The following is a 115343-nucleotide window of genomic DNA, read 5'->3' as shown; positions in this document are numbered from 1 at the left end:
CGAACGCGGTGATCCACACCTGCTTGGGCTGGCCCTTGACGGCGTCCAGCAGGCTCGAGTGGTGTTCAGCGCTCATCGCTGATCAGTTCCTCCTTCTTGGTGTCCACGAGCAACTTGGCGAGGGCCGGGAGGGCGGCTTCGATCGCGGCGCGGTCGGTGTCGTCCATGGCGATCAGCCGCTCGCGAAGGAACTCCTCGCGCGCGGCCACCGTCTCGGCGTAGAAGCGGCGACCCTCGCTGGTGACGTCCACGAGCACCGCACGGCCGTCGGCGGGGTCCGGGCGGCGGACCGCCAGGCCGAGCCGTTCGAGGCGGCCGACGACGTCGGTCATCGACGGCAGCTTGACCTGCTCGAACTCGGCCAGCGCACTCATCCGGCGCGGACCGCCGTTGACCAGCTCGCTCAGCACGGACCCCTGGGTGAGGGTCAGCGACAGCTGCGGGGTCTGGCGGCGCACCTGGTGGTACAGGCGGAAGACCAGCGGCCGCAGCCGGTGGGCGAGATCGGCGATCGGGGAAGTCACTTAGCCAGGCTAACAAAAATTAGTAAGGGTAGCTAAGTAACTCCTCTCACAAGCTACGCTCGCGGGCATGGACGCGGTGATCTTCGACCTCGACGGCGTACTGGTGGACTCCGAGCGCATCTGGGACGAGGTGCGCCGCGCGGTCGTCGCCGAGCACGGCGGCACTTGGCGCGAGGAGGCGACGCGCGCGCAGCAGGGGATGAGCACCCCGGAATGGGCCCGCTACCTGGTGGAGGAACTCGGCGCGCGGACGACCCCGGCCGAGATCGCGACGCTCGTCGTCAAGCGGATGGCCGCCCGGTACGCCGCGGAACCACCGCTGATCCCGGGCGCGGTGGACGTCGTGCGGCAGGTGTCGGCGCGGTGGCCGGTGGCGATCGCGAGCTCGTCGCCGGTGATCCTGATCAAGGGCTTCCTCGACGTGACGGGGCTGCCGGTCGGAGCGGCGGTGTCGTCGGAGCAGGTCGGGGCCGGCAAACCGGCACCGGACGTCTACCTGCGGGCGGCCGAGCTGCTGGGCGTCGCGCCGGAGGACTGCGCGGCCGTCGAGGACACGACGAACGGGCTGCGCTCCGCGCTGGCGGCGAAGATGGCGGTGTACGCGGTGCCGAACCCGCACTTCCCGCCGGACCCCGAGGTCCTCGCCCAGGCGACGGCGGTGGTGCCGGAGATCACCGGCTTGCCGGCTGCGCTTCTGGGGTCCAGTTGATCTCGAAGCGGACCGGCGGTGAACCGGGCTCGACGTCGGCGAGGAACAGCCGTCCCGCGCCCAGCACGTCGAGCGCTCTGGCCTGGGTCAGATCACCCGCCGAGTCGTAGAAGCGCAGCTCGCGCACCACCCGGTCGACGAGGAAAACCGCTTTGCCCTCGGGCAGCGGGCCCCCGTTTTTGCCGATGTACCCGGCCTTCACCGGGTATCCCGACGTGGGAACGCAGGACGGCGACTCGATGCCGAAGTTCGACTTCGGCCCGCCGTGGGTCGCGTTCTTGGGCAACGCCTCGACGCAGAGCAGCCGCAGGCCCCCAAAACCAGCGGCGTCGGTGGCATACGAAGTCCAGGCGTCCGTCTGCCCCGCGAAGTCGGTGAGCGCCTTCGGCTCACCCGAGAACACCAAGCCCGACGGTGAGATCAAGGGCGCGGCGAGCACCAGGTCCTGCCCCGGCCTCGCCGCCGGGGCCGGGGGTGGCTGGACCGTGTTGACCTGGGTGGCGATCGACACGCTGGTCAGCACCACCAGCACCGCGGCGAGCGGGGCGATCCACACCGCGGCCCGGCGGCGGCGGGGACGGTGCTGCCGGCGCAGCTGTTCGGCCCACGCCGCGTCGAGGTTGGGCGTGACCTTGCTCGTCTCGGTCCGCAGTGCGTCGGCCAGCTTGCGTTCGAGGTCGGTCATCGCTCACCTCCCAGGTCGTCCCCCAAGTGCTTGCGCAGGTTCTCCATCGCGTGGTGGGTGGTCGCCTTGACGGTGCCGGGTGAGATGCCGAGCGTCTCCGCGATGGCCGCCGTGCTCAGGTCCAGCCAATACCTCAGCACGAGGACCTCGCGCTGTCTCCTCGACAGCTTCTCGACCACCGCGCGGAGCTGCTGGTGCTCCCAGTTGGCCACCGCCCTGACCTCGGCCGACAGCTCGTCCGGCGGCCGCTCCTGCGGGGTGCGCCGGACCACCCGCAGGTGCCGCGTCCGCGACCGCGACATGTTCACCACGGTCGTGCGGAGGTAGCCGGCCACCCGGGTGTGGTCGGTGAGGGTGTCCCAGCGCTGGTGGAGCTTGACGAAGGCCTCCTGGGCGACGTTTTCCGCGTCGTCCGCGCCGAGCAGGTGCGCCAGCCGGGTCATCTGGCCGAAGTACTCCCGGAAGAGGTCGTGGAAGGTCGGCGCGCCCAGATCCCCCGGCGCGCTTTCGCCCACGCTCGCACTCACACCCCGCCAACGCGCACCCCGCCCCACCGGTTTAGTGCACCACGCGAAGAAGGCCGCCACCAGCGGTGACGGCCTTCTCGACTGGGAGGCTCAGGCCTCGCCGCGGATGAACTTCTCGACGGCGTCGCGCGCGGTCGAGTCGTCGTACTGCTCCGGCGGCGACTTCATGAAGTAGGACGACGCGGACAGGATCGGGCCGCCGATGCCGCGGTCGAGGGCGATCTTCGCCGCCCGCACCGCGTCGATGATGATGCCCGCCGAGTTGGGCGAGTCCCAGACCTCGAGCTTGTACTCCAGGTTCAGCGGCACGTCGCCGAACGCGCGGCCCTCGAGCCGGACGTAGGCCCACTTGCGGTCGTCGAGCCACTGCACGTAGTCCGACGGCCCGATGTGGACGTTGCCCTTGCCGAGGTCGCGGTCGACCTGCGAGGTGACGGACTGGGTCTTCGAGATCTTCTTCGACTCGAGCCGCTCGAGCTCCTTCATGTTCAGGAAGTCCATGTTCCCGCCCACGTTGAGCTGCATCGTCCGGTCGAGCTGGACGCCGCGGTCCTCGAACAGCTTCGCCAGCACGCGGTGCGTGATGGTGGCGCCGACCTGGGACTTGATGTCGTCGCCGACGATCGGGACGCCGGCGTCGGTGAACTTCTGGGCCCACTCGGGGTCGGAGGCGATGAACACCGGCAGCGCGTTGACGAACGCGACCTTGGCGTCGATCGCGGCCTGGGCGTAGAACTTGTCCGCCACCTCGGAGCCCACCGGCAGGTACGACACGAGCACGTCGGCCTTGGCCTCGCGCAGCGCGGCGACGACGTCGACCGGGGTCTCGTCGGACTCCTCGATCGTCTCGCGGTAGAAGCGGCCGAGCCCGTCGTGGGTGTGGCCGCGCTGGACGGTGACGCCGAGCGGCGGCACGTCGGCGATCTTGATGGTGTTGTTCTCCGAGGCGAAGATCGCCTCGGACAGGTCGCGGCTGACCTTCTTGGCGTCCACGTCGAACGCGGCGACGAACTCGATGTCGCGGACGTGGTACCCGCCGAAGTCGACGTGCATCAGACCGGGGACGCGGGTGGCCGGGTCCGCGTCGCGGTAGTACTGGACACCCTGGACCAGCGACGCCGCGCAGTTGCCGACGCCCACGATGGCCACCCGTACGCGGCGGTTCTCGCCCATGGGGGTTTCTCCTTCAATCCGTGTCTGTTCAGTAGGTCTGGTGCCGCGACGCTGCGGCCCGCGCCGGGCGGCTCAGGTCTCCGGACCCTGCCGCTCGGCTTGTTCGTGCGCGATCAGCTCGTTGAGCCAGCGCACCTCCCGCTCGCTGGTCTCCAGCCCGAGCCGGTGCAGCTCGCGGGTGTAGCGATCGATCTTCTCCTCGGCCCTCGACAGCGCCGCCCGCAAACCCTCGCGGCGCTCCTCGACCCGGCGGCGGCGGCCCTCGAGGATCCGCATCCGCACGTCGGCCGGGGTACGCGAGAAGAAGGCCAGGTGAACACCGAAGCCTTCGTCGTCCCAGGTCTGCGGCCCGGCGTCGCCGAGCAGCTCACCGAAGCGCTCCTTGCCCTCCGCGGTGAGCTTGTAGACCCGCCGTCCACGCCGCGACCACGCTCGGTCGTCGGCCTCGTCCAGCTCCTCGACCAGGTACCCGGCCCGCAACAGCTTCCGCAGGGTCGGGTACAGCGAGCCGTACGAGAACGTCCGGAGCGTGCCGAGCGTCTCGTGCAGCCGCTTGCGCAGCACGTACCCGTGCATGGGCGCTTCATGCAGAAGACCCAGGATCGCGAACTCCAGCACACCGCACCCCCTTCCGGGAACAAACCGAGACGACGGGCGTTGCTCCGAACGGGTCGCCTCGATCCAACCTACTCAGCCACTATATCGCGCCGATACATCGAAGTGGCGAAGCTAACCTCGACCGTGTACCCAGTGCGCGTGAAATTCACCGGAGAGTTATCGAACGTCCGGCGTGTCCGCCCCGGTCGGGGAGGGGGTCGCGCTAGGGGGCGTGGACGACACAGGAAGAGCCCGTACTCTGTCCTGGTGATTAACCAGCGGCAGGTCGTGGACTACGCGCTGCAGCGCCGTGCGCTGCTGGCCGAAGTCCGCTCCGGGCGCGTCGGCAGCCACGAGGCCTGCGACGCGACCCCGTACCTGCTGCGGGCGGCGAAGTTCCACGGCCGGGCCGGTGACCTGCCCTGCCCGATCTGCCGCCAGGAACCGCTGACCCTGGTGTCCTGGGTCTACGGTGACGAACTCAAGCACGTCGCGGGTTCGGCGAGGACACCCGAAGAGCTGGCCAGGATGGCCGGGATGTTCGCCGAGTTCACCGTGTACGACGTCGAAGTGTGCCGCGCGTGCCACTGGAACCACCTGGTCCGGTCGTACGTCCTCGGCACAGGGGAACCGGCCGGTCCGCGAAGGACCGCAGGCCGATGAGCTGGATCACAACCGCTGAAGAGCGCAGAACGGCGCACCACCCCGCGCCGGTCTGGGAGGCCCATTCGTGAACGACGACCGCAACCGCTCCTGGCCCGGCCAGGAGCCAGATGCACCTCGCCGTGCCCAGTCAGGCCCGTGGCCGGGGGAAGACCCCGGACCGGCGTGGCCCGGCGAAGAAGCCCCCCGGCGACCCCAGCGCAACACCCCGCCGCGCGGCAACCCGCGTGGTGGCGGTGGCGCGCCCGAGTGGCCGTCCGGCGACGAAGGCGGTCCCCAGTGGCCCGGCGAAGAGCCGCCCCGGCGCCCGCAGCGCCCCCGCGGGCAGCAGGGCATGCCGCCGCGGCGGGCGGTCCCGCCGCCCGGCCAGCGTCCCCAGCAGCAGGGCCCGCCCGCTTCGCCGCCGGAAGGCTTCCGCCAGCCACGCGGCGGACGGCCGGTGCCGCCCCCGGGCCGTGAACCGGACCTCATCACCCACCACGCGCACAACGGCACCGACGACTTCGGGCGCGACCCGTACGACGACGGCTACGAAGACGCCGCCTTCAACGAGTTCGCCGACGACGTCGAGCCCCAGGACGAGCTCGACGAGAACGGCAAGAAGGTCCTGACGCCGGCGCAGAAGAAGAAGCGCCGCTGGAAGATCGTCCGCCGCGTGGCCTACGCCTGCGTCGGGCTGTTCTTCGTGGTCCCCGCGATCGCGTTCGTCATCACCTACTTCCTGGTCGACGTGCCGACGCCGGAGAGCATCAAGTCGCTGCAGAACCAGCCGATCACCTACTACGACGCCGGTGGCCAGGTGATGGGCCGCGAGCTCCCGCCGGGCGGCGACCGCCAGCTGCTGAAGCCGGGCGAGGTCCCCGACGTCGTCAAGCACGCCGTGTACTCGGCGGAGGACGCGACGTTCGAGACCAACTCGGGCTTCGACGTGACCGGCATCCTGCGCGCGGTCTGGAACCAGGTTTCCGGTGGCCAGGGCGGTGGTTCGACCATCTCCCAGCAGTACATCAAGCAGGCCACGCAGAACGACGCCCCGACGCTTACCCGCAAGTGGACCGAGCTGGCGAAGTCGTTCAAGATGAACAACCAGCAGTCCAAGGAAGAGATCATCACTTCCTACCTGAACATCGTCTACTTCGGCCGCGGCGCGAACGGCATCCAGGCGGCTTCGAAGGCGTACTTCAACAAGGACGCCAAGGACCTCAACGCGTCCGAGGCCTCGCTGCTGGCCGGCCTGATCCAGGGCCCCGGCAAGTCGGAAAACCAGGCGTACGCCCAGAAGCGGTGGACGTACGTGATGGACCAGATGGTCGCGAACAAGTGGCTGCGCGCGGACGAGCGCGCCACCGCTCAGTACCCGACGCCGATCGCGAAGAACGCCAACAAGGAGGAAAACTCCGGGAAGATGACCTACCAGCTCCAGCAGCGGATCAAGGACGAGCTGGCGGCGAAGGGGTACGACGAGAGCAAGCTGTTCTCGACCGGAGCGAAGATCTACACCACGATCGACCCGGCGGCGCAGGCCGCGGCGGAACAGGCCGCCCAGGAGGGCATGAAGGGCCAGACCGACGAAAACCTGCTCAACGCGCTGGTCGCGGTCAACCCGAAGAACGGCGGCGTGCTCGCCTACTACGGCGGGCCGGAGCTGGTGAAGGACGCGAACGGCAAGGACCAGATCGGCCAGGACCGGGCGAACCAGGCGAGGAACCCGGGTTCGTCGGTGAAGGCGTTCGACCTCACCGCGTTCCTCAAGATGGGCAAGGGCCTCGGCGAGACGTTCGACGGCTCCAACAACCGGGTGCTCGGCGGCCGCACGGTCCGGAACGCGGGTGACAGCGCGAGCTGCGGCAAGGACTGCACCGTCGCCAAGGCGATGGAGATCTCGGCGAACACCGTGTTCTACGACATGGTCCTGAACGTGACGAAGCCGTCGCGGGTCGCGGAAGCGGCCAAGGACGCCGGGGTCAAGGTGGCGCCGGACGGCAAGAGCGTCCTGTACACCGACGACAACAACATCTCGCTCGGCGGTGGTGCCACGGCCGTGACGCCGGAGGACATGGCGGCCGCGTACGCCTCGTTCGCCAGCGGCGGCACCTACCACGAGCAGCACTTCGTCGCGAAGCTGACGAACAAGCAGGACGAAGTCGAGTTCGACGAGAACAACATCAAGACGAACCCGGCGTTCTCCGACGACGCCGCGAAGAGCCAGCAGATCGCCGGCAACGTCACCGAGGCGCTGATCCCGGTCATCGACCACTCGAAGCTGAAGTGCCCGACCGGCCACGAGTGCGCCGGCAAGACGGGTACGCAGCAGTACACCCCCAAGGACGACGACCCCGCGGCGTACAAGGACCGCAACGCGCAGACCTGGATGGTCGGCTACACGCCGTCGGTGTCGGCCGCGGTCTGGGTCGGCGGCGACGGCAACAAGCCGCTGCACGACCCGAAGAACAAGCCGATCTTCGGTGCGACCATCGCCGGTCCGACGTGGCAGAACTTCATGAACCTCTACCTCAAGGGCAAGCCGGCGGAGAAGTTCGACAAGGTCGCGCCGATCGGCAAGGACGTCAACGACGTGACGACGACGCCCACGAAGCCGCCGGAGACGCCGACCACGACGACCCCGCCGAGCACCACGGAGACCCCGCCGAGCACCGAGTCTTCGGAGACCGACACGGAGACGACGACGCCGAGGACCCGCCCGACGCGGCCGGGACCGGGCGAGACCCCGACGTTCCCGCTGGGCAACAACCAGGGTGGTGGTGGCGGCGGAGTCGCCGCGCCACCGGGCGCAGGCCCGGGCTAGACCGCAGGGCCCTCCGCGATCGCGGAGGGCCCTGAGTCGTTTTCGGGGTGCTCAACCGGCAACCCGGCGGGATTTCGCGCGTCCTTTTCCAGAGAGGGGGTGGCGATCGTCGCTGCCCGCGAACTTGGAGGACTGCCCCGTGCCCGACGAACGATCCCGCTCCTGGCCGCCGGGCCAGGGTCCTGATCCGCGCCGTCGTGGGCCGTCCGGACCGCAGGGCCCCCACGGACAGCCGCCGCGGCGTCCCCAGCAGCCGTGGCAGCAGCAACCGCCGCAGCAGCCGAGGGGTTACCGGCCCGAGCCGCCGCCGATGAGCGGCGGGCCCGAGCTGATGACGCACCACGCGTACGAAGAGCCGGCCGACGACGGCCGGCCCGACGACGACGGCAAGCCGGTCCTCACCCCGGAGCAGAAGAAGAAGCGCCGCTGGAAGATCATCCGGCGGGTCGCCTACGGGTTCTTCGGGCTGTTCTTCGTGGTCCCCGCGATCGCGTTCGTCATCACGTACTTCCTGGTCGACGTGCCCTCGCCGACCGAGGTCGCGCAGAACCAGAGCCAGGCGGTGACCTACCTCTTCGCCGACGGCTCGCCGATGGGCAAGGACGTGCCGCGCGGCGGCAACCGGGTGCTCCTGACGCCCGACCAGATCCCCGACGTCATGAAGCACGCGGCGATCGCGACCGAGGACGACTCGTTCGAGACCAACTCCGGCTTCGACGTCGGCGGCCTGCTGCGCGCGGTCTACAACCAGGCCACCGGCGGTACCGGCGGCGGTTCGACGATTTCGCAGCAGTACATCAAGAAGGCCACCGACAACGACGCGCCCACGCTGACGCGCAAGTGGACCGAGCTGGCCAAGTCCTTCAAGATGAACCAGACGTACGAGAAGAAGGACATCATCACCGCGTACCTGAACATCATCTACTTCGGGCGCGGGGCGTACGGGGTGGGCGCGGCGTCGCAGGCCTTCTTCCACAAGGAAGCGAAGGACCTCAGCTTCTCGGAAGCCGCGTTGCTCGCGGGCCTGATCCAGCAGCCGGGCCGGTCGGAGAACCCCAAGGTCGCGAACGACCGCTGGAACACCGCGCTCGACCGGATGGTGAAGAACAACTACATCAGCGCGGCCGACCGCGCGGCGGCGCAGTTCCCGACGCCGATCCCGCTGGAGGACAGCAAGCAGCAGGCCGGCGCGCCGCCCGCGTTCGTCGTGCAGCAGGTGAAGAACGAACTGGCCGCGCACGACATCCCGGAAGACCGCTACTACTCCGGCGGTTTCGTGGTCCAGACGACGATCGACCCGAAGGCGCAGCAGGCCGCCGAGCAGGCCGCGACCGACGCGATGAAGAACCAGGTCGACGACAACCTGCTCAACGCGCTCGTCGCCGTCGACCCGAAGACCGGCGGCGTGCTCGCCTACTACGGCGGTAAGCCGATCGTGCAGGTCAACGGGCAGGACCAGGCCGGGCGCGACTGGGCGGACACCCCGCAGAACCCCGGTTCGTCGATGAAGCCGTTCGACCTCACCGCGCTGCTCAAGATGGGCAAGGGCCTCGACACCACCTACGACGGCTCCAACAACCGCGTCTTCGACGGCCGCGTCGTGCGCAACGCCGGCCCGGGCAGCAGTTGCTCGCAGCAGTGCACCGTCGCCGAAGCGATGGAACGCTCGGCGAACACCGTGTTCTACGACATGGTCCTGCACGACACCAAGCAGGGCCCGGTCAAGGAAGCCGCGAAGGAAGCCGGCGTCAAGGTCAAGGAGGACGGCGGCCAGTCGATCATCTCCACCAAGGACAACAACATCTCCCTCGGCGGTGGCGAAACGCAGATCACGCCGCTGGACATGGCTTCGGCGTACGCGACTTTCGCGGCCAACGGCCAGCAGCGCGACCGGCACTTCGTGCAGAAGGTGACCAACGCGCAGAGCGAAGTCGCCTGGGAAGCCCAGACCGAGGCCAAGGCCGTGTTCGACAGCGACTCGGACAAGAGCCGGCAGATCGCCGGCAACGTCACCGAAGCGCTGAAGCCGGTCATCGGCTTCTCGAAGCTGAAGTGCCCCAACGGCCACGAGTGCGCCGGCAAGACCGGGACGCAGCAGCACACGAAGGTCGCGGGCGAGCCGGCGTGGGCGGCGAACGCGAACTCGCAGACGTGGATGGTCGGGTACACCCCGTCGGTCTCGGTGGCGGCATGGGTCGGCGGCGACGGCAACAAGCCGCTGCACGGCAAGAACAACTCGCCGATCTACGGCTCCACGATCGCCGGCCCGATGTGGCAGAAGTTCCTGTCGCTGTACCTGACGGGCAAGCCGGGCGAGCGCTTCGACAAGGTCGAGCGCATCGGCGGCGAGGTCGCGCCCCCGCCGTCGTCCGACGTGCCGACGACGACCGACGCGACCCCGACGGACGAGAACCCCGATGGCGACCAGGGCGATCCGGGCGACCAGGGCCACGGCCCGGGGCACGACGGCGGTCAGCCGCCGTCGAAGGAGAGCACGCCGAAGCACCCGAAGCCGTCGACGACCCCGAAGGAAACTCCGACCGGCACGCCGGACCCGGAGGAGTAGCCGGCTGAACCACGGTGGGCGGCGGTACGTGTGCCTCCCGAGAGGACTGCGTCCGCAGCCCACCGTGGAGGACGGCCCGTGAACCACGACCGGCAGCCCGAACCCCGACGTCGTCGCGCCCGGCGGCCCGCGCCGCGTGCCGGGCTGCTGGGCAGCGAGCCCGAGCTGATCACCCACCACGCGCACAACGGGACCGAGCCGGACGACCCGCCGACCGTGCCGATCATCCGGCAGCGCGCCGGTGAGCCCCGCCGCCGGCCGCGGCCGCTCACCGCCCAGGACCTGCGGCGACGGCGCTGGCGGCGGATCCGGCGGATCGGGTACGTGGCCGCGGGGCTGTTCTTCGTCGTCCCCGGGGTCGCCTTCGCGATCACCTACCTGGCCGTCGACGTCCCTTCACCGGAGACGATCGCGCAGGCGCAGGGCCAGGCCGTCACCTACCTGTTCAGCGACGGCACCGAGATGGGCAAGGACGTGCCCACCGGCGGCAACCGGCAGATCCTGACGGCGAACCAGATCCCGGACGTCGTCAAGAAAGCCGTGATCGCCACCGAGGACGCGTCGTTCGAAACGAACTCCGGCTTCGACGTCGGCGGCATCCTGCGCGCGGCCTACAACCAGGTCACCGGCGGCTCGGGCGGCGGGTCGACGATTTCGCAGCAGTACATCAAGAACGCGTCCGGAGACGACGACCCGACGCTGACCCGCAAGTGGGTCGAGCTCGCGAAGTCGTTCAAGATGAACCAGACCTACGAGAAGGCGGACATCATCACCGCCTACCTCAACATCATCTACTTCGGCCGCGGCTCGTACGGGATCCAGGCCGCCGCGCAGGCGTACTTCGGCAAGGACGCCGGCCAGCTCGACTACTCGCAAGCCGCGCTGCTCGCCGGGCTGATCCAGCAGCCGGGCCGCTCGGAGAACACGGCCGTCGCGACGAACCGGTGGACCACGGCGCTGGACCGGATGCTGAAGAACGGCTACCTGACGCCGGCCCAGCGTGCCGCGGCGAAGTTCCCGACGCCGATCCCGCTGCGCGAGAGCAGGCAGGCCGGCGCGCTGAACCCGTTCCTCAAGAAGCAGGTCAAGGCCGAGCTGGCCGCGCAGGGGATCGACGAGAAGCAGTACTACTCGGGCGGGTTCCAGGTCTTCACCACCATCGACCCGCAGGCGCAGCAGTCGGCCGAGAAGGCCGTGGCCGAAGGGATGGCGGAGCAGACCGACGACCGGATCCTGAACGCGCTGGTGGCCGTCGACCCGAAGACCGGCGGCGTGCTCGCCTACTACGGCGGCGACGCGATCGTGAAGGGCCCGAACGGCGAGGACCTGGCCGGGCGCGACTGGGCCGACGAAGCGCACAACCCCGGGTCGTCGATGAAGCCGTTCGACCTGGCGGCGTTCCTCAAGCTCGGCCGCGGCCTCGACGCCCGGTTCGACGGCACGTCCCCGCGCACGTTCCCCGGCGTCGACCTGCCGATCCGCAACGCCGGCGACAGCAGCAGCTGCTCGCAGGAGTGCACCGTCTCCGAGGCGATGCAGCGGTCCACGAACACGGTGTTCTACGACATGGTCCTCAACGTGACGAAGCCGGCCGGCGTGGCGGAAGCCGCGCGGGAGGCGGGCATCCGGACGAAGGACAACGGCGGCCGCAGCGAGCTGTTCACCGGCGACAACAACATTTCCATCGGCGGCGGCGGCACGCAGGTCACGCCGGCCGACATGGCTTCGGCGTACGCGACCTTCGCCGCGGGCGGGGTCCAGCGCGACCGGCACTTCGTGCAGAAGGTGACCAACGCGAACGGCGAAACCGCGTACGAGGCGAAGCTCCGCTCGATCGACGCGTTCGCCGACAACGACACGCAGAAGAGCGCGCAGATCGCCGGGAACGTGACGGCCGCGCTCGCACCGGTGATCCAGTTCTCCCGGCTGACCTGCCCGACCGGCCACGAGTGCGCGGGCAAGACGGGGACGCAGCAGCACACGCCGCAGAACGACGAACCCGCGTCGGCGGCGAACGCGAACTCCCAGACCTGGATGGTGGGCTACACGCCTTCGGTGTCGGCCGCGGTCTGGGTGGGCGGCGACGGTGACAAGGCGTTGCGCGGCCCGGGTGGCGCCCCGCTGTTCGGCTCGACGCTCGCCGGCCCGATCTGGGACCGGTTCATGCAGCTCTACCTGGCGGGACGGCCGGGGGAGCGCTTCGACCGCGTCGCCGCGATCAGCTCGCCGCAGGACCGGGTGCAGGTCCAGCCGCCGCCACAGCAACAGCAGCAGCGGGACCAGCGGAATCCGGTCCAGTTCGGCGACGGCAACCGCCAGCAGAACGACCAGCTCGACCGGATCCGGGAGTTCCAGCAGCGGCTGCAGGAGCTGCAGGACCAGCAGCGCAGCCGAAGGCGGCCGTGACCTCGGAGCTGGGGGTCACCGAGGTCACGGCCTGGTTCAGCGGGTCACAGTTCGACGACTGCACCTTCGACGCCGGAGCGGTGCGCGGCTTCGATCACGCGCAGGGCCGCGACCGACGACTCGGGGTCGACCGGGAACTCGCCTTCGCCGCGCAGCGCGTCACGCACCTGGGCGTAGAACTGCTCGTAGCGGCCGGTCTCGGTGGGAACGGTCTTGACGTCGTTGCCGACGCCGATCTTGCCCGCGTCCGACGCCGGCTCGACGCCCCAGGCTTCGTCGCCCGGGCGCATGCCCGCTTTGATCTGCGGTTCCTGCACGTCGAGGCCGTACTTGGTGAAGGTCGCCTGGTCGCCGAGCACCCGGAACCGCGGGTTCTGCGTGCCGGCGAGCGCGCTCGCCCACAGGTGCGAGCGGACGCCGTTGGCGTGCTTCAGCGCGACGAAGACGTCGTCGTCGACCTGGACGCCGGCCCGGCGGCGGTCGGTCTCCGCGTAGACCTGCGTGACCGGGCCGAACAGCTGCAGCGCCTGGTCGACGATGTGCGCGCCGAGGTCGTAGAGCAGGCCGCCGGCCTCGGCCGGGTCGCCGAACTCGCGCCAGTTGTCCTTGGGCTTGGGCACCCAGCGGTCGTAGCGGGACTCGAAGCGGAAGACCTCGCCGAGCTTCCCGGACTCGAGGACCTTCCGGACGGTGAGGAAGTCGGAGTCGAGCCGCCGGTTCTGGAACACGGTCAGGCCGACACCCGCCGCCTTCGCCGCGGCGACGACCCGCTCGGCCTCGGCGGCGGTCGGCGCGAACGGCTTGTCGACGACGACGGGCAGGCCGGCCTCGATCGCCCGGAGCGCGAGTGGCACGTGCGTGCGGTTGGGCGTGCTGACGACGACGAGGTCGAGCTCGCCGGCGTGCTCGAAGAACGCGTCGGCGTCCGGCACGATCTCCGCGCCGGGGTGGTCGATGCGCGCCTGGCCGGCGTTGGACGACGTCGAGATCACCGCGGGGGTGAGGCCGGGCGTCGCCGCCACCAGCGGGGCGTGGAAAACCCGTCCGCCGATGCCGTACCCGAGAACACCCACGCGCAAGTCACTCATGCCCGCCATTAAACAACACTGTTGCGTAATTGGCCAGACGTGCGAAGATCCTGACCATGGCGGACACCGGCGTCAACCTGCGCAGCGTGCGGGAGCACAACCGCGCCCTGCTGCTCACGCACATCCTGCGCGCCGGCGGCCTCAGCCGCGTCGAACTCGCCGAGCGCACCGAGCTCACCCAGCAGGCCGTCTCCAAGATCGTGCCCGAACTCCTCGACGCCGGCTTGCTGGACGAAGAACGCCAGCCGTCCACGGGCGTCGGCAAGCCGCGGACGTTGCTGACCATCCGGCCCGGCGCCCGGCACGCGCTCGGCGCGCGCCTCGACCGCGACGAGTTCCGCGTGCTGCGCACCAACCTCATCGGCGAGGTCGAGGAGGTGGCGGGCGGCCCGCTGCCCCCGGGTTTCACCCCCGAGCAGGCGGTCGAGGCCATCGGCACCGCCGCCCTCGAGCTCGCCGACGGCTTCGACGTGCTCGGCCTCGGCCTGGGCGCGGTCGGCCCGCTGGACCACCTCGCCGGCCTGGTCCGCGACGCGACGAACATGCCCGGCTGGCACGACGTCCCCCTGCGCGACCTGCTGGAGAAGCGCACCGGGCTGCGGGTGACGCTCGACAAGAACACCAACGCCGCCGCGTTCGCCCGGCTGTGGCCGCACGGCGAACCGACGGCGACCGCGGTGGTGCTCGTCGGCACCGGCATCGGCGTCGGCCTGCTGATCGACGGGCGGCTCTACCGCGGCCCGCGGACCAACGCGGGTGAGTTCGGGCACACCACGATCGCCTACGACGGGCCCCGCTGCGCCTGCGGACGGGCCGGCTGCGTCGAGATCATGGCCAAGCGGGCGCCGGACACGAGGGCCGCCGCGGGCTACCTCGGCATCGGGCTCGCCGACCTCGTCCAGGTGCTCGACCTGGAACGGATCGTGCTGGCCGGACGCGCGGTGCGGGACGAACCGGACGTGCACCGCGAGGCCGTTTCGGCCCGGCTCGAGGAGCTGCTGCCGCTGCCGCACTGGCAGCGGATCGAGGTCGTGGAGGACACCTCCGGCGAGGAGCTCGTCACCCGCGGCGCGGCCGCCGAGGTCCTGGCCTCGTACTACGCGAATCCGGCATGATCACCGGCTTCACCGCCGTGCTGCAGGATCACCGATACGATCCGCCTCGTGCCAGAGGAGACCACGCGGGAGCCGGATCCCGGTCCCGTGACGCTGACCCGGGCCGACCGGGTCGTCCCGAGCTGGAACGAGCCACTCGCGGCGGCGGTCACCAGACCCGTCGGCGGCCCGCTCGGTGAGCACGCGGCGGTCGGCAGGCACTGGTTCTGGTCACCCCAGCGCGTCGGGCTGCTGCTCGCCACGCTCGCACTGATGCTCTGCTGGTTCGGCAAGGGCTCCTGCATCCAGCAGTACCAGGACTCGAGCGGCGCCACCCAGCTCGACTGGCGCGCGGGCCGCCCGTTCGTCGCGATGTGCTACTCCGACATCGTGCCGCTCTACAGCTCCGAGCGGCTCGACCGGGCGGGCACCTTCCCGTACTACACGTCGTGGAAGGAGAACACGCAGACGGCGGAGAACGGCACCCGGTACATGGAATACCCGGTGTTCACCGGCCTCTTCCAGTGGGCGAACGCGAAGCTCGCGGCGGGCTGGTACCACGTCGCCGAGGCCGGCTGGCTGCCCGGCGGGCTGCCGGTCGCCATCTACTTCGACATCACGGCGTTCTTCCTGGCGCTCGCCTGGCTCGTCACCGTCTGGGCGACCGGGCGCACGATGAAACGCCGGCCGTGGGACATGGTGCTGGTGGCGATCTCGCCGCTGGTGCTGGTGCACGCCTTCACCAACTTCGACGCGATCGCGACCGCGTTCACCGCGACCGGCCTGTTGGCCTGGGCGCGCAAACGGCCACTGCTCGCCGGCCTGCTGCTCGGCCTCGGCGCGACCGCGAAGCTCTACCCGCTGTTCCTGCTCGGCGTGCTGTTCGTGCTGTGCCTGCGCGCGGGGAAGCTGACGCCGTTCTGGAAGACCGCGGCCGCCACGGTCGTGACGTGGCTGGCGGTGAACGCGCCGTTCATCCTCACCGCCACCCGCGGCTGGTGGGAGTTCTTCCGGATGAACACGCTGCGGCCGATGGACCCGGACTCGCTGTACAACGTCCTCTCGTACACGACGGGCTGGACCGGGTTCGACGGCGTGCTGCAGAAGAACCAGACGCCGACGTACCTGAACCTGACCGTGGCCGTGCTGTTCCTGGCCTGCTGCGCGGGCATCGCCTACATCGCGCTCGCCGCGCCACGACGGCCGCGCGTCGGCCAGCTCGCGTTCCTGGTCGTGGCCGCGTTCCTGCTGACGAACAAGGTGTGGAGCCCGCAGTACTCGCTGTGGCTGGTGCCGCTGGCGGTGCTGGCGATCCCGCGCTGGCGGCTACTGCTGACCTGGATGCTGATCGACGCGCTGGTCTGGGTGCCGCGGATGTTCTACTACCTCGGCGTCGACCACAAGGGCCTGCCCGAAGGCTGGTTCCTCGGCACGGTCGTGGTGCGCGACCTGGCCGTCGCCGGGCTGTGCGTGCTGGTCGTCCGCGAGATCTACCGGCCGGGCACCGACCTGGTCCGCCGCGACGGCGACGACGACCCGGCCGGCGGCTTCCTCGACGGCGCCCGGGACGTGATCGTCCCGAACGCCGTCCGGCGCCGCCGCCGGAAGGCCGTCGCGGTCTAAGCGAGCTTCTCCCGCAGGTACGCGATGTCGGCGGCCTGGCCGTCCGCCGGGGTCTCGACGACGACCGGCGCGCCCGCCGCGCGGGCCACCTCGGCCAGCACCTCGGGGTCGATCGTGCCTTCGCCCTCGACGACGTTGGCGTGCCGGTCGCGGGTCGAGCCGAACTCGTCGCGCGAGTTGTTGAGGTGCACCAGGTCGATCCGGCCGGTGATGGCCTTGACCTTCTCGACGGCGGTCGCGAGGTCCCAGCCCGCGGCGAACGCGTGGCAGGTGTCCAGGCAGAACCCGGCACCGAACTCGCCGACCTTGTCCCACAGCCGGGCGATGACGTCGAGGTCGCGGGTCATCGCGTTCTCGCCGCCCGCGGTGTTCTCGATCAGGATCGGGACCTTGAAGCCGCCCTTTTCCTGCTCGCGCTCGAAGAGCTTGCGCCAGTTGTCCAGGCCGGCCTCGACGTCGTCGTTCGCGCCGACGTGCCCGCCGTGCACGATCAGGCCCTTCGCGCCAATGGCTGCCGCACCGTCCGCGTGCTGCGTGACGTTCTTACGGGATGGGATCCGGATCCGGTTGTTCAGCGAAGCCACGTTGATGAGGTAGGGAGAGTGGATGAACACCTCGACGGGGTCGGCCGCGATGGCCTCGCCGTGGGGGTGGGGCTTCGGGGCCTTCCAGCCCTGCGGGTCCGAGAGGAAGAACTGGACGACGTCGGCTTTGCGCTCGGCGACCGCGGTCAACGGGTCGTCGTCACGGACATGGGCGCCAATCAGCATGCCGAGCACGCTACTCCGGGCTCCCCTTTCCCCTGCGGGACCGGTTGGTGACGCTCGTGGAGTACCGTGAGCGCGTTCCGTGATCCAGATTGGTCCGACTGCCGGAGGGCATCGATGGGGAAGCAGTTCACCCGGATCACCGCACTGGGATTCACTTTCGCCGCCTCGGCCGCGTTGGTGCTGCCGGGCGTCGCGAGCGCGGACACCAGTCCGACCCTCGGCGGCGACTGCGCGGCCACGCTGCAGAACGGCCAGGCCCGCGACGCGAAGACCGGTCTCGTGCTCGACGCCGGCGCGCCGCTGAACTCGCCGAACCAGCTGACGGTCGGGCTCGACTCCAGCGCGCGGAACACCAACGGCTCGGCACCGCTGCTCACCCTGCCGGTGGGCGACACCGTGAAGGCGCTCGGCGTCGGCGAACTGCCGCTGGTCGGCGACGCAACGGCGAAGGGCGTCTGCCCGGCCGCGCAGGGTGTCGTGAACACGGTCGGCGGCGTCGTGCAGGGCGCGGACCTGCCCCCGCTGCCGCTCCCGCCGGGCCCGAACCCGCCCCAGCCCGCGCCGCCGTCCCCGGTGCCGCCGGGCCAGAACCCGCCGGGCGACAGCACCGGCCCGGTGACCACCGGACCGGGCAACGCGGGCCTGCCGGGCGACGCGATCTCCGGCATCTTCACCAACGCCGCGCTGCTGCCGGGCACCCTGGTGCAGGCCCCGGTGGTCGCGCAGATCATCCCGGGCACGCAGGTCCCGACGGTCGACGCCCAGCGGTCCGGCACGGCGGAGGCGCTCCCCGGCCTCACGCCGCCGGCGAAACTGCCGATGCTGCTCGCGGTCCTGGCCCTCGCGATCGTGGCCGCGGCCCTCGTCCGCGCCTGGATCCGCCGCAAGCCCGCCTGAGCTTTGACGCAGGGTGACGCCCGGTTCCACTCGAATGCCGGACATTTCTGAGTGAGCGGGCGTCACCCGGCTGCCTTAACGTCGTTGTCCTGGGTAAGAGGCCACGACACCTAGGGGCGGCGCGCATGCAGGAGCGGACACGGAGGGCAACGGCGGTCGGAGCGACGGCGTTCGTGCTCGCGGGTTCGGCCGTCCTCGGCCTGCCCGGCACGGCCTCGGCGGAGACGAAGACCGTGGCCTGCGGGAGCACCGTGAGCGCCAAGCCCGGCGACACGATCAAGGCCACCACCCCGCTGCTCGGCATTCCGCTCGACCTGGGCATCGTCACCGAGGGCACCAAGGTGCTCACCGGCACCATCAACGCGATCCTCGGCACCCTCTGCCAGGTCACGGTCAACGTGGTGAACACCGTCGTCTCCCCGGTGCCGGTGGTCGGCGCACCCGCGGCGAGCGCGATCAACCAGGGCGTGCAGGGCGTGACCAGCGGCACCCAGCAGGGCCTGTCCGCGCTGAGCGGCGGCCAGCCCGCCCCCGGCCAGCAGCCCGGGACCGGCGGCAACCCCCAGCAGCCGCCGTCCGGTGGCACCGGGGGCAACCCGCAGCAAGGCGGCACCCAGCCGGGCTCCGGCGGCATCCCCGAGGCGAACAGCCCACTGCTCCCCGGCTTCTCCGGCGGCGGCGCGAGCCCGGCGTTCGGCGGCTTCCCGTTCAGCATCGGCACCGGCTACGCCCCGATGCGCGACTACAGCGGCATCCCGTTCGCGACGGCCGGCCTGTTCACGCCGTCGCCGGCGATCCGGTACGGCAGCCAGGTCCCGGGTTACGCCCCGCAGTACGGCCTCACCGGGCCGGACGGCACCGCGGCCGACGGCAGTTCCGGCGTCCAGACGGCGGGCCGGGCCGAAGCGCTACCGTCCGCGTCGGACGGTTTCACGAACGGGTCGAATCTGCCGCTGCTGATCGCGGTCCTGACACTCTCCGGAGTCAGCGCGGGCCTCGTCCGCACCTGGGTGCTCCGCCGAATGGCCGCTGCGAATTGACCCGACTGCCGAGTATCTTTCACGTATCTCCTTCGTTGGTCCCGGTGTTGCCTGGAACGACGCCCCCGTAATTCCCTGGAGGACAGTGCTCGTGCGGAAGATCCCCACCTGGCCGACGACCCGCCGCGCACTGACCGTCACCGCTGTCGCCGCCTTCGTGACCGGGGGAGCCTTCCTCTTCGCGGGCACCGCCTCGGCCGCGCAGCAGGTCGTCAGCAGCAGCTGCACGGGCACGGTCACCGGCCAGATGGGCGACCAGATCGCGATCGACGGCGCCTCGGTGAAGACCCTCGTCACGAACGGCGCCAACAACGCCGGCACGCTGGCGGTCGGCAGCTGGGCGGGCGACTCCATCGCCAAGAACCACGCCATCCCGGTGGGCCAGGTGCCGAACTCCGCGGGCGGCGAAGCCACCGGCGCGGCGATCGGCAAGGCCGTGCGCACCGCGCTGGCGAACTCCGGCACCTGGGGCCTCGGGTTCGACTGGAACAAGACGCTGAACAGCGTGGAGAGCACCGTCGCCAAGGGCTGCGGCCTCACGCTGCTCGCCGGCAACTACGTGGCACCCAGCACGCCGACCCAGCCGAACGCCGGCACGCCGCAGGGCGGCACCGGGACCACCCCCGGCGGCACCTCCGGCAACCTCGCCAACCTGAACCCCGGCACCTCCGGCGGCACGGGCGGCAGCGCGCCGATGCGCGACTACAGCGGCATCCCCACCGCGACCGCCGGCACGGCCGTCGCCCCGGGCGTGCGCTACCCGGCGAACGGCACCCTTCCGGGTGACGCCTCCGCGCCGCAGGCAGGGCCGGGCGACCAGAGCGGCCAGGGCGCGGACATCCGGGACGCGGGCAACGCGCAGTCGCTCGCCTCGAACGGCGCTTCGAACGACGTCCAGCTGCCGATGCTGCTGGCCGTGATCGTGCTGGCCGGGGTCACCGCCGGCCTCGTCCGGACCTGGGTCCTGCGCCGCGCGAGCTGACCCCGCCGTCCGGTCCCGCCGGCACCCCCAGGTAGCCTTACCTGGACAAACCCTCCTGCCACGGACAGTCCGTGGCCGCGAGCCCATAGGAGGTGAGTGGTTGTGTCACGCCATTACGAGGTAATGGTCATCCTGGACCCCACGCTCGACGAGCGTACGGTCGCCCCGACCCTCGACACGTTCCTCAACGTCATCCGCACTTCGGGCGGAAGCGTCGAGAAGGTCGACGTCTGGGGCCGTCGTCGCCTCTCGTACGAGATCAAGAAGCACGCGGAGGGCATCTACGCCCTGCTCGACCTGAACTCGTCTTCGGACGCGGTGAAGGAGCTGGACCGCCAGCTGTCGCTGCAGGAGACCGTGCTCCGCACCAAGGTCATGCGCCGCGAGGTCAAGCGCGCCGCAGCGCCCAAGCCCGCTGCCGCCAAGGCCTGAGCCCGAGGGGAACCCCGATGGCTGGAGACACCGTCATCACGGTGGTCGGCAACCTGACGTCCGACCCGGAACTGCGCTTCACCCCGTCCGGTGCGGCGGTCGCGAACTTCACCGTCGCGTCCACCCCGCGCACGCTCGACCGGCAGTCCGGCGAGTGGAAGGACGGCGAGGCGCTGTTCCTGCGCTGCAACATCTGGCGGCAGGCGGCGGAGAACGTCGCCGAGTCGCTGACGCGCGGCGCCCGCGTCGTCGTGCAGGGCCGCCTCAAGCAGCGGTCGTTCGAGACGAAGGAAGGCGAGAAGCGCACCGTCGTCGAGCTCGAGGTCGACGAGATCGGCCCCTCGCTGCGCTACGCCACGGCCAAGGTCAACAAGGTCAGCCGCGGTGGCGGCGGCGGTGGTGACTTCGGCGGCGGCGGCGGAGGCGGTGGCAACCGCGGCGGCGGCGGCGCACCGGCCGACGACCCGTGGGGTTCCGCCCCGGCCGCGAGCAGCGGCGGTGGCGGCGGCTTCTCGGACGAGCCCCCGTTCTGATCTCGTACACATCCACAAAGATTTGAGTTACCAGGAGTAGACAGTGGCCAAGCCACCCATCCGCAAGCCCAAGAAGAAGGTCTGCGTGTTCTGCAAGGCCGAGAAGAAGGGCCGCCCGGAACTGATCGACTACAAGGACACCAACCTGCTGCGGAAGTACATCTCCGACCGCGGCAAGATCCGTGCCCGTCGCGTCACCGGCAACTGCAGCCAGCACCAGCGTGACATCGCCATCGCGGTCAAGAACTCCCGCGAGATGGCGCTGCTCCCCTACACCTCGACCGCGCGCTAAGGGAGGGCACTGAAATGGCGAAGATCATCCTCACCACGGACGTGGCCAACCTCGGCGGCCCCGGCGACATCGTCGAGGTCAAGGACGGCTACGCGCGCAACTACCTGCTCCCGCGGGGCTACGCGATCGTGGCCTCCAAGGGCGCGGAGAAGAACGTGCGCACCATCCAGCGCGCGCAGGAGAGCCGTCGCATCCGCGACCTCGACCACGCCAAGGAGATCAAGGCGACGCTGGAGGGCCTCGGCGCCATCCAGCTCACCGGCAAGGCGGCCGAGGGCTCGAAGAAGCTCTTCGGTTCGATCACCGCCGGCGAGATCGTCGACGCGATCAAGGCGGCCGGTGGCCCGCTGCTCGACAAGCGCGTCATCGAGCTCCGCGACCACATCAAGACCGTGGGCAAGCACTCGGTCGGCGCCCGGCTTCACCCGGACGTGAAGGTCGACGTGCGGCTCGAGGTCAAGGCCGCCGCGCAGTAAAGCAGTACGTCGTCGGAAGGCGGGTCGTCCCTGGTGGGCGGCCCGCCTTCACGCGTTTCGGGGGAACCCCGGACACGCGGGCGGCGTCGGAGGAGAATGGGCGGGGACGCGAAGGGGATGGATCCGGATGGCCAATGAAGTCAACATGTCAGCACCGGCCGGTGGCGGTGGCTTCACGTTCGACGCCGACAAGATCGACGCCGTCATCAAGAAGTGGCAGGATCTGCGGGCCGACCTGAAGCGCGACTACGACGACGCCAACCTGATGGCGAACGTGAAGGCGCCCGGCAAGGAGTTCGCCAGCGAGGACTGGGAGAAGCTCGCGAACCCGTCCGGCAAGGCCTTCCTCGAGCAGAACAGCAAGATGCAGGAATACGTCACCAACTACATCGACGCGCTGACGGCCGCGAAGCAGAAGATCACCACCAAGGAGTCGGACACCCAGGCCGACATGGCGAAGACGGGGAACCAGGCCACGTGAACCGACGACTTCTCGCCGTCCCGGCACTGGCCTTCGCCGTGCTCGCCGTCGCCGGGTGCGGCGGCAAGACCAGGGGTACCGCGAACGCGGCGCCGTCGACCGCCGAGTCGAGCAGCGAAACCCGCTCCGTCGCCGACACCGCGCCGCACGTGCCGAGCCCGCTGAACACCGGCGCGATCACCTCGGACGCCTGCGCGACGCTGTCGGCGTCGGCGCGCTCCGACCTGGGGCTCGGCGAAGGCGAACCGCGGAGCACGGGCAACGGCCCGAGCTGCACGTTCACCGAAGCGGCCGACCCCGGCAACCAGATCGACGTGACCACGGTGACCGCGAACAAGAACGGGCTCCAGGACGTCTACGACACCAAGGCCAACGACGCGTACTGGGGTGAAACCCAGGCCGCCGGCTACCCGGGCGTCTACGCCGCCGCGGTCGACGACCGCAAGAACGGCAAGTGCGGCCTGTTCGTCGCGGTGACCGACCAGCTGGCGGTGAACATCCTGGTGCAGTACGACAACGGCGCCGGCGCTTCGGACCCGTGCTCGGTGGCGATGAAGTTCGGCGAGTCGATGATCCACACCCTGGGAGGCTGAGATGCTGGAACTGGTGCTGCTGGGTGGCTTCGCCGCCTACAACATGGCGACCACGCACTCCGACGACCACGCCTCGACGCAGGGCGACCGGAAGATCGACTGCTACGACATCTGGGAGAAGATCACCCACGGTCCCGGCGCGGGCTCGATCGCGAACGGGCAGTCGGCGGCGAGCCGGCTCAAGGGCGCGTATTCCGAGCGGCTCAGCACGATCGACGCACTGGCCAAGGAGATGGACGCGGCCTGGACGGGCGGCGGCTCCGAGGCGGCGCAGAACGCCGGCGCGCACCCGCTGCGGGTGTGGATGGAGGACTCCGGCACCAAGCTCACCGAGTCCGACAAGTACCTCGGCGAGCAGCACAACGCCTTCACCACCGTGCACACGCAGGTCCAGGAGGTCCCGAAGGACCCGCCGAAGAACAACCTGCTCAACGCGGTGACGCCGTGGACGACCGACACCGACCGGGCGATCCGCGACTACAACTCCAAGGGCCAGGCCAACGTCGACGCCTTCAACACCTACTACAAGGCGAGCAACGACAACGGCCAGAAGATGCCGGCGTACTCCGCGCTCAAGGGGCAGCAGGAGAACGTCAACGTCGACGGCGGCAAGGACGGCAAGAAGAAGCCGGGCGACGACGGCAACGGGAACGGCACCGGCGACGGGACCGGGAACGGCAGCGGGTCCGTGCCCGGCGTGAACATGCCGGGTGGCGGGAGCGTGCCGTCCTTCGGCGGCCAGCCGACCACACCCGGCGGCAAGTTCGACCCGTCCCAGATCCCCGGTGGCAACTACACCCCGCCGAAGTTCGATCCCTCCCAGATCCCCGGTGGGAAGTTCGACCCGTCCCAGGTTCCGGGCGGCAACTACACGCCGCCGAACTTCGGCGACGGCACCCACTCGTCCGGCTTCACACCGCCGAAGATCCCCGGGGCCGGCGGCTTCGGTCCCGGTGGGTCGGGTGGCGCGGGCGACTTCTCGATCCCCGGCGCCGGCGGCTTCGGCCCCGGCGGTTCGGGCGGGGTCGGCGACCCGTCGGGCTTCGGTCCGGGTGGCGGGGGCTTCGGCCCCGGCGGCTCGACCGGCGCGGCCACCCCGGGTGGGGCGGCGGGTGCGGGCCGGGGCGGCCTGGGTGCCGGTGGTGGCGCGATGGGCGCGGGCGGCGCCGGCGCCGGCCGGGCCGGGTCCACCGGGATGGGTGGCATGGGCGGCATGGGTCACGGTGCCAAGGGCCAGGGCGGCGGCGACGAGGAACGCACGTCGAAGTACCTCCTCGGCGACGACCCGAACGACATCTTCGGAACCGACGAGCTCACCGCACCGCCGGTCATCGGCGAGTAGCGCACGCGGGACCGCCGGGCGCGTGCCAAGATGAGCGCGCCCGGCCGCTTCGGGTTCACCAACTGTTTTCAATGGGGGAAGTGCGGTGCTGGACAGGCAAGTCACCATCACGACCGGCACCCTGGTCAACCTGATCCGGCGCCGGGGCGGCGAGCCGCACACGGTACTGGCGGAGACGCCGACCTGGTACAGCGACGAGGCCCAGCGCGCGGAGGACGAGCGGGTCAACGCCGAGCTCGCCAAGGCCGGGCTTTTCGGCCCGCGCGGCATGCACCCCGGATTCGTCGCCACGGTCGAGGCGATCGCCCGGCCGCAGCTGGAGTACTACGGCTGGATCGACGGCGGCTTCCAGGGCAAGGCGGTCAGCTACCGGCTGCTCGGCGGCAGCGCCGGCGGGGAGGCGTTCGTGCTGGCCAAGCACGAAGAGCTGGACGTCGTCGTGCTGGGGTCTTCGCGGCCCGGCGAGCTGCTCGACGACTTCCTCGGCCAGATCCCGAAGCTGGCACCGGGCCGCGGGACGCCGTTGGCGGTGCCGAAGAGCCAGATCGAGGGCACCGCCCGCGGCGACGACGGCGAGTTCGCAGTGCTCCGCAACGACCGTCCGGCCGAGGGCTCGCAGGAGGCCGACGAGCTCCGCCGGATCCTCGCGTTGCGCCGGATGGGCAGCGGCAGCCTCTACGTCGCCGCCCGCAGCCGGACGGGCGCGCGGCACCGGATCGAACGCCCGGTTAACTACATCGATACCTCGGAAGGCCGGTGGCTGACCGAGGAGATTCCGGGGCGTGGCGAGAACCGGATCGCCTTCACCCCGGCCGACCAGCGCGTTCTCGCTGACCGGTTACGCAGCGCACAGGGCCGGCTCACCGCGGCCTGACGCCGGCGCCGTTCAGCCCACCGGGTGGTCGCTCTACCCTCCGTGATATTCATCCACAGGTGGCGTCGGTCAATGGGTCCGAGCTGGTCCACGACACGCCGAAGGACGGACTTCACGCGACACGCCGAACGAGTTTTCGGCAAGTTCTCCACAGCTTGTTCACAGCCCTTGACCTGCGGTTTTACTTAAGCCGATCACGCTTGTCCCCAACTTGTCCACAGCTCACGCGGCACCTGTGATTGGTTACCCCCATTCATCCCCAGGTTGTCCACAGATGGGTCCCCACCCGGAATTGCCATCGGCCTTGTGGGGGATCTAGCGTGCCGCCTCGGGCCTGTACTCACCGTGGCGTTCCGCGTGTCTGCCACCACCGGTCGGCGTTGTCGTCGATCATCGAGGTGACGAGGTCCGGGTGATGGGGAAGCACGGGACGAGCCGCGTGCTTCGAGAGCGAAGATCCGGCATAATCGAACGGGTGTTCGACACGATGAGGAGGTGTCCGGGGCGGTGGCGCTGACCGACGACCGAGGTCCGATGTACGCGGAGTCCGACCCGGGGCCGAGCGAGCCGCCACCCGACGGCGGCGGTGGCGGCGGTGGCGGGTTCGACCGCCAGCCGCCGCAGGACATCGCGGCCGAGCAGTCCGTGCTCGGCGGCATGCTGCTGTCCAAGGACGCGGTCGCCGACGTCATCGAGGCCCTCGGTCCCGACGACTTCTACCGGCCCGCGCACCAGGCGATCTACGACTGCGTCCTCGACCTCTACGGCCGTGGCGAGCCGGCCGACCCGATCACGGTGTCGGCGGAGCTGGAGCGGCGCGGGGAGCTGGGCCGCGTCGGTGGCGCGCCCTACCTGCACACGCTGATCGCGACGGTGCCGACGGCGGCGAACGCCGGGTACTACGCGGAGATCGTCTCGGAGAAGGCAGTGCTGCGCCGGCTGGTCGAGGCGGGCACCCGGATCGTGCAGTACGGCTACGGCGCGGCCGCGGCCGACGGCGCGAACATCGACGAGGTGGTCGACCGCGCGCAGGCCGCGATCTACGACGTCACCGAGCGCCGGACCAGCGAGGACTACGTCGCGCTGGAAGAGCTGCTGCAGCCGACGATGGACGAGATCGACGCGATCGCGTCGCGCGGCGGCCAGTCCCAGGGCATCCCGACCGGGTTCACCGACTTCGACGAGCTGACCAACGGCCTGCACCCGGGCCAGATGATCATCGTCGCGGCCCGCCCGGGTGTCGGTAAGTCGACACTGGGCCTGGACTTCGCGCGGTCGGCGTCGATCCGGCACGGCCTGACCAGTGTCATCTTCTCCCTGGAAATGAGCCGGACCGAGATCGTCATGCGCATGCTCTCGGCCGAGGCGAAGATCCGCCTCGCCGACATGCGCGGCGGCAAGATGTCCGACGACGACTGGACGCGGCTGGCCCGCCGGATGAGCGAGGTGTCGGAGGCGCCGCTGTTCGTCGACGACTCGCCGAACATGACGATGATGGAGATCCGGGCGAAGGCGCGGCGGCTGAAGCAGCGCAACGACCTGAAGCTCGTCGTCCTCGACTACCTCCAGCTGATGACGTCCGGCAAGCGCGTCGAGTCGCGGCAGCAGGAAGTCTCGGAGTTCTCGCGGCAGATGAAGCTGCTGGCGAAGGAGATCGAGGTCCCGGTGATCGCGATCAGCCAGCTGAACCGTGGTCCCGAACAGCGCACGGACAAGCGCCCGATGCTGTCCGACCTGCGTGAGTCCGGCTCACTGGAGCAGGACGCCGACCTCGTCATCCTGGTCAACCGCCCGGACGCCTGGGAGCGCGACGACCCCCGCGCCGGCGAGGCGGACCTGATCATCGCGAAGCACCGTGCCGGCCCGACGGCGACGATCACCGTCGCCCACCAGCTGCACTACAGCCGCTTCGTCGACCTCTCGCACGACTAACCGAGGGCGCCGTACCCGCGGACGAACGCGGTGAGGAGCCGGCCGAAGGTGTCGCGGTCCACCTCCGGCCAGTCCGCCATGACCTCCGCGAAAACCGAGCGGCGGAAGGCGTGCAGCTCGTCGAGGTGCGCCTGGCCGGCCTCCGTCGGCACGAGCACCGCACGCCGCCCGTCGCGCTGATCGGCTTCGCGGCGCAGCAGTCCCTGCTCGACCGCGCGCGCCACCAGCCGGCTCGCGCGGGGCTGGTCGACGCCCATCGCCGCGCTCAAGGCCGTCACCGTGCTGGGCTCGCCGCGATCGCCGAGCTCCTCGACGACGTCGAGCAGTTCGTGCACCGGGTCGTGCGCGCCGCGGCCCCTGGCCTTGCCGATCCGGCTCAGGGCCCGCCGCTGCTGGCTGCGGCGGATCGCGATCATGGCGCGCTCGACGTCGGCCACCGCGTCCGTCATGGTTGCTCCACCTCCAAACTGCACGAATCCTCTATGACCCGGGTCCTTGGTACTCAACACGATCGCGCTGGGCGCCCGCACGCCGGAGGAGGTCGACGCGGCCATGGCGCCGTTCGTCGCCGCCGACGGTTCAATGGTCCCGAAGGTGGCCGACCTGCGCGCCCGCGGCTGGGTCGCGGCGACCGGCGAGCTCACCGAAGCGGGCCGCGCGGCCCACGCCCGCGTCGAGGAGCGGGTCGAATCCTTCCGCGCCACCGCGACCGAGGGCATCGACGACGCGGACTACCGGACGACGATCCGCACGCTGGAGCGGTGCGCGGCCAACCTCGAAGCCGCCTGAGGAATATCCCGCGGGCTCCCGGCGTCGAGTACTCTAGTAGTTGAACTTTCAATCACTGGAGCGTCCGATGACCCACACCCCGGTCCTCTACCTCAGCCACGGCGCCCCGCCGCTCGCCGACGACGCCACCTGGACCCGTCAGCTCGCCGGCTGGTCGGCCGACCTGCCGAAGCCCCGCGCGATCCTCGTCGTGTCGGCGCACTGGGAGGAGGCGCCGCTGACCCTCGGCGCGACGACGACCGTGCCGCTCGTCTACGACTTCTGGGGCTTCCCCGAGCGCTACTACCAGGTGAAGTACGCGTCGCCCGGCGCGCCGGAGCTGGCCGCGCAGGTGCGCAAGCTGCTTCGCTCCACGGACACGCCGGTGCACGACGCGCCGGAGCGGGGCCTCGACCACGGCGCTTACGTGCCGCTCGTCGAGATGTACCCGGACGCCGACATCCCGGTCCTGCAGGTCTCGATGCCGTCGCTGGACCCGCAGGAGCTGTTCGACCTGGGCCGCAAGCTCGCGCCGTTGCGCGACGAAGGCGTGCTGATCGTCGGCAGCGGCTTCTTCACCCACAACCTCAGCGGCATGGCCCGCGCCACCGACGGGACGCCGCCCGCGTGGTCGGCCGAGTTCGACCACTGGGGTGACGAGGTCCTGCACAGCGGGGACGTCGACGCGCTGCTCGACTTCCGGCACAAGGCGCCGGCGGCCGCGCTCGCGCACCCGCGGATCGAGCACTTCGCGCCGCTGTTCGTCTCCCTCGGCGCCAGCTCGGACGAAAGCTCCGGCCGCACCGTGATCGACGGCTTCTGGCACGGCTTGGCGAAGCGGTCCCTGCAGTTCTCCTGACCTTCCCGGAACACGAACGAACCCCAGGAGCCGGGTCGGCTCCTGGGGTTCGTCCTCTCCAGGGAAGGAGAGCCTTTTCGATAACCGCGATCCCGGGTGGGAGGCGCTCCGTGCGAGGTCACCCTCGCGGCGCGGTGGAACGCCTGCCCGTGACGGCGGAGTACGGGGCCGGGCGGGCTCTGGCTGAACCCGCCCGGCGTCCAGAACTACTTGCGCTTGACCAGACCCAGCAGCTTCGCGAGGAAGCCGGTCGAGTCCAGGCCCGACATGGCCGGGACCTGCGCGGCCGGGGCCGCGCTGTCCAGCACCGGCAGCTTCGCGTTCACCGGCAGGGCCGGGGCGGCGGGCAGCGCGGTCGGCAGGGCCGGGGTCGCGGGCAGCGCGACCGGCAGCGCCGGGGTGGCCGGCAGCGCCGGGGTCACCGGGAGGGCGACCGGCAGGGCCGGGACGGCCGGCAGCGCGACGGGCAGACCACCGGTCGGCAGGTCGGCACGCTCGGTGCCACCCAGCGCCGGGAGGGCCGGCAGCAGGCCGCCGCTCAGGGCCGGGATGTGCACCGGCAGGCCACCGGTCGGCAGGTCGGCGCGCTGGGCGCCCCCGGCCAGGGAACCGCCCAGGCCCGAGAGCCCGTTCAGACCCGGCAGGCCACCCGCGGTGGGCAGGTGGGGCAGCCCGGCCATCGGGGACACCGGCACGTCGGCGCGCTGCGCCGGGACGGCCGTCGGCAGCGCGGGCAGGCCCGCGGTGGGCAGCCCCGCCGTCGGCAGGCCACTGGCCAGCCCGGTCAGCGAGGGCAGCTCGCCGGCACCCAGCTCCGAACCCTCGACCGGGTTCGCGATCGAGTCGGCCGCGTCCGTGGCTTCCCCGTCGATGCTCGTCATGTCGGTCGCGTCGGCCGTGGCCACGCCCAGCAGCTCGAGGGGCACCCCGAAGATCTGCACCGGCGCCACGATGTCGTGGTAGAAGTTGTACCCCGACAGGCTGGACCCGTCACCCTCGGTGGTCGGCTCGCCGCCGTTCTGCGTGGTCAGCGTGTTGTCGCCGACGGCGTGCGCGACGCCGCCCACGGTCACGGCGTCGCCGAAGAGCTGCGCGATCGCGGTGGCCGGGATGTCCAGGATGTTGCCGGAGATCGCGCCTTCGACACCGGAGGTGGTGTCGTCGCCCGCGTTCTGGACCGAGGTCGTGCTGATGCCGGTGCCGGTCGCGACACCCGCGGCGCTGACCGCGTCGCCGAAGACCTGCACCACCGGCAGCGCGTCCGCGCCGACGATGTTGCCGGCCACCGAGCCACCGTCACCGTTGGTGGTGGCGTCGCCGCCGGCCACCGAGGTGGTGTCGTTGGTGCCCAGGCCGTGGCCCAGCGCGCCACCCGCGACACCGTCGCTGAAGAGCTGCGCGACACCGGCGACCGGCGCCTTCACGATGTTGCCGGTGAGCGCGCCACCCTGACCGTCGGTGAGGGCGTCGCCGCCCGCCGAGGAGTCGGTGATGTTGTCGTTCTCACCGGTGCCGATGCCCGCGAGGGCGGCACCGCTGCCGGCGGCCAGCACCGGGAGCGAGACCGGGGCCTCGACGATGTTGCCGGCGCCGGCGCCCGCGGGGCCGTTCGCCGTGACGTCGCCGCCCGCGTTGGACGTCGTGTCGGTCGAGCCCTTGCCGTGGCCCTGGCCGACGAACGCGCCGCCGATGTTGGCGACCTGCACCGGCAGCGAAGCCGGCACGGTGCCCAGGTTGGAGCTCAGGAAGCCGTTGTCGTCCTGGGTGGAGCCACCGCCGCCACCGGAAACGACCTTGGTCTCCTCGGCCGAGCCGGAGCCCTGGCCGATGAAGGAGCCGCCCACGCCGAAGACCTCGGCGGGCAGGCCGACCGGCACCTGGACGACGTTGCCCGAGCCGGACGAGTCGTTGCCCTGCGTGCCGTCGTACGCCCCGGCGGTGACCGTCTTGTCCTCGGTCGCCGTGCCGGTCGCGTTGCCGATGTGGCTGCCGCCGATGCCGAAGACCTCGGGCGCGCCCGCGGTCTGGGTGTTGACGATGTTGCCACCCAGCACGGAGCCGTTGCCCCGGGTGTAGCTGCCGTTGCCCGCGTTGGCGTCGGTGGTGTTGTCGTGCGCGGCGTTGGCCTGGCCGATGTAGGTGCCACCGATGCCGAAGGCCTCGACCGGCAGCGCGACCGACGGGTTCAGGACGTTGCCCGAGCCGCTCGCGTTGTCACCGGCGGTCTTGACGAAGCCGCCCGAGTCGACCGTGCTGGAGGAGCTGCCGGTCTCGGGGATGCCCGCGGTGGCGTTGCCGATCCACGAACCCGCGACACCCGCGACGTTCGCGATCGGGGACAGCGAGGCCGCCCCGCCGTTGCCGGACAGGAACGAGTCGTTGCCGCTCGTCTCGAGGTAGGTCGGGATGCCGAGGCTGCCCTCGCGCGTGTCACCGGCCGTGGCGTCGGCGGAGGTGTTGCAGCCGTCGGAGTTCGACAGCGAGCCCCACACGGCGCCCGAGTTGCAGTTGAACTTGACCGGCAGGGCGATCGGCGCGCCGACCACGTTGCCGGAACCGCTGGCCTGGTCGCCCGAACTGAACAGCGAGCCGCCCGAGGTGGCGACCGTGTCGGCCGAGTAGCCGTGGCTCTGGCCGTTGCCGAGCAGGTACGAAGCGGCGTTGCCGGTCACCTGCACCGGGGTGGCGAACTGGCCGGCCACCACGTTGCCGGAGAGGGCCGAGCCGTCGCCGTTGGTGTCGACGTTCCCGGTCTCGGTGGTGCTCTGGCTGGCCGACCCACCGGTCACGCGGCCGGTGCCGCCGGCGACGCCGCCGCCGTTGCCGGCGATCTGGACGGGGAGCGCCCAGTCGAGGGCGACCGCGTTGCCCGCGAGGCTGGAGTCCTCACCGGTCGTCGCGATGTCCTGGTTGTGCTCCCAGGTCTGGGTGTGGTCGCCACCCTCGACGGTCGCGTCGCCGATCGCACCGACCGCGTTGTCCACGATCTGGATCGGGACGACGACGTCGCCGGTGACCTTGTTGCCCTTGAGGTTGTTGTGGCCCGGGGTGAAGGCGCCCGCGCCGTCGGCCTTGGTGGCACCGCCGAGGGTGCTCTGGCTGATCGGGCTGGCCTCGTCGAGCTGCTTCGCCGCTTCGTTCGCCGCGTTGGTGACCGGCTTGGTGCTCAGCTCCGTCTGCCCGGCGGGCAGGTCCAGCTGGCCGAAGGGGGTCCCGACCGCGTTGTTGGCCTCCTGGATGGGGACCGTCACGTTGAGGTCGAGCGGGGACGCCGGGGCGTCCGGGTTGACGTTCTCGTCGGCCGAGGCGATGCCGGTACCCAGCATCAGCAACCCACCCGTGACAAGTGCGGTCTGGAGTCCGCGCTTTGCCCACGTCTGCATGGGGTTTTTCTCCTTTATTTCGGGTTCCCTTGCGGGCTTATGGGGGTGCGCTCGTCGAATTCGAAACGGGTCCGAGCCGCACCGGAGGGGGAAAGAACTTCTTGCGGGCGCACAAAAGCGCACCGCCGTGTCACGGGATCTGAGCGGACGCGGATGCCGTCAGTTGAAGACGGACTTGGGCGCGTCAGCTACCCGTGAAGGAGGTGTTCAGTCAGGAGTGACACCGGGCTGCTCGCCCGGGGTGCGCATCGCGGTGCGCAGGCCGGCGCGGCTCATGGCCGCGACGGCGGAGTCGACGGCTTCGGTCGTCCAGAAGGGGACGCCGAAGTTGAGGCCGTCGAGGTGACCACCGGGGGCAGTGCTGCCACCCGGGGCGGTGGGGACGGACGGCGCAACCGGAAGCTGCACCGGGGCCAGCGGCGACGGCAGGTCACGGTGGGAATCGCGGGACTCGCCCGCACCGGTGACGTCGTCGTGCTGGAAACCCGTCGGCATCGCGAGCGGAGCTCGCAGCGCGGCGGGGAGCTGGACGGTCGAGGCGGCGACCGTGTCCGTGGTCTGGCCGAGGCCGGCGGTCACCGGCTCCTGCTCGACCGGGGCGAGGCCCGGGAGCGGAACCAGGTCGCCGTCGCCGGCCGGGTCGAGCAGCTGCAGCACGTCGTGCGCCGGCTCGGGGGTGAAGGTCTTTTCGAGGACCTCGCGGGTGTCCTGCGGCTTGCGGACGATGTGCTCGACCGCGCCGAGGGTGCGCTGCGCCGGGCTGACGACGGCGTCCTCGGCGAGGTCCGAAACCGAGTCGCTGACGCGGTCGGAGACCTCGTGCCCGAGGACGCGGGCGCACGGCTCGCTCCACGAAGTGGCGTCCTGGTGGCAGTCCGAAGTGGAGACGTCGTTCGCCGCGTTCGTCGCGCCGTTGTCGACGTCGCCGATGCTGCCGGTGGCGGCCTCGGCGATCGGGGCGGTACCCACCTCGACGGTGTCCGCGGAAGCGGTCGCACCGGAGACGAGCCACGCGGCGGCGGTGCCGGCCACGGCCCCGCCGAGCACCAGCAGCGCACGCGACACGAGCCGGCCGGCGCGCTTGGCGCCCTGCCCCTCGTTCGTCGCGTGGTCGGCCACTGGTGCATCTCCTCGGTGCTGCGGTGGAAGTCCGGCGATCTGCCGTTGCGGTAGCGACCTAACCAAATCCGCGACGCCGCTCGCATCCTCGACACGACTTGATGCCCCCATCGTGTGAAGAACACAGCGTGCGATCGGGTTTCACGTCGAGTGATCACGGCTGGCTGTCACGCGTGTCGGACTCGGCTCCCGGAAAGCGGCCGAATCGGACGGTGTTGCCAGTACGGTGAGCCGGTGACCCACGCGCGACGCGAAGACCCGTTCCTGCCGGAGCACGAGGACATCACCGGGCTGATCCCGCGAGGCCTGCGCATCAGCGCGGCACTCGCGTGGCGGTTCATCGTGGTGATCGCCGCGTTGTACGCCGTGGTCTGGGTGATCGGCTACCTCTCGGTGGTCGTCATCCCGCTGTCCATCGCCCTGCTCGTTTCGGCGCTCCTCGCGCCGGCGGTGCAGAAGCTGGTGGCGGTGCGGTTCCCCCGCGGGCTGGCGACGGCGATCGTGCTGATCGCCGGGCTCGCCGTGCTGGGCGGGCTGCTGACGTTCGTCATCACGCAGTTCTCCTCCGGGCTGCCGCAGCTGCAGCAGCAGGTGAACGCGAGCCTCGACCAGATCAAGAACTGGCTCCTCAACGGGCCGCCGCACCTGCGCCAGGAGCAGATCCAGGACTTCATCAACCAGGCGATCGGGTTCATCCAGAACAACCAGGCGTCCATCACGACGACCGCGCTGACGACGGCGAGCACGGTCGGCGAGATCCTCACCGGCTTCCTGCTGACGCTGTTCATCACGATCTTCTTCCTCAGCGGCGGCGACGGCATCTGGACGTTCCTGGTCCGCGCCGTGCCCAACCGGGTCCGCAACCGGGTCGACGTCGCCGGGCGCCGCGGGTTCGCGTCGCTGGTCAGCTACGTCCGCGCGACGGCCGCGGTCGCCGTCGTCGACGCGGTCGGCATCGGCATCGGCCTGTGGATCATGGGTGTCCCGCTGGTGATCCCGCTGGCGACGCTGGTGTTCATCGGCGCGTTCATCCCGATCATCGGCGCGGTCATCACCGGCGGCGTCGCGGTGCTGATCGCACTGGTGACGAACGGCTTCATCGGCGCGGTGATCGTGCTGGCCATCGTGATCGGCGTGATGCAGCTGGAGAGCCACATCCTGCAGCCGCTCCTGCTCGGGCGGGCGGTGAAGCTGCACCCGCTGGCCGTGGTGCTCGCCATCACCGCCGGCCTGGTCGCGGGCGGGATCGCCGGCGCGCTGCTGGCCGTGCCGCTGCTGGCCGTGCTCAATGCCGGCGTCCGGTCGCTGCTGCACGAGACCAACCCGGACCCGGCCGAGGTGGACGTCCTCAAGGACCAGGCCGCGCAGCCGAACGACGCCGAGCCCGGCGGGCCGAAGGCCGAACTCGCGACGCTCGGCGAGGAGGAGGACGACGCGTCACCGGCCGAGCCGCCGAAGCGTGACGAAGCCGAACGGCCGTGACCGTCCGGCGGACCCCCGATCCGATCACGCCGATGTGGCGGGGCGTGATCGCGTTCCGCTGGCTCACGTGGGCGTTCGCCTGCGGGACCGTGATCGTCCAAAGCGGGCACTACCAGCGCGAGTGGCTGGCGTGGGCGATCGTCGGCGTGATGGCGCTGTGGTCGGTCGTCAGCAGCTTCCTCTACCTGCGCGAGCGGACGCGGCCGCCGGCACTGGTGGCCTTCGACCTGGTGTTCACGACGGCGTTGCTGCTGACCTCGCCGTGGGTGCTCAGCGACGAGCAGTTCATGCTCAACGTCCCGCTCATCACCACCGTCTGGGCGGCCGTGCCCCCGGTCGCCGCGGGCGCGCGCTTCGGCGCGAGCGGTGGCGTGCTGGCCGGGCTCGTCGTCGGCGTGGCGACCGGGCTGGCGCGGGACAAGTTCGACCTCGACGTCGCCCGTGACGGCGTCCTGCTCGCCGCCGCCGGCCTGCTGGTCGGCATGGCCGCGACGATGGGCCGCCGGTCCGCGGCGCGGCTGGAGCAGGCGCTGCGGAAGGAAGCGGCGACGGCCGAGCGGGAACGGCTGGCCCGGTCGATCCACGACAGCGTGCTGCAGGTGCTCGCCCGGGTCCGCAAGCGCGGCAACGAGGTCGGCGGCGAAGCGGCGGAGCTGGCGAGGCTGGCCGGCGAGCAGGAGATCGCGCTGCGGTCGCTGGTGACGACCGAGCCGCTGACCCCGAACGACAGCGGCACGCTGAGCCTGCGCGCGGCCCTGCAGCTGCTCGCGACGTCGTCGGTGCAGGTCTCGACACCGGCGGACGACGTCGAGCTGCCCGCGCGCGTCACCGACGAGCTCGTCGCCGTCACCCGCGAAGCACTGGCGAACGTCGAGAAGCACGCGGGCCCCGGCGCGCACGCGTGGGTGCTGCTGGAGGACCTCGGCAGCGAAGTGGTGGTGAGCATCCGCGACGACGGACCGGGCATTCCGGACGGCGTTCTCGAGCGAGCGGCAGCGGAAGGGCACCTCGGCGTGGTGGAATCCATCCGGGGGCGGGTCCGCGATCTCGGGGGGAGCGCGACCCTCGACACCGGGCCCGGTCAGGGCACGGAGTGGGAGGTCAGGGTGCCGAGCACGAGGGGTGCGAAATGAGCGAGCCGCGGATTTCGGTCATGGTCGTCGACGACCACCCGATCTGGCGCGACGGGGTGGCCCGCGACCTGACCGAGCACGGCTTCGACGTGAAGGCGACCGCACCGGACGCCGACGCGGCGCTGCGCATCGCGCGGACCGTCCGGCCGGACGTCGTGCTGATGGACCTCAACCTGGGCACCACCTCGGGCGTGGACGCCACCCGCGAGATCACCGCGGCGCTGCCGTCGACGAAGGTGCTGGTGCTGTCGGCGAGCGGGGAGCACAAGGACGTCCTGGAGGCGGTCAAGGCGGGCGCGTCCGGCTACCTGGTCAAGTCGGCGTCGGCGGCGGAGCTGGTGGACGCCGTCCACCGGACCGCGGCGGGCGACCCGGTGTTCACCGCCGGACTGGCCGGGCTGGTGCTCGGCGAGTACCGGCGGATGGCCGACGCGTCCGCCGGCGACACCGCGGGCGCCGAGCCGCCCCGGCTGACCGAACGCGAGACCGACGTCCTGCGCCTGGTCGCGAAGGGGCTGACCGCCCGGCAGATCGCCGAGCGGCTGGTGCTGTCGCACCGCACGGTGGAGAACCACGTGCAGTCGACGCTGCGGAAGCTGCAGCTGCACAACCGCGTCGAGCTGGCCCGCTACGCGATCGAACACGGCCTCGACGAGGAGTGACCCTCAGGGGAGGACGGCGGGGCCTGACCAGTCGCCCGGTGGCAGCTTGGCCGAGCCGAGGCGCCAGCTCGGTTCGCCGGGGTGCCAGGCCCCGATGACGCCGTCGGCGAGCACGAGGTCGCCGTTCTCGCTCCAGTCGAGGCCGCCGCCGCGCTTGAGGTGCTCGGTCACGTACGGCATCCCCGGCGCGTGTTCCCAGGTCAGCGTGTCCGGGTGGAGCAGCCAGACGTCCCGGATCTGCGTGCTCGTGCCGCGGTAGGCCGCGTTGGCGAAGTCGACCGCGATCAGGACGCCGTCACGCGAGACGGCCACGGTCGGCTGGCCGCCGATCGACGGCCGGCTGAGCTTCTTGCGGACGTGGTCGCGCAGGTCGACGAGGGTGAGGTCGGTGAGGCCGTCGAGCAGCATCCGGTCCCCGGCGACGGCGAGGACGCGCGGCGCCTGCTCGACCGTGCGGCCGGTCGCCGGGTCGATCAGCGCGTCGGTGGATTCGGCAGCACCGGAGTTGATGGTGATCAGCAGGCCGTGCGCGGTTTCGGCGCGGACCCGGGTGCGGCAGCTGGCGGGCTGCCCGCGGTCGGGCTCGCCACCGGTGAGCGGGACGTGCTGGAGCCGGCAGTCGTCCGGCGCGTCCTGCCGGATCAGCCACACGCCCTCGCCGGCGGCGTCCGGCGCGACCGACCAGGCGCGGCCGAGCGACCGCGGCGGGGTCGACGGGCCGGTGTAGCGGAGGATTTCGAACGGCTCGGTGCTGTGGGTGTAGGGCGGGTAGGCCGTCAGGACGGCGTCCTTCCCCACCCGGAGCACGCTCAGCCCGGTGTCACCGCCGGGGTAGCCGGGCGGCGTGGCGGCCGCGCCGCGGTCGGCGTCGAACAGGGTGGGGCCGGTGGTGGGGAGCAGCGCCGTGACCCCGATCCCGCCGGTCGCCCGGAAGCCGGTGAGCCCTTCCGGCAGCGGCGGTGGAGTGATCGGCGGTGCGGTCGTGGTCGTGGCCGGCGGTGGCGTGACTTCTTCGCCGGTGCACCCGGCCAGCAGAACCAGCGCCGCGCAGAGGGCGGCACCGCGGAATCCGGGTCCGTTCAGGGTTTTCCCCCGATCTGCGTGGTGAGATCCGGTTCTACCATCGTGACCATGGGCGAGGAAGAGAACGCGGCAGCCGAAACCAAGCCGTTGAGCGAGCGCGACCTCCGGGTCTCCGACGACGAGCGCGAGCACGTCGTCGGCGTGCTCCAGAAGGCGATCGGCCGCGGCATGATCGACCTCGACGAGTTCACCGAGCGGACCGACCGCGCGCTGGCGTCGCGGACGCGGGGCGAGCTGAACGCCGTGCTGGCCGACCTCGCCGGCCTGTACCACCCGAGCGCGGCCGTCGCCGCCGCTCCGGCGTACGCGCCGCCGCCGGTGGGGTACGCGCCCGGCCGCCGGTTCGAGCTCAACGCGAAGTACTCCTCGCTGCACCGCGGCGGGCCGTGGGTGGTGCCGTCCGAGCTGGTCGTCCGCAACAAGTACGGGTCGACGAAGCTGGACTTCACCGAGGCGCAGGTGCAGTCGCCGGTGGTGCACATCGAGCTGGACGCCAAGTGGGGTTCGGTCGAGATCATCATCCCGGAGCACGCGGCGGTGGACCTCAACGCGATCAGCGACGTCAAGTTCGGCGCGATGGAGGACAAGACGCGCAGCAACGGCCGCATGGGCAACCCGCGCTACGTGCTGAGCGGCCGCGTCCACGGCGGTTCGCTGGTCATCCGGCACCCGCGGCGCGGGCTCTTCGGCTAGCCGGGGTCCCTCTGCCCCCGGCGTCAAGGAGGCCTCCCCGCCCAGGCATCGGGCGGGGAGGCCTCCGTATTTGTTTTAGGCGGTCCGCAGGTTCTTGGCGACGAACCGGACGAGCACGGCGAACGCGACGGCGGCGAGCCCGGCGACGACGTGCAGCCCGCTGGCGAACCCGTGCGCCCGCACGACGGCGCTGCCCAGCGTGCCGACGGTCGCGAGGCCGAGCGAGTAACCGAACTCGTTGACGGTCTGCGCGAGCGCGGAAGCGGCACCGGCCTTGCGCACCGGGACCGAGCCGACGACGAGGTCGGTGCCCAGCGCGACCATCGGCCCGACCCCCAGCGACGTCACGGCGAACCCCAGCGCGGGCCACACCGGCCCACCGGCGGGCTCGACGAACGCGAGAACGGCCATCCCGGCCGCGGCCAGCGCGACCCCACCGGCGATCAGCACCCGCGGCTCGACGCGGCGAACGAGCACGGGAGCGGCGAGGAAGCTGACGGTCGAGGCGGCCATCCCCGGCAGCAGCCCGAGCGCGGCCCCGACCGGCGAGAGCTGCTGCGCGACCTGGAAGAACTGCGCGACGAACAGCATCGTGGTCCCGCCGAGCATGCTGAACAGCAGCATCCCGCCGAGCGCCGTCCGGAACGCCTTCGCGGCGAAGAGGCTGAAGTCGATCAGCGGCTCTTCGAGCGTCCGCTGCCGCTTCACGAAGACGTACCCGATGACCAGGCCCAGCCCGAGCGCCACGACCGGCCCGGCGTGGACACCGTCGCGAGCGAGCTCCTTGACGCCGTAGACGGCGGGCAGGATGGCGGCCAGTGATAGGCCGACACTCGGCAGATCGAGCCGTCCGGCGGTTTCGTCGCGGTACTCGGGCAGCAGCTTCGGGCCGATGACCAGCAACAGGACCATGGCGGGGACGCCGAGCAGGAAGACCGAGCCCCACCAGAAGTGCTCGAGCATGAAGCCCCCGACGATCGGCCCGATGATCGCCCCGACGGTGAAGCAGCCGGCCCAGATCCCGATCGCTTCGGCCCGCTGCCGCGGGTTCTCGAACATGGCCCCGATCAGCGACAGCGTCGAGGGGGCAAGCGTCGCCCCGGCAATCCCGAGCGCGCCCCGCGCGGCGATGAGCATGCCGGCACTGGTGGAGAAGGCGGCGACGACGGAGGCGATCCCGAAGGCGGCGGCCCCGATCAGCAGGAGCTTCCGCCGCCCGATCCGGTCCCCGAGCGTCCCCATGGTGACCATGAACCCGGCGACCATGAAGCCGTAGGTGTCCATGATCCAGAGCTGTTCGGTCCCATCGGCGTGCAGGCTGACGGCAAGCTTCGGCAGCGCGAGCACGAGCACGAAGACGTCGAGCGAGACGAGCAGAGCCGGCAGCGCCAGCACGGCCAGCCCGACCCACTCCCGCCGCCCGGCCCTGGGCCCGGCAACCGGTGCGGAGATGGTGGCGGTGGTCATGGAAGGTCCTCTCGGCTCGACTGGGTTTTCACCTGTTCGTCGAGCGGGAGGAGCTGGGATCGACAACCGCGGGGGATTGTTTTTCGGAAGGTCGGGGTTGTCCACACCCCTCGAACAATGTGGACAACCCCGTGCCCCCAGGTTCGCACAAACCGGCACGGTCGGTGATGACCGATAGACTGAAAGTGGGGGGGCGCCCCAGCGGGCCGGGCCGATTTCGGCTGACTCCGCCTGGACGCCCCCGCCCGTCAGGGGCGAGCCGCCGCGCGGGCTGCCGTCGGGTCCGAGGTCGCCAGGGCCGCTTCGGCCAGGGCTTCGCACTCGGCCACCGTCGTGGCGGCCAGGCTCGCACCCACCGTGCGGACCGCCGGGGCGTTCATCGACAGGCTCGTCAGGCCCAGCCCGGCCAGCACCAGGGCCAGCCGCGGGTCGGCCGCCGCTTCGCCGCAGACGCCGGCGGGTTTGCCGGTGGCCTTGGCCGCGTCGCCGATCAGCTTCAGCAGGCGCAGGAGGGCCGGCTGCCAGGGGTCGTTGAGCTTCGCGACCGCGCCGAGCTGGCGGTCCGCCGCGAACGTGTACTGGGCCAGGTCGTTCGTGCCGACCGAGACGAAGTCGACCGCCTCGAGGATCTCGCGGGCGCTCAGCGCGGCCGCTGGGATCTCGATCATCACGCCGGCCCTGGGGATGCCCGCCGCGCGGACGCGGTCGGCGAACCAGGCCGCTTCCTCGACCGTCGCGACCATCGGGGCCATCACCGAGACCTCGGCGCCCGAATCCTCGGCCGCGCCCGCGATCGCTTCGAGCTGGCGGTCGAGCACCTCGGGGCGGTCGAACGCCACGCGCAGCCCGCGGACGCCGAGCGCCGGGTTGGGCTCGGCTTCCGGCGAAAGGAAGGCCAGCGGCTTGTCGGCGCCCGCGTCGAGCGTGCGGACGATGACCGGCTTGCCGCGGAACGGCGCGAGCACCGCGGTGTACGCGGCGCGCTGGTCGGCGACCGACGGCTCGTCCGAGGCGTCGAGGTAGCAGAACTCGGTGCGGAACAGGCCGACACCCTCGGCGCCCGCGTCCGCCGCGGCCTGTGCGTCGGCCGGGGAGCCGACGTTGCCGTAGACCTTCACGCGGTGGCCGTCGGCCGTCGCACCGGTGCCGTTCCACTCGGCGAGCTGGGCGACCGTGGCCGTGACGACCGGCGCCGACGGGTCGGCGACCTCGACCACGCCGGTGTCGCCGTCGACCGCAAGCGCTTGCGCGTCCAACGCCAGCAGCCCGCGCACCGCGACGACGGCGGGGATGCCGAGCGCGCGGGCCAGGATCGCGGTGTGGCTGGTCGGGCCGCCCTCTTCGGTGACCAGGGCGAGGACCTTCGCCGGGTCGAGGCCCGCGGTGTCGGCCGGGGCGAGGTCGCGGGCGACGAGCACGGCCGGCGACGTCAGCTCGGGCACGCCCGGGGGTGCGATGCCGAGCAGCTCGGCGATCAAGCGGTCGCGCACGTCACGGACGTCGCGGACGCGCTCAGCCATGTACCCGCCGGCCGCGGCCAGCGCTTCGGCGAAGCCCTCGGCGGACTGGTAGACGGCGCGTGCGGCGGGCAGGCCCTGCGTCTTGACCAGCTGTTCCGCCTGCGCGGCGAGCGCCGGGTCGGCGGCCATCGCGGCGGTCGTGATCAGGATCGTCGCCGCTTCCCCGGTGGCGGTCTCGGCCTGTTTCTCCAGGCGGCCGGCGACGATCGCGGCCGCGGGACCGATCCGGGCGGCCTCGGCGGCCGGATCGGCCGGGGCCGGGGTGGCGGCGGGCTCGCCGAGCGGCTCCGCGACGCGGACGACGGGACCACTGGCACGGCCGGGGCTGACGGCGACCCCGGACAGAGAGTCAGACATGGTCTAGACCATAGCTCAGATACGTCTGGATATCTCGTGGTGGCAGGCACAAACCGCGTTGCTTGACCTGTTCGAGCACCGGCCCGACCTCCTCGCGCCACCAGGCTTCGGCCAGCTCGTCGCGGCTGTGGACCGGCCGTCCGGCCAGCATACGGCGGAATCCCCAGGCCTCGGCCGAGTCGGCGAGCCGGAACCAGTCGGCGGGGTCGTCGAGCCACAGCCCGAGGCGGACGTCGTCCGGCAGCGGCACGCGCTCCAGGAACATCCGCTCGGCGGTCTTCGACGGCAGGTCGGCGAGCGTCAGGCAGCGCAGCGCGCAGGCGACCGTGCTGATCCAGCGGACCCGCGCGCGGATGACCCGGGCGCCGCGGGCGCGCGCGATGGCGACGCGGTGGTGGCCGTCCTCGACGAAGAACATCTCGGACAGCCGGACGAGCCGCACCGGCGGCAGGTCCGCCGACGTCCGGGTCAGGTGCTCCCAGCGATCGCGCAGCGCGCGGTTGCGCGGCCGGAACTCGCGGTCGAAGTCCCCGGCGCGCGCGACCGTGCCGACGATGCCCTCCAGCGGCACGTCGTAGACGCCTTCGTCGAGCTCGGTCTGCTTGCCGAGCGCGTCGAGGGTTTCGCCGAGCGGCATGATCGCGAGGTGATCGGGCCGTCTGGCCTCGGCGATCGCCCTCAGCTGAGCGGCGTAGCCGCGCCACCAGGCCGAACCGAACGAATCGCCCATGTGACGGGCAACACGCGCGGCGGCGCGCTCATTCCGCCAGATCGGCGGCGGTCGGGTAGGACGGCTGCGCCCCGGGCCGCGTCACGCTGAACGCGGCGACCCGCACCGCGCGCTCGGCCGCCGTGACCAGGCTTTCGCCGTCGGCGAGAGACGCGGCGAGCGCACCCGCGAAGGCGTCCCCGGCGCCGGTGGTGTCGACGGCCTCGACCCGCGGCGACGCGACCTTGGTCAGTCCACCGGCTTCGACGACGACCGCGCCGGCCGCGCCGAGCGTGACGACGGCGGCCCGCGGCCCGAGGTCGAGCAGCTTGCCGAAGTCGGCGCCGGGCCCGGTCAGCCACGCGGCTTCGTGCTCGTTGACCAGCAGGACGTCGAGCTTGGCCAGCGTCGACGGCGAAAGCTTCGCCGCGGGCGACAGGTTCAACAGCACCTTGACGCCCTGTTCGGCGGCCCGCGCGACGGCGTGCTCGACGGTCGGCAACGGCACCTCGAGCGAGAGGACCACGACCTCCACCCCGTCGAAGACGGCGTCGACGTCACCGGGCTCCAGGCTCGAGTTGGCGCCGGGGGAGACGAGGATCGAGTTTTCGCCGTCCGGGGTGACGGTGATGTAGGCGATCCCGGTCGGCCGCTCGCTGGTGCGCACGAGCCCGGTGTCGACGCCGGCGGCGCGGAGGGAGTCGAGCAGCAGCCGGCCGTAGGGGTCGTCGCCGACGGCGCCGAGCAGCGCGACGTCCGCGCCGAGCCGCCCGGCCGCGACCGCGGTGTTGGCGCCCTTGCCACCCGGCGAGAGCACGGTGTCGCCGCCCAGCACGGTCTCCCCACCACCCGGCCGCCGATCCACCGCGACGACGAGGTCCGCGTTGGCGGATCCCACAACGAGCACGTCGGAGTTCATCTCCGCACTCTGCCACGAAACCGGTCCGGTCCAGGTCAGCACCGGCGAGGAAGGGGAAAGTGAAGGTTTTTGTAACTTATCCGGGGCTGAGTGCGACAATCATGCGAGCAGCGGATGCCCGTCACTCGATCGGGGGATGTCCGTCCCCCGGCCGTCACTACGCGGACCGGTCCCGCTCTCCTGGTGCGTCATCACGCTCGACGTGGTGGTGACGTTGCCCCAACCGGCGCGAGCCGGGCAGGGCATCGGGTCGCCGGCGCCGATCACGTAGCCCCCCGAGTGATCGGCGTCGGCGGCGCCCCTTCGAGGTCCGCCGCGAACTCGCGGTACCGGTCCGGCCGGTGACCGAGCATCGCCTCCCGGACCTGGCGGGCGGCTGCGTCGCTCAACGCCTCCGGCAAGCGGTACGCCCCCTTCTCGCCAGGCAAGCGGTGTTCCCCCAGTTGGGCACCGAGCTGCCACAAGCCCCGCAGATCGCCTCGCCGTCCGTTGACGAGAAACAGATCGACCACCCTGAGCACGAGGCCGTCGTGGTCGATCGTCGTCAGCCGGACCTCGGCGACCTCGTCCCAGCCGAGGTCGAACGTCGTTTCGTCGCGGCGGTGCCAGCCGATGCCGGTGGCCGAAATGGTCACGGCTGTGGCGTTCACGTTCGCGCGGTAGGCACGCGGGGTGAAGAAGTAGAGCCAGATCGGCGCTGTGAGCCCCATCGCCCCGAGCGTGACGAGGATTTCCCGCGCGTCGGCCGAGCCCGCGAGCGAACCGGCGACGGCGCACACCGCGCCGGCCACCATGATCGAACCGGCGAGCCGCCAGTACCGCTGAGCCGACCACTCGCCCGGCGCGATCTTCCGGCGGCTATGCCCACCACCAGCTCCGGTTCCGGTTCCAGTTCCGGCGGTCAGCGTGCAGGTCGGCGCCACCAGCCTCGTCGTCGGCTGCCACGGCGAGACGCGATGACGCAACCGCCTGCGCCGGTGCAGCACTGACCACGCGGCGATGCCGACGACGAAAACGATCCCGGGCGCGATCGCCCACCACACCACCAGCTTGTCGGCGGCTCGCCGGAACTCCCGCGTCCCCTCGACCGGCACCTGCTTGCCGATGTCGTCCGGTGTCAGCTCGTTCAAGCCGAACCGCACCGACCGGACCGCACGCTCTTCGGTCGTCACGTCCGCGGTGCAGAACCAGTAGAAGCCGATCCCGCCGCGGCTGACCGGACCGACGCGGTCGCAGGACGTGACCCGCGCAATCGCGTCGCCGGGTCGATCCGGGCCGCGCTGGAGCATGCCCCGAGCTGTGATGCTCCACAGCGCGAGGACCGCCACCAGGACGGCCGGCGCCTGCGTTGCGATCTTCCTCGAGCTCGGGCGCCGGACATGCGGAACCGACTCGAAGCCGGCCGTCGCCGGACTGCCGGGGGTCAACTCAGCCCTTCCAAGCCACGCCGCCCGGCAACACCTCGCGGATGTGCGCATCGAACCGTTTCGACGCAGTCGAGCTCAGCGGGGTCGGCAGCCGGTACCAGCCGTCAGGCTGGCGCAGCTCGTCCAGTTCCGGGCGCTGGAGTGGGAAGTCCTCGCTCGCCGGGCGGAATTCGACGAGCCGGGACGGCGTCCGCAACTCGGCGATCTCCGGCCAGGTGACCACGATCCGCCGGTAGTACGAAACCCAGCGGAGGCCGATCGCCGACAGCTCCAGCGTGATGCGGGTCTTCCGGGAACGGCTTTGCTGCTCGAAGATCTCCCGCCAGGACGCACCGACGAAGACCGCGACGAATACGACCTGGCACGCAGTGCGGAAGCCGTTGTGCGGCCCGAACTCGATCACGCCGCCGAGTCCCAGCTCGATGGCGATGGCGACGAACCGGAGCCAGCGGTGCCGTACCCGGTTCCAGCCGTTCACGTGGATTTCCACGGACGCGGACGGCCGCAATGGCGGCGGCATCCACTCGGGCACCGCTGCCGCGACTGCCTCGACAGGCGGTGGTGCGGGAACGTGCCCGCCCGCGACGCGCTCGATCCGGGTGCCGACGTGCTTCGCCAGCGCCTCGCGCACTCGCGGGAGTTCTCGTTCGTACAGTCCGAGCCCGGCCACCACGAAGTCACCCCCGCCGATGCGGACCAGGCTCCGGCTGTGGCTTTCGAAATCCTCCCGAGCCGGGCTGAGCACGACCTGATAGGAGTCGTGCTTCTGCCCGCTCTCGACCACCGACGCGGCCGCGAGCTCGTCCCACCGCACAGCCCACGCGACACCGCCGATCACCCGCGAGATGCCGATCTGGTCGATGATCAGCTCGTTCCGGACCGGCTTGCGCACCGACCGCCAGACGAGGTTCAGGCCGAGCAGCCCGAAACCGCCGCCGACAATGCAGCCCATGATCCGTGGGCCCTGCTGGGCCGACGACAAGCCCAGCCAGACGATCCCGGCGCCGACCGCGAGCAGGAACCCTGCTTGGATCCAGTGCGGTCCATCCGTCCGCGACACGACAAGACGGTCGCTGTCCGGCGCGGTCACTCGATCGAACCCGAAATCCGCTGCGAGCCCGGCTGTTCGAACACTGGCTGCTGAACGGTCGTCTGCTTGTCCGTCGGTTCGTCGTCGTCCCCGCTCACCCAGTCGTCGACCCCCTCGGCTTTCTTCTTCCGGGACTCCTTGCGCCACTCCTTCTTGGCGTCGTCCCACAGGTCCTTGCCGAAGTCTTCCCCGAACTTCTCGCCGAACTCCTTCCGGGCGTCGTTCCGAATTTCGGTGCCGACGTCCCTGAGGTTCTCGCCGAGTGACTTGTCCGACGAGACGGTGTCCCTCAGTTTCTTCCGAACAGGACGTTCGTCGCGGACCTTCTCGAGGAACGTCCTGGTGTCGCGTGGTTCGTTCTTGATCAGGCCGCCGACCTTCTTCAGCGGGCCCGGCAGGTTTTCCGCGCCGCGCTTCAGCGCGCCCTTGACCCGCCGGAAGATGTCGCTGATCCGGTGGAACAGCTCCTGCGCCTTCTTGAAGGCCTTCAGCAGCTTCTTGATCCACTCCATGCACTTGCTGCCGGTCTTGACGGCTTCCGCGGTGCCTTCGGTGGCCATGCCCGCCGGCAGGGCCGGGCCGGGGTAGCGGCAGGCAATGCTGATCAGCTTGCCGACGCAGTCGGAAATCAGGTCACGCACGATCGAGCGCACGACGCTCAAGATCGTCTTGCAGATGTCGACCAGTTTCGAGATCGCGTTCGCCCCGGTCGCGACGCCCGCGTACGTCGCCGCGCGGTCTTCGGCGAAGGCGCGATACGCGTCCGCTGAAGCGCCTTCCCAAGCCGCACTGTCCTTCTTGACGGTGTCCTGGAGGTCGGCGCTGATCTTCTCCAGTTCCTTCCCGACGTTCTCCCAGGTCCCGACCATGTTCTCCAGGGCGACCTGGTCACCGGTCAGCCAGTCGAGCGGTTCCCGCAGCCACGGGAAGAACTCCATCGCCCAGCCGACGGCGGCCGAGGCGAGCGTTCCGATCGGGTCGGCGACGAGTTCCGCGATGCCGCCGGCGCCGAACGCGGCGTTCACCAGGCCCTCGGTCCAGTTGCCATCGGCGACGGCGTCGCCCGCGTCCAAGAAGTCCTGGACGATACCGGCGCCTTCCCAGACCTTGCGGTCATCCGCCGCGTCCGTCTTGATCAACGGGTTGTCGGCCACGGCTCAGTCCTCCACCTTGAACAGGTCCTTGAACTCCGCCTCGTCGGCTTCCTTCATCTGCTGCCAGAGCTGGATGCGGGTCGAATGGTCGTACGACGACGTCGACGCGGATTCGATCGCGATCTCCGCCACCTGCTGCGCGATCGCGCAGATCGCCGCGAGCGGGATGCCGAGCAGGCCGAACGCTTCGGGGTGCTCGGTCGCGCGGGCCGCTTCCTTGCACCTGTCGATCCGGTCGGTGATCGCCTCGATGTTCTCGCGGTGTTTCTGCAGCTCCTGCGGGTCGACCGCGAAGCCCGGGCCGCCTGGTCCGGCCATAGTTCCCCTCCTCGCCTGCGCCTCAGCGCAGGTAGTCGCCTTCGCTGAAGTAGTCGTCGTCATGGCCGTCGTCGGACGACGGGCGCGGCGCGCGCGGCGGCTCCGGCGGCTTCGGCGCCGCGGGCCGCTGCCGCTCTTCCTCCGGAACGAACCGGTCACCGTCGCTGCGCGGCGAAGCCGGCGGCGGGAAGCCTTCCGGCTCGGGTGCCGGGAACGTCTGTTCCAGGCGGCTGACCAGCTGGTTCATCACTTCGGGGCCGACCGGGTCGGTGACTCCGGCCCGCATCGCCCCGGCGAGCCTGCTCTGGGCGGACTTGACGGTGCGGAGGATCTCCTCGGCGAGGTCCGGTTTGTCCCGCACGCTCAGGCCGATCTCCAGGCCGACGAGGTTGCCGGCGTGGTCGACCTTCACGCCGATCTGGCCGTCTTTGCTGCGCTCGGAAACCGAGACCGCTTCGATCTCGCTGACCATCAGATCAGCCTTCCGCTGGGACTCCGCCATCCGGGATTCGAAGTCCGCGATCAGCTGCTCAGGGTTCGACACGCGAACCTCCCCCGTTCACGTCAGTAGCCGTACGGCGACCGAGTGTGGCACATCGGCCCGACAGTTCCGGGCGAGTTGCGGTTTTCCCCACTCTTCCGGGCGGGGCCGCCCGTGCGGTCGCCTGACCTGGGCTGTTATTCACACGGCCGGTAACCGGTGGGGTATTGTCCGTTACGCAAGGGGGAGATCGAACGCGAGGGGAGCGCGGTTCGGTGGGGTTGTTCGGCGACATGCTCGACGCTGCCCAGCACGTCGGGTCGGAGATCGCGCACGCCGTCCAGTCGGGTGGTGAGCGGCTCGGCAACGTCTTGACCGGCGCTGGTGTCGGCCTGCTCGCGGGTGGGATTCCGGGGGCGGTCGCGGGTGCTTACGTCGGCTCGCAGACCGGTACCGGGGCCGCTGACCCGCAGGCTGCCGGCCTGTCGCCCGCGCAGCTGGTGAAAGCCGTGATGAACGGTCCCGGCACCGAGTCGCTGCAGAAGGTGCACCAGGCGGGCGTCGACCAGTCGGAGTACCAGCGCCGGCTCGAGCAGGGCACGCGCGAGCTGACTTCGGGGCTCGAATCGGCCTGGACCGGCGGCGCGTCGGACGCCGCGCGCGAGCGGCTCCAGCCGTTGACGGCGTCGGCGACCTCGGCGTCCGCGACCCTGGACCGCAACTCGACGCTGGCCCAGACGCAGATCGACCAGTTCCACCAGATGAAGAACTCGCTGCACCCGGACGTCACCGACCAGCCGCCGACGCGCAGCGCGTGGGACGTCGCAACGCCGTGGAATACCGACACCGAAGACAAGATCAACCAGTACAACCGGAAGGCCCAGGAGAACGTCGAGCGGTACAACGCGTACTCGCGGCAGTCCAGCACGAACACCGCGGCCCGGACGATCGACTACGGCCAGCTCCGCGAGTACACCGGTGGCGAATTCACGGTGCGGGATCCGAAGAAGCCCGTCGAGCCGCCGCCGAAGAAGCGGACGCCTGGTGGGGGTGACGACAAGCGGCCGATCGGGGCGCAGGTCCAGCCGCCGGCGGTCCACCCGCCGGTCGTGCCGCCACCGGGGCAAGTGGCGCCTCCCGGGCAGGTCACCCCGCCGGGATGGCACCCACCGGGTGTCGACGACAGCGTTCGCGCGCAGAGCTACGTGCCGCCGTCGACGCAGTTCCCGCCGGGCTACCAGCCGCCGGCGACGGGACCGGGCGGGTTCGGCCCCGGCTCGGGTTCCCCGGGCGGGTTCGGACCGGGCTTCGGACCTGGTGGCGGCGGGTTCGGGCCGGGTTCGTCGTCGGGCACGAGCGGAGGCAGCGGATCAAGCCCAGGCTCGGGTGCGCGTGGTCCGGGTGCGGCCAGCGGGGCCGGCATGCCGGGCGAAGCGCGTTCCGGCGGGGTTCGCGGCGGCGCCGCGGGTAAGCCGGGCTCGCCGGGCATGGGCGGCATGGGCCACGGCGCCAAAGGTGGCAAGGGCGAGGAGGACGCGGAGCACCAACGCGCGTCCTACCTGGTGGAGGCGGATCCGGAGAGCATCTTCGGTGGCTCGGACGAGCGGACGGTGCCCCCGGTGATCGGGCTGTGATCTTCCTGCCCAAGGCCGCCCTGCTCACCGCGTGGGAGTGGGAACGGCACGGCCCACCGCCCGCGGTCCTCGGCGCCGACAACCTCTGGCTCGGTGACGAGACACGCAAGCGGCTCGACGAGAAGGTCCTCGACGTCCTGACATCGCTGCGGCTCGCGGCGGGCGGCACGTTGACGCGAGAATTCCGCGACGTCCTGCGCGTCCTGGCGAACGGCGCCCACCAGTTCACGGCGTGGCTGGGCGACATCGAGGCGGACGAGTCGGGCGCGGTGCTCGTCTCCGCCAACGGCCCGGACGCGCTCCGCCTGATCCGCAAGGACGACACGGTCCGGATCGACGTCGTGGAGCGTTCGCGGCTCGCGGAGTCACTGGTGGACGTCCTGCCGCCGGTCCCGCCCGCCCGCATCGGTGCGGTGGCGATCCCGGAAGCGCGGTTTTCGGGCCGGGCGGTGGAGGAGTCGTACGACCTCGAGGACCCGACCCTCGATCGGGGGCGGGACCCGCTGCCGTGGGCTCGACGGTTGATGGCGACCCGACGCACCGGCCTGCACCAGTGCTACGCCGTCAATCGGGGTTCTCGGAGCGCGCCGATCACCGCCGTCGACGTGGCTGGGGCCGGGCGGGTGCTGACGTACGTGCGTCCGGGGCGCGAGCCGATGGTCACCTTCCTGCCGGGGACCCGGGGTGCGCTGACCGATGTCCTGTACGCGACCCTGAACGGGTTAGGGGGAGGACGATGACGGGCTCGATCTTCAGCGGGATCGACTTCTGGGCGACCGACATGCCCAATGCGGGGCCGCCGCCTGCCGGTGGGCAGGGGTTCGCCATGAGCTCGGCCGAGATGCGGGCGATGCTCAAGAAGGCCGAGGACCAGCGCAAGGCCCTCGGTGAGCAGATGCGGGCCGCCGAATTCACGTTCAAAGCGGTGCCCCCAGCCGAAGAACCGGTCAGCCAGGCAGCCGTGAATGGGCCGAACGGGGTGAATGAGACCGGCGCGTACTACCACGGACACTTGCAGTACCAATTCGGCTACTACACCGAACTGATCCGCCGGTTGCGACAAGCACTCGGCATCACGGAAGCCGCGGATCAGCAAGCAGCGGATTCGACCAAGACGATCAAGGGGTCGCTCGAATGAGGTATCGGATTCTCGCGACCGCGGCGGTGGTCGCCGCCGGAGCGGCGCTACTGACCTCTTGCACCGGCAACGAGGGTGCGTCCGGCAAGCCGGCACCCGCGTCGGCAAGCACGCCGGAACTGCCGAACAGCGGGGCTCCGAAGGTCGACAGCCCATTGCCGGCCAAGGTGCTGGACGGTAGCCCGTGCGATTCCGCACTGACCGCAGACCAGGTGAAGGGTTATCTCGGAGAGACGGATGCAGCCGATCCGAAGGACACGGAGCTGGGTCCTTCATGCGACTGGGGCAGCACCTCGGGAAGCTCGGCCGGCATCCTGGTCGGTTATGAGACGAAGACCGGCCAGGGACTCAGCCTCACCTACAAGAACGTGAAGCCGAAGGCAAAGCGGTGGGTGGACGACCTGGATCCCGTTCAGGGCTACCCGACCGTGGGTTACGTCGCCGTCGGGACGACCGACAACCGGACCTGCGTGATCGTCGTCGGCATCGCGGATGACCTCGCGTACTCCGTCTCGCTGAGCATCGGCGACTCGGCGGTGCAGGCCGGCAAGGACGCCTGCCAGCTCGGGCGCGGTGTCGCCGACACCGTGCTCACCAACCTCAAGGCGCGGGCCTGAGCTGCACCTTTTCGTTACGGCGCAGATCGCGTTAATGCAAGACTTGTCGTAGTAAGCACCTAGACTGTTCGGATGAGCCACCCCACTCGGAGGGGTCGCGCGCGTGCGGCTACCGAACAGGACATCCGGCGGACCGCCCGGAAGCTGCTCGTCGAGCAGGGGCCGGAGGCGGTCACCCTGCGCGCCATCGCGCGGGAGCTGGGGATCACCGCGCCCGCGCTCTACCGGTACTACGAGTCGCGGGATGACCTCGTCGAGAACCTGCGGCTGGACGTCTGCGCCGATCTGGCGGACGACCTCGCCGAGGAGATCGCCGAGTTGCCGGACGACGGGATGCTGCAGCTGTTCGCCATCTGCAAGGGGTTCCGGCGGTGGGCGCTCACCCACACGAAGGAATTCACCCTCGTCTTCGCCTCGCCGACGGGCGGGGTGGGGTCGACCGCGGGCTCCGCGCTCAGCCGGGTCGACGAGCCGTTCGGGCGGATCTTCCTCGCCGCCGCGGGGCGGGTGCTCGCGCGGCACGACATCGTTCTCCCGTCGGCCAGCGGGGTGCCCGACGAGCTGCGGGACGACCTGAAGACGTTCCAGGAATCGCTGGTCACCGTGCTCGCCGAGTCCGATCGGCACGTGCCGGTGGAGAAGATCGACCTCGGCGTGACGTACCTGATGATCCAGTTCTGGGCCCGGCTCTACGGGCACGTCACGCTCGAGGTCTTCGGCAACTACCCGATCCCGATGTCCAAACCGGACGTCCTGTTCGAGGCCATGCTCATCGACCTCGCCCGCGAGATCGGGCTCTACTCCGGCTAAGCCGCGTGGCCGCCGTCCACCGGCAGCACCGCCGCCGTCACGTACTCGGCGCCGGGTGAGGCCAGGTACGCGACCGCCGCGGCCACCTCGGACGGCTTGCCGTAGCGGTCGAACGCCGTCAGCGCGCGCTGGTCGGCCGCGTACGGGCCGTCGGCCGGGTTCATGTCCGTGTCCGTCGGGCCCGGGTGGACCAGGTTGACCGTGATGCCGCGCGGGCCCAGCTCCCGCGCCAGTGCCTTGGTCAGGCCGACCATCGCCGCCTTGCTGGTCGCGTACAGCGCCATGCCCGGGCCGGGCACGCGGTCGGTGACGCAGCTGCCGATCGTGATCACGCGGCCGCCGTCGCTCAGGACGCCGGTGGCGGCCTGGGTCACCGCGAACACGCCGCGGACGTTCACCGCGAGCACGCGGTCGACGTCGTCCAGCGCGGTCTCGGCGAACGCGCCGACGAAGCCGACGCCCGCGTTGTTCACCAGCACGTCGAGCCGGCTGAACTCCGCCACGACAGCCGAAACGGTGGCCGACGCCGTGGCCGCGTCGGCCGCGTCCGCCTGGATCGCCAGCGCGCGGCGGCCGAGGGCCTTGATCTCGTCGACCACCTCGGCCGCCCGCGCGGCGTTGTTCACGTACGTCAGCGCGACGTCGGCGCCATCCTCGGCGAGCCGCAGTGCCGTGGCCGCGCCGATGCCACGGCTGCCGCCCGTCACCAGCGCCACCTTGCCGTCGAGCGTCATCCCCAGTTCTCCTTCGATCGAACAGTTTTCGTTGACTGCTCAATCAAATCGGGGATGACCCCCGAGTACTGGCGGCTTTCCGACGGGGCGCTACAGGACGATGTTGACCAGCCGTCCCGGCACCACGATCACCTTGCGGGGCGAGCCGTCGCCGACCATCGACGACACCTTCTCATCCGCCAGCGCCGCCGCCTGGACCTCGTCCGAAGTCGCGGACGCCGGCACCGTGACCCGCGAGCGGACCTTGCCGTTGACCTGGATCGGGTACTCGACCGAGTCCTCGACCAGGTACTTCTCGTCCACCACCGGGAACGGGCCCTGCACCAGCGAATCCGCGTGACCCAGCCGGTGCCACAGCTCCTCCGCCAGGTGCGGGGCCAGCGGCGCCAGCATCAGCACCAGCGGCTCGGCCAGCTCGCGCGGCGTCGACGCGGCCGCGCCGTACACCTTGGTGACGTGGTTGTTCAGCTCGATCAGCTTCGCGCCGGCCGTGTTGAACCGCATCTCCGAGTAGTCCTCGCGGACGCCCGCGATGGTCTTGTGCAGCACCTTCCGGTCCGCCTCCGAAGCGTCCTCAGTGGACACCCGCAGCTCGCCGGTCGTCTCGTCGACGACCAGGCGCCACAGCCGCTGCAGGAACCGGTGCGCGCCCACGACGTCCTTCGTCGCCCACGGCCGCGACATCGCCAGCGGGCCCATCGCCATCTCGTAGAACCGGAACGTGTCGGCGCCGTAGTTCTCGGCCATCTCGTCCGGCGTCACGACGTTCTTCAGGCTCTTGCCCATCTTGCCGTACTCCTGGGTGACCTCTTCGCCGTTGAAGAAGTACTTCCCGTCGCGCTCCTCGACCTGCTCGGCCGGGACGTAGACACCGCGCGAGTCCGTGTACGCGTACGCCTCGATGTAGCCCTGGTTGAACAGCTTCCGGTACGGCTCCTTGGACGTGACGTGGCCCAGGTCGAACAGCACCTTGTGCCAGAACCGCGAGTACAGCAGGTGCAGCACCGCGTGCTCGACGCCGCCGACGTACAGGTCGACGCCGCCGGTGTCGTCCGCGCCGTACTCGCCGGGGCGCGGCCCCATCCAGTACTGCTCGTTCTCCGGCGCGCAGAACGTCTCGCTGTTCGTCGGGTCCAGGTAGCGCAGCTGGTACCAGCAGGAACCCGCCCAGTTCGGCATCGTGTTGATGTCGCGGCGGTACTTCTTCGGCCCGTCGCCCAGGTCCAGCTCGACCTCGACCCAGTCGGTCGCGCGCGCCAGCGGCGACGACGGCATGGAGTCGCGGTCCTCGGGGTCGAACGTCACCGGCGAGTAGTCGGCGACCTCCGGCAGCTCGATCGGCAGCATCGACTCCGGCACGGCGTGGACTTCGCCGTCCTCGTCGTAGACCACCGGGAACGGCTCGCCCCAGTAGCGCTGGCGCGAGAACAGCCAGTCGCGCAGCTTGTACTGCACGGTGCCGACGCCGGTGCCGTCTTCGGCCAGCTTCTCGATGATCGTCTTCTTGGCCTCGGCGACGTCCATGCCGTCCAGGAAGCCCGAGTTGATCGCCGGCCCGTCGCCGGTGTACGCCTTGCCGTCGAAGCCCTCCGACGGCTGCACGGTCCGGATGATCTCCAGCCCGAACTTCTCGGCGAACTCCCAGTCGCGCACGTCCTGGCCGGGCACGGCCATGATCGCGCCGGTGCCGTAGCCCATCAGCACGTAGTCGGCGACGAAGATCGGGACCTGCTTGCCGTTGACCGGGTTCGTCGCGTACGCGCCGGTGAAGACGCCGGTCTTCTCCTTGTTCTCCTGCCGGTCCAGCTCGGACTTCCGCGACGCCGCGACGCGGTACTCCTTGATGGCGTCGGCGGGCGTCGCCGCGCCACCGGTCCACCGCGCGTCGACGTCCGCGGGCCACTCGGCGGCGGTCAGCTTGTCGACCAGCGGGTGTTCCGGCGCCAGCACCACGTAAGTGGCGCCGAACAGCGTGTCCGGGCGGGTCGTGAAGACCTCGATCGCGTCTTCGCCCGCCTTGAAGGTGACGCGGGCGCCGTGCGAGCGGCCGATCCAGTTCCGCTGCATGGACTTGACCTTCTCCGGCCAGTCCAGCAGATCCAGGTCGTCGACCAGGCGGTCGGCGTACGCGGTGATCCGCATCATCCACTGCCGCAGGTTGCGGCGGAAAACGGGGAAGTTGCCGCGCTCGCTGCGGCCGTCGGCGGTGACCTCTTCGTTCGACAGCACCGTGCCCAGGCCCGGGCACCAGTTGACCGGCGCTTCGGAGATGTAGACCAGCCGGTGGTCGTCGATGATCTTCTTGCGCTCCAGGCCGCTCAGCGACGCCCAGTCCTTGTTCCCCGGCACCGGGCGCGAGCCGTCGGCGAACGCGGCCTCCAGCTCGGCGATCGGCCGCGCCTTGCCGGCCTCGGTGTCGTACCAGGAGTTGAAGATCCGCAGGAAGATCCACTGCGTCCAGCGGTAGTACTCGGGGTCGATCGTGGAGATGCGACGGCGTTCGTCGTGGCCCAGGCCCAGGCGCCGGATCTGGCGCAGGTAGGTCCGGATGTTCTCCTCGGTGGTCTTGCGCGGGTGCTGCCCGGTCTGGACCGCGTACTGCTCGGCCGGCAGGCCGAAGGCGTCGAAGCCCATCGTGTGCAGCACGTTGCGCCCGATCATCCGGTGGTACCGGGCGAAGACGTCGGTGCTGATGAAGCCCAGCGGGTGCCCGACGTGCAGGCCGGAGCCCGACGGGTACGGGAACATGTCCTGGACGAACAGCTTGTCGCTGGGCACCGGCTGCCCCTCGACGGCGAGCGGCCCGACGGGGTTGGGCGCGTGGAAGGTGCCCTGGTCGGCCCAGTGGTCCTGCCAGCGCTGCTCGATCTGACCCGCCAGCGCGGCCGTGTACCGGTGCGCCGGGACGTCGGTCCCTGTTGTCTCGGTCATCGCCGTCTTCCTCCGTGGGAGCTACTCCAGAAACAACTCGACCCCTCAGCCACCAGGGCATGAGGGGTCGCCGCGCCGGCCGGGCCGGGCCCGGTCAGCGCGGCAGGCTAAGGAGCAGCCGAGCCGTGTTCATACGTTCATCGTAACTTGCTGGTCAAAGCCGTTCGGAGGGGACCGCCAGTGCGACGAACTGGGTGACCTGGGTCGCCGAGAAGTTGTTGTCGCTGACGATGATCAAGCTGCGCTCGCCGTTCGGCAGCTTCGGGCCCCAGGTCATGCCCTCCAGGTTGTCCACAGTGGACAAGCCGAGGTCGGCCGCGTCGAAGAGGAACCGCTTCTTGACCGGCTTGACGTGCTTCGCGTCGGCCAGGGACGGCACGTCCAGGACGTTCGTGGCGCCCTTCGTGTCGATCTCGTAGACGCGCACCTTGTTGCCGACGCCGGTGCTGAACGACCGCTCCATCATCAGGAACTTCGTCGAGTCAGCCTGATCGACGGCCAGCATCGAGGAGACGCCGGTGGTGGCGAACGCCGTCGGCGGCACCGGCGCGGCGAAGAGCGGCTCCTGCGGGTAGGCGTACTGGGCCAGGACCGGGCCGAAGCGCGACTGGAGGGTGATCCGCGAGAGCGCGCCGGTGGTCGTCGTCGCCTCCGGGCCGTCCTGCAGGAGCGGGCCCTCGACCTCGCTGGCCAGCAGCGAGCCGAACCCGGTGAAGGTGATGCCTTCGAGCACGAGGTTCTGCCGCGGACCCGCCGTCGGCGCCATCTTCTCGTTCGCGGGGATCGGCAGGTCGCGGACGTATTTCCCGTCGCGGCGCGCCTCGCGGATCGACGGGTCGATCCGCGTCGTCGCCGTCCGCTCGCCCTCCTGCGACCAGTAGTAGTCGCCGGTCCACGGGTCGACGCGCAGCTCTTCGGGGTCGATCGTCTGCTCGTTCTGCGGCAGCGACGGGTCGTTCTGCGCGAGCGGCGGGTACGGCGTGCCGTCGGGGCGCAGGAGCGGCTTCGTGCCGGTGAAGGTGACCGGGCCGACGCCGTTCGCGGACACCGGGAAGGTCGCCGTGTAGAAGCGGGCGGGGTTGATCGCCGACCGGTCGTCGCAGATCAGGGCGTAGCCGCCGGTCCGCGGGTCGTAGTCGATGCTGGAGAGGCCGCCGACCGTCGTGCCCTGGAACGGCAGGGAGTTCGGGACGATCTGCTCGCCGAGCAGCCGGACGGGCCGCTGGTGACTCTCGGTGGCGCTCGCCGACGTCGCGGCGAGGATCCCCCCGATCAGACCAACGGCCAACACAGTGGGCAGTACACGCGGTGACATGGCCTGTAGCACAGTCGATCAGGGTATCCGGCAGGTTGCCGGGACGTCACGCTTATCCTTGAGCCGTGTTCGCTATCGCGCTGGTTCCGGTCGTGCTGGGTCTGCTCGTCGGTTTTGGTGGGTTCCTCGGGTTCCGCGAGCGCTTGACGCGCGAGGGCGGCACCGGGGTGCGCACGCAGGCGGCGTTGCGCAGCGAAGAGGCGTTCAAGCTGGCCAACCGCGTCGCGGGCCTGCCGACCATGGCCGGGGGCGCGATTTCCGTGCTCGCCGGGCTGGCCGGGCTGGCCATGCCGACGACCGGCGGCCTGATCTCCGCCGCGCTCGCGGGCGTGCTCGCCATGCTGCTGCTGGTCATGGGCGGTGGCGTGCTCGGCAGCCGGGCCGCGCTGACCGTGCCCGCGCCGGCTCCGGCGGCGCCCGCCGGCTGCAGCGGCTGCGCGTGCGGCGCCGGCGGCTGCGGGGTCTTCAAGAAGGAAGAGGCCTAGTTCCGCTGGAGGTCGCCCGGGTGGGTGGCCAGCAGGGCGAGCGGGATGCCCTGGCGGCGCAGCACCTGGCTCCACAGGTCGCCGTTGGGCGAAGCCAGGATGTCGCTCGGCAGCGCGGGCACGATGACCCAGTCGTCGCGCTCGATCTCCCCGGCCAGCTGACCGGAGTCCCAGCCCGCGTACCCGGCGAAGACGCGCACGCCGCGCACCTTCGGCACCAGCGCTTCGGGGTCGGTGTCCAGGTCGACCAGCGCGACCGGCCCGCGGACCGCGATCACGCCCGGCACGCTCGCCGCCGTCTCGCCGGTGCGCAGCGCGGCCAAGCACAACGCAGTCTTCTTCTCGACCGGACCCCCGACGAACACCGCCTGCGGCTCGGCGACGTGCCCGCCCCAGTTGGGCAGCACGTCGTGCACGGCGACGTCGCTCGGCCGGTTCAGGACCACGCCGAGCGTGCCTTCGTCGCGATGATCGATGACGAACACCACGGTCCGCTTGAAGTTAGGGTCGACCATCGTGGGGGCGGCGACCAGGAGCGTTCCCGGCTCAACCTCGGCGTCCGCTGGCACGCGACCCATGATCTCACCTCTGGCCCGGCGAATTACTTCGGCTCGGGAACAATCGCCACACGAGCCTCGTTTGAAACAGTGGTCGGCGCACTCCGTGTCCCCCGGGCTCACTGAAGAACCGCCTTTGTGGAATACCGTCCGGCTGGAGCCACACTGCGCATAGCCGCCGAGAGGCGACCTCAGTGCGTCGACCACCTACTACTCTGGCTCCGTGACGATCAGCACCGGAGCCGAGACCAGCCGACAGGGCCCCCGGGAGCTGTTGAAGGACCCGGACTTCCGGCGTCTGCTCTTCACCCGCTTCGCGGCGAGCTGGGGTGACGGCGTCTTCCGCGCCGGGCTCGCGGGCGCCGTCCTGTTCAACCCCGAACGTGCCGCCGACCCGCTGGCCATCGCGGGCGGGTTCGCCGCGTTGCTGCTGCCGTACTCGGTCGTCGGGCCGTTCGCGGGCGCGCTGCTGGACCGGTGGGACCGCCGTCGCGTGCTCATCTTCGCGAACCTCCTCCGCGGGCTGGCGATCATCGCCGCGTCGGCGGCGGTGGGACTCGGGTTCGGCGGGCTCGGCCTGTTTTCGCTGGCACTGGCCGCGGAAGGCATCTCCCGCTTCATCGGCTCCGGGCTATCGGCGTCGCTGCCGCACGTCGTGCGCGCGGAGAGCGTGGTGACGGCGAACGCGTTCGCGACGACGCTCGGCTCGGTGGTCGCCGTCATCGGCGGCGGCTGCGCGATCGGCCTGCGCGCGCTCTTCGGCAGCAACGACCTCGGCTCGGCCGAGACCACGGCGTTCGCCGTCCTCGGCACGCTGGTCTCGGCGTTCATCGCGCGCGGGTTCGCCAAGGGCGTGCTCGGGCCGACGGTCGTCGACGAGCCGACGAACCCCGTGCTGGCCGTCGCGCGCGGGCTGGCGGACGGTGCCCGCCACGCCTGGCGGGCCCCCAGCGTCACGGCCGGGTTCATCGCGCTGTTCGCGCACCGGGCGTCGTTCGGGGTGTCGCTGCTGGTCACCGTGCTGCTGATGCGCAACTACTTCACCGACCACGGGATCTTCCGCGCCGGACTGCCCGGGCTGGGGCAGATGGCCGCGCTCGCCGGCGCCGGCCTGCTGCTGGCCGGCCTGCTGACCGCGCGCATCCTGCGCAAGGTCGGCCGGCTGCGCGCGGTGCTCGGCTCGCTGCTGCTGGCGGCGATCGCGCAGTCCGCGCTGGGCCTGCCGATGCTGCTGCCGCTGGCGCTGCTGGCGTCGTTCGTGATCACCGGCGCGGGGCAGGTGCTCAAGCTGTGCGTCGATTCGTCGATCCAGCTCGACGTCGCCGACGAAGCACGCGGCCGGGTGTTCGCGCTGTACGACACGCTCTTCAACATCACGCAGGTGGCCGCGGTTTCGCTGGGCGCGCTGGTGGTGCCGGACGACGGCCGCGCGCCGGGCCTGCTCCTCGCCGCGACGGCCTGCTACCTCGTCGGCGGCGCCGGGTACGCGCTGGCCCGGCGTCGTGCGATTCGCTGACGCAAAGACCCGAACCGGTCACGACGACTGCTCCATTGGCATTAGGGTGACGAGAAGTCATTAGTAGGTTCGAGGGACACCGGGGGCACCTGTGACCACCGCGGGCGACGACCGTGCACGGCTCGAAGCACGCAATGCCGCGATGAAGGACCAGATGGACACCCTCCTGGAGAACTTTGAGCGGCAAACGGCGCAACTGCGCGACGCCCAGGCCGCGGCGGCCGAGACCACCGCGCAGGTGACGTCTCCCGACGGGCTGGTCCGCGCCACGATCGACGCCGGCGGCAGCCTCGCGAAGCTCGAATTCGCCCCGACGACCTTCGAGCGCACGACCCCCGCGCAGCTCGCCACGACCGTCCAGACGCTGGTGCGTCAAGGATCGCTGCAGGTGAAGCAGAAGATCGCGGACCTGATGGCGCCGATCACCGAAGGACTGCCCGACCTCGCCGACCTGGTCGAGGGCGCGCCGTCGCTGGCCGGGCTGGTGCCGCGGATCCCCGACTTCGTCGAGCAAGAAGCGCCCGCGCCGCGACCGGAGTCGTTCGAAGACGGCGGGTCCATCCTGCGCAACGACCAGCCGACGCCGCCGCCGCCGATGCCGGCCCCCAAGCCCGCGCCCAAGCGCGTCCGCCCGCCGCGGGACGATGACGAGGAGCCGCCGTCGTCCTGGATGACGAGGGGCGACTGATGCCGGAGGGGGGATCCGGCTTCACCGCGGAACCCGACGCGGTCCTGCGCGCGTCGACCGGCCTGGTCACGGCCGCGGACGGGCTCGACAACGCCGTCAAGGCACTGCAGAGCGCGCTCGCCGCGCAGGGCGAGTGCTGGGGGAACGACGACTCCGGCAAGGAGTTCGCGAAGGACTACGTACCCGGCGCGCAAGGTGCCGTCGAGGGGTTCACCAACCTCGTGCAGGGGTTGCGGGGGATGCAGCAGAACGTCGCCAAGTCGATGAAGGCCCTTTCGGGGGCCGACGAAGACGTGACGTCCCAGCTGAGCAAGGGGCAATGACGCGTGGGTATGGAGATGCCCGACGCGGTCAAGTGGCTGCTGCCGATCGTCGTCGGGGAGAGCTGGCCCGAGGGCGACGAGACCAAGCTGCGCGCGCTGCGGGACGCGTGGCACACGGCGTCGACGGCGATCGGCCCGGCGTCGGAAGCAGGCAACCAGGCGGCGTCCGGCGTCCGCGACAACTGGACCGGCGACGGCGCGGACGCGTTCGCCGAGCAGTGGAAGAAGTTCGTCGAGGGCGACGAGGCCTACTTCAAGCAGCTGGCCGACGCGGCCAAGGCGCTGGGCGATTCGTGTGATCAGACGGCATTGGACGTCGAGTACACGAAGTACATGATCATCATCTCGCTGATCGTCCTGGCCGCCCAGATCGCGGCGATGATCGCGGCGGCGGCGGTCACGTTCGGCGGCTCGACGGCGGGGATCGCGCCGGCCCAGATCGCGACGCGGATGACCGTGCAGATGCTGTTCCGGCAGCTGCTCGAGAAGCTGGCTCAGCAGGGGTTCAAGCAGCTCGCGAAGGAGCTGCTGGAGAAGCTGCTCAAGCAGGGCCTCAAGAAGATCGGCATGGAGGTCCTCAAGAACGAGGCCATCAACCTGGGGATGGATGCCGGCATCCAGGGCCTGCAGATGGCGAAGGGCGACCGCAAGAGCTGGGACTGGTCGAAAACCTCGGACGCGGCGATCTCCGGTGCGGTCGGCGGCGTCGTGGGAGCGGCGTCGGGATCGATCGGGCGCGGGGCGACCGAGGGGCTGTCGCACAGCGCCGGCGGGCAGGTCGCGGACGCTGCTCTCCGGGCCGGGACGCGGGGCGCGGTCGAGGGGGTCGCGCAGACGGTCGGACAGGCGGCGGTGACCGGGGACCTGGGGTCGTTGACGCCGGAGCAGCTGCTGATGGGCGCTTCGAGCGGGGCGGTCGGGGGTGCCGTTGGGGGTGCGAAGGAGCAGCTGCACTCGGTTCACGAGGCGAATATTCCGCGTTCGGAGCCGGATTCGGGTGGTGGCTCGGATGGGGCTTCTGGTTCTGGTTCGTCGGAGTCGCGGCGGGAGGCGGAGTCTCAGTCGCCGGGTGAGGAACCCGAGACTCGGCAGGAGTCGGCGCCTGAGTCGCGGAGCGAATCGGCGCCCGAATCGCGCGGCGAGTCCGCACCCCAGTCGCGGGGCGAGGAACCTCAGGGCCGGCAGGAGTCTGCACCCGAACCGCGGGGCGAGCAGCCCGAGGCTCGGCGGGAGTCGGCGCCTGAAACGCGGAGCGAATCGGCAACTGAGCCGCGGAGTGAGTCCGCACCCGAGCCGCGGGGCGAGGAACCCCAGGCCCGATGGGAGTCGGCACCTGAGTCGCGGAGCGAATCGGCGTCCGAATCGCGCGGCGAGTCCGCACCCCAGTCGCGGGGCGAGGAACCTCAGGGCCGGCAGGAGTCTGCACCTGAAACGCGGAGCGAGCCGACCCGGGAGCAGGGGTCGGCCGAGGAGTCGTCGCGGCGGGAGGCGCCGTCGGAACCCGAAGCGCGGGCCGATGCCGCTCGTCGGGAGCCTGAGCCGCAACAACGCGCCGAGAGCGCGGCCGAGCCTCGTGCCCAGCAGGCGGAACGTCCGGCGGCCGAACCGATCGCGCACCAACCCGAGTCGCACCGAGCGGAACCCCAGTCGGCAGCACCGCCGACGGGCCAGGGCGGCGGCTACGGCATGGCGCCACCGCCGGGATCGGGCCCGGAGCTCGGCCGTCAGAGCGCCGGGCGTCCGCAGGACAACGTCGGAGCAGCGGGTTTCACGGGCGGTCAGCACCAGCCGTTCGCGGCGGATGCCGGGCCGGCGCCGGTTCAGAACGGTGGGTCGCCGCAGTCTCCGGGTGGGTTCACGCCACCCCCGCCGCCGGGCATGCCGAACGGCGGAGGCCCGGGCCCCCAGTCACCGATGCCCTCGCGCGGCGGTGAGCAGCCGCGGATGCCGGACCCTCGCCGGATGATGCAGGGTGGGCAGCCGCCGTTGGGTGGGCCGCCGCCGGGTGGACAACGGCCTGGTCGGCCGCCCCACGCCGGGCAACCGGGCGGTCAGCTTCCGCACGGTGGGCAGCCGCCGCGCGCGGGTCAGCCGGGCGGACCGTCGGCGCACGGTGGGCAGCCGCTTCAGCCGGGCGGACAACCGCCGCACGTGGGTCTGCCGGGCGGGCAGCCACCGCACCCGGGTCTGCCGGGCGCGCAGCCACCGCACCCGGGTCTGCCGGGCGCGCAGCCACCTCGTACCGGACCGCCGCCTCAGGGTGGGCAGGTGCCGCACGCTGGGCATCCCGTTCACCCGGGTGGGCAGCCGCCGCACCTTGGGCAACCGGTTCAGGCGGGCGGGCAGCCGCCCCACACGAGGCCGCCGTTTCAACAGGGTGGACAGCCACCGCACCCCGGGCAGCCGGGTCAGCCACCCCGCGGTGGGCAACCGCTTCCCCAAGGTGGGCAGGTCGGCCGGCCGGTCGGTCAGCCTCAACAGGGTGGGCAGCCGCTTCCGCAGGGTGGGCCAGCCGGCCAGCCGACTGGTCAGGGTGTGCAGCATGGTCAGGGTGGGCAGCCGCCGCAGGGTGGGCAGCCCGGGCAGAGTGGCGGGCAGCCGCCGCAGGTCGGGGGGCCGCCGCGACAGGGTGGGCCGGCTCCGCAGGATCCGCGGTGGTTGCTGCATGGTGGGCAGCCGCCGGTGCCGGGGGTTCGTGGGGGACCGCCGCCGGTTGGTGGGCAGCCGCCCGTTCAGCATGGGGGGCCGTCGCATCCTCGTGGGCCGCAGCCTCCGAGTGGGCAGCCGCCGCAGGGTGGGTTGCATCCGAACGATCCGCGGCGGATGCCGCCGCAAGGTGGGCAGCGGCCTGCCGGGTATCCGAATCAGCCGCGGGGGCCGCAGCCTGGGGGGCGTCCGGGGATGCCGCCTGCGCCGGGTGGGCGTCCGCCGATGCCTTCGCACGATCCGCGGGTGGGACCGCGCCCCGGTGGGCAGGTTCCGCCACCGCGGTTCGGGTCGCCGCAGGAGCACCTGCCGCCGCGTGGGCCGGTGGAGCAGCACACGCCCACCGAACAGGGTTCGCCGCGCACCCGCGACGAGCAGCGCCCAGCCGAGCCTGCCGCCCGCGAGCAGGAACCGCGCGTCGCCGATGACCCCACCGCCGAGCAACGGCCGGCCGAGCCTGCCGCTCGCGAGCAGGAACCACGCGCCGCCGAAGACTCCACCGCTGAAGAAGCCCGCGAGCACGAAACGCGTGCCGGCGAAGAGCCGACCGCAAGCGAACACGAGCCGCACGCCGGCGAGGACTCGGCTGCTCAGCACGCCGCCGAACCGGAGCCCGCCGCGCGCGAGCACGAAACGCGCGAAGACCCGACCGAAACGGCACCCGAGCAGGAGCCCCTCGCTGCCGACGAGCACGGACACCCGGAACCGTCCGAGCCCTACCTCGCCGATCCCGAGTTCCGCACCGATGATCCCGCTGGGATTCGGCGGGTCGAGGACACCTTCATGGAGTCCGGGCGCCAGAGCCAGGAGGACGGGGAGTGGCGGCACGAACAGGTCCGTCGCGAGGCGCTAGAGAAGCGCGACGCGCACCACCCCGGGGTGTCCGACGACGGGGCCTTCGCCGTCCACGCCTACACGCGGTACGAGATGGTCGGGCCGCTCAACCGGGCCCTGCGGATGGGTGGGCCCGAGCTCGTCGACCTCGCGCCCCAGGCCGGGGCGCTCGTCTCCGGGCTGAACGAGCTGCCGCCGCATGTCGGGACCGTGTCGCGGCGGGTGGACTTCGGTGGCAACCTCTCACGGCTTCAGGCCTTCATGGCTCGGTTCCACGACGGGGCGCACATCACCGAACCGTCGTTCCTCAGCTCGTCCAAGATCGACGCCGATCACCCGCGCAGCAAGTTCCCCGGCGAAGTCGAGATGCGGATCTCGTCCAAGACCGGGCGCGACGTCGAGTCGATGGCCAGTATCGGCCACGAACGCGAGGTCCTCTTCAAGGCCGGGACGCAGTTCGAGATCACCGGCATCGAAGAGGGTCCCGGCCACCCCAACCACAAGCCGAAGCCCGTGCCAGGGGAGCCGCACTACGTCGTGCACGCCGAAGAGGTCGCCGCCGGGGATCCGCGGCACCTCGGGGCGGATGAGGCCCGCGACGCCATCGACCGGCGCCGGGCCGACGAGCGCGCCGACGAGGACCGCTTCCAGCGCGAGGCCGACGAAGAGCTCGAGCAGTTCTACGCCGAGCACCCCGAGCTGCGCCCGGGTGACATGTCGAAGCTCACCGCCTTCGACGATCCGAACCAGGCGCCTCGGCCCGAGCGCCCGCCGCCCGCCACCGGGGAGCCGGACGGTGGGTGGGCGCAGCTCGCGGAGCCGCTGACGCCGGGTGGGCAGCCCGTGTTGCACGCCGGGTCCGTAGAGACCACGCAGCAGCACGCGCGGCTCGTGCGCGACGCAGTTCCCGAGCTGGGGGCGGTCAACACCCGCAACCACTACAGCCCGGACGGCCTCCGGAACGGCTTCCAGACGAACGCCGCCGAGTCGATGGTCGCCTTCGAACGGCGGATGAACGGCGAGGACGTCGTCGCCGGGCCGGCGCGGCAGCAGAGCCTCGCGCAGATCGGCGAGCAGCTCGGCGGGCAGTGGCACGACCGGGGCGGCTTCGACGACGTCGCCCGTGACCTCGGGGAACGTCCGGTCGGCGCGCGGACGGCCGTCGCCTTCGAGACGCCCGGCGGTGAGCTGCGGCTGGTCGCCGGGGTGCACACCGAGCACGGGGTGCTCTTCGCCGATCCCGTCACCGGGCGGCTCGCCGAGCTGCCGCACGACGCCACCGGCGTCCACGCCATGCCGCTCGGCGGCGGGGACGCTCCGGTGCCGCACCACGAGGGCATCTCCGACCGGCTCAACCCGACGACCGAACGGGTGCCGCACGACGAGGGCTACCTCTTCGACGACGAGCACCGCGGCACCCCGGCCGACCACGAAAGCATCCGCCGCGCGGTCGGCGACGAGGACATCTACCAGCAGATTCACGACCGCGCGCTGGACCGCCGGGACGCCGCCGGGCTGCCGCTCACCGACGACGGCGCCGTCGCGCTGCACGGCTACACCCGCGGCGAGTACGCCTACGACGTCAACGAGGCCCTGCGCCGCGGCCCCGAGCACCCCGGCTTCGACCTCGCGCACGAGAACACGCGCGCCATCATGGACGGCCTCAACCAGGTCCCGCGCACGTCCGGGGAGAGCCTCCGCGGCATCGACGTCGGCGGCGATCCGCGGCTGGCCGAACTGGTCGCCGGGCCGTACGAGCCGGGATCGGTCGTCGTCGAGCCCGCGTTCTCCAGCGCGTCGATCAAGACCGACGAGTTCTCGACGTCCAAGTTCGGCGACGACGTCGAGCTGCACGTCCGGTCCGACAACCTCCGCGACATCTCGAAGCTCGCCGAGAACCCGGGCGAGCGCGAGTCGCTGTCCCCGCCCGGCACCCAGCTGCTGGTGCACGAACGGCGCCTCGAGATCGGGCCCGACGGCCGCCGCAAGTGGATCATCGAGGCCGAAGAGATCGGGCCAGGCCACCCGCGCTACCTCGATCCCGAGGCCGCGCAGCACAAGATGGCCGAGCGGCGCGCGGAGAACGACCACAACGCGGCCGAGTTCGAACGCCGGAAGCAAGCGGCGATGATGGAGCGGCTCAGCGGCCTGGACGAGCCCGCGCACGTCGCCCCGCCGCCGGAGCAGCCGACCGTCCACGACACCGTCGACGAGACGCCGGCCGAGCCGGTGCCGGCCGCCGAGCCGGGGCCGGACTACTCACGGCTGGCGCGCTCGACGAACCCGCCCGCCGAACCGGCCATCCACGCCGGCGGCACGACGCCGAGCGAGCGCGCGGCCTACGTCCAGGACCGGCACCCGCACCTGCGCGACGTCAACCCGGGCTTCCGCGAGCCCGGCGCGCTCGAAAACGGGTACATGTCGAACTGCACTCGCGGTCCTGAGGCGTACATGGACCGCGTGCGCGGCGGCGACATGACGGCCGAGCCGATCCTGCTGCACGAAATGGGCAGCCGCGGCACGCTCGAACACCTCGAGGGCCGCTTCGGCGAGACGTTCTCCGCACGCGGCAGCTACGACGACGTCATCCGCGAGATGCGGGAGCGGCCGCTGGACCACCACGCCGTGGTCGCGGTGAAGTACGACGGCCCGAACGGCGTCGAGTACGGGCACGTGGCGATGGTCGTGCACACCCGCGACGGCGTCGCGTTCATCGACCCGCAGTCCGGCGACCTCATGCACCTGCCGCAGCCGCCGAAGGACATCAAGCTGATGCACGTCGGCACGCCGGACGAGGTGCACATCGGGTCCGACCACGTCACGGGGGAGCACGGCGGGTACGGGACAGCGGCGCCGCACGACGCGTTCTTGGCCCGAGACGACGTCGCCGCCGCGCTCGACGGGCACGCGTCGGCGGACTACATCCGCGAGCACATCGGACAGCACCCCGAGCTGGTCCGGATCCTGAGCGAGCCGGGCAACGACTACCTGACCCGCTCGCTGCTGGACAACCCGAAGACCCTCGAAAGCCTGCTCAAGCACCCCGAGGCCATCCCGATCCTCGAGGACGCGGTCCGCGAGGTGGACGAGCGCGGCTACCACGTCGTCGACGATGTCGAGCACCGAGGCGTCGAGCCGTTCGACCCGACGCCGGAGCAGGCGGAGATCTCCGCGGACGTCGCGGGGATCGCCGCCGTAGCCCCGCCTGAAGCGCTGCGGCACGGCAGCTTCGACCAGGCACGGGTCGGCGATCCGGACTACTGCGAGCAATGGGTCGCGGAGGAACGCGAGCGTTGGCCCGAGACGCAGGGCACGCTCAACCGCATCACCGAGCGGATCGCCGGAGAGACCGACGGCCACCCGGGATTCCGGCCGGAGCCGAAGGACGACGTCCGGGCGCTGGCGAAGATCGCGAAGTACGGTTGGGATGGTTCCCAGCTGCACGACCTCGTCGGCGCCAAGATCCAGTTCGAGCGGGTGGCGGACATGTACCGCGCGCTGGACGCGGTACGCAACGATCCCGAGCTCGAGATCGTCGACTTCACGGACCGGCTGGCCGAACCGAAGGACAGCGGTTACCGGGACCTGCAGCTCAACGTCCGGCTGCCGAACGGGCACGTGGCCGAACTGCGACTGCACCTCACGCACATCGACGAGGTGGCGTCGTACGAGCACGCGCTCTACGAGGTACGCCGCGACTTCGAGACGTTGAGCAGGAAGGACGGGCGTGAAGGCCTCCTTTCGCCGGAGGAGGCGGCACTCGCCGCGGCGCTGACCGAACAGGTCCGAGGCCGATTCGAGGAAGCGTTCCGGCGGGGACTGACATCCGAGGAGAGCGGCTGATGGCCTTCCAGACCCCCAGGTTCTACAAGTACTACGCCCAGACCTACCGGATCGACTCGACGCCCGACGGCGGGTTGAAAGGCACCATCCTCAACCTTCGAACGGGCTTCTTCGAACCCGACAGCAGCCACATCCGCGAGCTGATCTGGTCGACGACGGAGTCGAACATCGGCGGCCCGTTCAGCGAAGAGAAGTTCGTCCACGAGACGGAGATTGAGCGGAACCACTACCTGTCCGGCGACGGGCCGATCTTCGCGCTCTACGAGACGATCAACGGGATCGACAACGCAGCCTTCCAGGAAGGACGCCGCCGGACTCCGCAGGAGACCGCGCTGGTGCGCGCCTTGCAGAAGCGCACCTTCAAGATGTGGGAAGACGAAGCCGCCCGGATCGCCGCCGGGGAGCCGCCGTCGTTCACGGTGACGAGCCGGTTCAACGCGGGGCAATGATTCACGTGGAACAACGACTTTCGCCGGACGAACAGCGCACCCTCCTGGTGCAGCTGGGAAAACTCCTGCGCGACCACCGCGTCGACGCCGCCGGGCCCGCCGTCGTCGACTTCCGGCAGGTCGGGGAACACCGTGAGCTCGCGGGCCACAACGCGTCGACGTCGGACGCGCTCGGCGACCTCTTCGCCCAGCTGCGCGAAGGGATGTACGCCGAAGACCGCGGTACCTGGCTGCAGGCGCGGTTCACGCTCGACCCCGACGGCAGCTTCGACTTCGACTTCGCGCGCGACGACGATCCGGTGTGGACCGAGCCGCCGGCCGCGAGTGCCTATCCCGACGAGCTCGCCGCGTTCCCGCGGGCCGACGAGCACATCCCGGACTGGTGGCGGCTGCGCGCGCAGCTACCTCTCGGCCTCGAGTTCCGGCACGCCGAGGTCGGCGACCTCGACGTCGAACGGCCGCCGCTGACCGACACCGAGGTGCCGCTCGTGCTGCAGTACCTCGAGCGCGAAGCCGTCGTGCACGAAGACGCCGACCAGCGCTTCCACAGCGACGGCACCTGGATCTGGTCCGAGGCGGTGCCGCTCCTGCTCGCGAAGCACGGCGTTCCGCCCGAGCCGGACCTCGTCGCGCACATCCGGCGCAACCACTTCCAGCCGCCGTACGTCGAGCCGCTGGTGCGGCGGACCGCCGAGGCGGACCTGCTGGGCCAGCCGCGGCCGAAGCCGGGGCGCGCGGACGTCAAGACGACGAGCGGGGACGTCGCCGCCGAGCTGGAGACGACGCCGGATCCGAAGCTGGCCGACGACGAGCTGCTGATCGTGCTGGTGCAGCGGCTCGGCGAGCACGGCGTCTGGCCCGAGGCCTACCGGGTCGGGGAGAGGGCGGACGGCACGTGGTGCCTGAACTTCACGCCCGACGGCTGGGAGGTCGCCGCCTACGCCGGCGGGAAGGCCCGTGCGCCGAAGTACTTCGACCGGCTCGAGGACGCCGCGCAGCAGCTGCTGGGCGCGTTGCTGCTGCACCCCGCCCGGATGACCGCCGGCCACGAAACACCGCTGGAAACGGCGCGGGAGCTCGACGACTGGCCGGTGCACCCGGCTCCGGGTGAGCCTCCCCTCACCCTGCTCCGCAACAAGCGCATCACGCGGCTGGTGGCGGGTACGGTCGTTCTGCGCTTCGGCGAGGAACCCGGCAACCTCGTCCACCACGGGGAGGTACGGTTCGCCACGACGTCGCTGCCGCTGGAACGCGAGCGGGAGCGGCGGAGCTACCGGCTGAGACGCCCGCTGCACGTGATCACCGGCATCACGGTTCCGTGGGCGAACCTGCCGGGTGGCGCGGTGGCCTTCGTGCTGCCGAAGCCGATCGCCGAGCACGAGTCCGACGGAAGCCTGGAGAGGATCGAGTAGGTGGAAGCGGCGGAAGCGATTGCCAAGGTCGGCCAGTGGCTGCGCGCGGTGCACGGCCCGGACGTCTCCGGTCCCGCGGGCTTGCGGGTGGACACCGAGAAGGTGCTGCGCATCCCCGAGGGCTGGTCGGTGCCCTACAACACCATCGCGTTCCTCGACGAGGGCCGGCCGGAGAAGGAGATCTTCCCGCCGCCGTCGGTCGTGGTCCGCGAGCCGGACGGCGAGCTGCGGCAGGCGCACCCGCACCCCGGCGGGCTGTCGGTGCCGGTGGCGTTCCCCGGCCAGGAGAACTGGCGCGAGGTCGTCGACCCCGAGTACGTGAAGGCCGGGCTCGGTGAGCTGGGCGTGCCGCTGCAGGCGGTCGCGGGCTGGGTGAAGGTCGACGCCGAGGGCAACCAGACCGGCGAAGAGCGGGAGAACCCCGAGTACAAGGCCGGGCCGATCCGCCGCGGCTACCCGAAGCCCGAGAACGCCCTCGAAACGCTGCTGTCGTTCGGCAGCGTCGGCTGGCTGACCCGGGAGCTGCTGCTCATCGGGCTGATCCGCTGCGAGGTGTTCGTCCCCCTCGACCTGGAGACCGGCAAGACGGACCGGTTCTACTTCGCCGAAGAGCGCAACGAGCTCAAGGTGTTCAGCTCGACCCGGCACCTGCCCTCGCGCGAGCACGGCTGGTGGAAGGTCGACGTCGCCACGCTCGCCGAGTTCGAGCACCCGCCGAACTTGGTCATCAACGGCGGCCCGACGACCATCGAGGACGTCTCCAGCGGCGAGCTCGCGGAGATCGTCAAGCGGTTCCCGCGCCACGAGCCGCGCATCGACGTGCACGGCCGCTGCCCGGAGGCCGAGGAGGACCTGATTCGCGTCGCGGCCGACACCGCGGCGCGGATGGGGCTGCCGGATCCGGTGAAGCCGCCGCTCAAGGCGGCCGAGAAGGCCCGCCGCCGCGGCTTCGAGCTGACCGCCGAAGAGTGCGCGAAGACCGTGCTCGGCGAGTCCTGGCTGAAGCGGCTGCAGATGCCGGAGCCGCCGCGGAGCAAGCCCAACGACCTGCGCGCGAACGGCCTGGCGCCGGCCTACGACAACGCCGGGCGCACGGTGCCGCGGCTGGACACGTTCGGCAAGTACCCCGAGCGCGACCTCGACGGCTTCCGCTACGGCTGGCAGCGCGTCACGGGCGCGTACGTCGGCTTCGCGCTCGGAGAGGCCCTGGGCGCGGCCGTCGACCGGATGCCGCTGCACGACATCCACGCGAAGTACGGCATCGAAGGCGTCACCGACCTGCTGCCCGCGTTCGACCAGGTGGGCCGGATCGGCTCGCTGACGCAGCGGCTGCTGTTCTACACCGAGGCCGTGGTCCGCAGCCCGCACCGCGAGCAGCCGGAGTCCCGCGAAGCCGAGCAGCTGTTTCCCGGCGTCGTCCGCGGGGCGCTGCAGCGCTGGCTGCGCACCCAGGGCGCGCCGATGGAGAACGCGGACGGCTGGCTCGTGCAGGTCGCCGACCTGCACGCCCGCCGCGACGCCGACGACGCCGAGCTCAACGCCTACCACCAGCTCGCGACCGAGGCGGCGGGCGCGCTGCCACTGACCGGTCCGGCCGCGCTGATCCCCGCGTTGCCCGCCGCGCTGACCATGGCCGGGCCCGGCAGCGGGTTCAGCGGTGGTGCGCGCCAGGCGGTCCGCGACCTCGCCGGCGTCACCCACCCGACCGAGCCCGACCTGGCCGCCGCGACCTACCTGACCTGGCTGTTCGAGCACGCGCTGACCAAGGACGCGTTCAGCTTCCCGATCTGGAACCTCAGCCGCGAGGTGCTCAACCCGGACAACCAGTTCCAGCAGGGTCCGGAGTGGACGGCGATCGGGGACATGGTCGCCGAGTCGGTGCCGTTCTTCGGCGAGCACGGGCTGCCCGACCTGCGGATGGCGGAGCTGATCGGCGACGGCCAGACGACGCTGTCGGTGCTCGGCCGCGCCTTCGCCGCGCTGTCCGGCTTCGAGAACTACCCGGAGCAGGCCCTGCTGCGCGCGGTCAACCACTCGGGCCGCAGCGCGCTCACCGGTGCGCTGGCCGGTGCGCTGCTGGGCGCGCGCACCGGGATCCCCGGGCTGCCGCAGAAGTGGGTCGACCAGCTGGAGCTGCGGTACCTCGTCGAGAACGTCGCTTCGGACGCCTACTGGCACTTCGACCGGCACTCGGCGCTGAGCGTGCAGGGTGACACGTGGATCGAGCGGTACCCGCGGCATTAGCCCGAGGATGGGGAGAATGGAAGAACAGGAAGCCGTCGCTCGCGTGCACGAGTGGTTGCGCACGCGGCCGGACGGCGACCGGCTGCGGATCCGGGCGGAGTTCACCGCGCGCCGCCCGGACGGCTGGCGCTTCACCGTCAACGCGGCCGGTTACCTGGACGGCACCGACGTCGGTTCGGGGCTGATCCCGAGCCCGGTGCTGTTCGTGCCGGACGACGGCGGCGAGGTCACGCTCGACCAGGCGGCGATGGCGAGCCCGCCCGCCGAGGACGAGTGGCGGCCCGACGTCGACCCCGAGTTCGACGAGAAGGTGTTCCCGGACCTCCCGGTGCGGGCGATCCGCGGCTGGACCCGGTCCACCGGCGAGTACCGGGCCAACGAGCAGTACACGCCCGGCCCGGTCTGGCGCGGGTTCCCGGTGCCGGCGACGGACGCCGCGAAACTGCTGACCTACCTGGCCGTCGGCTGGATCAGCCGTCCCGAGTTCGCCACCGCGCTGCTCGACTGCGAAGTGCTCGTGCCACTGACGGACGGCGAGCCGCTGGTGCGCCCGGTGCCCGGCACCGGCGACCGCGAAGTCATCGCCTACAGCTCGTCGGCGCTCGTCCCCGGGCGCTACCCGCGCCGGTGGCGGGTGCCGGTCCGCGAGCTGCCGACGTCGACCGGGCTGACCCTCGACCCCGGCACCGGGCTGGTCCGCAGCCTGACCGCGGCCGAGCTGGGCACGACCGGCGAACGCGGCCCGCGGGTCGAGGAGCCCGCGCCGGAAGCCGGCCCCGCGGTCGCCGACGCGCTGCCCGCGCTGGTCGAGGAGTTCGGCGTCGAGCCGCCCGACCTGCTCGAACGGCACCTGCGGTACGCGGTCAACCACGCCCGCGACCACCACTTCGAGCTGACGCCCGAGGAGTGCGTCCGCTACCTGCGCGGGTTCGCCTGGCAGCACCGCAACGGCGTCCGCCGCCGCGCGGGCCAGGCCCCGGAATGGCCCGCCGACCTGGGCGCGCACGGCCTGATCGCGCACGTCGGCGAAGACGCGCAGCCCCGGCCGGTGCCGTGGACGTTCGGGAAGTTCTCCGCCTTCGGCACGCCGGCCGGGCGCTTCGCCTGGCACCGGATCGTCGGCGCGTACGCCGGCTTCGCGATCGGTGACGCGCTGGGCGGCGGCGCCGACCCGGCCGGTCCGCTGCCGCTGGGCGGGCTGACGCGCCACCTGCTGTTCCACACCGACATCGTGCTGCGCGGCCTGCCGCCGGTGCCGACCGGCGAAGTGCCGGCCACGCTGCCCGAGCCGGACCCGGTCGGCTGGCTCGCCGTCGCGACCCGGCACGCCGGCCCGCCGCCCGCGGAGTTCTCCGCGCTGCTGGCCACGGCGCTGGCGGCGACCCCGGCCGGCGCGGTCGCGCTCGCCGACGTCGACGGCGAGCAGTACGCGAACGACATCGCCCGCGAGCTGACCGGCAGCGGTGCCGGCGCCGAGGTCACCGAAGGCGTCGAGCTGCTGGTCGCGGTGTTCCAGGCGCTGCTCACGCGGGAAGCGTTCGCGTTGCCCGTGCACGTCCGCCTGCGGGAAGTGGGCGGCGAGCTGGCGGCGTCGACACTGGCGCTGCGCGAGGACCGCGACGCCGACGACGTCGCCCAGCTCGAAAGCATCGGCGACGGCCGGAGCGTGCGCTCGGTGCTCGGCCGCGCGCTGTTCGCCGTGGCCAAGCGCGGCCACGACCCCGCGGCGGCGATCACCCTCGCCGCGCGGTCCGGTCCGGTGGCGGGCGCGATCGCCGGGGCGCTGGTGGGCGCCCGGACCGGCCTGCCGGGCCTGCCCTGGGTGACCGCGCTACCCGACCTCGGACTGCTGGAGGACATCGCGAGCGACGTCTTCTGGTACTTCAACCGCAACGGCCTCCAGACGGAGACCGCGGAACACCCGCGATGGGAGCGCCGGTACCCGAGCGGCCGGTTCACCCCGAAACCGAAGGGACCGGACTTGCGATCGCGACTGCGGGGCAGCCTGCTGGCCGGGGCGATCGGCGACGCGCTGGGCGCGAAGACGGAGTTCGACTCGATCGACCGGATCCGCGAAATCGCCGGGCCGGCCGGGATCACCGACTTCATCCCCGCGTACGGCGGCGCCGGCCGGATCACCGACGACACCCAGATGACGCTCTTCACGCTCGAAGCGCTCATCCGGGCGCACGCCCAGCAGCGGAAGACCGGGTCCGCGGACGTCGTGCACTCGCTGCAGCTGGCCTACCAACGCTGGCTGCACACGCAGGGCGTCGCGTGGGACCGGGCACGCGGGCCGCAGTCCACCGTCGAAGCGCCGGACGGCTGGCTGATCACGCACCAGGAGCTGTTCAGCCGCCGCGCCCCCGGCCTGACCTGCTTCGGCGAGCTCGAGGCGTACGGCCGCTCGGGCGTCCGGGGCACCATCGAACGGCCGATCAACAACTCGAAGGGCTGCGGCGGCGTGATGCGGGCCGCACCGATCGCGTTGTGGTCGGACGACCTCGCGGAGGTGTTCCGGCTCGGCGCCGAGAGCGCGGCGCTGACCCACGGTCACCCGAGCGGGTATTTGTCGTCGGGGTGCTTCGCGGTGGTCGTGCACGAGCTGCTGCACGGAAAGCCGCTGCTCGACGCGGTCGCGACCGCGCGGGCCGAGCTCGTGAAGCACCCGGGGCACGAGGAGCAGAGCGAGGCGCTCGACGCGGCGCTGGCACTGGCGGAGCAGGGCCCGCCGACGCCGGAGAAGCTCGAGTCGCTCGGCGCGGGGAACATCGGCGAGACCGCGTTGTCGATGTCGGTGTACGTCGCGCTGACCACCACCGACGCCGACACGGCGTTGCTCGCGGCGGTCAACCACAGCGGGGACAGCGACTCGACCGGCTCGGTCTGCGGCAACCTCGTCGGCGCGATGTACGGCGAGGAAGCACTGCGGAAGAGCTGGCTGGCGCAGCTGGAGCTCCGCGACGTCATCGTCGGCCTGGCGGACGACGCGCTCACCGAGTTCGGCCCGGGTGCGCCGGGCGACGACCGGTGGTTCGCTCGGTACCCGGTCGACTAAGTTTCCGATGTCACTGGGGTCAGGGGAGGACAAACGTGCGTTACCGGGTTGAGGTGGCCGAACGCCCGGACGGCCTGTACGCGACGTGGGGCGAGGGGACGTTCCGCGCCCAGCGGTCGACCACGGACGGCACCGTGCTGCTGTCCGTGCTGCCGGAGGAAGAGGCACCGGACGGGTTCGACAAGGAGCACGACGGACGGCCGGCGCGGGTGGTGCCGGCGAGCGAGGTGCCGGCGACGTTCACGCTGCGGACGTTCGCCGAGTACGACGGCGAGGTCTTCGAGGTCGCTCCGGGCGAGCGACCCGAGCTGACCTTGCGCTGGGTCCGCGACGACAGCGCCCGCGCCGCGCAGCTGGGGCTGACCGACTTCTCGGTCACCGTGCCGGCCAAGCAGCTCACGGCGTTGTGGCAGACGCGGCTGGACTTCACCGAGACGCCGGACGCGCGGCCGGCGCCGGGCGCCGACGACCAGAACGCGCTGCTGCGCGCGATCGGCCGGACGCTGCTGCACACCGTGCCCGGCGGCTGGTCGCGGGTCGGCGCCCAGTTCCGGCAGGTCGGCGACTACGCGGAGATCGAGGTCCGCGCGGTCGGCGACGAGGACGGCCCGGTGTCGGTCTCGCTGCCCGCGGTGCCCCGGCTCGGCGGCCTCTTCGCCCGGCTGCGCGCCGCGATGGCCCAGCCCGAGACCGGCACCTGGTTCCAGGGCACGTTCACGCTCGACTCGGCGTCGTCGTTCGACTTCGACTTCGACGCCGACCGGGAGCCGGACTGGCGGGTACCGCCGAACGACGGCGGCCGCCCGTCGACCGCCGCCTACGAGCTGGAGCTGGCGACCTACCCGCGCGCGCCGAAGCACGTGCCGTCGTGGCTGACCGCGAAGGCCGGGCTGCCGCTCGACATCGCGTTCCGCCTCGCGCGGGCCGCGGACGCGCACACCGAGGGCGAGCGCCCGGTGGTCAACCGGCCGCCGGTGCCGCCGGACCAGGTCCGCGGGGTGCTCGACTACCTGTTCCGCTCGCCGGTCGCGCTGCACCGGCCCGCGCCGCTGCCGGACATCTTCGGCGCGCCGGGCGCGAAGCCGGACGTGCCGAACGCGTTCCACACCGACGGCACCTGGATCTGGCCCGCCGCCGTGCCGCACTACCTGCGCAAGTACGGGGTGCCGCCGGAGCCGGAGCTGATCGAGCACATCCGCGCGGCCGGCTTCCGGCCGCCGTTCGTCGGCGAGCTCGTCCGCGCGACGGCGGAGGCGGAGGTCAACGGCACGCCGCGGCCGGCGCAGACGACCGCCGACCTGCCGGACGAGCGGGCGCTGACCCGCGTCGCCCGCGGTGAGCAGGTGCGGAACCTGCGCGGCGCGGAGACGCTGGAACTGCTCCAGCAGCGGCTCGCCGAACACGCCGTACCGCCGGCCGCGTACCGGATCGGTGCGAACGAGATCCCCGCGGACGACGTCTGGACGTTGCGCCGCGCCGAGAACAGCTGGGAGGTCTCCCGGCCGCCGTTCGACGAGCCGGTGGCGTTCGGCTCGCTCGGCGACGCGGCCCGGTTCCTGCTCGGCGTGCTGCTGATGCTGCCGCCCCGGCCGCCGGAAGAGTCCGACCAGCCCGCCGACTGGCCGATCCTGCCGATGCGCGGCGAACCGCCGTTGAACTTCTACCGCGGCAAGCGCCTGATCACGCTCGCGCCGGGCACGACGGTCGTCCGGTTCGGCAACGAGACCGGCAACCTGGTGCACGCCGGGAGCACGCGGTTCGTCGAGACGTCGCTGGCCTTCGAGCGCGAACGGGAGAAGCGGCCGTACCGGGTGCAGCGCGCGGTGCGGGTGCTGACCGGCGTGACGGCGCCGTGGAACGGGATGCCGGGCGGCGCGGTCGCCTACCTGCTGCCGCGCCCGCTCGCCCAGCACCTCGAGACGGGCTCGCTCAGCAGGCAGTGATCAGGACGGCGGGCGACCACCAGTAGTCGGCGAGCGGGGCCACGTCGACGTCGGTGAAGCCCGCCGTCCTCAGCTGGTCCACCCAGCCCTCGGCCGGGTGCTCCCAGTTCGTCCGCTCCTGCCCGGAGACGATCCCGAGCAGCACCGGCAGCAGGAATCCCTGCGCGACCAGGGAGGCGTCTTCGCCGTACTCGGCGACCCCGCGCTCGTAGCGTTCGACGAGCGAGCGCAGGTGCGCCGTCGAGCCTTCCTCGAACTCGGGCACGTCGAACTCGGCGATGACCAGCTTCCCGGTGCGCAGCTGCAGCGTGCGGAGCACCTCCGCGCGCTGCTCCGGCTCGATGGACTGCAGCGCGAACGTCGACTGGACGAATTCCCAGCCGAGGTCGTCGCGGGCCAGGAAGTCCTGGGCGGTCGACTGCCAGCACTGCGCCGACGGCACCCGCTCGTGGACGCCCTCGAGCAGCGCGGCCGACGGTTCGACCAGGTCGATCCGCGGCGGGGTGTGCGACGCCTGTTCGAGCGCGGGCACGACGGCGAGGCCGTCCCCGCAGCCCAGGTCGAGCAGCGATTCGGGCTTCTCGGCGTCGTACCGCTCGGCGAGCGCGGCACTCAGCGCCCGGTACAGGCCGATGTTGCCGCCGCCGCGGATGAAGGCCGTGAACGCGCCCGGCTGGTCGTACACCGGCGCCGAGCCGTCCCCGCCCAGGTAGGCCCGCAGTTCGTCGGCCAGCGTGGAGCCGGCGCGCCCGGCTTGGGCGGCGAGGTCGGCGGCCTGGTCGCGGTCACCGGCGCGGTAGGCGGCGAGAGCGTCGGCGAGCAGCTCGATCGAGGTCATGGTTCAGGAGATATCAGAAGGGGACCCAGAGCGTCACTCGAGTGCCGCCACCGGCGAGTCCCGATTCGACCCGTGACGTCCCGCCGACCTCCGCCAGCCTCGCGGTGATGGACTCGCTGATGCCGAACCCGGCCGGGTGGTCGGCCGCGCTGAAGCCGCTGCCGTGGTCGCGGGTGATCACCGCGATGCCGCCGTCGCGCTCCTCGACCCGCACGACGACCCGGTCGGTGCCGGAGTGCTTCATCGTGTTCCGCAGCGCCTCGCGCACGGCGTCGCGGATGGCGATCTGCCGGACCTCCGACAGCGTGTCGTCGTCCAGCTCGGCCACCACGAGCTGGGCCCGAAGGCCGTCGCGCGCCATCTCGGCGGCCAGCGCGGCGAGCTTCTCGCCCAGCGGCCGGGCCCCCGCTTCGGCCCGCTCGGACTTCGCCGTCTCGATCGTGTGCCGGATCTCCATCGCCTGCGCCCGGGCGAGCCGCTGGATCTCGACGAGCCGCTCCTCGGGGTTCGCCGTGCCGGACAACGCCATCGCCTCGAGCGTCTGGAGCACGGTGTCGTGCAGCATCCGGTGCTGCTGGGCACGCTCGGCGAGCCGTCCGTTGCGGGTGCCGTACGCCAGCGCCAGCCGGGTGCCGAGGCCGGTCAGCAGCAGGGCGGCGGTGGCCAGGAACAGCTCCGCGAGCAGCGCGGAGTACGTCGAGAAGGCGGCTTCGACCTGGAACCGGCCGGTGTTCAGCCAGTTCGCGAGCATCCGCAGCGGGAAGCTCACCAACCCGAACACCAGCCCGCTCGGCACGCCCAGCGCGAGCGTCAGCAGCCCGGCCTCGCCGAACAGGTGGACGCTGGTCACCGCGAGCGCGTCGAAGTAGCCGTCCGGCGGCACGGTCACGGCGAGGACGAGCGGCGAAAGCACGGTGAAGAGCAGGTCGACCGCGAGGAGCTTGCCGGCGGCCCGGCCGTTGAACGGCGCCGAGCGGAACATCCAGCGCAGGCCGATGACGTTCAGCGCGACCGAGAGCAGCGTGAACACCCCGACCGGCAGCAGCCCGGTCGTGCCGTGGCGGATCGTGTAGACGCCGAACTGGCCGGGCACCGCGAGCAGCCGGTAGGCCAGCGGGATGAGCACGACGTACCGGGTGGCGCGCAGCAGCAGGCCGTCGCGCTCGCCCGGGTCGATCGGGCCGTTCATCCGCGAGATGCGCCGGAACGCGTGCATCGGCGCCGGGTCGGCGATCTCGTCGGGGAGCGCGCTCGTGGCGGTGGCGATCGCGGGGGCGCCGCGGCGCATCAGCGCCACCAGGAAGCTGCCCCCGCCCGGCACGGCTCAGCCGTTCCCGATGCCGTTTTCCGCGGCCCACTGCTTCAGCTCGGCCACGGCTTCGTCGTGGTCCAGCGGCCCGCGGTCCAGGCGCAGGTCCTTCAGGAACTTCCACGCCTTCCCGACGTCCGGCCCCGGCTTGAGGCCGAGCAGTTCCATGATCTCTTCGCCGTTGAGGTCCGGGCGGACGCGGTCGAGGTCCTCCTTGGCCTTCAACGCCGTGATGCGGGCCTCGAGGTCGTCGTACGTCGCCTGCAGCGCGGCCGCCTTCCGGCGGTTGCGAGTGGTGCAGTCGGCCCGGACGAGCTTGTGCAGCCGGGTCAGCAGCGGGCCGGCGTCGGTGACGTACCGGCGAACCGCCGAGTCCGTCCACTCGCCCTTGCCGTAGCCGTGGAACCGCAGGTGGAGGAACACGAGCTGGGAGACGTCGTCGATGATCTCCTTGGAGAACTTCAGCGCCCGCAAACGTTTGCGGGCCATCCGCGCGCCGACCACCTCGTGGTGGTGGAAGCTCACGCCGCCCCCCGGCTGGAACTCCCGCGTCGCCGGTTTCCCGGCGTCGTGCAGCAGCGCCGCCAGCCGGAGGATCAGATCGGGCCCGGACGTCGGCTCGTGCGACTTCTCCAGCTCGATCGCCTGCGCGAGCACGGTCAGCGAGTGCTGGTAGACGTCTTTGTGCTGGTGGTGCTCGTCCATGGCCAGCCGCATCCCGGGCACCTCGGGCAGCACCCGGTCGGCCAGCCCGGTGTCGACCAGCAGTTCCAGGCCCGGCCGCGGGTCGTCGGCCAGCAGCAGCTTCGACAGCTCGGCCTGCACGCGCTCGGCGGTGATCCGGTCGATCTCGCCCGCCATCGACGTCATCGCGTCGACCACCCGCGGCGCGGCGGTGAAGCCGAGCTGCGCGGCGAACCGGGCGGCCCGCAGCATCCGCAGCGGGTCGTCGGCGAACGACTCCTGCGGCGTCGCCGGCGTGTCCAGGACCTTCTCCCGCAGCGCGCTCAGCCCGTCGTGCGGGTCGATGAACGTCCCCGACGCCAGCTCGACGGCCATCGCGTTGACGGTGAAGTCACGGCGGAGCAGGTCGCCCTCGATGCTGTCGCCGAAGGTGACCTGCGGGTTGCGGCCGACGCGGTCGTAGCTGTCCGCGCGGAACGTCGTGATCTCGAGCTGCATGCCCTTCTTGGTCACGCCGATCGTGCCGAACGCGATCCCGACGTCCCAGACGGCGTCGCCCCACTCGCTGACGATCTTCAGCACCCGGTCGGGCCGGGCGTCGGTGGTGAAGTCGAGATCGCCGGAGGGGCGGTCGAGCAGCGCGTCCCGCACGCTGCCACCGACCAGGTAGAGGCGGTGGCCCGCACTGGCGAACCTCTCCGCCAGCTCCTCGGCCAGGGGGGAGACCCGCATCAGCTCCACCACCGCGTTCTGCTTGACGACCACGTCGTTCACGAAATTCCCACTACGTTCCTGGTGCGCTTGCTCCGAGCACCGCCGGACACGGACACGGAGAGCCAGCCTACCGGGGCAACCGTTTGCTCTAGCATCGCAGCATGTCTGGATCAGCCGGCCGACCCGGCGCCTCGAAGCCGCGCAGGCGGCGCAGGCGTCAGCGCGGCAGGCGCCTGACCACGGTCGACGAGACGTCGGCCGGTGGCCTCGTGGTGGACGCGGCACGCGAACAGGCGGTGCTGATCGGCCGGCTCGACCGGCACGGCAGACTGCTGTGGTCGCTGCCCAAGGGCCACATCGAGGACGGTGAGACGGTGGAACAGACGGCCGTGCGCGAGGTGAAGGAGGAAACCGGCATCTCCGCGCGCGTCATGCGGCCGCTGGGCACCATCGACTACTGGTTCGTGGCCGAACGGCGGCGCATCCACAAAACCGTCCACCACTTCCTGCTCGAGGCGCTCGGCGGTGAGCTGTCCGACGAGGACGTCGAGGTCACCGAGGTGGCCTGGGTCCCGCTGGCCGAGCTGGAGACCAAACTCGCCTACTCCGACGAACGCAAGCTCGTCCGGAAGGCCAAGGAACTTTTCGCGCGCCCGGACGTCCACGGACGAGACGAGCACGCCCCTGAGGGAGCCCCCGAGTGAAGCGGTTCGCCGCAGCCTTCCTTTCCGTCCTCTTCCTGGCCGTCCCCGCCTTCACCGGTGCCTCGGTGGCCCAGGCGGAGGAGGGCGCCCGCCTGCGCGTCGACCTGGACGAGCTCGCCCCGCGCGTGATCACCGGGTCGACGACGACGCTGACCGTCGCGGGCACGGTGACCAACACCGGTGACCGGAAGATCACCCGGCCGCAGGTCCGCCTGCAGGTCGGTGACCGGGTCACGACCTCGCGCGGGGTCGACGACGTGCTCTCCGGCGCCGTCCTCAAGGACACCCCGCTGACCGACTTCGCGCCGGTCGCGGACGCGCTGGACCCCGGGCAGAGCGCGCCGCTGAAGATCACGGTGCCCCTGACCGGTTCCCGGGCGGAGCGGTTCGCCCGGCCCGGCGTCTACCCGCTGCTGGTGAACGTGAACGGCACGCCGGAGTTCGGCGGCCCCGCCCGGCTCGGCGCGGTCAGCATGCTGATGCCGGTGCTCACCGGACCCGGCAAGCAGTCCACCGGCCGCTCCGGCGCGCCGAGCATGACCCTGCTCTGGCCGCTGACCAGCGGCGTCCCGCAGGTGTACGCGGCCCCGTACGGCCAGCCGCTGGTGCTGCGCGACGACCGCCTGGCCGCCGAGATCAGCGGGGACGGCCGGCTGAACGCGCTGGTCGGCGCCGCGGCGACGGCCGTGCGCGCGAACTCGAACCTCGCGAAGTCGATGTGCTTCGCCCTCGACCCCGACCTGCTGGCGACGGTCGACGCGATGAGCCGCGGCTACCAGGTGCACACCGACGGCGGGAACGTCGACGGCAAGGGCACCGAGGCCGCGAAGACGTGGCTCGCCTCGCTCAAGACGCTGCTGACCGGCCGCTGCGTCGTGGCACTGCCCTTCGCCGACGCCGACCTCGAGACGGTCGCCAAGATCCGCCCCGGCGACACCGCGCTGGTGACCGCCGCGGTCGCGGGCGCGGCCACCATCCAGCAGCTGGCCGGCGTCACGCCGCAGACCGGCGTCCTCTGGCCGGGCGGCACGCCGAGCGAAGCGGTGCTCGCGGCGCTGTCGCAGGCCGGCGTCCGCACGGTGCTGACCGACGCGGGCAAGCTGGCCCCCACCGCGGCCGGCGGCGGCGTCACCGTGCAGGGCAGCGCCGTGCGCGCCCAGCCGACCGACTCGCTGGTCTCGGCCGCCATGACCGGCGTGCCGACCGTGCCCGACTCGGTCACCGTGCCGGCGAGCACCGAGCGGGCGATCTCGAGCCAGAACGGTCTCGGCGCCCTTGCGTTCCGGGCCGGCCTCGGCCAGCCCGCCGGCCAGGAGCGGCCCGACCACCTGCTGGTCGCCCCGCCGCGGCGCTGGGACGCGCCGGCCGCGGAGCTCACGGCGTACCTCGAGCAGGTCGGCGCCTTCATCACCGCCGGACTGGTCAGCCCGCTCACCCTCCCGTCGCTGCTCTCGGCCGACCCGGCCGCGTCCGGCGCGGTCGGCGACAGCGGCCAGGACCCGAACGCGAGCGCCGACCCGCAGCTCGTCTCGACGCTCTCGGCCGTCGACGGCCAGGCCACCGGCATGACGTCCTCGATGCAGCTCGACCCCACCAAACGGGTGAAACCGGACGACGTCGTCGCCCCGGTCCGGCTGGCCGAGCTGCGCGGCGCGTCGACGGCGTGGCGCGGCCTGCCCACCGACGCGGCGACCGTGAACGCGCAGGCGGAGATCGCGGCGATCAGCGACCGGGTGAGCGTCCAGCAGCCCCGGCAGACGATCGCGCTGGCGTCCGGCAACTCGCCGCTGCCGGTGTACGTGGTGAACGACCTGCCGGTCGGCATCAACGCCCGGTTCACCCTCAGCAACAACACCGGCCTGCGCACGGACGACCGCAAGGAGGTGCCCTTCCCCGCCGGCGGCGGCCGGCAGTACCTGCTCCCGGTGGAGGCGCTGCGGGCCGGGCGGTTCAGCGTCGATGTGTCGTTGAGCACCCCGACCGGTACCCCGCTCGGGTCATCCGCGCGCTTCGAGCTGACGTCCACGGAGTACGGCGCGATCACCATCATCGCGACCGTCGCCGCAGGTGTGGCCCTGCTTCTGCTCGCCTCGCGGCGCATCTACCGGCGGGTCAAGGACGCCCGCTCGGGACGCGATGTAGTGGACTGATCCCTCGGCCTTCGAGTGTTCCGGGCGGTTCCCGATTACCCTTGGTCCGCACGTGCGCGGCACCCGGCCGCGGCACCGGAGTAGAGCACCGAGGATTGGGCACGCGTTGGAGAGAGAGCCGGGCTTACCACCCGAGCGTGCGAGTCGTCCTCGGCGCGAAGCCGGTCCGCCCCCGCAACGGGGTGACGGGCCCCCGCCGGTCCGCCGCCAGCAGCCGCCTCCGCCACCCCAGGAGCGCGGCCGCAGGCAGCCGCCCCGCAACGGCCACACCCGCCAGATGCCGGCCCCGGACGACGCCCCAGCCCGCGACGGCCAGCCCCGCCGCGAGCCACCCCGTGGCGACCGGGTGCCGGCGGACGACCGCCCCCGGCGCGCCGCCCGGCCGGGGCGGGAAGACGTCCCGCCCCGCCGCCGCCCGCAGGACGATCGCCCCCGCGACGACTGGCCCCCGGAGGAACGCGCCCCGCGCGGTGACCGGCCCGCTCGACCACGCGAGGACCGCCCTACGGACGACCGGGGTCCCCGGGGCGACCGCCCGCGCGAAGACTGGCCCGCGGACGACCGAGGCCCGCACAGCGACCGACCGGCCCGAGGCGACCGCCCACGCGAAGACTGGCCCGTCGACGACCGAGGCCCGCACAGCGACCGACCGGCTCGCGACCGTCAGCGCGAGGACTGGCCGGCCGACGACCGGGGTCTCCAAGGCGACCGACCGGCTCGGGGCGACCGCTTGCGCGAGGACCGGCCCGCTGACGACCGAGGCGACCGCGCCTTTCGCGACGACCGAGCACCACACGGTGACCGAGGTCCGCGCGGCCCCCGCGACGAGCGGGCTCCGCAGGGCGACCGCGCTCTTCGCGAGGACCGGCCCCGCCGCGTCCCGCCCCCTCCGCAACCCCCGCCGCGCGGGGGGCAGCCGCCGCGGGGCGCCGCTGGGCCCGCTCCGACTCGGGTCCAGCCTGTGCCGCCGCTTCCGCCGCAGCCCGGTGGACCGCCCCCCGGCCAGTCGCCGGGCGGCGCTCAGCCGGGTGGCCTGCCGCCGGGCGGACCGCAGCCGAACGGCGTGCCGCTGCCGGGCCAGCCCCTGAGCGGCGCCCAGCCCGTCATCGCGCAGCCGGGCAGCCCCCCGCCGGGCGGCGCCCCACCGGCGTCACCCCAGCCAGGCGGCCCGCCGCAAGGCGGCGCCCATCCGGGCGGCCCCCAACCGGGCGGCCCCCAAGCGGGCGGCCCCCAAGCGGGCAGCCCTCAACCAGGCGGCCACCACCAAGGCGGCCCGCAGCCGAGCGGCGTCCCCCTGCCGGGCCAGCCGCTGAGTGGTGCCCAGCCGGTCATCTCCCAAGCCGGCGGCCCCCCGTCGCCCGCGCCGCCCCAGGGCGGCCCCGGTCCGCAGCAAAGCCGGCTCCCGCAGCCCAGCCCGCCGTCGACTCCGCCGCCCGGGATCCCGGCCCCCGGCACCCCGCCGCCGGGCACGCCCGTGCCGCCTCGCGGTCGTGGTGCCCGGCGGCCGGCGCCGGTACGGCCGTGGCAGGAGGAGGCTCAGCGTCCGCCGGACCCGGAGGCCACGCGGTTCATCCCGCGCACCGCCGGCGTCCCGATGAACTCGCGCTGGCCGGTCGCCGACCCCGACGTCATGCGGCCGTACGACGCGCTGGCCACCCAGGTCATGCCGGCGCTCAAGGGGCCGCTGGTCAAGCCCCGGCCGGACGGGGAAGCGCCGGAGGCTCCCGCCAAGGCGCCGTCGCTGGCGAAGGCGTCGGGGCGGATGGCGATCGCGTCGCTGATCAGCCGGATCACCGGCTTCCTGTGGAAGCTGCTGCTGGTCGGCGCGATCGGCCAGGGCATCGCGAACGACTCGTTCAACGTCGCGAACACGATGCCGAACATCATCTTCGAGCTGCTGATGGGTGGCGTGCTCGCCAGCGTGGTGGTGCCGCTGCTGGTGCGCTCGCAGGACGAGCCCGACGGCGGCGCGGCCTACACCCAGCGGCTGATCACCGTGGCGTTCACGCTGCTGCTGGTCGGCACGGTCGTCGCGGTGATCGCGGCGCCGGCGTTCACCAGCCTCTACGTCGACGACTCCGGCAAGGCCAGCGCCGACCTGACCACGGCGTTCGCCTACCTGCTGCTGCCCGAGATCTTCTTCTACGGCGTGTTCGCGCTGCTCTCGGCGGTGCTGAACGCCAAGCAGATCTTCGGCCCCACCGCGTGGGCACCGGTGATCAACAACCTGGTCGTCATCTTCACGATCCTGGTCGTCTGGATCATGCCCGGCGACATCAACACCGAACAGGTGTCGATCACCGATCCGAAGGTGCTGACGCTGGGCATCGGTGTGACCGGCGGCATCGTCGCCCAAGCAGTGCTGCTGGTGCCGCCGCTGCTGCGGTCCGGCTTCCGGTTCAAGTGGCGCTGGGGCATCGACAAGCAGATGAAGGAGTTCGGCGGCCTCGCCCTCTGGATCCTCGGCTACGTCGCGGTCAGCCAGATCGGCTACACGATCAACACCCGCGTGCTGACCAGCGGCTCGCCCGGTGGTGTCACGGCCTACAGCAACGCCTGGCTGCTCTTCCAGCTGCCGTACGGCGTCATCGGCGTCTCGCTGCTGACGGCGATCATGCCGCGGATGAGCCGCGCGGCCGCCGACGGCGACCACAAGAAGCTGATCGGCGACCTCTCGTACGCGTCGCGGATCTCGACGGTGATGCTCGTCCCGATCTCCGCGGTGATGACCGTGGTCGGCGGCTCGATCGGCATCGCGCTGTTCACGTTCGGCAAGGGCACGGTCGAGACCGCCGAGCGGCTCGGTGACGCGCTCGCGATCTCGGCGTTCGCGCTGCTGCCGTACGCGCTGGTGATGCTCCAGATGCGCGTCTTCTACGCGATGAAGGACGCCCGCACGCCGACGCTGATCATGATCGTGATGACGCTGGTGAAGGTGCCATTGCTGTACCTCTGCCCGGTGCTGCTGTCGCCGGACAACGTCGTGCTCGGCGTCATGATGGTCAACGCGCTGACGTTCGTGGTCGGCGCGATCCTCGGCCAGGTGTGGCTCTGGGTGACGCTGGGCAACCTGCGGAGCAAGCGGGTGATCGGCGTGATCCTCTTCACGGTGGTGGCGAGCGTCCTCGGCGTCGCCGCGGCGTGGGTCGCGGGCAAGCTGGTGCCGGACTCGTTCGGGCCGACTTTCGGGGCCTGGGTCAAACTCCTGCTGCAGAGCGTGGTGGGCATCGTGGTCTCGTTCGGCGTGCTCATGGCGCTGAAGGTGGAAGAGCTGAGGCCGGCCACTTCGAGGTTCACCCGGTTGATCAAGCGCGGGTAACGATTCCGGTACGGATGGCGACGACTCCCGCGTCGTATTCTGGGTACCCTCGGTGCGGGGAGCTAGCGGGAGAGAGTGCGGGTGGACACGAGGCGGAGCGAACAGGCGGGGGGTGCGAACCACGTGGGCAAGGCCCAGGTCGGATCGCTGGCCCCGGGGCGTGTGGTCGGCGACGGCCGCTATCGCCTCCTCGCGCAGTTCGGCGTGGACGAGCGGGGCGACGCCCACCTTTGGCGTGCCCGCGACGGGCAGCTGAAGCGGGACGTCGCGCTGACCCTGCTGGTCGGTGACCCGGCCGATCCGGAAGCCGCCCGGCTGGCCCGGCGCACCCTCGAGCGCGCCACGCACGCGTCCAAGTTCGGCCACGGCGGCGTCGCCCGCGTGCTGGACGTGCTCGCCCTCGGCAGCGGCATCACCTCGAGCGAAGGCCTGCTCGGCGTCGTCGTCGCGGAGTGGACGAAGGGCAGCGACCTGGTCGACCTCGTCGCGCAGCGGCCGGTGGCCCCCGCCGCGGCCGCGCGGATGGTGCAGGCGCTGGCCGAAGCCGTCGAGCAGGCGCACCAGAACGGGCTCGTCCTCGGGCTCGACCACCCGCAGCGCCTCCGCCTGACGCCGAACGGCGCGCTGAAGCTCGCGTTCCCCGGCCCGTTGCCGGAAGCCACCCTCCGCGACGACGTCAAGGCGCTCGGCGCGGTCCTCTACCTGCTGCTGACCGGCCGCTGGGCGCTGCCCGGCGGCCCGCCCGCGATCCCGCCGGCCCCGCAGACGCCGCAGGGCCGGATCGTCCCGCCGCGCCAGCTGGTGCCGACGGTCCCGGCCGAACTGTCGTCGCTGGCCGTCCGCACGATCGAGGACGGCGGCAACGGCGGCATCCGCACCAGCGCGGCCATCCTCCGGATGCTCGACCAGGTGGCCGAAGAGGAAGAGCGCACCCAGCTGATCAAGGCCGTCGGCGGGGACCCGGCCGACGGCGAAGGCACGGTCTGGACGACGAAGAAGCCGGTCAAGGACGTCGCCCGGCGGCGCAAGCTCGCGCTCGGCGTCACCGTGCTGGTGGTCGCGACGGTCGTCATCCTCGCCTGGGGCGGCCTGATGCTGATCAACGTCTTCCAGGGCGACTCGAAGGCGAGCGGGCCGTCGATCAACGTCGCCGCGCCGCCGGCGTCGAGCCAGTCCGCCGGGCAGCCGCCCGCCTCCAGCCAGCAGCCGGCCCCGCCGCCGTCGCCCACCGTCGGTGCGGCGGTGAAGCCGCAGGCCGTGGCCGTCTACAACCCCGAGGGCAAGGGCGACAACACCGCGCGGGCGAAGTACGCGATCGACGGCAAGCCCGAGACGCAGTGGCGGACCGAGCAGTACAAGCAGCAGTTCCCGGCCGTGAAGCCGGGGGTCGGGCTGGTCGTCACCTTCAAGGACCCGATCAACCTCAGCCAGGTGCAGGTGTCCGGCGGCACCGCGGGCACCAAGGTCGAGATCCGCTCGGCGACCGAAAAGAACCCCGATCTGGCCGACACGAAGGTGGTCGGCAACGGCGACTTGAAGGACGGCGACACCACGATCGCGCTGGCTCAGCCGACCCAGGGTGAGTACTTCATCGTCTGGATCACCCAGCTGGGTGGCGCCGAGGACGAGTTCCAGACCGAAATCGCGGACCTGACCTTCCTGCCTGCGGGGTGACGCACCCGACAGGGTCAGTAGGCTCTGCCGGGTGACAGCTGCAGCTCCCACGGATGCGGATCTGATAGCGGCTCACGCCGCGGGGGACCCCCATGCGTTCAGCGAACTCGTCCAGCGACATCGCGACCGCATGTGGGCGGTCGCCCTGCGCACGGTCCGCGATCCCGAAGAGGCCGCCGACGCGTTGCAGGACGCGTTCATCTCGGCGTTCCGGGCCGCCGACAAGTTCCGCGCGGAGTCGCAGGTCACGACGTGGCTGCACCGGATCGTGGTGAACGCCTGCCTCGACCGGATCCGCCGCCGCCAGGCCCGGCCGACCGTGCCGCTGCCGGAGACCGGCTTCAACGAGCCGGCGTCGCCGCGCGACTCGATGGCCGAGCGGGAGACCAGCCTGCTCGTGCGCGAGGCCTTGGAGCAGCTGCCCGAGGAGCAGCGCGCGCCGATCGTGCTCGTCGACGTCGAGGGCTACTCCGTCGCCGAGACGGCGAAGCTGCTGGGCATCGCCGAAGGCACCGTGAAGAGCCGGTGCGCGCGGGGCCGCGGAAAACTCGCGAAGGTTCTCGGGCACCTGCGGAACCCCGATGCGATTGCGAACGTCCCAACTCACGAAAGCAAACGGGCCGGGCGTCAGCCGGGTAGCGGGGAGGGACGATGACGGACGAAAGCCGGGGGATCGGGGGGACCGTCGGTCCGCCCTGGTCTGTCGACGTGCTCGCCGACCTCCACGCCGGGGTACTGGACGACGCTCAGGCGGCCGAACTGTGGCCACTGGTCCACGCCGATCCGGAAGCCCAGGCGATCCTGGAGGCCCTCGACGCCACCCAGGCCGACCTGGCCTCGCTCGCGGACGCGCCCGCCCCGCCGATGCCCGCGGAGTTCGCGGCCCGGCTGGACGCGGCGCTGGCCGCCGAAGCAGCCGCCCGCTTTCCCGGCTCGACCCGGGCTCCCCAGGCAGCTGCGGCACCGCAGGACGCCCAGGTGGTGGACCTCGCGGCGGCCCGGCGGCGGCGGAACAAGCGGCTCGGCTGGGCCGCGGGCGTACTGACCGCGGCCGCGGCGGCGGTCGTCGCCGTGACGGTCGCCATCCCGAACACGTCCCAGCAGGACGGCACCCCGAACGTCGCCGCGCCGGCCCCTTCCGGCCCGTCGGTGGGCAACGACGGCGCCGGGGCGCAGGCCCTGGTCGGCAAGGCGATCGGCGTCCGCGACTTCGGCCCGCTGCAGAACGAGGGCAGGCTGGACGCGTGCGTCGCGGCCGCCGGCCTCGACCCCGAGGTGCGCCCGGAGGGCATCCGCCCGGTGAACGTCGGCGGCAAGGCCGGGGTGATGATCATCCTGACCACCGGCAAGCTCGCCCAGTTCCGCCTGGTGGCCTTCGGCGCCGACTGCGGGCCCGGGAATCCGGCTGTGTTGTTCGACAAGGTCGTTGGGGAGAAGTAGCGGCTGTCACGGCTGGGAACATGGCCACCTACCATCGTGTTGAGCCTGGTACACGGGTCACTACGAGCGGAGGTCACGGGTGGCTGCCGAGGAAATCAGGAACCTGATCATCGTCGGGTCGGGTCCTGCCGGATACACCGCTGCCGTTTATGCGGCACGGGCTCAGCTGGAACCGCTGGTGTTCGAGGGCACGCAGTTCGGCGGCGCGCTGATGACGACGACCGAGGTCGAGAACTTCCCCGGGTTCCGCGACGGGATCATGGGTCCGGACCTGATGGAGGAGATGCGCAAGCAGGCCGAGCGCTTCGGCGCCGAGCTGCGCGCGGAGGACGTCGAGTCGCTGGAGCTGACCGGGGACGTCAAGTACGTCGTCGCGAACGGCAAGCGCTACGCCGCCCGCGCGGTCATCCTCGCCATGGGTGCCGCGGCGCGGTACCTGAACGTGCCGGGCGAGCAGGAGCTGCTCGGCCGCGGTGTGTCGGCCTGTGCGACCTGTGACGGCTTCTTCTTCCGCGACCACGACATCGTGGTCGCCGGCGGTGGCGACTCGGCGATGGAGGAGGCGACCTTCCTGACGAAGTTCGCGAAGTCCGTCACGGTCGTCCACCGGCGCGACGAGTTCCGCGCGTCCAAGATCATGCTCGAGCGCGCCCGCGCGAACGAGAAGATCAAGTGGAAGCTGAACTCGCAGATCACCGGGGTGCTCGGGGACGGCAAGGTCGAGGGCCTGCAGCTGAAGGACACCAAGGACGGCAGCGAGTCGACGCTGGACGTCTCCGGCTTCTTCGTCGCGATCGGCCACGACCCCCGCAGCCAGCTGGTGAAGGGGCAGGTCGAGCTGGACGAGGACGGTTACGTCGTCACCCAGGGCCGCACCTCCTACACCAACGTCGACGGCGTCTTCGCGGCCGGCGACCTGGTGGACCGCACCTACCGGCAGGCGATCACCGCCTCGGGCTCCGGGTGCAGCGCGGCGATCGACGCGGAACGATGGCTCGCGGAGCACGGCGACCCGGACGCGCACGAAGCGCCCGAGCTCGTCGGCGGCGGCTACGGCGCGGGCACCAACTGACTTTCCGGCGTTCACCCACCCCATGAAGGAGCAAGCATGACCAACACCGTGAAGGTGACCGACGCGACGTTCGTCGACGAGGTCCTGACCAGCGAAAAGCCGGTTCTCGTCGACTTCTGGGCCACCTGGTGCGGCCCGTGCAAGATGGTCGCCCCGGTGCTCGAGGAGATCGCGGCGGAAAACGGCGAGAAGCTGACCATCGCCAAGATCGACATCGACGAGAACCCGAACACGCCGCGTGACTACCAGGTGATGTCCATCCCGACGCTGATCCTGTTCCAGGGCGGCAAGCCGGTGAAGCAGATCGTCGGCGCCAAGCCGAAGGCCGCGCTGCTGTCGGACCTCGCCGACGTTCTCTGAACCCGGCCACACCCGGCGGACCCGGGGCCTGCGGGAATCCTCCTGCGGGCCCCGGGTCTTCGTCGTTCGGGGGAATCTTCCCGGCCCGAGTGGATCGAGCGTGACGAGGACCACTGGAGGTTCGCCACGAACGGGTTCTTGACGGACCTACCGGGCCTGCGCTGTCACCGAGAGTTCGCAAGGCACAATAGAGGACCTGGGCTCGTCCCAGCGAAGGTTTTCTGCCACGCACCGAGCCCCCGAATCGGTGCCCTAGGAAGAGCGAGGAGTGCATGCGGGTACTCCGCCGCGGTGACGCCGGTCCGGACGTCGCCGAGATCAGGTCCATCCTGGCCGGGATGGACCTGCTCCCGCCGGTCACCGGTACCGACGACGACTACGGCACGTTCGACGGCGCCGTCGAGCACGCCGTCCGTGCCTTCCAGCAGCGTCGTGGGCTGATGACCGACGGCGTCGTGGGTCCGGCGACGTTCCAGGCGCTCAAGGGCGCCAGCTACCACCTGGGCAGCCGTCCGCTGTCCTACATGATCGCGTCCCCGGTCCACGGCGACGACGTCTTCACGCTCCAGGAGCGGCTGACCGAGCTGGGCTTCGACGCCGGCCGCCCCGACGGCTACTTCGGCCCGGCGACCGAGCGCGCGCTCAAGACGTTCCAGCGCGACATGCGCCTGACGCCGGACGGCATGTGCGGCCCGGCGACCATCCGCGAGCTGCACCGCCTGTCCTCGCCGCGCGCCCGGGGCGGCCGCCCCGTGTTCCTGCGCGAGCAGGAGCAGGTCCGCCAGGCCGGTCCGCGGCTGCGCGGCAAGCGCATCGTGATCGACCCGGGCCACGGCGGCGACGACCTCGGCGTGGTCGCCGGCAGCCTGCGTGAGGCCGACATCGCGTGGGACCTCGCGCGGCGCCTCGAAGGCCGGATGAAGGCGACGGGCATGGAGGCGCTGATCTCCCGCGGCCCGAACCACAGCCCCACCGAGCTGGAGCGCGCCCGCTTCGCGAACGACGCGGGCGCGGACCTGTTCCTGTCCCTGCACAGCGACGGCAACCCCTCGCCGCGCGCCCAGGGCATCGCGAGCTTCCACTTCGGCACCGGCAACGGCACGACCTCGACGGTGGGTGAGCTGCTGGCCGGCTTCATCCAGCGCGAGGTCGCGGCCCGCACGGGCATGCTGGACTGCCGCACGCACTACAAGACCTGGGAGATCTTCACCCGCACCCGCTGCCCGGCGGTCCGTGTGGAGATCGGCTACCTGACGAACCCGGACGACGGCCGCAAGCTCGCCGATCCGGCGTTCCGCGACATCGTCGCCGAGGGCATCCTCATCGCCGTCAAGCGCCTGTACTTGCTCGGCGAAGGCGACCAGCCGACGGGAACGTTCACGTTCGCCGACGTCCTGGCGCACGAGCTGGCGAAGGCCGAATAGGCCCGACCACAACCGCTAGCGGTTCGTCTTCACCTGTCCCACCACACCTGGGGACGCAGCTGCTGCGTCCCCAGGTTCACGGGCAGTTCTCCACAGCTTTTCCACCGCTCCTATCAGCGCTCTGTGGATAACTCGGCACTTCTTCCACAGCTGTGCACAGCGCTGTTTCGCACGTGACGAAACCCAGGCGCAAACGTTTGCGGGGTGGCTCAGGCGCGGCCGAGACTCGGCTCGGCGGTGGTGATCGTCACCTGGCCGAGGAGACGCTCCAGCGCGGCCTCGACGTCTTCCTTCCAGGTGATCGCCGAGCGCAGCTCCAGGCGCAGGCGCGGCCACTTCGGGTGCGGGCGGACCGTCTTGAAGCCGACGCTCTGCAGGAACGCGGCCGGCAGCACGCAGCTGTGCCCGCCGTCCGGGTCCGTCTCGTCGGGGCGGGCGTCGCCGAACGCCTCGATCGCGCGGACACCGCGCTTGGTCAGGTCCTTGGCGACCGCCTGGACCAGCATCCGGCCGAGGCCGCCGCCGCGGAACTCCGGGAGGACCTGGAAGGCCGTGAGGAGGACGGCGTCCGCGCTCGGCGGGGACGTCGGGAAGGCCAGCGCGCGCGGGACGGCGTTCGGCGGGGCGTACAGCACGAACCCGACCGGCAGCGTGTCGCTGTAGACGATGCGGCCGCAGGAACCCCACTCGAGCAGCACGCTCGAGACCCAGGCTTCCTTCTCGACCTCGGTGGCGCCGAACTCCTCCGCCTGGTTCTTCAGGTGGGGAGCGAGCTCCCAGTAGACACACCGGCGACAGCTCTTCGGCAAGTGCTCGAGGTTGTCCAGTGTGACGCCCACGACGCGACGCGACACCCGCGACCTCCCTGACCTGCGCTCCCGACGGGCTGCCCGGCCGTCAAGCCGCGCGGGAACCACAGCACGGACACGGGAGCCATGGTCGAGGATAGGCCGATGTGACGAGCGCCGAAAGGCCAGGGGTCCCGGATGGGTGCACGGTTACACTCGACGGGATCTGTTAACCGAGCCCCGGGTGAATCGTCGATGACCGAGAACCGCCCCAGCAAGCCGCACAGCGGCCGCCAGAACCTCGACCCCCACCTCGAGCGGTACGCCGCCCGGACCGCGGGGATGACCGCTTCGGAGATCCGAGCGCTCTTCGCGGTCGCCAGCCGGCCCGAGGTGGTTTCGCTGGCCGGCGGCATGCCGAACCTGGCGGCGCTCCCGCTCGACACGCTGTCGGCACAGGTGGCCGAGATCATCGCCGAAGACGGCCTGGTGGCACTGCAGTACGGCTCCGCGCACGGCGTTCCCGCGCTGCGCGAGCAGATCTGCGAAATCATGGCCCTCGAGGGCATCAAGGCGCACCCGGACGACGTCGTCGTGACCGTCGGCTCCCAGATGGGCCTGGACATGGTCACGCGGCTGTTCTGCGACCCGGGTGACGTCGTGATCGCCGAAGGCCCCTCGTACGTCGGCGCGCTGGGCTCCTTCGCCGCGTACCAGGCGCAGGTCGTGCACGTGGCGATGGACGACCAGGGCCTGGTGCCTTCGTTGCTGCGGGAGGCGCTCGACCGGACGAAGAAGGCCGGCCGCCGGGTCAAGTTCCTCTACACGATCCCGAACTTCCACAACCCCGCCGGCGTGACACTGGCCGTCGAGCGGCGCGCGGAGATCCTCGAGATCTGCCGCGAGCACGACGTCCTCGTCGTCGAAGACAACCCGTACGGGTTGCTCGGCTTCAACGGCCAGATCTACCCCGCGCTGCGCTCGACCGACCCCGAGAACGTCGTCTACCTCGGCTCGTTCTCCAAGACGTTCGCCTCCGGCCTGCGCGTCGGCTGGGTGCTCGCGCCGCACGCCGTGCGCGAGAAGCTCGTGCTGGCCGCGGAGTCGGCCACGCTGTGCCCGCCGACGTTCAACCAGATGATCGTGTCGCGCTACCTGGCCACGCACGACTGGAAGGGCCAGATCAAGAAGTTCCGCGAGAACTACCGCGAACGGCGTGACGCGATGCTGTCCGCGCTGGAGCAGTACCTGCCGCCGGGCTGCTCGTGGACGAAGCCGGACGGCGGGTTCTACGTCTGGGTGACGGTGCCGGAGGGCGTCGACACCAAGGCGATGCTGCCGCGCGCGGTGACCGCCCGGGTGGCGTACGCGTCCGGCACCGGCTTCTACGCCGACGGCTTCGGCAGCCGCCAGATGCGGCTGTCCTACTGCTACCCGACGCCGGAGCGGATCCGCGAGGGCGTGCGGCGGCTGGCCGCCGTGCTGGAGTCCGAAATGGACCTGGCCCGCACCTTCGGTAGCGTGGGCACGCGCCAGATCCAGGGGCCGCAGAACCCGTCACCCGACACGGTTTAGTTCTTCTTCTAAGGAGTTTCCACGGTGGTCGACCGTACCGTTGCCGTGCTCGCCGGCGGTCTCTCGCACGAGCGCGACGTCTCGCTGAGGTCCGGGCGGCGGCTCTCCGCGGCGCTGAAGTCCGAGGGCTTCGGCATCGAGGAGTGGGACACCGACGCGGGCCTGCTGGAGCGGCTGCGCACGCAGCGCCCGGACGCGGTCGTCGTCGCGCTGCACGGCGGCGAGGGCGAGAACGGCTCGGTGCAGACGGTGCTGGAGATGCTGGAGGTGCCGTTCGTCGGCACCGGCTCCCAGGGCTGCCGCCGCGCGTGGGACAAGCCGACCGCGAAGGCGCTGCTGCAGAACGCCGGGTTCGTGACGCCCGGCTGGGCGGTGCTGCCGCACAGCACGTTCCGCGAGCTCGGCGCCCAGGCGGTGCTCGACGCGATGGTGGAGCGCCTCGGCCTCCCGCTCATCCTCAAGCCCGACCAAGGCGGATCGGCCCTCGGCACCCAGGTGGTCCGCGAAGCTACGGAACTGCCGGCGGCGATGGTCGGCTGCTTCGCCTACGGCGACACCGTTCTCGCCGAGCGGTTCGTCGACGGCGTCGAGGTGGCCGTCACGGTCATCGAGGGCGAGGACGGACCCGAGGCCCTCCCGGCGGTCGAGATCGTCCCGGAGAGCGGCGTGTACGACTACACGGCCCGCTACACGGCCGGCCTGACCGACTTCTTCACGCCGGCCCGGCTCGACGACGCCGCGGCCAAGGCGGTGGCCGAACTGGCGGTCGCCGCGCACCGCGTGCTCGGGCTGCGAGACATCTCCCGCACCGACGCGGTCGTCACGGCGGACGGCACGGTGTACTTCCTCGAGGTGAACCCGTCGCCGGGTCTCACCGAGACGTCGACGGTGCCGATGGCGGTCGAAGCCGCGGGCAAGTCGCTGGGGGCGGTCTTCGCCGAACTGATCGCGCGCGCGATTTCCCGCTGACCCCGGACACGCGAAAGGCCACTGCGGAACCTCCGCGGTGGCCTTTTTCGTGTCGCGGTTGATCATCACCCGGTGTGGTTACCGCGACTGCGTCGAGCAATCATCACCGTGACGAAACACCCCGGGGTGATCCCTAATCGGTTTTCGGTGTCTGATTTGCCCCATTCGCATCGATGATCGCGACGATGCGTTCGAGGTCGTCGACCGAGCCGAATTCGAGCGTGATCCGGCCCTTGCGACGGCCGAGGTCGACCTTCACGCGGGTGTCGAACCGGTCCGAGAGGCGGTTGGCGAGCTCCTGCAGACCCGGCGCCTGGATCGGCTTGCGCACCGCGGGCTTCGGCTTGGCCGGCTTCTCGCTCTTCTTCAGCGTGACGGCTTCCTCGGTCGCCCGGACCGACATGCCTTCCGCGATGATCCGCGCAGCGAGCTCTTCCTGGCTGTCGGCGTCCTCCAGGGACAGCAACGCGCGCGCGTGCCCGGCGGACAGAACGCCCGCGGCGACCCGGCGCTGGACCGGCAGGGGGAGCTTGAGGAGCCGGATCGTGTTGGTGATGACCGGGCGGCTGCGCCCGATCCGGCTCGCCAGCTCCTCGTGGGTGACCGCGAACTCGTCGAGCAGCTGCTGGTACGCCGCCGCCTCTTCGAGCGGGTTCAGCTGGACGCGGTGGATGTTCTCCAGGAGCGCGTCGCGCAGCATCGACTCGTCGGCGGTCTGCCGGACGATCGCCGGGATCGCTTCGAGTTCCGCTTGCTGCGACGCACGGAGGCGCCGCTCGCCCATGACGAGTTCGTACTCGTCGTTCCCGAGCTCGCGGACCACGATGGGCTGCATGAGCCCGAACTCGCGGATCGAGTGCTCGAGTTCGGCAAGCGCTTCTTCGTCGAAGACCTGCCGCGGCTGCTTCGGGTTGGGCTTGACCGAGCCGACCGGGATCTCGCGGTAGACGGCGCCGGCGACCTCGCCGCTGTGCGACTTCGCCGCGCCGTTGGCCGCGAACCAGCCCTTGTCGTCAGCCGCCTTCTTGTCCGCCGCCGGGTCCCCGGTGGGCAGCGGACCGCCCGTGGCGGGCCCGGTCGGGATCAGGGCGGCGAGGCCGCGCCCCAGCCCTCCTCGGCGCTCGGTCATGTCGAACTTCCCCTCTCCATCTGTGCACCGCGCTCGGCGATCTCCTTCGCCGCGTCGACGTAGCTCATCGCACCGCGCGAACCGGGATCGTAAGCGAGGACGGTCTGGCCGTACCCAGGCGCCTCCGACACCTTGACGCTGCGGGGGATGACCGTCTTCAGCACGGTGTCGCCGAAGTGGTTGCGGACCTCGTTCGTCACCTGGTCGGCCAGCTTGGTCCGGCCGTCGTACATGGTGAGGAGGATCGTCGAGACGCGAAGCTCGCGGTTGAGGTGCTGCTGCACGAGCTCGATGTTGCTCAGCAGCTGCCCGAGACCTTCGAGCGCGTAGTACTCGCACTGGATCGGGATGAGCACCTCCTGTGCGGCGACCATCGCGTTGACCGTGAGGAGGCCGAGCGACGGCGGGCAGTCGATGAGGACGTAGTCGACGCCGATCTCGTCGAGGATCTCCGAGGAGATCGCTTCCTTGAGCCGGGACTCGCGGGACGCCATCGAGACGAGCTCGATCTCCGCACCGGCGAGGTCGATCGTCGCGGGCACGCAGAAGAGGTTCGGCGACTGCTCGGTCGGCTGGGCGGCCTCGGCGAGCGTCACCTCACCGATCAGCACCTCGTAGATGGACGGCGTCCCGGACCGGTGGTCGACGTCGAGCGCGGTGCTCGCGTTGCCCTGCGGGTCGAGGTCGACGACGAGCGTCTTGAGCCCGTGGACGGCCAGCGCGGCGGCGAGGTTGACCGTGCTCGTGGTCTTGCCGACACCGCCCTTCTGGTTGGCCACGGTGATCACACGCCGGCGACCGGGACGGGGGAGCGTCCCCTCCTCCGGGTGCAGCAGACGCGCGGCGCGGGCGGCTTCTTCGGCGATCGGGGTCCAGCCCACGTCGGGGGTGGTCTCCGTGGAGTCGGACGGCGGGGGATTCACCGGTCTCGACACCTCCTCCATGTAGAAGTCTGGTCGGTGGTCGAGTCGCGTCGTTTCACGTGGAACATCGCGGCCCGTTAACGCTTCCTGCTCCGCGCCTTCGGCTTGGCGCCTGTCGGTAGGCGGCGGATCTTCACAACCGTGCTGGGGACCTCTAGTACCGCGGCACCGCACTCGATGATCAGAGGATCGGCCCCACCGGCCTTGCGGATGGCGGCTCCGTCCCGATCGATCTCCTCCGCGGCGCTGGCACCCTTGAGGGCCACCAGGAAGCCGTCGGAACGAACGAGCGGCAGACACCAGTCCGCGAGCCGGGCGAGCGGGGCGACCGCGCGAGCGGTGACGATGTCGGCGCCACCGTGCTGCTCACGCACAGACCGCTCCTCCGCGCGGCCACGGACGATGGTGATCGGGAGTTCCAGCTTCTCGGCTACCTCGGCGAGCCAGTCCACCCGGCGAGCCATCGGTTCAAGCAAGACGATATCGAGGTCCGGTCGAGCGATCGCGAGCGGTACACCCGGAAGCCCGGCGCCCGACCCGACGTCCACGACCCGGGCACCCTCGGGCATCTGCTCGCCGATGACCGCCGAGTTCAGGACGTGCCGCTCCCACAGCCGCTCGACTTCCCGCGGCCCGATCAGCCCGCGCTCGACGCCGTGGCGCTCCAGGAGTTCGACGTACCCGGCCGCTTGGTCGACGTGCTCACCGAACACTCGCTCCGCCGCGGCCCGCACCGCCACCGCGGCCTGCTCCAAGCTCACTCCGTCTACTCCTCGTCCGCGCGTTTCACGTGAAACCGCGCTTGTTCGATTGTCCCTGATGTCGAGTCGAAAACGAGCCGACAGACCGCAGATGTGGACAACTCCACTCGCCTGGCAGCGACGGGGGACCGTTCCACGTGAAACATCAGCCGTGTAATTCGCTCCGCGAGCATCGCGGCGCCGCGTTCCGCAGGCGGATCCCGCTGAAGCCGAGCGTGCTCGATGCGACCGCGTCGACGAACTCCCACAGGTTCGGCAGCTCCCGCAGCTCTATCCCAGCCCGCTCGTGGAGGGCGAGCAGCTCGCCCATCGGTTCCGGCGGACCGACCGGCTCCACCGGAGTCGTCGCCACCATCGCGTGCCCGTGCTCACCGAATACCCGGAACGATGCCGCCTCGAACCGGTACGCGAACAACCGGACCGACCGCATCGCCGAGAAGCCGGCGTACTCGATCGCGTTGACCCGGTGCGACCCGAGCCGCTCGCGGTCCGCCGTCGACGTCTCTGGCGTCACCCACGCCAGCGCGCGGGGACACTGCCGCGGGAACCAGTAGTCCGGTGCCCGCGCCGCGTCGACCACCCAGACGTACGCCTCCCGGCTGCTGGGCCGTCGCGGCGACGTGGGGTGCATGGATACAAAAAAGCGGCCCCACCTGACCTGGTCAAGTGGGGCCGCTTCGGAAGAACCGAACTCAGGACTCCGGGAAGATCACCACGCGGCGCTTCGGGTCTTCGCCCTCGCTCTCGCTGGTGACGCCGGCGACCGTCGCCACCGCGTCGTGGACCACCTTGCGCTCGAACGGGCTCATCGGCTGGAGCCGCACCCGCTCGCCGCTCTGGAGGACCGACTCCGCCGTCGAGCGGCCGAGCTCGCGGAGCTCCTCGCGGCGGTCCGCGCGCCAGCCCGCGATGTCCAGCATCAGCCGGCTGCGCGAGCCGGTCTCCTGCTGGACCGCCAGGCGGGTCAGCTCCTGCAGCGCCTCGAGGACCGTGCCGCGGGGGCCGACGAGCTTCTCGAGGTCTTCGCCACCGTCGATGCTGACGATCGCGCGGCCCGCTTCGACGTCCAAGTCGATGTCGCCGTCGTAGTCGAGCAGATCGAGCAGCCGCTCGAGGTAGTCGCCTGCGATGTCGCCCTCCTGGACGAGGACGTCATCACCGCCGCCCGCCTTCTGCTCGCCCGCCTCGTCGGCCGCCGGCTCCGGGGTCACGTCGTCCTTATCGGCGTCGATCGTCTCGATCGTCTCCGACATCATTAGTCTCCTCTCCGAACCGGTCGCGCCTCAGCGGCGCTTCCGGCCCGACTTCCTGGTCGAGTCTTTGAGAAGGCCCGGCACTCCGGTGCCGTTGTCCTTCGAGCCGTTCTGGCCGTTGGTCTCGGTGGGCGTCGTCTCCGCCTTCGCGGAATCGCTCGCAGAAGTCGTCTGGGCGAAGCCGTGGGCCGAACCCGCCTTCGCGACCTTCTTCTGGGCGCCGCCCTGGGCGGGCTGGTTCTTCTTCTGCTGGACCGGCTTCTGACCGACCTTCGGCGCGGCCGGCTTCTGTCCCGGCTTCGGGCCGAGCGTCGCGCGCTTCTCGGCGGCCTCCGCCTTGCGGGCCGCCTCTTCCTTGTCGATCTTCGTGTAGACGAGCCGCTGCTGCATCAGGGTCCAGCCGTTGTTCGCCAGCCAGTAGAAGAGGAGGCCGAGCGGGAACAGCGCACCGAAGACGAGCACACCGAGCGGGAAGATGTACATCGTCAGCTTGTTCATGATCGCGGTCTGCGGGGTGGCCGACGCGGCGTTCTGGCGGGCCACCGAGTGGCGCGCGGTCAAGTGCGTGGCGATCGACGCGACGATCATCAGGGGCAGCGCGACCGGGAGCACGCTCCAGTGGAAGCCGACGTTCGTGGCCCCGCCGCTGACGACGCCGACACCGTTGTAGACGGCCTCACCGAGGTTGACGCCGAAGAGCTTCGCGTTGACGTAGGACTCGACGTCGTGCTGGCTGAAGAAGTAGTTCTCGGTCTTCGGACCGCCGCCGGGGGGCGGCATGGTGAACGCGCGCAGGACGTGGTTCAGGCCGATGAAGACCGGGATCTGGAGCAGCATCGGCAGGCAGCTGCCGAGCGGGTTGACGCCGTGCTCGCGCTGGAGCTTCTGCATCTCCTGCGCCTGGCGCTGCCGGTCGTTCGCGTACTTCTTCTGGAGCTTCTTCATCTCCGGCGCGAAGTCCTGCATCTTCTTCATCGACCGGACCTGGTTCACGAACGGCTTGAACATGATGCCGCGGACCGTGAACGTCAGGAAGATGATGCCGAGGATCCAGGCGACCGCGGTCGATTCGCCGAAGACGAACCCGAAGACCTTGTGCCAACACCAGAGGATGAAGGACACGGGGTAGTAGATGAAATCGAGCACTGCTGCTACTCCTCGATCGGTGTTTCAGGTCGTCGGTGGCGCCACGAGAACTTCTCGGGCACGGGATCGCGGCCGGGTGGCGTCCAGGGGCCGCAGCGCAGCAACCGGCGCAGCGCGAGGTAGGAGCCGCGGCCGGCACCGTGCCGGGTGAGGGCTTCGACTGCGTACGCGCTGCAGCTCGGGTAGAACCGGCAAGCCGGCGGCAGGAAGGGCGAGATCGCCTTGCGGTAGAGCTTGATGGGGAGCAGCAGGACCCAGGCGACGGGGCCGGGCCGCGGGGACGCGGGCTCGGCGTCGTGCTCGGAGTGGTCGTGCGCTGAGTCGTGCTCGGGAGTGGCTCGCATGCCGGTCACACCGCTGATCCGTGGTCGGGGGTCGCGTCCGCGGGACGCGTCGGGCGGGGGACATCCCCGGCCGGACGGCGCGACGACAGAAGCCCCAGCCGACGCAACGCGGCGTCGAGGTCGGACCCGAGCTCGGCGCTGGACGCGGTCGACGACGGCGGCAATGCCCGTACGACCAACGAAGTGCCGGCGGGCAGTGTTCCGAGCTTCGCGGAAACGAGGTGGCGCAACCGGCGGGAGACGCGGTGGCGGACCACCGAATTGCCGACGGCCTTGCTCACCACAAAACCCGCCCTGGCCGCCGACTGCGCGTCGGCGGCCCCGGACGGGTCCGTGGTCAGTGCGTGGACGACGAGGCGACGCCTGCCTGCCCGGGACCCGCGACGGAGAACCACGCGGAAATCCTCGCTCCGCCGCAGACGTGCGGCAGCCGGCAGCACGGCGCGCCCCGACGTGCCGGATCAGGCGGACAGCGCGGCGCGGCCCTTGCGACGACGGCCAGCCAGGATGGCCCGGCCGGCACGCGTCCGCATGCGCAGGCGGAAGCCGTGCGTCTTCGCGCGACGGCGGTTGTTCGGCTGGAAGGTGCGCTTACCCTTGCTCACTGCTTCTCCTGTGTGTCGCGTCGGGCGGCAGGAATCTCTTCCCCCGCCTGGCGTGTCGTGCGGGCGCACGGCAGTCTCTGGTGTCTCCTACCAACGTGTGGCCTCGTCACGACGAGCGACGACAACGTGGGCACGCGAAACGCACCCGTCGCATACGGGAGACCTTACGAGGGTACGCACCCCCGTCGGGCGGCCGGTAAGCACCCCCTCGGCCACGGTACGCGATCGGCTCGCGGAGGCGAGATCATCGACGCCGCGGCACCGAATGGCAACACGCCGTGCACCGTGAAATGCTGGCCGCCGAGGATGCCTTGTGGCAGCGAGCGGGGCTTGTTAGCGTGCCTCTCTCGGGTCACCGGTCGAGGTGCACGAGTATCCGGGTGGTGGAGTGCCCACCGGCGTACGACGAGCCCGCAGGTGGCGTCGCCGCGGGTCGCCGTACATTAGTGCACAGCTGTGGACAACTATGTGGATATTCGCTGTGCCGATGCGCACGCCGGTCCGCGAGGGGCGCCGGACCGCGTGACCAGGGGCGTCGGCCGTCCACGCCGACGAGGGGAGGGGAGCCAGTCAGGTGTCGGAGCACCAGCACAATCTGGGTGTCATCTGGGAACAGGTGGTACGCGAACTGTCGGACGGGACCCTGTCCCCGCAGCAGCGCGCGTGGATGCGCGTCACCCGCCCGATCGGCCTGCTCGACGGCACTGCTCTCCTGGCGGCTCCCAGCGACTTCGCGAAGGAAGCGATCGAACGCGGCCTGCGCGGCGCGATCACGGACGCGCTTTCCCGGCGGCTCGGCCGCGCCATCTCGCTCGCGGTGAAGGTCGACAGCACCGAAGCGGTCGCCCCGGTCGCCGCCCCCCACTACGTGCCGTCACCCAGCCGGGTGGAAAACGGCGCCGGTCCGGAGCCGTCCCCCGCGCCGCGGCCGGGTCCCGGCCCGATGCTGCCGCCGCCGCGTCCCGAGCCCGCGCCGCCGCTGCCGCCGCACCAGTCCGTCGCGCCGAAGCCCGACGACGGTGACGACACCGACGAAGAAGTGGACGAAGAAGGCGAAGCACTCGCCGCCGTCCACGAGATCTGGCCCACGTTCTCCGGCCAGCCGATCGCCGGGCAGCCCTACACCGCGCCGGCGCAGCCGCAGACGTCGAAGACGAAGCTGAACGAGAAGTACACCTTCGACACGTTCGTCATCGGTGCGTCCAACCGCTTCGCGCACGCGGCCGCGGTCGCCGTCGCCGAAGCGCCGGCCCGCGCGTACAACCCGCTCTTCATCTGGGGTGAGTCCGGGCTCGGCAAGACGCACCTGCTGCACGCGGTCGGCCACTACGCGCAACGACTCTTCCCGGGCATGCGCGTCCGGTACGTCTCGACCGAAGAGTTCACGAACGACTTCATCAACTCGCTGCGAGACGACCGCAAGGTCGCGTTCCAGCGGCGCTACCGCGACATCGACATCCTGCTCGTCGACGACATCCAGTTCCTGGAAGGCAAAGAAGGTACGCAGGAAGAGTTCTTCCACACCTTCAACACCCTCCACAACGCGAACAAGCAGATCGTCGTCAGCTCCGACCGGCCGCCCAAGCGCCTCGAGACGCTGGAAGACCGGCTGCGGACGCGGTTCGAGTGGGGCCTGATCACCGACATCCAGCCACCCGAGCTCGAGACGCGCATCGCGATCCTCCGCAAGAAGGCGGCGCAGGACAGGCTGGCGGTGCCGGGCGACGTCCTGGAGTTCATCGCCTCCCGCGTCGAAGCGAACATCCGCGAACTGGAAGGCGCGCTCATCCGCGTCACCGCGTTCGCGTCGCTGAACCAGCAGCCGGTGGACGCCGGCCTCGCGGAGATCGTGCTGCGGGACCTGATCCCCGACTCCCACGCGCCGGAGATCACCGCGCCGACCATCATGGGCGTCATCTCCGAGTTCTTCGACGTGACGCTCGACGACCTGTGCGGCCCCGGCAAGACGAAGGCGCTCGCCACGGCCCGCCAGATCGCGATGTACCTCTGCCGCGAGCTGACCGACATGTCGCTGCCGAAGATCGGGCAGACGTTCGGCGGCCGCGACCACACGACCGTCATGCACGCGGACAAGAAGATCCGCAAGGAGATGGCCGAACGCCGGCGCATCTACGACCAGGTGCAGGAGCTGACGTCGCGCATCAAGCAGCGCGCCCGCCAGTAGCCGCACCTCTCCCTTATCCCGCAACGACTTCGGGGCGTCCGCACACAGTGGACGCCCCGAAGTCGTCTTCGGGGTGCCTTCGCGAAATTCGTGAAACTTCTTTGTACACAGGCGGTTTTCCCCATGGTGTGGGCGGATTGCCCACAGTGCCAACGGATCCCCCATCAGCGACGACGCGGAATTCGTCCACACCCCGCCCACAGGTGATCCACAGCGCATCCACACCTTTGTCCACGCTGATTCCACAGGTTGCCCACACTCTGTGCACAGGACGGGCCGATCACTCGGTAGGGCGATTCGGACCACGGCAAGCACCCCCAGAGCCTGGGGATCGATCGCCCCACACCTGGGGACAACCGTGGGGACAACTGGGCCCGGCTGTGGACGAATCGGGGATCGCCCGAAACCATCCACCGACGCCCCGATCTACCCACAGGTCCACCACCATGGTTCTCCACACGCCCGCGAGTGCTCCGACCTGCGCGAACGAGCTCCATCCACACAATCCACAACGCCTACTACTGCTACTGCCCTTAGATCTTTTCTAAGAGAGAACAAAACAAAAACAGGCGATGGACGAAGTTGGGGACAGCCGCGAGAACGTGTCGTCAAGTCGACAAACTCAAGGGGAGGCCGAGGTGACGTCGGCCCCCGCGACGGCCTAACGTGGACGCCTGCACCTGGTCCGCGCTCCGGCCGCTCTCGCGGAGGGCGGACCGGCCGGAGGGGGCAGCCGGTCACTGTCCCGCGAGAAGAGGCCTGGCCCGAGCCACCGCGGCTCGGTCGTCGAAAGGATGCGCGCATGAAGATCCGCGTCGAGCGTGACGGGCTCGCCGACGCCGTCGCGTGGGTGGCCAGAAGCCTCCCCTCCCGGCCCCCGGTGCCGGTACTCGGCGGTGTCCTCCTCGACGCCGGTCCGGACGGCGACACCGACGCGCTGACGGTCTCGGGCTTCGACTACGAAGTCTCGGCCACGGTCGGCGTCCCGGCGACCATCGCCGACGGCGGCCGCCTGCTGGTCTCCGGCCGCCTCCTCGCGGACATCACCAAGGCGCTGCCCGCGCAGCCGGTCGAGATCTCGGTCGACGGCGCCCGCGCCACCATCACGTGCGGCAGCGCGCGCTTCTCCCTGCCGACCATGCCGGTCGAGGACTACCCGCAGCTGCCGTCCCAGCCCGCCTTCGCGGGCGAGCTCGCCGGCGACGCGTTCGGCCAGGCCGTCACCCAGGTCGTCGTCGCCGCGGGCAAGGACGACACCCTGCCGATGCTGACCGGCATGCGGCTCGAGATCTCCGGCAGCTCGCTGACGCTGGTCGCGACCGACCGCTTCCGGCTCGCCATGCGCGAGTTCACCTGGCAGCCCGCCGAGGGCCTGGCCGACGCCGCGGTGCTCGTCCCGGCGCGCACGCTCGCCGAAGCGGCCAAGACGCTCGGCGCGAGCGGCGCCACCATCCGCCTCGCCCTCGCCAGCGGCGAAGGCCTGCTCGGCCTGTCCGGCTCCGGGCGCTACACGACGACCCGCCTGCTCGACGCGGAATTCCCGCCGTACCGCCAGTTGCTGCCCGCGTCGCACACTTCACGCGCGGTCATCGACGTGTCCGCTCTCACCGAGTCCATCAAGCGCGTTTCGCTGGTGGCCGAGCGGGGGACTCAGGTACGACTGGAGTTCGGGGACAACACGCTGCGGTTGTCCGCGGGCGGCGACGACGAAGGCAGCGCCGAAGAGGAACTGCAGGTCGAGTACGAGGGTGAGCCGGTGACCATCGCGTTCAACCCGGGTTACCTCGTCGACGGCCTCGGCGCGCTCCACAGCGACCGGGCGGAGCTGACGTTCACCACGCCGAACCGGCCGGCGTTGATCAAGCCCGCCGACCCCGAGGGCAACGTCGTCCCCGGCTACCTCTACCTCCTGATGCCGGTCCGGCTCCCGGGCTGACCCGCATTCTTCGTTAGCACGTAAGGGGATCTCGATGGTTCAGCTCGGTCTGATCGGCCTGGGCAAGATGGGCTTCAACATGCGTGAGCGGCTGCGCGCGGCCGGTCACGAGGTGGTCGGCTACGACCGCAACCCGGACGTCACCGACACGACGTCGCTCGAGGACCTCGTGTCCAAACTGGACGGCCCGCGGATCGTCTGGATCATGGTGCCGGCCGGCGATCCGACCCGGCAGACCGTCACCGAGCTGAGCAACCTGCTCTCCGCGGGCGACATGGTGATCGACGGCGGCAACTCGAAGTACACCGACGACAAGCTGAACGCCGATCTGCTGGCCGCCAAGGAAATCGGCTACGTCGACTGCGGCGTGTCCGGTGGCGTGTGGGGCAAGGACAACGGCTACGGCCTGATGGTCGGCGGTGCGGCCGCCGACGTCGAGCGCGCGATGCCGGTCTTCGACGCGCTGCGTCCGGAAGGCCCGCGCGAAGAAGGCTTCTCGCACGCGGGCGACGTCGGCGCGGGCCACTACGCGAAGATGATCCACAACGGCATCGAGTACGGCATGATGCAGGCCTTCGCCGAAGGCTTCGAGCTGCTCGAAGCGGCGAAGGTCGTCAACGACGTGCCCGCGGTGATCAAGGGCTGGCAGCGTGGCACGGTCGTCCGCTCCTGGCTGCTCGACCTGCTCGTGCGCGCGCTCGACGAGGACCCGGAGCTGGACGACCTCGAGGGCTACGTCGAGGATTCCGGCGAAGGTCGGTGGACGCTGGAAGAGGCGATCAACAACGCGGTGCCGGCGCCGGTCATCTCGGCCGCGCTCTTCGCGCGGTTCGCTTCGCGGCAGGAACACTCGGCCGCGATGCGCGCGGTCGCCGCGCTGCGCAACCAGTTCGGCGGGCACGCCGTGAAGAAGGTCGGCGGATAAGGAGCAGCTGGTGTATCTGCGTCACCTGCAGGTCACCGACTTCCGCTCCTGGCCGCAGGCCGATCTCGCGCTCGAACCGGGGCCGACCGTGCTGGTCGGCCAGAACGGTCGCGGCAAGACCAACCTGCTCGAGGCGATCGGGTACGTCGCGACGCTGGGCTCACACCGCGTCGCGACGGACGCGCCGCTCATCCGGCACGGCTGCGAGCGCGCGCTGGTGCGGGTCGCGGTGGTCAACGACGACCGCGAGCTGACGGTCGAGCTCGAGATCACCAACGGCCGCGCCAACCGCGCCCGCGTCAACCGCGGCGCGGTCGGGCGGCCGCGGGACGTGCTCGGGATCCTGCGCACGGTGCTGTTCTCGCCGGAGGACCTGGCGCTCGTGCGGGGCGACCCGAGCGAGCGACGCCGGTTCCTCGACGAGCTGCTCGTGCTGCGCGCGCCGCGGTACGCCGGTGTCCGCGCGGACTACGAGAAGGTGCTGAAGCAGCGCAACGCCCTGCTCAAGACGGCGGGGAAACGGCGTACGGGCCGCGAAGACCCGTACGCGCTTTCGACGTTGGAAGTCTGGGACGACCACCTCTCGGTGGCGGGGGCGGAGCTGCTGGCCGCGCGTCTGAACCTCGTCGCGGACCTGGGGCCGTACGCGGCCGCGGCCTACATGGGGGTGGCGCCGGACTCCCGGCCGGCGAAGATCTCGTACAAGTCTTCGCTGGGTGCGGCCCTGCCGGAGACGTACGGCGTACCGGACGGGGAACGCGCGCAACCCGATGTCCTCAAGGACGTCCTACTCAAGGCGCTCGGTGAAGCCCGGAAGGCCGAACTCGAGCGCGGGATCAGCCTGGTCGGCCCGCACCGGGACGAACTGGAGCTGATCCTGGGCGAGGCGCCGGCCAAGGGCTACGCGAGCCACGGCGAGTCGTGGTCGTTCGCGCTGGCCCTCCGGCTCGGCAGCTACGAGCTGCTGCGCGGGGAGGCGGGCGAACCGGTGCTGCTGCTCGACGACGTGTTCGCCGAGCTGGACCGCAAGCGCCGGGCCCGGCTGGCCGAGGTGGCCGCGAGCGCCGAGCAGGTGCTGGTGACCGCGGCGGTCGACGAAGACGTGCCCAGCGAGCTGGCCGGCGGCCGGTTCGTGGTGGCGGATGGCGAGATCACGCGTGGCTGACGGGACCGATCGAGCGGCACAGCGGGCGAACCGAGCACCCGATGTGACCGGCGGCACAAATCGCACCCGATCTGGGGACAAACCTGTGGACAGTGTGGATAACACGGTGAACGAGTTATCGCCCCGCGTGACCGTGCGGCCAGATGGGTGGCACAAAACGCCGCGAGATGGACAAGCCCCCGCCGCGAAGCCGTCGTCGAACACTGAGCGTGATGGTGACGCTGGGCCGAACGAGGCCCCGCTGACCGGGCGCGACCTCGCGCACGCGGCCCTCGAAGCCGCGAAAGCCAAGGCGAAGGAGCGCGGGACCTCGCCCGGCCGGCGCCGTCCGGTGACCGGCGACGGGCAGAACCCCCGGCGTCGCCGCTGGTCGGGACCGGGCGCGGACCCGCGTGACCCGCAGCCGCTCGGCCGGCTCGTCTCGCGGCTGGTCCGCGACCGGGGCTGGAACGAGAGCGTCACGACCGCCCGCGTCTTCGCCCAGTGGGCCCGGCTGGTCGGCGAAGACGTCGCGGAACACGCCCAACCGGTCGCGCTGAAAGACGGCGAACTCACCGTCCGCGCGAGCTCCACGGCGTGGGCCACCCAGCTGCGGTTGCTGCAGGGAAAACTGCTGCACAAGATCGCCGCGGGCGTCGGGAACGGCGTCGTCAAGCGGATGCGGATCCAGGGTCCGACCGCCCCGAGCTGGCGGAAAGGGCCCCGCCACGTGCCGGGGCGCGGCCCGCGTGACACGTACGGCTGACCCGGGTTGCGTGTTGCTCGGTTGAATGCCCCGAGAACGCATCCAGAGCTCCCGAGATACGTCAAGACTCGGCTCGAACCGATTTCGTCCGTCTGTGACGCGTTCAGGGGTGTCCTTGCCGCATGTCAGCGGACGCGGCCAAGTACACTGGAGAGGAGCGAGTGTCCGCTCGGGCGAGACGAGGAGAAACAAGGCCTGTGACCGAGAACAAGAGCGAGTACAACGCGTCGTCGATCACGGTGCTCGAAGGCCTCGAAGCGGTCCGCAAGCGCCCCGGCATGTACATCGGTTCGACCGGTGAACGCGGGCTGCACCACCTCGTCCAGGAGGTCGTGGACAACTCCGTCGACGAAGCGATGGCCGGGTACGCCACCAAGGTCGAGGTTACCCTCCTCGCCGACGGTGGGGTGCGCGTGGTCGACGACGGCCGCGGCATTCCCGTCGACATGCACCCCAAGGAGAACAAGCCGACCATCGAGGTCGTGCTCACCCAGCTGCACGCGGGCGGCAAGTTCGACAGCGACTCCTACGCGGTGTCCGGCGGCCTGCACGGCGTCGGCATCTCCGTGGTGAACGCGCTGTCGACGAAGCTGCTCGCCGAGGTCAAGTACGGCGGCCGCAGCTGGCGCCAGCTGTACACCGACCAGATCCCCGGCCCCCTCGAAGACCTCGGCCCGGCGACCGAGACCGGCACGACGATGACGTTCTGGGCCGACGGCAGCATCTTCGAGACCACGACGTACAACTTCGAGACGATCTCGCGCCGCCTCCAGGAGATGGCGTTCCTCAACAAGGGGCTGACGCTGTCCCTGCGCGACGAGCGCGTCGCCGACGAAGAGGCCGAAGAGGACGCGGAGGGCAAGGTCGCCCGCGTCAAGGAGAAGGTCTACTGCTACCCGGGCGGGCTCGAGGACTTCGTCAAGCACATCAACGGCAGCAAGGACCCGATCCACCCCAGCGTGATCTCCTTCGACGCGAAGGGCACCGGCCTCGAGGTCGAGGTCGCGATGCAGTGGAACACCGGGTTCACGCCGTCGGTCTACACGTTCGCCAACACGATCAACACGCACGAGGGCGGCACGCACGAAGAGGGCTTCCGCGCCGCGCTCACCCGCGTCGTCAACTCCTACGCGCGCGACAAGAAGCTGCTCAAGGAGAAGGACGCCAACCTGACCGGTGACGACGTGCGCGAGGGTCTCGCCGCGATCGTCTCGATCAAGCTGGGCGAGCCGCAGTTCGAGGGCCAGACCAAGACCAAGCTGGGCAACAGCGAGGCCAAGACGTTCGTGCAGCAGCAGTCGAACGAGTGGCTGGCCGACTGGTTCGAGCGCAACCCCACCGAGGCGAAGACGATCATCAACAAGTCGATCTCCTCGGCGCAGGCCCGGATGGCCGCGCGCAAGGCGCGTGACCTGGTCCGCCGCAAGGGCGCGCTGGAGATCGGCGGCCTGCCCGGCAAGCTCAAGGACTGCCGCTCGACCAACCCGGCCGAGTGCGAGCTCTACATCGTCGAGGGTGACTCGGCCGGCGGCTCGGCCAAGGAAGGCCGCGACTCGATGTACCAGGCGATCCTGCCGATCCGAGGCAAGATCATCAACGTCGAGAAGGCCCGCATCGACCGCGTCCTCAAGAACACCGAGGTCCAGTCGCTGATCACCGCGCTGGGCACCGGCATCCACGACGAGTTCGACCTCGAGAAGCTGCGCTACCACAAGATCGTGCTGATGGCCGACGCCGACGTCGACGGCCAGCACATCACCACGCTGCTGCTCACCCTGCTGTTCCGCTTCATGGCGCCGCTGATCGAGCACGGCCACGTCTTCCTCTCGCGGCCGCCGCTGTACAAGATCAAGTGGCCGCGGGCGGAGCCGGAGTACGCGTACTCCGACCGCGAGCGCGACGCCGTCATCAAGGCGGGTGTCGAGGCGGGCAAGCGGCTCCCGAAGGACGACGCGATCCAGCGCTACAAGGGTCTCGGCGAGATGAACGCCGAAGAGCTGTGGGAGACCACGATGGACCCGGCGAACCGGCTGCTGGGCCAGGTCACGATGGACGACGCCGCCCAGGCGGACGAGCTGTTCTCGGTCCTGATGGGCGAGGACGTCGAGGCCCGCCGGTCGTTCATCACGCGCAACGCCAAGGACGTGCGCTTCCTGGACGTGTAGGCGTTCCCCCGACTCTTTGTCCCGCTAGGACTCTCCACTCGAGAAGGACCTCATGACGGAAACTCTGCCGCCGGCTCCGGAACACGACCGGATCGAGCCGGTCGACATCCAGCAGGAGATGCAGCGCTCCTACATCGACTACGCGATGAGCGTCATCGTGTCGCGGGCGCTGCCGGACGTGCGTGACGGCCTCAAGCCCGTCGCCCGCCGCATCCTGTACTCGATGTTCGACTCCGGTTTCCGGCCGGACCGCGGGTACAACAAGTGCTCGCGCGTGGTCGGCGACGTCATGGGCAACTACCACCCGCACGGCGACTCGGCGATCTACGACGCGCTGGTCCGGCTCGCCCAGCCGTGGTCGCTGCGCTACCCGCTGATCGACGGCCAGGGCAACTTCGGCTCGTCGGGCAACGACCCCGCGGCCGCCATGCGGTACACCGAGTCCCGGCTCGCGCCGCTGGCCATGCAGATGCTGGCCGACATCGAAGAAGACACGGTCGACTTCTCCGACAACTACGACGGCCGCACGCAGGAGCCGGACGTCCTGCCGTCGCGGTTCCCGAACCTGCTGGTCAACGGCGGTTCCGGGATCGCGGTCGGGATGGCGACCAACATCCCGCCGCACAACCTGGGCGAGGTCTCCGAGGGCGTCGTCTGGGCGCTGGAGAACCCGGACGCGACCGACGACGAGCTGCTGGCCGCGCTGCTGGTGCGGGTCAAGGGGCCGGACTTCCCGACCAAGGCGATGATCCTCGGTACGTCCGGCATCGAGGACGCCTACCGCACCGGCCGCGGCTCGATCCGGATGCGCGCGGTCGTCGAGGTCGAAGAGGACGCGAAGGGCCGCACGATCCTGGTCGTGTCGGAGCTGCCGTACCAGGTCAACCCGGACAACCTGGTCGAGAACATCGCGAACCTGGTCCGCGACGGCAAGCTCACCGGCATCGCCGACATCGCCGACGAGTCCAACAGCCGGTCGGGCATGCGGATCGTCGTCACGATCAAGCGCGACGCGGTCGCGAAGGTCGTGCTGAACAACCTCTACAAGCACACCCAGCTGCAGCAGAACTTCGGCGTCAACATGCTGGCCCTGGTCGACGGCGTGCCGCGCACGCTGCGGCTCGACCAGATCATCCGGCACTACGTAAAGCACCAGGTCGAGGTCATCGTCCGGCGGACCAAGTTCCGCCTGAAGAAGGCCGAGGAACGGGCCCACATCCTGCGTGGGTACGTCAAGGCGCTCGACATGCTGGACGAGGTCATCGCGCTGATCCGGCGGTCGCCGTCGGCGGACGAGGCCCGGCCGGCCCTGATGGAGCTGCTGGACGTCGACGAGATCCAGGCCACCGCGATCCTCGACATGCAGCTGCGGCGCCTCGCCGCACTGGAGCGCCAGCGGATCATCGACCAGCTGGCCGAGATCGAGCTGGAGATCGCCGACCTCAAGGACATCCTCGAGAAGCCGGAGCGCCAGCGCGCGATCATCCGCGACGAGCTGATGGCGATCGTCGAGAAGTACGGCGACGAGCGGCGCACGAAAATCATCGGCTTCAGCGGTGACGTCACCGACGAAGAGCTCATCGCCGTCGAGGACGTCGTCGTCACCATCACCCGCACGGGGTACGCCAAGCGGACGAAAACGGATCTGTACCGCTCGCAGAAGCGCGGCGGCAAGGGCGTGCAGGGCGCGACGCTGAAGCAGGACGACATCGTCCAGCACTTCTTCGTCTGCTCGACGCACGACTGGATCCTGTTCTTCACGAACAAGGGCCGCGTCTACCGGACCAAGACCTACGAGCTGCCCGAGGCCAACCGCAACGCGCGTGGCCAGCACGTCGCGAACCTCATGGCGTTCCAGCCGGACGAGCAGATCGCCCAGGTCATCCAGATCAAGAACTACGAGGTCGCGCCGTACCTGGTGCTCGCCACCAAGCGCGGCCTGGTGAAGAAGACCAAGCTCACCGACTTCGACTCGAACCGTTCGGGCGGGCTGATCGCGATCAACCTCCGCGAAGGCGACGAGCTGGTCGGCGCGGTGCTGGCCAGCGCCGAGGACGACCTGCTGCTGGTGTCGGCCGAGGGCCAGTCGATCCGGTTCCACGCGACCGACGAGGCACTGCGCCCGATGGGCCGCCCGACGTCCGGCGTGATGGGCATGCGCTTCAACGACGGCGACGAGCTGCTCGGCGTCAGCGTCGTCAAGGAAGGCAAGTTCCTGCTGGTCGCGACGGACGGCGGGTACTCCAAGCGCACGCCGATCGAGGACTACCCGGTCCAGGGCCGCGGCGGCAAGGGCGTGCTCACCATTCAGCACGACCGCAAACGTGGCAGGCTGGTGGGAGCGCTCATCGTCGACGCCGAGGACGAGCTCTACGCGATCACCTCGAGCGGCGGCGTGATCCGCACACCGGCGGGCGACGTGCGCAAGGCAGGACGGCAGACGAAGGGGGTCCGGCTGATGAATCTCGGCGAAGGAACCACTCTTCTCGCCGTCGCACGCAACGCGGACGAGCCCTCGGACGTCGCCAATGGTGACACCCCCGAGGACGCGCCGGCTCCGGAAGCACCTGACGCGGGTGAGGAAACGACGGCCACGCCGGAGCAGTAAGTTTGCTCTCCGACGGCGGCCCCACGGCACGGGTAAGGACTGACTCTTCGTGACACCATCCGAGAATCCCGAGGCACCGGGTTCGAACGGGACTCCGGCGAGCCCGCCCTGGCAACGGGTCGACAAGGAAGGCGACTCCGAAGCGACGGTCAAGCTGGCCACGGACGAGGCGCTGTACAAGCCGGAGCAGCCGGCCGGGGAGACCCAGCCGGTCTCCCCGGAACAGCGCCCCGTGGTGACGGGCAGCGCCGCCCCCCGCCTCTTCGGCGGCAGCGGCGACACCCCACCGGGCGGCGAGCAGGCGATCCCGTCGGCGTCCGCGCAGCGAGCCCGACCGAGTGCCTTGCGCCGCCCGGGCCGCGGCCCGCGAAGGGCATCGCTGCAGGTCAAGCGGTTCGACCCGTGGTCGGTCCTGAAGCTGTCCCTGGTCCTCGGCGTAGCGATGTTCTTCGTCTGGCTGGTCGCGGTCGGCGTCCTGTACACGGTCCTCGACGGCATGGGCGTGTGGGACAAGCTGAACGGCACGTACTCGTCCCTGGTCGGCGGCGAGGGCGCGAACGCCTCAGCGGAACCCCTGATCAGCGCGGGCCGCGTGTTCGGCATCGCAGCCATCCTCGGCGCGATCAACATCGTCCTGGTGTCCGCCCTCGCCACGGTGAGCGCGTTCATCTACAACGTCTCCGCCGACCTGGCCGGCGGCCTCGAAGTCACGCTGTCAGAACGGGAGTGACCCGGTTACAGGGCCCCTTCGGGGGTCCTGTAAAGTTCTCCTCGTTCAAGGGCCTATAGCTCAGGTGGTTAGAGCGCTTCGCTGATAACGAAGAGGTCCCAGGTTCAAGTCCTGGTAGGCCCACACCGAAAACCCCGGTTCACGAGAACCGGGGTTTTTCCGTTCAGTCGTGTCCCATTGTCACCACCGCGCCGGTCTGCTGGGCGACTTCCACCTCGATGCGGCCCTCGCTGCTGTCCGCGATCTCGACCTCCCAGCTCGGCTGTCCCGGATACAGGTCAGCCCTGCCGGGAAGAGAAGGCCGGCAGGGCTGAGCAGTCACAGTCGATGCGCGTCACGGTCGCCTCTCGGCGAAGTGGCGCTTCGCGGCTCCAGCCGGACGGAACTCCGCGAAGGCAGTGGTTGAGGCCCGGGGGACACGGTGGGCGCACCGACCAGTGGGTACAACAGGGCGGCCCGGCCCGGTATTTCCCGGTGCATGTGACGTCCGTTACCCGCGATGATCGTGGTTCCACGTGGAACCACCGGCGCCCGACGGCGGCACAAGCCGGTGCAGTAACATCGCGGGGTAAGGGAAGCAAGCTGAGAAGGGGGCTTCGGTGAAGAAGCTGCTGGCACTCGCGGTCATCGCGGGCGGCGTCCTGTTCGTCGTGAAGCGCAACAAGGCGGCCAAGGCGGAAGCCGACCTCTGGCGCGAGGCGACCGCGCCGGTTCCCTCGAACAACGGCACCACGCCG

100 protein-coding genes, 1 tRNA gene and 1 pseudogene (2 of these 102 only partly in view) are annotated in these 115343 nt (G+C 71.0%); 62 read left to right on the top strand and 40 right to left on the bottom strand.

Translation table 11 applies throughout. The annotated features are described in order from the left end of the window. Both SD460_RS06500 and SD460_RS06495 read right to left on the bottom strand, forming a co-directional pair. On the bottom strand, window positions 1-76 hold the 5' portion of the coding sequence (locus SD460_RS06500; protein WP_290062425.1) for an MFS transporter. Its footprint begins 1142 nt before the window's first position; 76 of the gene's 1218 nt are visible here — the first part of the coding sequence; it begins with the start codon at window positions 74-76; its stop codon lies off the left edge, out of view. After that, on the bottom strand, window positions 66-524 hold the full coding sequence (locus SD460_RS06495; RefSeq protein ID WP_290062424.1) for a MarR family winged helix-turn-helix transcriptional regulator: 459 nt from the start codon (window positions 522-524) through the stop codon (window positions 66-68). The genes SD460_RS06500 and SD460_RS06495 overlap by 11 nt, the downstream gene beginning before the upstream one ends. Window positions 525-591: 67 nt before the next feature. Here SD460_RS06495 and SD460_RS06490 point away from each other — a divergent pair, with 67 nt between their 5' ends. Beyond that, a complete protein-coding gene (locus SD460_RS06490; RefSeq protein WP_290062423.1) occupies window positions 592-1233 on the top strand; it encodes an HAD family hydrolase in 642 nt (213 codons plus the stop codon). On the opposite strand, the gene SD460_RS06485 is transcribed toward SD460_RS06490, so the two are convergent. From SD460_RS06485 to SD460_RS06470, 4 genes are all read right to left on the bottom strand, one after another. Beyond that, the gene (locus tag SD460_RS06485; protein ID WP_290062422.1) at window positions 1196-1918 is read right to left on the bottom strand and encodes a hypothetical protein; all 723 of its coding nucleotides are present in this window, start codon (window positions 1916-1918) and stop codon (window positions 1196-1198) included. The genes SD460_RS06490 and SD460_RS06485 overlap by 38 nt on opposite strands. Next, window positions 1915-2433, bottom strand: a complete 519-nt coding sequence (locus SD460_RS06480) for an RNA polymerase sigma factor (RefSeq protein WP_318305990.1) — start codon at window positions 2431-2433, stop codon at window positions 1915-1917. The genes SD460_RS06485 and SD460_RS06480 overlap by 4 nt, the downstream gene beginning before the upstream one ends. Window positions 2434-2535: 102 nt before the next feature. Then, on the bottom strand, window positions 2536-3618 hold the full coding sequence (locus tag SD460_RS06475; RefSeq protein ID WP_290062420.1) for an inositol-3-phosphate synthase: 1083 nt from the start codon (window positions 3616-3618) through the stop codon (window positions 2536-2538). A 72-nt stretch (window positions 3619-3690) separates the two neighbouring features. After that, entirely contained in the window at window positions 3691-4236 is a 546-nt protein-coding gene (locus tag SD460_RS06470) for a PadR family transcriptional regulator (protein ID WP_086856499.1), read from the bottom strand. A gap of 246 nt (window positions 4237-4482) precedes the next feature. On the opposite strand from SD460_RS06470, the gene SD460_RS06465 reads away from it, so the two are divergent. The 4 genes from SD460_RS06465 to SD460_RS06450 all read left to right on the top strand — a co-directional run bounded on the left by SD460_RS06465 (window position 4483) and on the right by SD460_RS06450 (window position 12656). Next, window positions 4483-4878 (top strand): DUF5318 domain-containing protein, encoded by a 396-nt coding sequence (locus SD460_RS06465; RefSeq protein WP_290062419.1) that lies wholly within the window; start codon window positions 4483-4485, stop codon window positions 4876-4878. 67 nt (window positions 4879-4945) lie between these two features. Beyond that, the gene (locus SD460_RS06460; protein ID WP_318305989.1) at window positions 4946-7684 is read left to right on the top strand and encodes a transglycosylase domain-containing protein; all 2739 of its coding nucleotides are present in this window, start codon (window positions 4946-4948) and stop codon (window positions 7682-7684) included. 310 nt (window positions 7685-7994) lie between these two features. Next, complete coding sequence (locus SD460_RS06455) at window positions 7995-10250, top strand: transglycosylase domain-containing protein (protein WP_290058054.1); 2256 nt, start codon at window positions 7995-7997, stop codon at window positions 10248-10250. 78 nt (window positions 10251-10328) lie between these two features. Next, window positions 10329-12656, top strand: a complete 2328-nt coding sequence (locus tag SD460_RS06450; RefSeq protein ID WP_290058046.1) for a transglycosylase domain-containing protein — start codon at window positions 10329-10331, stop codon at window positions 12654-12656. A gap of 44 nt (window positions 12657-12700) precedes the next feature. Here the strand turns inward: SD460_RS06450 and SD460_RS06445 are convergent, their stop codons facing one another. Beyond that, on the bottom strand, window positions 12701-13744 hold the full coding sequence (locus SD460_RS06445; protein ID WP_290058045.1) for a Gfo/Idh/MocA family oxidoreductase: 1044 nt from the start codon (window positions 13742-13744) through the stop codon (window positions 12701-12703). A gap of 29 nt (window positions 13745-13773) precedes the next feature. Between SD460_RS06445 and SD460_RS06440 the strand changes: the two genes are divergently transcribed. Both SD460_RS06440 and SD460_RS06435 read left to right on the top strand, forming a co-directional pair. After that, window positions 13774-14859 (top strand): ROK family transcriptional regulator, encoded by a 1086-nt coding sequence (locus tag SD460_RS06440; protein ID WP_438860645.1) that lies wholly within the window; start codon window positions 13774-13776, stop codon window positions 14857-14859. A gap of 48 nt (window positions 14860-14907) precedes the next feature. Continuing rightward, window positions 14908-16461, top strand: a complete 1554-nt coding sequence (locus SD460_RS06435) for a glycosyltransferase family 87 protein (protein ID WP_290058044.1) — start codon at window positions 14908-14910, stop codon at window positions 16459-16461. On the opposite strand, the gene SD460_RS06430 is transcribed toward SD460_RS06435, so the two are convergent. After that, window positions 16458-17231: a deoxyribonuclease IV gene (locus tag SD460_RS06430; protein ID WP_290058043.1), complete on the bottom strand. Its 774-nt coding sequence runs from the start codon at window positions 17229-17231 to the stop codon at window positions 16458-16460. The genes SD460_RS06435 and SD460_RS06430 overlap by 4 nt on opposite strands. Window positions 17232-17345: 114 nt before the next feature. On the opposite strand from SD460_RS06430, the gene SD460_RS06425 reads away from it, so the two are divergent. The 12 genes from SD460_RS06425 to dnaB all read left to right on the top strand — a co-directional run bounded on the left by SD460_RS06425 (window position 17346) and on the right by dnaB (window position 27105). Beyond that, window positions 17346-18128 (top strand): hypothetical protein, encoded by a 783-nt coding sequence (locus SD460_RS06425; protein ID WP_290058042.1) that lies wholly within the window; start codon window positions 17346-17348, stop codon window positions 18126-18128. Window positions 18129-18253: 125 nt separating this feature from the next. Continuing rightward, complete coding sequence (locus tag SD460_RS06420; RefSeq protein ID WP_290058041.1) at window positions 18254-19168, top strand: hypothetical protein; 915 nt, start codon at window positions 18254-18256, stop codon at window positions 19166-19168. A gap of 85 nt (window positions 19169-19253) precedes the next feature. Beyond that, window positions 19254-20150 (top strand): hypothetical protein, encoded by an 897-nt coding sequence (locus SD460_RS06415; RefSeq protein WP_290058040.1) that lies wholly within the window; start codon window positions 19254-19256, stop codon window positions 20148-20150. 102 nt (window positions 20151-20252) lie between these two features. Continuing rightward, window positions 20253-20582 carry a 30S ribosomal protein S6 gene (rpsF, locus tag SD460_RS06410; RefSeq protein ID WP_290058039.1) on the top strand — a complete coding sequence of 110 codons (330 nt, stop codon included), beginning with the start codon at window positions 20253-20255 and terminating at the stop codon, window positions 20580-20582. A gap of 17 nt (window positions 20583-20599) precedes the next feature. Then, a complete protein-coding gene (locus tag SD460_RS06405) occupies window positions 20600-21115 on the top strand; it encodes a single-stranded DNA-binding protein (RefSeq protein WP_257926070.1) in 516 nt (171 codons plus the stop codon). Window positions 21116-21158: 43 nt separating this feature from the next. Beyond that, entirely contained in the window at window positions 21159-21407 is a 249-nt protein-coding gene (gene rpsR / locus SD460_RS06400; RefSeq protein ID WP_003098744.1) for a 30S ribosomal protein S18, read from the top strand. Window positions 21408-21421: 14 nt separating this feature from the next. After that, a complete protein-coding gene (gene rplI / locus SD460_RS06395) occupies window positions 21422-21883 on the top strand; it encodes a 50S ribosomal protein L9 (protein ID WP_290058038.1) in 462 nt (153 codons plus the stop codon). Window positions 21884-22010: 127 nt separating this feature from the next. Continuing rightward, window positions 22011-22364, top strand: coding sequence for a hypothetical protein (locus tag SD460_RS06390; protein ID WP_318305988.1), 354 nt, complete (start codon window positions 22011-22013; stop codon window positions 22362-22364). Further along, on the top strand, window positions 22361-22957 hold the full coding sequence (locus SD460_RS06385; protein WP_290058036.1) for a DUF3558 domain-containing protein: 597 nt from the start codon (window positions 22361-22363) through the stop codon (window positions 22955-22957). Before SD460_RS06390 ends, SD460_RS06385 begins: the two co-directional genes overlap by 4 nt. 1 nt (window position 22958) lies before the next feature. Beyond that, on the top strand, window positions 22959-24299 hold the full coding sequence (locus tag SD460_RS06380; RefSeq protein WP_318305987.1) for a hypothetical protein: 1341 nt from the start codon (window positions 22959-22961) through the stop codon (window positions 24297-24299). Window positions 24300-24384: 85 nt separating this feature from the next. Further along, entirely contained in the window at window positions 24385-25173 is a 789-nt protein-coding gene (locus tag SD460_RS06375) for an ESX secretion-associated protein EspG (RefSeq protein WP_290057251.1), read from the top strand. A gap of 507 nt (window positions 25174-25680) precedes the next feature. Next, window positions 25681-27105, top strand: coding sequence for a replicative DNA helicase (gene dnaB, locus SD460_RS06370; protein WP_318306546.1), 1425 nt, complete (start codon window positions 25681-25683; stop codon window positions 27103-27105). Here dnaB and SD460_RS06365 read toward each other — a convergent pair. Further along, window positions 27102-27554: a MarR family winged helix-turn-helix transcriptional regulator gene (locus tag SD460_RS06365; RefSeq protein ID WP_290057250.1), complete on the bottom strand. Its 453-nt coding sequence runs from the start codon at window positions 27552-27554 to the stop codon at window positions 27102-27104. The two genes, dnaB and SD460_RS06365, sit on opposite strands and share 4 nt — an antisense overlap. 46 nt (window positions 27555-27600) lie before the next feature. On the opposite strand from SD460_RS06365, the gene SD460_RS06360 reads away from it, so the two are divergent. After that, a complete protein-coding gene (locus tag SD460_RS06360; protein WP_318305986.1) occupies window positions 27601-27894 on the top strand; it encodes a helix-turn-helix domain-containing protein in 294 nt (97 codons plus the stop codon). 67 nt (window positions 27895-27961) lie between these two features. After that, a complete protein-coding gene (locus SD460_RS06355) occupies window positions 27962-28732 on the top strand; it encodes a dioxygenase family protein (protein WP_290057248.1) in 771 nt (256 codons plus the stop codon). Window positions 28733-28938: 206 nt separating this feature from the next. On the opposite strand, the gene SD460_RS06350 is transcribed toward SD460_RS06355, so the two are convergent. Both SD460_RS06350 and SD460_RS06345 read right to left on the bottom strand, forming a co-directional pair. Beyond that, window positions 28939-32115, bottom strand: coding sequence for a beta strand repeat-containing protein (locus tag SD460_RS06350; RefSeq protein ID WP_318305985.1), 3177 nt, complete (start codon window positions 32113-32115; stop codon window positions 28939-28941). Between the two features lie 207 nt (window positions 32116-32322). After that, entirely contained in the window at window positions 32323-33234 is a 912-nt protein-coding gene (locus tag SD460_RS06345; protein ID WP_318305984.1) for a hypothetical protein, read from the bottom strand. A 234-nt stretch (window positions 33235-33468) separates the two neighbouring features. Between SD460_RS06345 and SD460_RS06340 the strand changes: the two genes are divergently transcribed. The 3 genes from SD460_RS06340 to SD460_RS06330 are packed head-to-tail and all read left to right on the top strand — an operon-like array spanning window position 33469 to window position 36511. Further along, complete coding sequence (locus tag SD460_RS06340) at window positions 33469-34716, top strand: AI-2E family transporter (RefSeq protein WP_290057242.1); 1248 nt, start codon at window positions 33469-33471, stop codon at window positions 34714-34716. Beyond that, on the top strand, window positions 34713-35849 hold the full coding sequence (gene macS, locus SD460_RS06335) for a MacS family sensor histidine kinase (protein WP_290057240.1): 1137 nt from the start codon (window positions 34713-34715) through the stop codon (window positions 35847-35849). Before SD460_RS06340 ends, macS begins: the two co-directional genes overlap by 4 nt. After that, on the top strand, window positions 35846-36511 hold the full coding sequence (locus SD460_RS06330) for a response regulator (protein ID WP_290057238.1): 666 nt from the start codon (window positions 35846-35848) through the stop codon (window positions 36509-36511). The genes macS and SD460_RS06330 overlap by 4 nt, the downstream gene beginning before the upstream one ends. A gap of 3 nt (window positions 36512-36514) precedes the next feature. Here the strand turns inward: SD460_RS06330 and SD460_RS06325 are convergent, their stop codons facing one another. Continuing rightward, window positions 36515-37309, bottom strand: coding sequence for a hypothetical protein (locus tag SD460_RS06325; protein WP_290057236.1), 795 nt, complete (start codon window positions 37307-37309; stop codon window positions 36515-36517). A gap of 333 nt (window positions 37310-37642) precedes the next feature. Between SD460_RS06325 and SD460_RS06320 the strand changes: the two genes are divergently transcribed. Further along, complete coding sequence (locus SD460_RS06320) at window positions 37643-38287, top strand: DUF1707 SHOCT-like domain-containing protein (RefSeq protein ID WP_290057234.1); 645 nt, start codon at window positions 37643-37645, stop codon at window positions 38285-38287. Window positions 38288-38362: 75 nt separating this feature from the next. On the opposite strand, the gene SD460_RS06315 is transcribed toward SD460_RS06320, so the two are convergent. From SD460_RS06315 to SD460_RS06275, 9 genes are all read right to left on the bottom strand, one after another. Continuing rightward, a complete protein-coding gene (locus tag SD460_RS06315; RefSeq protein ID WP_290057232.1) occupies window positions 38363-39754 on the bottom strand; it encodes an MFS transporter in 1392 nt (463 codons plus the stop codon). Window positions 39755-40002: 248 nt separating this feature from the next. After that, window positions 40003-41631, bottom strand: coding sequence for a phosphoenolpyruvate--protein phosphotransferase (gene ptsP / locus SD460_RS06310; protein WP_290057230.1), 1629 nt, complete (start codon window positions 41629-41631; stop codon window positions 40003-40005). After that, window positions 41624-42361: a hypothetical protein gene (locus tag SD460_RS06305; protein ID WP_290057228.1), complete on the bottom strand. Its 738-nt coding sequence runs from the start codon at window positions 42359-42361 to the stop codon at window positions 41624-41626. Before SD460_RS06305 ends, ptsP begins: the two co-directional genes overlap by 8 nt. Before the next feature lie 28 nt (window positions 42362-42389). After that, window positions 42390-43259, bottom strand: coding sequence for a ribokinase (locus SD460_RS06300; RefSeq protein WP_290057227.1), 870 nt, complete (start codon window positions 43257-43259; stop codon window positions 42390-42392). Window positions 43260-43522: 263 nt separating this feature from the next. Then, window positions 43523-44737 (bottom strand): DUF6346 domain-containing protein, encoded by a 1215-nt coding sequence (locus tag SD460_RS06295; protein WP_318305983.1) that lies wholly within the window; start codon window positions 44735-44737, stop codon window positions 43523-43525. Beyond that, window positions 44688-45746 (bottom strand): hypothetical protein, encoded by a 1059-nt coding sequence (locus tag SD460_RS06290; RefSeq protein ID WP_290057221.1) that lies wholly within the window; start codon window positions 45744-45746, stop codon window positions 44688-44690. Before SD460_RS06290 ends, SD460_RS06295 begins: the two co-directional genes overlap by 50 nt. A 26-nt stretch (window positions 45747-45772) precedes the next feature. Beyond that, on the bottom strand, window positions 45773-46930 hold the full coding sequence (locus SD460_RS06285; protein ID WP_290057219.1) for a WXG100 family type VII secretion target: 1158 nt from the start codon (window positions 46928-46930) through the stop codon (window positions 45773-45775). Between the two features lie 3 nt (window positions 46931-46933). After that, on the bottom strand, window positions 46934-47248 hold the full coding sequence (locus tag SD460_RS06280; protein ID WP_290057217.1) for a hypothetical protein: 315 nt from the start codon (window positions 47246-47248) through the stop codon (window positions 46934-46936). Window positions 47249-47270: 22 nt separating this feature from the next. Further along, a complete protein-coding gene (locus tag SD460_RS06275) occupies window positions 47271-47792 on the bottom strand; it encodes a YbaB/EbfC family nucleoid-associated protein (RefSeq protein ID WP_290057215.1) in 522 nt (173 codons plus the stop codon). Window positions 47793-48004: 212 nt separating this feature from the next. Here SD460_RS06275 and SD460_RS06270 point away from each other — a divergent pair, with 212 nt between their 5' ends. The 5 genes from SD460_RS06270 (at window position 48005) to SD460_RS06250 (ending at window position 51928) form a co-directional block, all read left to right on the top strand. Beyond that, window positions 48005-49363: a hypothetical protein gene (locus SD460_RS06270; protein ID WP_290057213.1), complete on the top strand. Its 1359-nt coding sequence runs from the start codon at window positions 48005-48007 to the stop codon at window positions 49361-49363. Next, on the top strand, window positions 49360-50103 hold the full coding sequence (locus SD460_RS06265; RefSeq protein WP_290057211.1) for an ESX secretion-associated protein EspG: 744 nt from the start codon (window positions 49360-49362) through the stop codon (window positions 50101-50103). The genes SD460_RS06270 and SD460_RS06265 overlap by 4 nt, the downstream gene beginning before the upstream one ends. Then, window positions 50100-50501, top strand: coding sequence for a hypothetical protein (locus SD460_RS06260; RefSeq protein WP_290057209.1), 402 nt, complete (start codon window positions 50100-50102; stop codon window positions 50499-50501). The genes SD460_RS06265 and SD460_RS06260 overlap by 4 nt, the downstream gene beginning before the upstream one ends. Continuing rightward, on the top strand, window positions 50498-51118 hold the full coding sequence (locus tag SD460_RS06255) for a DUF3558 domain-containing protein (protein WP_290057207.1): 621 nt from the start codon (window positions 50498-50500) through the stop codon (window positions 51116-51118). Before SD460_RS06260 ends, SD460_RS06255 begins: the two co-directional genes overlap by 4 nt. Window positions 51119-51190: 72 nt before the next feature. Beyond that, the gene (locus tag SD460_RS06250) at window positions 51191-51928 is read left to right on the top strand and encodes a TetR/AcrR family transcriptional regulator (RefSeq protein ID WP_290057205.1); all 738 of its coding nucleotides are present in this window, start codon (window positions 51191-51193) and stop codon (window positions 51926-51928) included. Here the strand turns inward: SD460_RS06250 and SD460_RS06245 are convergent. The 3 genes from SD460_RS06245 to SD460_RS06235 all read right to left on the bottom strand — a co-directional run bounded on the left by SD460_RS06245 (window position 51925) and on the right by SD460_RS06235 (window position 56908). After that, window positions 51925-52662: an SDR family oxidoreductase gene (locus tag SD460_RS06245; RefSeq protein ID WP_290057203.1), complete on the bottom strand. Its 738-nt coding sequence runs from the start codon at window positions 52660-52662 to the stop codon at window positions 51925-51927. The two genes, SD460_RS06250 and SD460_RS06245, sit on opposite strands and share 4 nt — an antisense overlap. A gap of 90 nt (window positions 52663-52752) precedes the next feature. Further along, a complete protein-coding gene (leuS, locus tag SD460_RS06240) occupies window positions 52753-55593 on the bottom strand; it encodes a leucine--tRNA ligase (protein ID WP_290057201.1) in 2841 nt (946 codons plus the stop codon). Window positions 55594-55747: 154 nt separating this feature from the next. Then, complete coding sequence (locus SD460_RS06235) at window positions 55748-56908, bottom strand: esterase-like activity of phytase family protein (RefSeq protein WP_290063180.1); 1161 nt, start codon at window positions 56906-56908, stop codon at window positions 55748-55750. A gap of 65 nt (window positions 56909-56973) precedes the next feature. On the opposite strand from SD460_RS06235, the gene SD460_RS06230 reads away from it, so the two are divergent. Beyond that, window positions 56974-57393, top strand: a complete 420-nt coding sequence (locus SD460_RS06230) for an SdpI family protein (protein ID WP_318305982.1) — start codon at window positions 56974-56976, stop codon at window positions 57391-57393. Here the strand turns inward: SD460_RS06230 and SD460_RS06225 are convergent. Further along, window positions 57390-57971 carry a YqgE/AlgH family protein gene (locus SD460_RS06225; RefSeq protein ID WP_169734908.1) on the bottom strand — a complete coding sequence of 194 codons (582 nt, stop codon included), beginning with the start codon at window positions 57969-57971 and terminating at the stop codon, window positions 57390-57392. The genes SD460_RS06230 and SD460_RS06225 overlap by 4 nt on opposite strands. 208 nt (window positions 57972-58179) lie before the next feature. On the opposite strand from SD460_RS06225, the gene SD460_RS06220 reads away from it, so the two are divergent. The 4 genes and pseudogenes from SD460_RS06220 to SD460_RS47075 form a co-directional block, all read left to right on the top strand. Then, complete coding sequence (locus tag SD460_RS06220; protein ID WP_438860680.1) at window positions 58180-59466, top strand: MFS transporter; 1287 nt, start codon at window positions 58180-58182, stop codon at window positions 59464-59466. A 142-nt stretch (window positions 59467-59608) separates the two neighbouring features. Continuing rightward, entirely contained in the window at window positions 59609-60154 is a 546-nt protein-coding gene (locus tag SD460_RS06215) for a YbaB/EbfC family nucleoid-associated protein (protein ID WP_318305981.1), read from the top strand. Further along, the gene (locus SD460_RS06210; RefSeq protein WP_290060250.1) at window positions 60154-60477 is read left to right on the top strand and encodes a WXG100 family type VII secretion target; all 324 of its coding nucleotides are present in this window, start codon (window positions 60154-60156) and stop codon (window positions 60475-60477) included. The genes SD460_RS06215 and SD460_RS06210 overlap by 1 nt, the downstream gene beginning before the upstream one ends. Before the next feature lie 9 nt (window positions 60478-60486). Continuing rightward, window positions 60487-60870: pseudogene (locus SD460_RS47075) on the top strand (WXG100 family type VII secretion target); the annotation flags it as partial. 1515 nt (window positions 60871-62385) lie between these two features. Here SD460_RS47075 and SD460_RS06205 read toward each other — a convergent pair. Then, a complete protein-coding gene (locus SD460_RS06205) occupies window positions 62386-63216 on the bottom strand; it encodes a hypothetical protein (protein ID WP_290060249.1) in 831 nt (276 codons plus the stop codon). 213 nt (window positions 63217-63429) lie between these two features. Here SD460_RS06205 and SD460_RS06200 point away from each other — a divergent pair, with 213 nt between their 5' ends. From SD460_RS06200 to SD460_RS06175, 6 genes are read left to right on the top strand one after another with little or no spacing between them, the layout of a single operon-like run. Beyond that, on the top strand, window positions 63430-67860 hold the full coding sequence (locus tag SD460_RS06200; protein ID WP_318305980.1) for a toxin glutamine deamidase domain-containing protein: 4431 nt from the start codon (window positions 63430-63432) through the stop codon (window positions 67858-67860). Continuing rightward, complete coding sequence (locus SD460_RS06195; RefSeq protein ID WP_290060246.1) at window positions 67860-68309, top strand: hypothetical protein; 450 nt, start codon at window positions 67860-67862, stop codon at window positions 68307-68309. Before SD460_RS06200 ends, SD460_RS06195 begins: the two co-directional genes overlap by 1 nt. Next, window positions 68306-69721 (top strand): TNT domain-containing protein, encoded by a 1416-nt coding sequence (locus SD460_RS06190; protein WP_290060244.1) that lies wholly within the window; start codon window positions 68306-68308, stop codon window positions 69719-69721. Before SD460_RS06195 ends, SD460_RS06190 begins: the two co-directional genes overlap by 4 nt. Beyond that, complete coding sequence (locus SD460_RS06185) at window positions 69722-71965, top strand: ADP-ribosylglycohydrolase family protein (RefSeq protein WP_290060243.1); 2244 nt, start codon at window positions 69722-69724, stop codon at window positions 71963-71965. Between the two features lie 16 nt (window positions 71966-71981). After that, on the top strand, window positions 71982-75023 hold the full coding sequence (locus SD460_RS06180) for an ADP-ribosylglycohydrolase family protein (protein ID WP_318305979.1): 3042 nt from the start codon (window positions 71982-71984) through the stop codon (window positions 75021-75023). Window positions 75024-75058: 35 nt separating this feature from the next. Continuing rightward, window positions 75059-76966 carry a TNT domain-containing protein gene (locus SD460_RS06175; protein WP_290061741.1) on the top strand — a complete coding sequence of 636 codons (1908 nt, stop codon included), beginning with the start codon at window positions 75059-75061 and terminating at the stop codon, window positions 76964-76966. On the opposite strand, the gene SD460_RS06170 is transcribed toward SD460_RS06175, so the two are convergent. From SD460_RS06170 to SD460_RS06160, 3 genes are read right to left on the bottom strand one after another with little or no spacing between them, the layout of a single operon-like run. Further along, window positions 76953-77804, bottom strand: a complete 852-nt coding sequence (locus SD460_RS06170; protein WP_290061742.1) for a class I SAM-dependent methyltransferase — start codon at window positions 77802-77804, stop codon at window positions 76953-76955. The two genes, SD460_RS06175 and SD460_RS06170, sit on opposite strands and share 14 nt — an antisense overlap. Window positions 77805-77817: 13 nt before the next feature. Further along, window positions 77818-79125, bottom strand: a complete 1308-nt coding sequence (locus tag SD460_RS06165) for a sensor histidine kinase (protein ID WP_290061743.1) — start codon at window positions 79123-79125, stop codon at window positions 77818-77820. Between the two features lie 3 nt (window positions 79126-79128). After that, entirely contained in the window at window positions 79129-80571 is a 1443-nt protein-coding gene (locus SD460_RS06160; protein WP_290061744.1) for a CCA tRNA nucleotidyltransferase, read from the bottom strand. 101 nt (window positions 80572-80672) lie between these two features. On the opposite strand from SD460_RS06160, the gene SD460_RS06155 reads away from it, so the two are divergent. Both SD460_RS06155 and SD460_RS06150 read left to right on the top strand, forming a co-directional pair. After that, window positions 80673-81215, top strand: coding sequence for an NUDIX hydrolase (locus tag SD460_RS06155; RefSeq protein ID WP_163046934.1), 543 nt, complete (start codon window positions 80673-80675; stop codon window positions 81213-81215). Further along, window positions 81212-83365, top strand: coding sequence for a DUF6049 family protein (locus SD460_RS06150; protein WP_290061746.1), 2154 nt, complete (start codon window positions 81212-81214; stop codon window positions 83363-83365). Before SD460_RS06155 ends, SD460_RS06150 begins: the two co-directional genes overlap by 4 nt. 124 nt (window positions 83366-83489) lie before the next feature. On the opposite strand, the gene SD460_RS06145 is transcribed toward SD460_RS06150, so the two are convergent. Then, entirely contained in the window at window positions 83490-84260 is a 771-nt protein-coding gene (locus tag SD460_RS06145) for a hypothetical protein (protein ID WP_318305978.1), read from the bottom strand. A 699-nt stretch (window positions 84261-84959) separates the two neighbouring features. On the opposite strand from SD460_RS06145, the gene murJ reads away from it, so the two are divergent. The 7 genes from murJ to SD460_RS06110 all read left to right on the top strand — a co-directional run bounded on the left by murJ (window position 84960) and on the right by SD460_RS06110 (window position 92654). Next, window positions 84960-86684, top strand: coding sequence for a murein biosynthesis integral membrane protein MurJ (gene murJ / locus SD460_RS06140; RefSeq protein ID WP_290054655.1), 1725 nt, complete (start codon window positions 84960-84962; stop codon window positions 86682-86684). Between the two features lie 81 nt (window positions 86685-86765). Next, a complete protein-coding gene (locus tag SD460_RS06135; protein ID WP_290054653.1) occupies window positions 86766-88358 on the top strand; it encodes a protein kinase family protein in 1593 nt (530 codons plus the stop codon). Window positions 88359-88389: 31 nt separating this feature from the next. Continuing rightward, window positions 88390-89013, top strand: a complete 624-nt coding sequence (sigM, locus tag SD460_RS06130; RefSeq protein WP_290054651.1) for an RNA polymerase sigma factor SigM — start codon at window positions 88390-88392, stop codon at window positions 89011-89013. Beyond that, window positions 89010-89798, top strand: a complete 789-nt coding sequence (locus SD460_RS06125; protein WP_290054648.1) for an RsmA family anti-sigma factor — start codon at window positions 89010-89012, stop codon at window positions 89796-89798. Before sigM ends, SD460_RS06125 begins: the two co-directional genes overlap by 4 nt. Window positions 89799-89877: 79 nt before the next feature. Beyond that, the gene (gene trxB, locus SD460_RS06120; RefSeq protein ID WP_290054645.1) at window positions 89878-90870 is read left to right on the top strand and encodes a thioredoxin-disulfide reductase; all 993 of its coding nucleotides are present in this window, start codon (window positions 89878-89880) and stop codon (window positions 90868-90870) included. Window positions 90871-90906: 36 nt separating this feature from the next. Continuing rightward, a complete protein-coding gene (gene trxA / locus SD460_RS06115) occupies window positions 90907-91230 on the top strand; it encodes a thioredoxin (RefSeq protein WP_247016298.1) in 324 nt (107 codons plus the stop codon). A 272-nt stretch (window positions 91231-91502) separates the two neighbouring features. Then, the gene (locus SD460_RS06110) at window positions 91503-92654 is read left to right on the top strand and encodes an N-acetylmuramoyl-L-alanine amidase (protein ID WP_290054641.1); all 1152 of its coding nucleotides are present in this window, start codon (window positions 91503-91505) and stop codon (window positions 92652-92654) included. A gap of 209 nt (window positions 92655-92863) precedes the next feature. Here the strand turns inward: SD460_RS06110 and SD460_RS06105 are convergent, their stop codons facing one another. After that, the gene (locus SD460_RS06105; protein ID WP_247016295.1) at window positions 92864-93508 is read right to left on the bottom strand and encodes a GNAT family N-acetyltransferase; all 645 of its coding nucleotides are present in this window, start codon (window positions 93506-93508) and stop codon (window positions 92864-92866) included. 189 nt (window positions 93509-93697) lie between these two features. Here SD460_RS06105 and SD460_RS06100 point away from each other — a divergent pair, with 189 nt between their 5' ends. After that, the gene (locus SD460_RS06100; RefSeq protein WP_290054637.1) at window positions 93698-95017 is read left to right on the top strand and encodes an aminotransferase-like domain-containing protein; all 1320 of its coding nucleotides are present in this window, start codon (window positions 93698-93700) and stop codon (window positions 95015-95017) included. Window positions 95018-95041: 24 nt separating this feature from the next. Then, a complete protein-coding gene (locus SD460_RS06095) occupies window positions 95042-95986 on the top strand; it encodes a D-alanine--D-alanine ligase family protein (protein WP_290054636.1) in 945 nt (314 codons plus the stop codon). Between the two features lie 133 nt (window positions 95987-96119). Here the strand turns inward: SD460_RS06095 and SD460_RS06090 are convergent, their stop codons facing one another. The 9 genes from SD460_RS06090 to rpmH form a co-directional block, all read right to left on the bottom strand. Beyond that, window positions 96120-97115, bottom strand: a complete 996-nt coding sequence (locus SD460_RS06090) for a ParB/RepB/Spo0J family partition protein (RefSeq protein ID WP_290054634.1) — start codon at window positions 97113-97115, stop codon at window positions 96120-96122. Continuing rightward, window positions 97112-98038 carry a ParA family protein gene (locus SD460_RS06085; RefSeq protein ID WP_438860591.1) on the bottom strand — a complete coding sequence of 309 codons (927 nt, stop codon included), beginning with the start codon at window positions 98036-98038 and terminating at the stop codon, window positions 97112-97114. Before SD460_RS06085 ends, SD460_RS06090 begins: the two co-directional genes overlap by 4 nt. A gap of 77 nt (window positions 98039-98115) precedes the next feature. After that, window positions 98116-98799, bottom strand: coding sequence for a 16S rRNA (guanine(527)-N(7))-methyltransferase RsmG (rsmG, locus tag SD460_RS06080; protein WP_290054630.1), 684 nt, complete (start codon window positions 98797-98799; stop codon window positions 98116-98118). A 145-nt stretch (window positions 98800-98944) separates the two neighbouring features. Then, window positions 98945-99430: a DUF6886 family protein gene (locus tag SD460_RS06075; RefSeq protein WP_290054628.1), complete on the bottom strand. Its 486-nt coding sequence runs from the start codon at window positions 99428-99430 to the stop codon at window positions 98945-98947. Between the two features lie 61 nt (window positions 99431-99491). Further along, window positions 99492-100052 carry a Jag family protein gene (locus SD460_RS06070; protein ID WP_290054626.1) on the bottom strand — a complete coding sequence of 187 codons (561 nt, stop codon included), beginning with the start codon at window positions 100050-100052 and terminating at the stop codon, window positions 99492-99494. Between the two features lie 30 nt (window positions 100053-100082). Then, window positions 100083-101198, bottom strand: coding sequence for a membrane protein insertase YidC (gene yidC / locus SD460_RS06065; RefSeq protein ID WP_290054624.1), 1116 nt, complete (start codon window positions 101196-101198; stop codon window positions 100083-100085). A 5-nt stretch (window positions 101199-101203) separates the two neighbouring features. Continuing rightward, entirely contained in the window at window positions 101204-101542 is a 339-nt protein-coding gene (gene yidD, locus SD460_RS06060) for a membrane protein insertion efficiency factor YidD (RefSeq protein ID WP_290054622.1), read from the bottom strand. Between the two features lie 5 nt (window positions 101543-101547). Beyond that, window positions 101548-101982 carry a ribonuclease P protein component gene (gene rnpA, locus SD460_RS06055; protein ID WP_290054620.1) on the bottom strand — a complete coding sequence of 145 codons (435 nt, stop codon included), beginning with the start codon at window positions 101980-101982 and terminating at the stop codon, window positions 101548-101550. 21 nt (window positions 101983-102003) lie between these two features. Continuing rightward, window positions 102004-102147: a 50S ribosomal protein L34 gene (gene rpmH, locus SD460_RS06050; RefSeq protein WP_003082934.1), complete on the bottom strand. Its 144-nt coding sequence runs from the start codon at window positions 102145-102147 to the stop codon at window positions 102004-102006. 574 nt (window positions 102148-102721) lie between these two features. On the opposite strand from rpmH, the gene dnaA reads away from it, so the two are divergent. The 10 genes from dnaA to SD460_RS06000 form a co-directional block, all read left to right on the top strand. Beyond that, window positions 102722-104332 (top strand): chromosomal replication initiator protein DnaA, encoded by a 1611-nt coding sequence (gene dnaA / locus SD460_RS06045; protein WP_290054617.1) that lies wholly within the window; start codon window positions 102722-102724, stop codon window positions 104330-104332. Between the two features lie 802 nt (window positions 104333-105134). Continuing rightward, window positions 105135-106268 carry a DNA polymerase III subunit beta gene (dnaN, locus tag SD460_RS06040; RefSeq protein ID WP_290054615.1) on the top strand — a complete coding sequence of 378 codons (1134 nt, stop codon included), beginning with the start codon at window positions 105135-105137 and terminating at the stop codon, window positions 106266-106268. 28 nt (window positions 106269-106296) lie between these two features. Next, entirely contained in the window at window positions 106297-107193 is an 897-nt protein-coding gene (gnd, locus tag SD460_RS06035) for a phosphogluconate dehydrogenase (NAD(+)-dependent, decarboxylating) (protein ID WP_354670613.1), read from the top strand. A 10-nt stretch (window positions 107194-107203) separates the two neighbouring features. Next, complete coding sequence (recF, locus tag SD460_RS06030; RefSeq protein WP_318305976.1) at window positions 107204-108358, top strand: DNA replication/repair protein RecF; 1155 nt, start codon at window positions 107204-107206, stop codon at window positions 108356-108358. Window positions 108359-108599: 241 nt separating this feature from the next. Beyond that, the gene (locus SD460_RS06025) at window positions 108600-109103 is read left to right on the top strand and encodes a DciA family protein (protein WP_290054656.1); all 504 of its coding nucleotides are present in this window, start codon (window positions 108600-108602) and stop codon (window positions 109101-109103) included. Window positions 109104-109300: 197 nt separating this feature from the next. Then, window positions 109301-111268, top strand: a complete 1968-nt coding sequence (gene gyrB / locus SD460_RS06020; protein ID WP_290054611.1) for a DNA topoisomerase (ATP-hydrolyzing) subunit B — start codon at window positions 109301-109303, stop codon at window positions 111266-111268. Window positions 111269-111320: 52 nt separating this feature from the next. Further along, window positions 111321-113876 (top strand): DNA gyrase subunit A, encoded by a 2556-nt coding sequence (gene gyrA / locus SD460_RS06015; RefSeq protein ID WP_290054610.1) that lies wholly within the window; start codon window positions 111321-111323, stop codon window positions 113874-113876. 49 nt (window positions 113877-113925) lie between these two features. Next, the gene (locus tag SD460_RS06010; protein WP_290054608.1) at window positions 113926-114606 is read left to right on the top strand and encodes a DUF3566 domain-containing protein; all 681 of its coding nucleotides are present in this window, start codon (window positions 113926-113928) and stop codon (window positions 114604-114606) included. Window positions 114607-114655: 49 nt separating this feature from the next. Continuing rightward, window positions 114656-114729 (top strand) — tRNA-Ile (locus SD460_RS06005). 476 nt (window positions 114730-115205) lie between these two features. Beyond that, a protein-coding gene (locus SD460_RS06000) for a DLW-39 family protein (RefSeq protein WP_086679331.1) crosses the window boundary here: on the top strand, window positions 115206-115343 show its 5' portion. The gene runs 30 nt beyond the window's last position; only the first 138 of its 168 coding nucleotides appear in the window; its start codon is at window positions 115206-115208; the stop codon falls past the right edge of the window.

Origin of the sequence: Amycolatopsis solani (assembly GCF_033441515.1) — a bacterium.
Classification (GTDB): domain Bacteria; phylum Actinomycetota; class Actinomycetes; order Mycobacteriales; family Pseudonocardiaceae; genus Amycolatopsis; species Amycolatopsis solani.
The sequence above is the reverse complement of the archived record's forward strand: the minus strand, read 5'-3'. Positions and strand labels throughout refer to the sequence as shown.

Coding starts and splice junctions, on each gene's coding strand:
- SD460_RS06490 (WP_290062423.1), top strand. CDS start 592: ATGGACGCGGTGATCTTCGACCTCGACGGCGTACTGGTGGACTCCGAG.
- SD460_RS06485 (WP_290062422.1), bottom strand. CDS start 1,918: ATGACCGACCTCGAACGCAAGCTGGCCGACGCACTGCGGACCGAGACG.
- SD460_RS06475 (WP_290062420.1), bottom strand. CDS start 3,618: ATGGGCGAGAACCGCCGCGTACGGGTGGCCATCGTGGGCGTCGGCAAC.
- SD460_RS06455 (WP_290058054.1), top strand. CDS start 7,995: ATGAGCGGCGGGCCCGAGCTGATGACGCACCACGCGTACGAAGAGCCG.
- SD460_RS06445 (WP_290058045.1), bottom strand. CDS start 13,744: ATGAGTGACTTGCGCGTGGGTGTTCTCGGGTACGGCATCGGCGGACGG.
- SD460_RS06430 (WP_290058043.1), bottom strand. CDS start 17,231: ATGCTGATTGGCGCCCATGTCCGTGACGACGACCCGTTGACCGCGGTC.
- SD460_RS06425 (WP_290058042.1), top strand. CDS start 17,346: ATGGGGAAGCAGTTCACCCGGATCACCGCACTGGGATTCACTTTCGCC.
- SD460_RS06420 (WP_290058041.1), top strand. CDS start 18,254: ATGCAGGAGCGGACACGGAGGGCAACGGCGGTCGGAGCGACGGCGTTC.
- SD460_RS06405 (WP_257926070.1), top strand. CDS start 20,600: ATGGCTGGAGACACCGTCATCACGGTGGTCGGCAACCTGACGTCCGAC.
- rplI (WP_290058038.1), top strand. CDS start 21,422: ATGGCGAAGATCATCCTCACCACGGACGTGGCCAACCTCGGCGGCCCC.
- SD460_RS06390 (WP_318305988.1), top strand. CDS start 22,011: ATGGCCAATGAAGTCAACATGTCAGCACCGGCCGGTGGCGGTGGCTTC.
- SD460_RS06380 (WP_318305987.1), top strand. CDS start 22,959: ATGCTGGAACTGGTGCTGCTGGGTGGCTTCGCCGCCTACAACATGGCG.
- SD460_RS06365 (WP_290057250.1), bottom strand. CDS start 27,554: ATGACGGACGCGGTGGCCGACGTCGAGCGCGCCATGATCGCGATCCGC.
- SD460_RS06355 (WP_290057248.1), top strand. CDS start 27,962: ATGACCCACACCCCGGTCCTCTACCTCAGCCACGGCGCCCCGCCGCTC.
- SD460_RS06350 (WP_318305985.1), bottom strand. CDS start 32,115: ATGCAGACGTGGGCAAAGCGCGGACTCCAGACCGCACTTGTCACGGGT.
- SD460_RS06330 (WP_290057238.1), top strand. CDS start 35,846: ATGAGCGAGCCGCGGATTTCGGTCATGGTCGTCGACGACCACCCGATC.
- SD460_RS06320 (WP_290057234.1), top strand. CDS start 37,643: ATGGGCGAGGAAGAGAACGCGGCAGCCGAAACCAAGCCGTTGAGCGAG.
- SD460_RS06315 (WP_290057232.1), bottom strand. CDS start 39,754: ATGACCACCGCCACCATCTCCGCACCGGTTGCCGGGCCCAGGGCCGGG.
- ptsP (WP_290057230.1), bottom strand. CDS start 41,631: ATGTCTGACTCTCTGTCCGGGGTCGCCGTCAGCCCCGGCCGTGCCAGT.
- SD460_RS06305 (WP_290057228.1), bottom strand. CDS start 42,361: ATGGGCGATTCGTTCGGTTCGGCCTGGTGGCGCGGCTACGCCGCTCAG.
- SD460_RS06300 (WP_290057227.1), bottom strand. CDS start 43,259: ATGAACTCCGACGTGCTCGTTGTGGGATCCGCCAACGCGGACCTCGTC.
- SD460_RS06295 (WP_318305983.1), bottom strand. CDS start 44,737: ATGCGCACATCCGCGAGGTGTTGCCGGGCGGCGTGGCTTGGAAGGGCT.
- SD460_RS06280 (WP_290057217.1), bottom strand. CDS start 47,248: ATGGCCGGACCAGGCGGCCCGGGCTTCGCGGTCGACCCGCAGGAGCTG.
- SD460_RS06260 (WP_290057209.1), top strand. CDS start 50,100: ATGACGGGCTCGATCTTCAGCGGGATCGACTTCTGGGCGACCGACATG.
- SD460_RS06255 (WP_290057207.1), top strand. CDS start 50,498: ATGAGGTATCGGATTCTCGCGACCGCGGCGGTGGTCGCCGCCGGAGCG.
- SD460_RS06250 (WP_290057205.1), top strand. CDS start 51,191: ATGAGCCACCCCACTCGGAGGGGTCGCGCGCGTGCGGCTACCGAACAG.
- SD460_RS06245 (WP_290057203.1), bottom strand. CDS start 52,662: ATGACGCTCGACGGCAAGGTGGCGCTGGTGACGGGCGGCAGCCGTGGC.
- leuS (WP_290057201.1), bottom strand. CDS start 55,593: ATGACCGAGACAACAGGGACCGACGTCCCGGCGCACCGGTACACGGCC.
- SD460_RS06235 (WP_290063180.1), bottom strand. CDS start 56,908: ATGTCACCGCGTGTACTGCCCACTGTGTTGGCCGTTGGTCTGATCGGG.
- SD460_RS06225 (WP_169734908.1), bottom strand. CDS start 57,971: ATGGGTCGCGTGCCAGCGGACGCCGAGGTTGAGCCGGGAACGCTCCTG.
- SD460_RS06215 (WP_318305981.1), top strand. CDS start 59,609: ATGAAGGACCAGATGGACACCCTCCTGGAGAACTTTGAGCGGCAAACG.
- SD460_RS06210 (WP_290060250.1), top strand. CDS start 60,154: ATGCCGGAGGGGGGATCCGGCTTCACCGCGGAACCCGACGCGGTCCTG.
- SD460_RS06205 (WP_290060249.1), bottom strand. CDS start 63,216: ATGCTGAACGGGCGGCTGCCCACCAACCGGCGGCGGTCCCCCACGAAC.
- SD460_RS06195 (WP_290060246.1), top strand. CDS start 67,860: ATGGCCTTCCAGACCCCCAGGTTCTACAAGTACTACGCCCAGACCTAC.
- SD460_RS06190 (WP_290060244.1), top strand. CDS start 68,306: ATGATTCACGTGGAACAACGACTTTCGCCGGACGAACAGCGCACCCTC.
- SD460_RS06180 (WP_318305979.1), top strand. CDS start 71,982: ATGGAAGAACAGGAAGCCGTCGCTCGCGTGCACGAGTGGTTGCGCACG.
- SD460_RS06170 (WP_290061742.1), bottom strand. CDS start 77,804: ATGACCTCGATCGAGCTGCTCGCCGACGCTCTCGCCGCCTACCGCGCC.
- SD460_RS06155 (WP_163046934.1), top strand. CDS start 80,673: ATGTCTGGATCAGCCGGCCGACCCGGCGCCTCGAAGCCGCGCAGGCGG.
- murJ (WP_290054655.1), top strand. CDS start 84,960: ATGAACTCGCGCTGGCCGGTCGCCGACCCCGACGTCATGCGGCCGTAC.
- SD460_RS06125 (WP_290054648.1), top strand. CDS start 89,010: ATGACGGACGAAAGCCGGGGGATCGGGGGGACCGTCGGTCCGCCCTGG.
- trxA (WP_247016298.1), top strand. CDS start 90,907: ATGACCAACACCGTGAAGGTGACCGACGCGACGTTCGTCGACGAGGTC.
- SD460_RS06110 (WP_290054641.1), top strand. CDS start 91,503: ATGCGGGTACTCCGCCGCGGTGACGCCGGTCCGGACGTCGCCGAGATC.
- SD460_RS06100 (WP_290054637.1), top strand. CDS start 93,698: ATGACCGAGAACCGCCCCAGCAAGCCGCACAGCGGCCGCCAGAACCTC.
- SD460_RS06090 (WP_290054634.1), bottom strand. CDS start 97,115: ATGACCGAGCGCCGAGGAGGGCTGGGGCGCGGCCTCGCCGCCCTGATC.
- SD460_RS06075 (WP_290054628.1), bottom strand. CDS start 99,430: ATGCACCCCACGTCGCCGCGACGGCCCAGCAGCCGGGAGGCGTACGTC.
- SD460_RS06070 (WP_290054626.1), bottom strand. CDS start 100,052: ATGTCGGAGACGATCGAGACGATCGACGCCGATAAGGACGACGTGACC.
- yidD (WP_290054622.1), bottom strand. CDS start 101,542: ATGCGAGCCACTCCCGAGCACGACTCAGCGCACGACCACTCCGAGCAC.
- dnaN (WP_290054615.1), top strand. CDS start 105,135: ATGAAGATCCGCGTCGAGCGTGACGGGCTCGCCGACGCCGTCGCGTGG.
- gyrA (WP_290054610.1), top strand. CDS start 111,321: ATGACGGAAACTCTGCCGCCGGCTCCGGAACACGACCGGATCGAGCCG.